Source organism: Nannocystis exedens (assembly GCF_002343915.1).
Classification (GTDB): Bacteria; Myxococcota_A; Polyangia; order Nannocystales; family Nannocystaceae; genus Nannocystis; species Nannocystis exedens.
Genome location: NZ_NETK01000001.1, coordinates 4,946,839 through 5,062,181, shown reverse-complemented (window position 1 = coordinate 5,062,181; position 115,343 = coordinate 4,946,839). Strand labels below are relative to the sequence as shown.

Below are 115,343 nucleotides of genomic sequence, written 5' to 3'. Positions count from 1 at the left end.
CCGAGGCGCGCGCGGCCGAGGGTCTGCACGTGGTGTGGGAGCTCGACGGCCTGTGGGAGCCGGCCACCACGCTGGCGCTGGCGCGCAAGTTGTCCATCGACACGCTGGTGCCCGCCTACGAGGGCACCGGCCGGCCGGTCCCGCAGAGCTACGAGCACCGGTGGCTCCGCGTCGACGCCGCGGGCGCGACCGAACGCCTGCGCGGCGCGCTCGCCGAGAGCCTGGTGTTCGCGCTCGCCAACGCCGACGCGCTGGAGGACACGACCATCCTCTTCAGCGGGGCTCGCGCCCACGCAAATCTGCGCGCCTTCGTGCGCGCGCTGGACGCAGCCGAGCTGTAGCGCCCGGCCCTCCGGCGGCCAGCCGCTCCCGGTGCCGCCTCCAGGCATGCGCCCGATGCCCGGCCCTGGCGGCCGGCACGCGCACGGTCACGGCCTCAGTCCCGCCTCGCTCGAGTTTGGGCTCGACGCGGCTGATGTGTAGCGCTTGCAGCGCACGGGCTCTCTTGCGGACCTGCGCAGCCGGGTCGACTCGGAGAGGGCGTGCGCTCTGCGGCTCGCGCACGTTCACGCTCTGCGCGGCGCCTCGCTCGAGCTCGCGCCCACCGGCAAAGCGTGCGCGCATCTCCTGCCCTCACCGCTCGCGCGTGCGCACGCCCGACGACGGCCTCGTAACTCGCGTTGCGCGCCGGGCCTTCGCACCGCCCGCCCCGCGCCTGCCGCGAGAACCTCTGCAGCGCCCACCGAGCGCGGCGACTCCCGAATTGCTCGGCCTGGCCGCTCGCGCCGCGCGCCTGGCTCCCGGGCCACGAGCGGAGCTCGCCGATCGCGCGCTGAACCAATGAAAATCGCCGCGACCTGGGCAGGTTCGCGGCGATTTTCGTGCGAATCGGGGCTCGGTCCGCCCCGAGAGGCAGCTTACGCGGCGGCAGCGCGCTTGCTGGCCTTCTTGCCCGCCTTCTTCGCGGTCTTCTTCGCACCGGCCTTGGCGGCCTTCTTACCGGCCTTCTTGGCGGCCTTCTTCGCACCGGTCTTCTTGGCGGCCTTCTTGCCCGCCTTCTTCGCGCCGGTCTTCTTGGCGGCCTTCTTGCCCGCCTTCTTGCCGGTCTTCTTGGCGGCGCCGGCCTTCGCGGCCTTCTTCGCGCCCGCCTTCTTGGCGGCCTTCTTGCCCGCCTTCTTCTTGGCGGTCTTGCGCTTCGAGGCCTTCTTGCCCTCCTCGGGCGCAGCGTTGGTGTTGGTATCGTCGGTGAGCATCGTGTGGTCCCTCCTTCAGGGGCTACGTGCTCAAAACGCTACATATAAAGAGCATGTAGTGTCAACGCCAATTAACATCTTTTTTACTCAATTATAGGAAGGTGAACGATCTTTGTAACACCTTAGGGGTCCAGGTGTTTGTTTCGCTAGAAATTTTGCGTGCATTCGCGCGTGTGGCGTGGTTTTTGCGACTTACTCCGTGAGTCCCCTCCGTTTCCCCGCCGGCCCCCGATCGGCTTGCGGCGGACGCGGCGGTGGGGGACAACAGCCGACATGCTCAGCATCGAGTGGACTTCTCAAGAGGCGGCAGGCGCGGGCCATCACCTGCTCGCGGTGGCGGTCGCCAGCAGCGACTCGGGCCCGGCGATCGAACGCCGTTTCGGCGCTCCGCTGGCGCGCGCAGCCCAGGCGGCGCGGTTCCGCGGCGAACCGGGGGAGAAGTTCTCGTTTCTGCGCGAGCACCAGGGCGAACCACAGCAGGTGCTGCTGCTCGGGACCGGGGCGAGCGCGCCCTCGGCCGCGGCAGTGCGCGCGCTCGCCTTCGACGCCGTGCGTGCGGGTTCGGCGGCCGGCGTCGCCGAGGTCGTCCTCGATCTGCGCGCCCTCGGCTCGCAGAGCGAGCCGGTCCACTTCGGCGAGCTCGTGGCGCAGGGCCTCCAGCTCGGCACCTATCGCTACGACCGCTACCTCAGCGAGGCCAAGCGCAAGCCCTCGACGGTGCAGCGCGTGCGCGTGCTCGGCGAGGCGGCGTCCGGCGAAGGCACGTCGCGCGGGCAGATCGTCGCGGCCAGCGTGGCGCGGGCGCGTGACCTGGTCAATGGGCCAGCCAACCTCGTGACCCCGAGCTACCTCGCGGACGTGGCGCGAGAGATCGCCGACAACCTCGCCGATCGCGGCGTGCGGCTCACGGTGCTCGAGCGCGAGGACTGCGAGAAGCTCGGCATGGGCTGCTACCTCGCGGTCGCCCGCGGCAGCGCCCAGCGGCCCAAGTTCATCCACCTCCAGTACACGCCCAAGGGCAACAGCAAGGGCCGCGTGTGCCTGGTCGGCAAGGGCGTCACGTTCGACTCGGGCGGCCTGTCGCTCAAGCCGAGCGACGCGATGATGGACATGAAGATGGACATGGGCGGTGCAGCGGCGGTGCTGAGCGCGCTCGAGGCCGCGGCCAAGCTCGGCGTGCCGTGGGAGGTCCACGCGATCGTGCCGGCGACCGAAAACATGATCGGCGGCGACGCCTACCGCCTCGGCGACGTGCTCACCGCCAGCAACGGCAAGACCGTCGAGATCAACAACACCGACGCGGAGGGCCGGCTGACGCTGGCCGACGCGCTGGTCTACGCCGGCAAGCTGCAGCCCACCTACCTGTTCGACTTCGCGACCCTGACCGGCGCCTGCATCGTCGCCCTCGGGCCCCACTGCGCCGGCGTGATGTCCCGCGACGACGAGCTGGCGAACCTCTTCACCGCGGCGAGCCAGCGCGTCGGCGAGGAGATGTGGCGCCTGCCGCTGCCCGAGCCGCTCAAGGAGCAGCTCAAGAGCCCGATCGCCGACATGCGCAACACCGGCGAGCGCTACGGCGGCGCCATCACGGCCGGTTTGTTCCTGTCGGAGTTCACGGCCGGTCAGCGGTGGGTCCACGTCGACATCGCCGGCCCGGCGATGGTCCGCAAGCCGTTCGGCGTGTGCGACGAGGGCGGCTCCGGCTTCCCGGTGGCGACGATCCTCGAGTTCCTCAGCCGCGCCTGATCCACGCTGTCCCTCAGGACAGGCTTTTTGAGCTGGCCGAACCCGCGGCGCGCAAGCTGTCCTGAAGGACGGTTTGCGCGCCGGTCCGCTTTCGAGCAGCGCAGGTCGCCGGCCGCTCGTGATGAACCTGCTCGTCCGGACAGGTCGCTCGCAACGCCGCCGTGTCGTCGATGTCGAGCAGGGCGCCGGTCCGCTTTCGAGCAGCGCAGGTCGCCAGCCGCTCGTGATGGCCTGCTCGTCCGGACAGGTCGCTCGCAACGCCGCCGCCGCGTCGTCGGTGTCGAGCAGCGCTCGGCCGCTCGTTGTTGTCGGGGCTGCGGCTCGCCAGGCTCCGATCACCGCTCGCGACGTCGCGTGACCGACATGCTCTTTCGGGCAGGCCGCCGCGGCCTCGCGCCCGGGCCCGCTCGGCGCCGGCGACCGTCGCTCGGGCCGTCCGCCTGTCCCGGAGAACAGGCTCTTCGAGGCAGCTCGCCCGCGCGCTGCTGTCTCGGGCGACAGGCTCTTCCGGACAGCCGCGGCCGTGCGCCGCTCAGTTGAGGTACTTGACCTCGGTGATGATGCCGTTCTCGACGGCGATCTCGACCTCGCTCGAGGTGCCGTCGCAAGCGAGGTTGCTGGCGACCCAGCGACCGACGCGCGGGCCGCTGGTGCAGCGGATGAAGGTGTGGAAGCGGACGCTGCGCTCGGGCGTCTTGCTCTCCTGCGTGTCGGCCGGGGAGCCCCAGGCCATCAGCGCGGTGAACTCCTTGTAACCGGCCTTGACCTCGCCGCGCTGGGCCGCCTCGCGCTCCTCGGGCGACAGCTCCATCCACTTGGCCCACAGGCCCTTCTGCTCGAGGAACGGCTTGCGCTCGGTCTCCTTGAGCTTGAGGAACTTGGCCTTGTCCTCGGCGGAAGGCAGCGTGTAATAAAATTGGCGGTCGGGCGGGGGCAATCGATCCGGGGTCATCGCGCACGCCAGCGGGCCGAGAAACGCGAGGCCGAGGAGAAGCCGGGCCGCGGCCCGCTGTAAGCGCGGGCGCAGAGAGCGGCGCGAGGAGGTGCGCGGTGACATGGAGCGCATCATAGGAGAGCGGCGTTCGGGTTCAAGAATGCAGCGATCGATGGGACGGAACCTGCGCACCCTGTGGATTTCCTCACGCGTCCAGCGAGGTCATCCTGGCGAAGCGGCCGCGACACGCGTCCTCGGCTTCGTGCGCGACTCAAGGTTGACAAAACTGCGCTTTTTTGCCATCGTTTCGCGGCTTTTGGGCTGGGAAAGGCCGTCTTTGAAGGCGCTCCATGAGCGAGTTCAACATCGGTGACAAGGTCGTCTACCCCGCCCACGGAGTCGCGGAGGTCACTGGCGTCGATCGGCGAGAGATCGCCGGCAGCGTCATGGAATTCTACGTCCTCCGGGTGCTCGAGAACGACATGAAGGTCATGGTCCCGAAGAAGAACGCGGCCTCGGTGGGCCTGCGTCCGATCGTGGACGACGTCCAGGTCCAGGAGGTCTACGAGGTCCTGACCCGCCGCGGCGAGAAGATCTCGACGGCGACCTGGAACCGGCGCTACCGCGAGTACATGGAGAAGATCAAGACCGGGTCGCTCCTCGAGATCGCCAGCGTCCTGCGCGACCTCTGCATCCTCCGCGGCGACAAGGACCTGTCCTTCGGCGAGAAGAAGATGCTCGACACGGCGCGGACGTTGCTCGTGCAAGAGCTCGCGCTCGCCAAGGGCGTCCAGGGCGCCGACGTCGTCCGCGAGCTCGACGAGATGTTCCCCGCCCACGCGTGAGCCCGGAGGGTCTCTCCCGGGCGCGGGGCGCACGAACATCGGCTCGCAGCGCGAGCGAGTCCAGGAGCCGCGCCCAGGCGGGCTCACAGGTCGGCGGTGCGCATGAACATCGGCTGGGCCAGCAGCCACAGGCTGAGCAGGCTCATGAGGATCATGCCGACCATCATGACCAGGTGGACGCGCAGCGCGGCCTTGCGGTCGTCGGCGTAGAGGCGGTTCGACTCGCGCTGGGCGACGTAGATGCCGTAGATGTGGCCGATGACGATCAGCGCGACCTGGACGTACCAGATCGTCTCCGGCGACCACAACGCGGTCAGCGGCGCGCGGGCGGTGCCGAAGAAGTCGTGACCCCAGCCGAGCGGGTCGCTGATCAGGCGCCGGACCTTCGACCACTCCCAGAACACGTGCACGGCGTTGTGGGCCAGGTGATAGAACAGGGCGATCGGCAGGAGCGTGTAGCTGAACTTGATGAACAGCTTGCGCGTGGTGATGTCGCGGCGCCCGCTGGCGAGGCGCATCAGCCAGCACAGCGCGGCATAGATGACGGCGGGGCCGAGGATGCACGCCAGCATCATGACCGTGAACGTCATCGTGCCGCCGTGGCTGCCGCCGAAGCCGAGCAGGTCGGCGCCGAACAGCGCGGTCTGCCCGTCGATGATCGCGGTCCGCAGCGCGTTCTCCCACTCCATCCACAGCGGGATCATGGCCGCGCCGTGGAAGGCGCTGACGATGAAGATCAGCAGCGCCATGTAGGCCTCGTCCGAGCGCGAGCGGTGGGCGTGCAGCACGTCCTCGCCGCTCGGCCGCAGGTTGAGGGCGATGTTGTCGTGCGGGCAGCTCTTCACGCACTCGGTGCAGAGCGTGCAGTACTGGTTCTCGTTCATCGCCCCCATGAACTCGTGGGTGGGGCAGGGGTAGCCGCGCGGGCTGCCGCGGTAGCAGTCCTTGGTGGCGCAGTGGCGGCAGACGTCGTTGTCGCGCCGGCGCAGCTCGACCATCCCCATCATCGCGTACTGACCCGAGACGCGGCCGACGTAGCAGACGTAGCGGCACATCGCCTTGCGCTCGTACACGACCAGCAGCACCCAGCTGAGCAGGATCATGAAGATCCCGAGCACCGACGTCAGCCACGGGCGGTTGGCCGCGTCGAACACGATCTCGAGCCAGGTGATGAAGGCGAACAGCACGATCGCCGGCCACATCCACAGCTTGAAGCGCGGGTACTTCTTCGCCAGCGAGGCGATCGGGCGCACCTTCGTGAAGCTGCGGCGCATGATCCAGTCGGGGATCGCGGTCCACGGGCACATGAAGCACCACAGGTTGCCGAACAGCAGCACCATGAAGATGAGGCCGATCCACCAGATGTTCCAGGTGAGCACCGGCGCGAGGTTGCGACCCGGCTCCTGCGAGCCGATGAGGCCGATGACGATCACGCCGAGGAACGCGATCACCACCGGGATCTGCACGGCCGGCTGAAACCATCGGCTCTTGATCGCCCGCTTCAGCCAGGCGAAGCGGGTGAGCTCGAGGTGCCAGTAGTTGCGCGCCCGCTTGTCACGGCTGCCGTGGCGCTCGAACAGGCTGAACGACAGCAGCAGGATGAGCACGACGCCGGCGAAGAACGCCTCGTTGGGGATCCCCGGCATCAGGTGGACGTAGGCCTTCTTCTTGACGGTCTTGACGTCGTCGAACGCCGTCGGGTCGAAGAACCCGCCGCTGGCGATCTCCTGCCGCTGCTGCGTGGGCAGGCCGACCGACTCGTCCGGCTCGCCCTCCTCGAGCACGAGCGCGCCCGTGCCGGTGCGCTTGCGCCCGAACTCGTCGGTCGACTCGCCGGGCTTGCGCGGCGGCGTGATGTCCTCGATCGGCGGAGGCGGCGGCGCGCGCCCGGGCTTGATGTCCTCCACCGGCGGCTTCGGCGCCGTAATGTCCTCGATCGGCGGCTTCGGCGGCGCCGGCGTGATGTCTTCGATCGGCGGCTGCGGCGGGGCCTGCAGGGCGGTGTGGACGAGGACGACGGCGTGGGCGGTGTCGCGGGCCTCGACGCGGTCGCTGACGATCCAGAACAGCCCGACCACCGCCAGCGACGACGCGAACCAGCGGGCGAAGCGACCGCCGCGGAGCAGCGCGAGCGGATCTTCGTCGCCGCCCTCGGCGCGGGGTTGCAAGATGGGGAGACGCCGACGCGTCATCACGAGCCTCCGAGCTCGGCGATGAGGAGCATGTTCGGCGCGCGCACCCACGTCCGCGGGTCGGTCGCCACGAATGTCCCTTCGGTCAGGTCGACGACCTCGGTGGCCGCGACGGCGCAGCTGTCGAGCTCCGCGAGGTCGAGCGTGGCCCACAGGACCTGCCCGCGGCCCTCGGCGAACGGCGGGTTGCTGACGGGGCCGGCGCCGATCGCCAGGTGCGTGCGCGAGGCGTCGAGCGTGAGCGCGAACGGGGCGTTCTCGGCGCCCTCGATCGCGTCGAGACCGCTGACCTGGCCGCATACCGTGGGCGACGCGCCGCCGCGGACGATCAGCACGCCCGGCACCGGCGTCTCGCTGGCGAGGAGCCACATCGCCGGCTGGCCGCCGCCCGCCGGGCGGAGCAGCGCCGGCTCGCGGACGACCCGGACGCTGTCGAGCTCGGGCGGGAGCTCGTCACCGGGCGCCCCCGCGATGCCGCAATTGCCGTTGATGCTCCACAGCTTGGGCGGCTCGAGGATCTGCGACTGCACGGCGAGCAGGCCGCCGGCGCCGTCGGGCGCGACGAACTGCGTGGTGACGGTGCCGCTCGCCAGCGGCGTGCTGCAGGCGCTCATGCCGGCGGCGGCGTCGGCCGGCGCGAGGTCGGCGAAGCCGCCGGGCAGGCTGACGACGGCGACGGCGTCGTTGCCGTCGCAGGCGAAGGCGACGCGCGAGACGTCGTCGTCGAGGGCGGCGATCTTCCACCCGCCGTTGCACGGGGTGGTGTCGAGGTCGAGGCTGAACGCGCCGATCGCCTCGGGCCGCAGGTCGTCGGGGTCGACGACGAGGAGCTCGCTCGGCTCGGGCCAGCTGGCGGCGCGGAGGTCGTTGGCGAACACGCCGACGAGGATCCGCCCGCTCGGGTGCCGCAGCAGGAAGATGGCCTCCTGGCGACCGAACGGCAGGTCGAGCACGCCGGCCGAGAACTCGCCCGCCGCGAAGTACTTGTCCTCGGCGAACACCTCGCCCTGCGCGACGTCGGCGAAGGCCGCGCGCGGGTAGGCGAGCAGCGACCCGCGGTCGGTGTCGGGGTAGTGACCGATCGCGGCCCAGAGGTGGTCGTCGTCGAGCAGGAGGCCGTAGGGCTCGTCGAGCAGGTTGCCCATGACCTGCTCGCCCGAGGGATCGAACTTGAGGTCGGTGCCGATCCGCCCGCGCAGGTACGGCGCGGCGGTGACGTCGTAGACGTCGATGCGGTCGTCGAGGGTCTGGCTGACGACCAGCACGGTGCAGGGCGGGCTCGCGCAGGCGAGGAGGCCGGCCTCGGCGCCGGCGGTGGTGTCGCCCGTGCCGGCGGTGGGATCGTCGGTCCCCATCGTGTCGGTCGGATCGACGGGGTTTTCCTCGAGGCAGCCGTGCGACAGCACGATGCTCGTCGAGCAGAGCACGAGGCCGAAGCTGCGGACACGGAGCGCGCGGGACGAGGCCATCGCCCGTGACGCTAGCACAGTCGAGCGCAGCGGTTCAGCCGTCGCGGCGACCCAGGGCGACCTTCATGAGGAGCAGCGCCTCACGGGCAGCGTTGCCGACGAGCTGGCTCTCCTCCGGCTCGCCAGCGACGGCGACGAGGCCGCCGACTCCCATCTTGAAGTTGGAGTCGAGCTCGCGGCCGCGGAGCTGGTTGAGGAAGGCGTCCTGAGCGAGGGCGACGTTGCCGCGGTAGTCGTAGACCTTGATGCGGCTGATCTTGCCCTCGGCGTTGACACCGATCCCGACTTCGAGCGTCAAAATGCCGCCGTCGAGGATCTTCGGCTTGGTCCGCGGGTCGATGAAGATGGCGACGCCGAGGAAGTTGCCCTGCGCGTCCGAGGCGATGAAGAACTCGGGCAGCTTGTCCTCGGGGTAGAGCTCGAACCCGAGCTCGGCCTCGAGCAGCTTCACTTCGCTGTCCGAGTACTGGTAGCGCTTGATCCGCCAGCCGTTGGGGTCCGCGTCCGGAAACAACTTCATCAAGTTCCGGTGGGTAATCTCCCAACTTCCCCACTTCGCCAGGTGCGCCTCGGACCGCTGTGGCGCCAGCGCGAGGCAAAAGAGCAGTCCCAAACAAACCTTGGCAGCGAAGCGGGTCAGGCGGGTCATGGGCGTCCTGCGGGCCTTCAGGGTGAAGCATCCCCGCGTGATGGCCGGGACGTCAAGGCACCCGGAAAGCTTCAGCGAGCCGAACCGCTGCGCCACCACCCCTGTGCGCGCTCGCACGGGCGCACGTGGCGCTAGAAGTCGGCCACGGCCTGCAGGCTGAACGCGTCGTTGAACACGCGGTTGCTGCGCCCGCCCTCCTCGCGCACGAACATGTATTCGCCCTTGAGGTTGAAGCGCGGCAGCACCGGGAACCGCAGGCCGACGACGTGCGCCTGCAACGCCTCGTCGTAGAGATAGCGGTCGGCGAAGTCTGACAGCACGTAGCCGTCTTTGGTGCGGCCCGGGACGGCGCGATCGGGGTCGGCGAAGTCGAAGCGGTACTGCACGATGAGGCCGGGAAGCCTCGTCTTCTTGCGCCGCCACAGCGGCTGCGCGATCTGGGCGTAGCCGCCGAGCATGCGGCGATCCGCGAGCGCCTGCTCGCCGAGCATCATCATCGTCTTGCCGACGCTGTCGACGCCGTACACGAACTCGCCGCGCAGGTGCGGCAAGGGGTAGGGGCTGGCGACGACCTCGTCGAGGTTCAAGTCGAAGTGCGCACCGACGCGCCAGGTCGGCGCCTGCACGGTGTCGGGATAGCCCTTGCCCATGTACTGCGGCGACGGGAACTGACTCTGCGGGTGCGTGCCCCAGATGTACGAGCCGCCGAAGTTGAGCGCCGGCACCGGACGGATCTGCAGGCGAGCGAGCAGCGACTTGTTGCCGTTGTTGTCGGGCGTGATGCCGAGGACGAAGCCGTCGCCGCGCGGGACCTCGACGTCGCGGAGCTGCCGTTCGCACGGCGGGACCGCCTGGCCGACCGGTTGATAGCGGTACAGCGCGTCCATCGTGCGGGTCTGCGTGCACGCGTCGCCGTTGACGACGCCGAGGTCGATCTCGAGCGGGCGGATCGGGCGGGCGCCGCCGAAGGTCGGCTTCCACTTGATGGTGACGCCCATGTCGATCCACGAGCCGGGATAGACGCGACCGACGCTCATCGCCAGCGGCCGCGTGACCCACCAACGCACGGGCGCGTCGTGCTCCTCGTCCTCGAGGCCGAACGGGACGATGAAGACGCCGCCCGAAATTTTGAAACCCTCGGCGAACCAGCGCGGGCTCTTCTTGGCCCACGCGAACGGGTTCACCTCGAGCACCGCGGCCTCCATGAGCACGATCGGGGCGTAGTTCGGGGTGACGTCGGGGGCGACGGGGCTGGCGCGAGGGATCGAGATGAACTCGAAGGCGATCCGCGCGTAGACGACGTCGCTGTAGATCGGGGCGCCGACGTAGAGGTTGGCCGCGCCGCCGCCGAAGTACGGCAAGGTCTTGAGCTGCGGGAAGGTGCCGGTCTCGGGGTCGCGGGCGCTGAGGTCGGTGCGCTGCGCGACGGTGAAGTTGAAGCCGAGGTAGCCGCGGACCTGGATGCCGCCGCTGCCGCCCGGGCCGGTGTCGTCGAGCTTGCCGGGATCGAAGAAGCCGACGCCGCCGCCGCTGACCGGCTTGCGATCCTTCGGACCGAACAGGGCCGAAAGACCAGGTTTCTTCGGCGGCGGAGCGGAGCGCGACGGGAGCTCCTCGATCTCCGGCATCGGCGGAGCCTTGCTCGGACCCTCGCCCGCCGGGGCAGGCGCAGCGGTGGTGACGTCGCCGCCGAAGAAGCCGCCGTTGCTCGAGGTCGCGGGCTTGGCGGGCTCGGCGGTCGCGTCGCCCGTGGGGCTCGCGGGCGACTGCTCGGCGGGTGCCGCGATGCCGGCGCCGGACGGTTCGCTGGCGAGCGGGACGTCTTCCGGCAATCGAGCGCTGGAGGCCGTCTCCGGAGGCGCCGGCGCGAGCCAGAGAGCGAGGACGGGCGCGAGCATGAGCCGGCCGGACTCTACCGCAAGGTCCGGGCATGTGGTACGTGGGTAACGTGCCGAGGCGCATCCTGCTCACGTTCATCGCCGCCGTGGCCTGCAGCAGCGAGGCCGGCAAGTCCGCACCGCCGGCGCCGACGTCGATCGTGCAGCCCTACGTGGCGATCCAGGAGACGCTGGCAGCCGACCGCCTCGACAAGCTGTCCGAGCTCTCGGCCCAGGTAGTGGTCGCGGCCGAGCCGCTGCAAAAAGAAGCCGGCATCCCCGAGGTCGTCGCCGGCGCCGGTCGCGTCGCAGCTCAGGACATCGACACGGCCCGCGCCGGCTTCGAGAAGATGAGCATGGGCCTCATCTCGTTCTTGAAGAACCACAGCGACCAGCGCGCCGGCTACGAGGTGGTCTTCTGCCCGATGGCCTTCAATAACAAGGGGGCCTACTGGGTGCAGAAGACGGGCGAGATCATCAACCCGTACCACGGGATGATGATGCTCCACTGCGGCGACAAGGTCGCGTGGGACAAGGCGCCGGGCTGAGTCAGTATGTCTCTCCGGACGTGCTGAGATCGTCGTGAAACGGCGGTCCTGGGCGGCGCCTCGCGAGCGCTCGGTCCGGCCGCAGCGGGTCCTGCGACGGGGACGGGAGGCACGCCTGCAGGCGAGGCCTCGCGGACCACGAGCAGGTGCAGCGGCTGCTCCAATCCAGCGACGTCTCGCTGCGCGCCGGCGCTAGACCTTGCGAATCGACGAGGTGGCCGCGAGCAGGTCGTTGCCGCTACTCGCCGGTCCGCGCGCTCTCCCGGGGAGACGCGAGCGAGACCCCGGAGACGACGGCGTAGCAGCGGTGGCCGGGAGCAGGACACGGCCGCTCGAGCGCGCCGCCGGATGGCAGCCGACAGCGGTACGGCGCCGACCGTCGATCGGCGGCCGGCAGAGACCTCGCGCGAGGCCGGGGCAGCAAATATTGAAGGACATGTCCTTTCGGGCATGTCCTTTAATCACTCCAGAACGAGTACATGTCCCGAAAGACATGCCCCATTTTACAAGGGGACCTCAGATGTCGAGGTTGCGGGCGTTGAGGGCGTTCTGCGTGATGAACTCGCGACGCGGCTCGACGTTGTCGCCCATGAGCACGGCGAACACGTTGTCGGCCTCGAGGTTGTTGCCGACGCTGACCTTGAGGAGGGCGCGGCGGCTCTTGTCCATCGTGGTCTCCCACAGCTGCTCGGGGTTCATCTCGCCGAGGCCCTTGTAGCGCTGGATCTGCAGGCCGCTGCGGCCGAGCTCGCCGATGTGGTGGACGATGTCGAGCAGGCGCTTGGGGGTGGCCACCACCTCGCCCTTGCGGCGCAGGGCCAGGTCGCCGGTGCCGTAGTCGACCAGCTGGCGGCGAATCTTGAGCAGCTCGGTGAGCTGGTAGCCGCCGAGCAGCTCGACGTTGACGAGCTCGTCGTGGCGCACGCCGTCGACGAAGATCTGCACGCGGAGCTGCTTGCGCGCGGGGTCGGTCGGGTCGGCCTCGACGGAGATGTCGATGGTCGGGTTGTTCTCGATCCGCGGGGTGACCTCCGCCTTGAGCGCGGCGCCCAGCGCCGTCACGGCGGCCTCGTCGGTGAAGCTGGCGGCCAGGTTAACGTCAGCCTCGAGCTTCTCGACCAGGAACTCGACGACCTGCGACCGGTGCTCGCGCGCGAGCGACTCGACCAGCTGCTTGTACCGCGCGCCCTGGCGGGCGATCGCGGCGAACACCTCGCCCGAGACGACGTGGTTGCCGATGGCGAGCTCGAGGTCGCCGACGGCGTTGTTGATGATGAACTCGTCGAGCGCGGCCTCGTTCTTCAGGTAGGTCTCGACCTTGCCGGCCTTGACCTTGTAGAGCGGCGGCTGGGCGATGTAGAGGTGCTCGCGCTCGATGATCTCGGGGAAGTGGCGGTAGAAGAACGTCAGCAGCAGCGTGCGGATGTGCGAGCCGTCGACGTCGGCGTCCGTCATGATGACGATGGTGTGGTACCGCAGCTTGTTGATGTCGTAGCTGTCGGGGCCGATGCCGGTGCCGAGCGCGGTGATGAGGGTGATGATCTCCTGGCTGGAGAGCATCTTGTCGACGCGCGCCTTCTCGACGTTGAGGATCTTGCCACGCAGCGGGAGGATCGCCTGCGTCCGGCGATCGCGGCCCTGCTTGGCCGAGCCGCCGGCGCTGTCACCCTCGACGATGAAGATTTCGGCGTGCTCCGGGGCCTTCTCCTGGCAATCGGCGAGCTTGCCGGGCAGCGACAGGCCGTCGAGGATGCCCTTGCGGGTGATGGTCTCGCGGGCCTTGCGGGCGGCCGCGCGGGCGCGGGCGGCGAGGATCGCCCGCTCGACCACGAGCTTGGCCGAGCGCGGGTTCTCCTCGAGGTACTTGCCGAGCTCCTCGGTGACGACGGTGGACACCAGGCTGGTGACCTCGCCGGAGACCAGCTTGTCCTTGATCTGCGAGCTGAACTTCGGGTCAGGGTGGCGGATCGAGACGATGGCGACCAGGCCCTCGCGCACCTCCTCGCCGGCGAGGTTGGTCTTGTGGGCCTTGAGCTGGCCGCTGCTGTCGGCGTAGGCGTTGACGACCTTCGTCAGCGCGGTGCGGAAGCCGGTGAGGTGGGTGCCGCCGTCGCGGTTGGCGATGTTGTTGGTGAAGCAGAGGATCGTCTCCTGATAGGCGTCGGTCCACTGCATGGCGATCTGGACGCCGAGCGTCTTCTGCTCGCCCTCGTACTCGAACTCGATGTCGCGGTTGAAGGCGATGAGGTCGCCGACGGCCTCCTTGTGCTGCGCGAGCAGCTTGACGAAGCTCGGGATCCCGCCCTCGCCGTCGAACACCTTCTCGCGGCCGCTCCGGAGGTCGCGCAGGTGCAGCCGCACGCCCTGGTTGAGGAAGCTGAGCTCGCGGAAGCGGTTGGCCAGGACCTCGTAGTCGATCTCGGTGGTGCTGAAGATCAGCGGGTCGGGGTGGAAGTGGACCCGCGTGCCCCGTCGCTCGGTGCGGCCCGCGACCTCGACGCCCGTGACCGCGTCGCCGCGCTCGAAGCGGACGTTGTGGACCTTGCTGTCGCGCCAGATCTCGAGCTTCAGCCAGTCGGACAGGGCGTTGACGACCGAGACGCCGACGCCGTGCAGACCGCCGGAGACCTTGTAGTTGTTGTTGTTGAACTTGCCGCCGGCGTGCAGGACCGTGAGGATGACGATCGCGGCGTCCATCACCTTGCCGCCGACCTCCATCGGTCCGACCGGGATCCCGCGCCCGTCGTCGTCGACGGAGACGGAGTTGTCGGGGTGGATGGTGACCTCGATGTTCTTGCACCACCCGGCGAGGGCCTCGTCGATCGAATTGTCGACGACCTCGAAGACCATCTTGTGGAGGCCGGAGCCGTCGCTGGTGTCGCCGATGTACATGCCGGGCCGCTTGCGGACGGCCTCCAGACCCTCGAGCACGGAGATCGAGTCGGCGTTGTAATCGTCGGCGGGAGCTTGCGTCTTGTCGACTTCTGACATGGGAATTCCCAGGGCGCGGGCGACGGCCCTGCGGCTGAAAACAGCGTCCGGATCCTACCACCCGAAGGTCGCGCGTGCCACGCCCAAACAGGCGTTTTTCCCGGTTTTAGGCCGGTTACGGGCCGCTGTCGCCGCCGAGTTTGATGTGACCCTTGTCGACTTCGATGTAACGGCAATCGCCGCCCGCCGGCAGGCCGATGAAGTGCGGGGCGGTGGTCGTGAGGACACACTGGCCGGCCTCGCGCAAAAGGGCCTCGAACAGCTGCGCAGAACGCTGTGGGTCGAGTTCGCTCGAGACGTCGTCGAGCAGCAGCACCGGGGCCTCACCGGCTCGCGCGCGGGCGTCCTGCAGCTCGGCGATCTTGAAGGCGAGGATGAGCGCGCGCGCTTGCCCCTGGGAGGCGAAGGCTCCCGCGTCCTGGCCGTCGAGCCGCACGTCGAAGTCGTCGCGGTGCGGGCCGACGGTGGTGGTACCGCGCATGAGGTCGTGCCGCCGCGCGCCGCGCAGAGCCTCGGCGAGGCGCGTCTGCGGGTCGGCCGACTCGGCCCCGGGCTCGCCCGCGAGCCTCGTGACGTACTCGAGGGTGACGCCGAGGTGCCGGCCGTGGATCTGCGCGAAAGCCTCGGCGAAGGCGCCGCGCAGGTCGGCGAGGAGTCGCTCCCGGCGGACCCATATGCGGGCCCCGGCGGCCGCCAGACCGGCGTCGTAGGCGTCGAGGAGGGTGTCCTGCTGACCGCGCGCGATGCCGGCGTCCTCGCCGCGCAGGACGCGGTTCCGCGAGCGCAAGAGCTTGTCGTAGTCGGCGATGTCGGCGATGTGCGCGCGATCGCGCGCGAACAGCGCTCGGTCGAGAAACTGGCGCCGGCCGGTCGGAGAACCGCGCAAAACGCCGAGGTCCTCGGGGGTGAAGAGGATGGCGCGCAGGCGACCGTAGAAGTCGGGGCCCGAGCGCACGGTCTTGCCGTCGGCGACCGCCAGGCGCCGGGTCTGGCGCGCGGTGCGGGTGAGGTGGACGGCGAGCCTGGTGCCGAGGCCGAGCTGACGGTCGTGCCCGCTGACCTCGACCCGCGCCTCGGCGGCGCCGTGCCGCACCAGCGGCCCGAGGTCGGCCGAACGGAACGACCTCAAGGTGGCGACGAGGTAGAGCGCCTCGAGGATGTTGGTCTTGCCGACCCCGTTGGGGCCGTGCAAGACGGTGAAGCGGGCGCCGAAGTCGAGGTCGCCGGCGGCGAAGTTGCGGAACTCGCGGAGACTGAGGTGTTGCAGCAGCACGCGCGGGCACCGAGAGGCGAGACCTGTCCCGAAGGTCAGATCCGCATGGGCATGACGACGCCGAGGAGGTCGACGCCGTCGACCGGACGGACGACGCAGGGGTCGAGCTCGCCCTGGAAGTCGAGGTGGACCTGCTTGGCGTCGATGGCCTCGAGGACCTCGATCAGGTAGCGGGCGTTGAAGCCGGCGACCAGCGGCTCGCCCTCGAAGTCGATCTCGAGCTCCTGGTGGGCGACGCCGAGGTCGGGGTTGTCCGCCGTGAGGTGCAGGGTGCCCTTGTCGAGCTGGACGCGCACGGTGGCGGTCTTCTCCGGGGCCATGACCTCGGCGCGCTTGAGGGCGTCGACGAGCTCGTCGCGGAGCGCCGTGACGCGCCGCTTGTGCTCGCCCGGGATGACCTTCTCGTAGGGCGGGAAGACGACGTTGTTGAGCTTGACCGAGAGGGTGAGGTCGGCGGCCTGGACGAAGATGTGCTGGCCGTCGACGGCGAGGCCGACTTCACCCTGGACGCGGTCGAGCACGCGCTTGATCTCCAGCATGCCCTTGCGCGGGATGATGATGCCGCGGTCGAGCTTGGGGCCGGCGAGCGGGAGGCTGTACTTGGTGAGCCGGTGGCCGTCGGTCGAGACCATGGTGCCGGTGGCACCGTCGCACTCGAACAGGACGCCGTTGAGGTTGACCCGCGCCTCGTCGGTCGACACGCTGAACTGGGTCCGCTGGATCAGGTCGGTGAAGGCGTGGCCAGGGATGGTGATGAACTTCTGGCCCTTGGGGTCGGGCAGCTCCGGGAAGTCGGTGTGGACCTGCCCCATGAGCTTGAAGGAGCTGCGCGCGACCGATAGCTCGGCCCAGTGGTTCTCGGCCGACTTCACCCGGATCGGCTTGTTCGGCAGGGTGCGCACGACGTTGTGGAGCGAGCGGACGCCGAGGGTGAGCGCTCCCGGGGTCTTCACCTCGACGGGGATGCTCTCGGTGATCGAGATCATCATGTCGGTCGCGCTGCACACGAGGCGGTTGTCCTTGGTGGTGCGCAAGAGGACGTTCGCCAAGATCGGCATGTTGTTGCTGCGCTTGTCGGCGACGGTCTGCGCGAGCGCGAGAGCGGAGAGGAACCTGGCTTGATCGATCTCGAATTCCATCGAGGCCTCGGGAGGATGTGGGCGGGAGATTTATTAAGGGTTTAAGGGAAATTTTTAAAGCTCGTCCTCGTGATCGTCGCTGTGAGTCGGGGGGAGAGGCGGCGATCGGTCCGAGATGATTGGTGGATCCGGGAATCGGCGGGGGGTGAAAGAGCGGTGAGCGAAGCCAGAGTTACCCCCGACGCAGGGGCGAGGCAAGGGTCCCCAGGTTGTTCGCAGGCTGTTCCACAGATCGTTGTGGAAAGCGTGCCCGCGGCCGAGAAAGCACAAAAAGCCGGGCCGCTCGGGGCGGCTCGGCTGATGGCGAGACAAAAGGTGGCGGGGCTGGCGGCCGCGTGCGGCGTCGTATCCCCGCGGCGGCGAGACAGAGACAGCCGCGGAGCTGGAATTGCTTGCTGGACTCGAGGTCGGCGAAGTGCGCGCTGGGACGGCGGGGCGGCGAGGCGCGCCGGGCGAGGCGAGCCGCTCAGGAGGCCGTGGCGAACGTGACGATCGAGACGGCCAGGGCAGCCGATCAGGAGGGCAGCTGGGCCGCGTGGGCGGGCTCGTGGGCGAGGAGCTGGCGCAGCGCGGCGACGGTCTCGCGGAGCTCGCTGTCCTCGCTCTGGATGCTCTCGATGCGCTTGCAGGCGTTGATGACGGTCGAATGGTCCTTGCCGCCGAAGCGCAGGCCGATTTCGGGGAAGCTGGCGCCGGTGAGCTGACGGCTGAGGTACATGGCGATCATCCGCGGGCGGGAGATGCCCTGGTGGCGCCGCGGGCCCTTAAGGTCGGCGATCCGGACGGAAAAGTGGCTGGCGACGACCTTTTGGACGCTCTCGATGCTGATGGGCGCCGGCTGCGCGGGGGCGGCCGAGACGCCGAGCGCCTCGCTGACGAACTCGCGGCTCAGGGGTCGGTTCTTGAGCGCGGCGAAGGTGGAGACGCGGACGAGCGAGCCCTCGAGCTCACGCACGTTGCTGCGGACGTGCGTGGCGAGGTGGAGCGCGACGTCGTCGGGGAGGTCGATGCGATCGACGTCGGCCTTCTGCTTGAGGATGGCGACGCGGGTCTCGAGGTCGGGGGCCTTGATGTCGGCGACGAGGCCCCAGTTGAGGCGGGAGATCAGGCGGTCTTCCATGCCCTGCATGTCGCCGGGCATGCGGTCGGCGGTGACGACGATCTGCTTCTCGGCCTCGTAGAGGGCGTTGAAGACGTGGAAGAACTCGTCCATCGTGCGGTCGCGGCCGGCGATGAATTGGATGTCGTCGATGAGCAGGACGTCGCACTGCTCGCGGTAGCGGGCCCGGAACTGGTCGAACTGGTTGAAGCGGACGGCCGAGATGAACTCGTTCATGAACCGCTCGGCGCTCTGGTAGACGATGCGCAGGTGCGGCCGGTGGACGTGGATGTGGTGGCCGATCGCGTGCAGCAGGTGGGTCTTGCCGAGGCCGACTCCTCCGTAGATGAAGAAGGGGTTGAAGCGGGCACCCGGGTCCTGCGCGACCGACCAGGCGGCGGAGGCGGCGAGCTCGTTGGAGCTGCCCTTGATGAAGTTGGAGAAGCGGTAGCGGCTCGACAGCCCGATCGGCGGCAGCGCGGGTAAGGGCGGCAGCGGGGGCGGGGGCGGTTCGGGCTCGGCCCGGGGCTCGGCGGCGGTAGCGCTCGGAGAGGCTTCGGCAGCGGCGGAGATGTCGATCTCGATGTGGTAATCCTGCGCCGTGCGCGCGCGGAGCTCGTCGAGGACCACGTCACGGTAGTGGTTCTCGAACCACTCCTTCATGAACCGGTTGGGAGCCGTGAGAAGAAGGCGCTGGCCCTGAACCTGGCGCAATTCGAGCGGCCGGATCCAGAGGTCGTAGGTCTGTGCGCCGAGCCTCGGCTGCAGTCCTTGAATCGCCTCGCTCCAGATATTGGTCATGAAGCCTCCGTCCACAGGTTCCGAAGCCCTGTGGATTGCGTGAATTGCCCAATAGTCTCGGATAGATCGCCGAATCGGCTCGGCGTCTCTCCACATCTGTGAATTTCAGGACCGGCGCGGGCCGGGAAGAAATTGCAGGGCCCGGGGCAAAATTCGGCCTGCCGGGCCGGAGACAACTAGGGCTAACTGTCCGGTCTGGGGGGTGACCGTGGAGCAACTGTCCGGTCTTTGCTGTCCGGTCGCTCCGGTCGCTGAGGTTCCAGTCGCGCCGCGCCCGGGGGGCGGCGACGCGGGAGGGCTCTTTTACTCGGGCGGTGGGAGGGGGGGCAAGGGAGGAAGGGCCGGAAAGTGCAAGTGCTGGAAATTGTTAGGGAAGGTGGGCGCTTGCCGCGCGGGATCTGCGCGGTATCGATCTGCCGCGGGAGCCAGGTCGACCCTGGCACCGACCCTGGGCCGAGCGTAATCCCGTGCTGTGGGGGAGGGTGGTAAAGCGCCTCTCCAGGCAAGCGACTTTGCGTGGGTCGGGGCGCGGAAGTTGGCTTGTGGAGCCGACGAGAGGGGCGCACTGAAAGTCGCGTCTCGCCGTCGGACCGGTCGCGGAGCCGGCGCGGCTTTTTCGTGGGGACTGAACAAATGAGGCGGGGGCCGCTGTTCTGAGCCACTTTGGTAATGTGAACTACTGTGGAGGCGGAGCGTCGCGAGCGATTCGAGCGTCGCTGGTGACATGAGGTGGTGACATGAGAGGGATCGCAGGGCTGCGGACGGGCCGCCGCGCGGGCAGGCGTTTGACAGGAGGGAGGTCCGCTGGTATCGATCCGGCCCCTTGTTCACAGGCGCTCGTCCGGGGCAATTCCCGCTTCCGCGACGACGCAGCCGCCGAGTCACCCAGGGAACGTCCCGATGAAGCGCACCTACCAGCCCCACAACGTCAGCCGCGCCCGTACGCACGGCTTCCGCGCCCGCATGTCCACCCGCGGCGGTCGCCAGGTCATCGCGGCCCGTCGCCGCCGCGGCCGCAAGCGCCTCGCGGTCCAGCTCAGCGGCAAGTGAGCCGCGCTGGTTCTGGACTGTCGGGATGAAGCCAGAAGGGTTCCCTGCGATCTTCCGGTTGCGGAAGCGCAGGGACTTCTTGCGGGTCCAGAACGGCGGACAGAAACACCACACGCGACACTTCCTCGTGTTCGTGGCGCCGGCCGGTCAGACGCCGGCGGGCGACCAGCAGAATAGAGTCGAAGAGCCCGCTGCGATGGTTCGCCTCGGCATCACGGTGACGCGAAAGGTCGGCCCGGCCGTCGTGCGAAATCGCATAAAGCGCCTCGTACGCGAGGCTTTCCGGCGTAAACGCAGCCAGTTCGCGTCACCGTGCGATATGGTCTGGGTCGCCAAACAGAGCGCGTCGACCGTGCGCTATGCTGAAGTCGTGGCGGCGATGGACGCCATGTCTCGACGAATCTCTCCGCGGCCCGCCGGGCCGGGAACACCTCCACGGCCCACCGGGCCTGGACCTCTGCCAGGGTCGTCTGCGTGCTAGGGCGCATCATCATCGCGTTGATTCGCGGCTACCAGGTGGCGATCTCGCCGCTGCTCGGGCCGTGCTGTCGATTCACGCCGAGCTGTTCGCGCTACGCTTGCGCGTGCATCGCCGACCACGGAGTGCTACGCGGCGGTTGGTTGACCGCGCGGCGGCTGCTCCGCTGTCACCCGTGGCACCCCGGGGGCGTCGACTTGCCGCCGCCGGCTTTACCACCCGAAAGCTGCTGAGCCGTGGATTTACAGCGTCGTACCCTGTTGGCGATCGTCTCGTGCGTCCTGATCTGGCTGGTCTACGAGCGCTTCTTCGCGCCGCCGCTGCCCGAACCCCAGCCGCAGCCGGCGGCCAGCGCCAAGAAGGAAGAAGCCGACGCCAAGGCCGCGGAAGAGCGGGCTGAGGAGCGCAAGGCGGCCGCGGCGCCCAAAGTTCCCGTCGCCGACCACCGCCTCAAGACCGAGCTGCTGGCGCTCGACGTCACCAACCACCGCGGCCTCGTCCGCGGCACGGAACTGCTCAGCAAGCACTTCATCAACCCCGACGGCAAGGGCGAAGACTTTCTGAAGCTCGACGGGAACCGCAGCCTCGTCATCGGCTTCGACGGCTCGGAGACCGACTTCAAGTTCCCGCGCGACCCGGCGTGGGAGCCGACCGGCAAGAGCGACACGCAGTGGGCCGTCGCCTTCAAGAACGGCGACGTCGAGGTCAAGGGCACGCTCGACCTGACGAGCGGCTACGAGGGCACGCTGACGGTCGACGTCGCCAACCGCTCGGCCGAGACGCAGCAGCACCGCCTGACGCTGCTCAGCGCCTTCGGCATCGGCGCCGAGAACAGCTACGACGTCCATCGTGGCGTGTGCGCCACGGCCGACGACTGGGAGGCCTACACCCCCAGCGACGTGAAGGACAGCTCGGGCGAGGTCCGCGGCCGGATCCGCTGGGCCGCCCTCGACAGCAAGTACTTCGCGTCCGCCGTGGTGCCGACCCCCGAGGTCGCGGTCCAGTCGTGCCGCGTCGGCCAGACGACCGACGGCAAGGCGCTGACGACGACGCTGGCGGTCGAGCCGGTGACGCTCGCGGCCGGCGAGTCGCATCAGTACGTGTTCGGCGTCTACTTCGGCACGAAGGAGCTCGAGCGCCTGGAGAAGTACCAGGCCGTCCCGGGCGTCCACCTCGAGGACATGATCGACTGGGGCTGGTTCGGCGGCCTCAATCGCCTCCTCGGCGAGTGGATGATCTGGCTGCTGCGCGCCTTCTACAACCTCACCGGCGTGTGGGGCGTGGCGATCATCCTGCTGACGATCGTGGTCAAGGTGCTGACCTTGCCGCTGACGTTCAAGCAGATGCGCTCGATGAAGAAGATGCGCGAGATCCAGCCGGAGCTGGAGGAGATCAAGAAGAAGTACGGCGAGGACCGCGTCCGCCAGGCGCAGGAGATGCAGGCGTTGTTCCAGCGCGCCGGCGTCAACCCGCTGGCCGGCTGCCTGCCGATGCTCATCCAGCTGCCGATCTGGATCGCGCTCTACGCGACCCTCAACACGGCCGTCGAGCTGTACCGCGTTCCGTTCCTGTGGCTGCCCGACCTGACCCAGCAGGACCCGTACTACATCCTGCCGCTGGCGATGGGCGCCCTGATGTACATCCAGATGAAGGCTACCCCGTCGGGCGTGGACAACGAGCAGGCGCGGATGATGGCGTGGATGATGCCCGTCATCTTCACCGTCATGATGCTCTTCCTCCCGTCCGGCCTCGGGGTTTATATCTTCGCCAACGTGTTGCTGTCGCTCATCCAGACCCTCATCCAGGTCCGACCGACGCAGACCGCGGCCGTGAAGAAGTCCTAGGAGGCGATCCCCAGCATGCCCGAAGCCAACGTTAACGACGCGCAGCTCAGCGCCGACGAACGCTACGCCAAAGCCGTCCCCGTCGTCCGCTCCTTCCTCGAGTCGGTGCTCGGCCTCCTCGGGGTCGAAGTCGAGGTCGACATCGATGTCGAAGAAGACGGCCTCCACTGCGACCTCAACACGTCGGAAGAGGACGGGGGCCTGCTCATCGGCCGTCACGGCGCCACCCTCGACGCGCTGCAGTACCTGACGCTCCGCGTCCTCCAAGCCGAAGGCTTCGAGCGCATGCGGATCACCCTCGACGTCGGCGGGTACCGCATGCGCCGCGAGAAGAGCCTCCGCGAGCTCGCTCAAGGCATCGGCCAGAAGGTGCTCAGCACCGGCAAGCCGTACCACTTCGACCCGATGAGCGCGATGGAACGCCGCGTCGTCCACCTCGCCCTCGTCGACGTCAACGGCCTCCGCACCGAGTCCGAAGGCGAGGGCCGCTTCCGCCACGTGGTCGTGTTCCCCGCCCGCGACGGCGACCCGCCGCGCCGCGGCGGCAACGGCTTCGACGACGCCCGCGCTTGACCCGGCCGCGCGCCTCGCAGAGCCCCGATTCGACGATCGTCGGCGTCGCCACCGGAACCCCCGACGGCGGCGTGGCGATCGTCCGTGTCAGCGGACCCGAGGCGCGCTCGATCGTCGAACCAATCGTCGAGACGCTCCCGCCGCCTCGCACCCTCGCCCGTCGCCGCCTGCGCGACAGCGAGGGCGCGGCCGAGGACGCGCTCGTGGTCTGGATGCCCGGACCGAAGTCGTTCACCGGCGAGGACGTGATCGAGTTGCACGTCCACGCCGGCGCGCGCAACGTCGGCCGGATCGTCGCGGCGCTGCGAGAGCGGGGCGCCCGGGCCGCGGGGCCCGGCGAGTTCACGCGACGAGCCTTCGAGCACGGGCGACTGAGCCTTGAGCAGGCGGAGGGGATCGCGGCGCTGATCGCCGCGCGCACGTCGGCGGCGATCGACCAGGCACGTCGACTGGTCGCCGGCGAGCTCGGTCGCGAGGTCGAAGCGCTGCGCAGGGCGGTGGGAGATCTCCGGGCGGAGATCGAAGCGAACCTCGACTTCCCCGACGACGTCGCCGACGGCGACGTGAGTCGCTGGCGCGAGGAGTTGATGCAGCACGAGGCGACGGCGCGAGCGTGGTTACGGAGTTTCGCCGCCGGACAGCGAGCGCGTGAGCGTGCGCGGGTGGTGATCGCGGGGCCGCCCAACGCCGGCAAGAGCGCGCTGTTCAACGCGCTGCTCGGCCGATCGCGCGCGATCGTCTCGCCGACGCCGGGGACGACCCGCGACTACGTCGAGGCGGAGCTGCTGATCGACGGGCTCGAGGTGGTGGTAGTCGACACCGCCGGCCTGCGCAGCGCGACGGACGACTCGATCGAACACGAGGGGATCGGCCGCAGCCGCGAGCAGATCGCCGGCGCCGAGCTGGTGCTCTGGCTCGAGCCGGCCGAGGCGGCGCCGACCGAGGCGGCGGTGCCGGAGGGGCTGCACGTGGAGAGCAAGCGAGACCTCGGCGCGCGCCGCCCCGACTGGCTCGGGGTGAGCGCGCAGACCGGCGAGGGGCTGGAAGAGTTGCGCGCGCAGATCGCCACGCGGGTGCGGGGCGACGAGACGGCCCCGTGGATCGGGCTGGCACGTCACCGCGACCGGGCGTTTGATGCGGCGGCGGCGATGGCCTCCGCGCAAGGGTTGCTCGAGCGCGCAGCGCCGCTCGAGCTGGTGGCGTTCGAGCTCGGCGTCGCGGAGCGCCAGCTGGCGGAGATCACGGGTCGCGACGCGCTCGGGCCGGTCGGTGAAGATGTGCTCGGGCGGATCTTCAGCCAGTTCTGCATCGGCAAGTGAGGCGCGCGGGGCCTGGTCGAAGCGTGGGGTTCGCCGGCTCGAATTTGTGGCGAGTCCGGTGAGGAACAGGGCTCGAGCACACAGACCCCGGCGCACCCCCCCTCTCAGGAGGGAGGCGTCAACCGCGGGAGCAGGGGCGGCTCGAGCGGAACCCAAGGTGCAGGTTGTCGCGACGGGCGCGCGACGGGTCCCCTGACTGGCTCGGCGGAAACTGGCCCAAGAGACAAGCTGTTGCGACGGCCGCCGAGGGCGGTGACTTAACTCAAGGGTTTGGTTGAGGCCGGGGGTATGGGCAGGGGTCGCTGTGCTGGCTTGGCGGAAACTGGCCCAAGAGACAGGGTGAGGCGACGGCCACGTAGGTGGCCACACGACCCAAGGGATCGGTCGAGCCAGGGGCCTGTGCCGGGGGGCGCTGTTTTGGCGAAGCGGAGGCTGGCTCGAGAGGCAGGCTGATGCGAGGGCTGCGTAGGCCGGCGTGATTCGAAGGACAGGTCGATGCCAGGTCGAGACGTGCTGGGGCCGCTGTTCTGGCTGCACGAGAGCTGGCCCGAGAGACAGGCTGGCCCGAGAGACATGCTGTCGAGATGGCCAGGTGAGGAAGCCGCCTGGCTCAAGGGACAGATCGACGATCTCGATCAGCGAGGCTCGGCCGGCGGCCGGGTATCGGCGAGGGAGAGGCCGAAATGCTGCAAGAGCGTGCGGAGATCGGCCACGAGGGCGTGGATCTGCGCCTCCTCGTGCGCGGCAGTGATCGTGATCCGCAGCCGGGCGGAGCCCGCGGGGACGGTGGGCGGGCGGATCGCCTGGACGTGCCAGCCGCGTTCGAGCAGGGCGCGGCTGACGGTCACGGCGAGCTGGTTGGCGCCGATCACCACCGGGAAGATCGGGGAGGTGGGTGGCGGTCGCTCGAGCGCGTCGGCCAGGAGGCGGGCGTTGGCCCACATCCGGGCGCGGCGCTCGTCGCCCTCCGGCCCGGCCAGCATCTCCGCGGCGATTCGCGCCTGTTCGGCGAGGACGGGCGCGTTGCCGGTGCTGAACACGAAGCTGCGCGCGCGAGTGCGGATCCACGTGCAGACCTCGTGGCTGCCGGCCGCGAAGGCGCCGGCCAGGCCGAACGCCTTGCCGAGGCCGCCCATGAGCACGGCCGGACGGATCGCGTGGTGGCGAGCGAAGCCGGCCCCCTTGGGGAAGAGGCCGAGGCTGTGGGCCTCGTCGAGGTACAGCATGCCGCCCCGCTCGCTGAAGTCTCGCAGGAGGGCGGGTTCGGCGGTGTCGCCGTCCATCGAGAAGATCGACTCGGTCACCCACCAGCTCGGGCCGTCGCTCGCGCCGGGGGCGCTGCGGTGCGGGAGAATCGTCGGGCGCGAGCGAGCCAGGCGGAGGCCGTCGATGAGGCTGGCGTGGTTGAGGGCGTCGCTGAAGACGAGGTCGTCCGGCTCGATCAGCGCCGGCAGGACGCCGACGTTGAGCTGGAAGCCGCTGGGAAACAGCACGGCGTCGGCCGAACCGACCAGGGCGGCGAGCGCTCGCTCCGCGGCCCGGTGAGCCGGAAGATCGCCGGCGACGAGACGCGATGCAGTCGAGCCGGCCGCGTCGGCGGCTTCGAGAGAGACGAAGCTCGCAGGGCGAAGGCGCGGGTGGTTGGCGAAGCCGAGATAGTCGTTGCTGCAGAAGCCGGTGACCCAATGGCCGTCGAGCTCGTAGCGCACGCCGTCGCGCCGACCGATCCGCGGCCGCTCGCGGGCGAGACCCTCGTCCTGCAGGGCGGCCAGGCGGCGACGAAGTCGCTGGTTCAACAGTTCGGACATGCTTGACAGGAGCGAGGGCTCTTCTTACTCCGCGAGCGTGCAGAGGAGCAACGTCGATGTTGGCCACCACCTCACCGCGGCGGCGACGCGCTTCGGGTTCGAGCTCGAGGCCCCCGCGGTCGATCGGCTGCGGCTGTTGCTGGGGCTGTGGCAGCGCTTCGGTCGCGCCTTCAACCTGAGCGGGGCGTCCGATGAGGCAGGTCTGTTGGGACATGTTCTCGAGGGCTTGCAGGTGGTCGGCCTGGCCCACAAGGTCGGCTACCAGTCGGCGCAGCGCTGGCTCGACGTCGGATCGGGCGCAGGCTTCCCCGGGCTCGTGATCGCGGCCTGTCTCGAAGTGCAGGTGACCCTGGTGGAGCCGCGTGAGCGTCGGGCTTCCTTCCTCGATCTGGCGGTCAACCAAATCGGGCGGCGAGATTGTCGCGTACTCCGTGGACACATCGAAGGAGCGAGCTGGCGCCCGATCACCGCCGGGGAGACGGTGGTGGCGGGGAGCTTCGATTGGGCGAGCGCGCGGGCCGTGTTCGCCCCGGAGGTCTGGGTCGAGCTGGGCAAGCGATGGGTCAAGCCTGGTGGGGTGGTGGTCGCCCATGTGAAGGCAGAGACCGGCGCTTTTCATGGCGAGGTGGGACGAGTCGATGATGAGCGCTGGTCGATCCGCGGGGTGCGGGGCGGGTGAGTGTTCCACGTGGAACGGGGGCGCTTGGTGGTGAGGCTGGGCGGGCGCAGGGTTGATGGGCTGGTGCTGTTGACTTGGGCACGGCGGCTGACCGGGTAGGTCGAAGGTCACTGCGCCCGGCCATGGCGAGGGCTGGCGTGGGAGTGCAAGGCACACCCAGCGCCGCTACGAGCTTCACATCGGCTATAGCGATGAAGCCGTGCGCCCGCGCTGGCCCGACTGCGAGTACCGAGCTTTCCTGGCTGAAGACTGCCTGCGCTGACGGGTGCGGCGAGCTTCTGCAACGACTGCGATTCGCTCTGCGCTTCGGGCGGGGGTCGGCCTCTCTCAGATTCGGCGAAGGCGCGCTCGGCAGCGCCCAAGGGAGAATCGCCGAGCCCAGGGCGAGGCGGTGGAGGCGACTGGCATTCCTGGTGGCGTTGTTCGGACGGAAGGAGGGCCGTCCTTGGAGCCGTGCAGGGTGGCCGGCTTGGGAAGTGGCTCGGCGGGGCCGCGCGGCCCCGCTGGTCTGACAGGCTGGGCAGACATTCTTGGCGGGCGAGCGCCGACTCCCTCGTGGTCGAGGAGCTCGTCGTAGGGCCCACATGGAGCGACTGGGACTGATTGGAACGTTTCACGTGGAACACGAGCCGATCGATGGCCGTGGGGGCGTTTATCGTGTGCGGCCGCTCCGCGCCCAGATCGTTTAAAGTGCTCGCTTGAGAGACGACCTCGCATCGCGGGCGCATGGAAACTTGAGCCAGGGAGGCGCAGTTGGGGGCTACGTGTGCTGACTCGAGTGCTGGGAGTGGGTGGTGAAACCGGTCCGACTTCAGCGGGCGGCTCGCGCCTCAGGGGTAGGGCGATTCGCCGTGAGCTACCAACCGCGAGCCTTCCGGTGGCCGCGTTGGGCGCGCGGATAGGCGTGGCTCGGGTGCTGTGGGCGGAGCGGCAGGTCCCCAGCCATCAAGGCGCAGGTTCTCGATGTGTTTCACGTGGAACGCTTGAGAGCGGGCCGGCTCCATCCTACATCGTGCGAAGCGCTCGCGCTGGCGAGTGCTCGAGTCTCTTGCTCGTGCTTGCCCGCGCATTCTCGGGCCTCACCGGCAAGCTGTCTGCTGCGGTGCACGCCCCGTGCGCCTCAGTCCTGGGCGAAGGCGGACCGGGCCGCCTGCGGACTTCGCGGCGCCTCCGCAAGGAGGATGCGGTCCCGGATGCTTGCAGGTGCACCGCCAGGGGCAGTTGCAACAGCACGATCACCGCTGAATTCTAGGGTAGGACTGGCGGGCTCCGACCTGAAGCTGAATACGACGCCGAGCATTTTTAGGCGTCTGGCTGGGACCTGGACTTCTGGACGCTCTGGAGCGTGGCGCGCGAAGGCCACTGGCGGGAGCTCCGCGAAGGCACCGTAGGTCTTTCCGCGGTGCTGCCGCGGTTCGATCGGCCCGCTGCGAGCGCGCCGAGGAGCCATCGCGGGGCGGCACCGCTCGGTCACCCCGATTGTTTCACGTGGAACACTGGGTCGATGTTGACCGTCGTCCTGTTGGACAGAGGGCTCGTGCGGGCACCGACCTAGCTGGCTTGGCGATGTTGACGCCGGACTCTAGCGTCAGCACTGAAGCCGGCTGCGCCGCGCTAGTTCAAGGCGGCGCCATTGTTGAAGGGCGCCTGCTGATAACGGTGGGCACGCGTGCGGGGGACCGTTTGGGAACCCAAAAGTGTTTCACGTGGAACACCCACGGTTGAGTGGCGGCTCCTGATTGCGGCCCCCCAGGGCGTCGTTCCGCGATGGACCGGCATCCGTCGTCGCTCAGCACCTGAGGTGTCTGTCGTGGCCAGGGAGCGGCTTCGCAGAGCAGCGGCTGCATCGATGCTTCGCCGCCTCGCTCGCCGACACCCGAGCCCGGCCGACCGCCGGCGACCCCGGCGAGGTCGCCCGCCTGGCTGCCAAGGCCGCGCCCATTTCGCCCCCGTCGAATGCCCTGGTGGCATTCGGCCTGGCGCGCCAGCTCGGCATCCCTCCCAGCAGAGCCGGCTGCGATATCAAGATCTGCTTCGAGACGGTCCTCGCAGCCGGTCGCTCGTCCCGGAGCGGTGCAGCGGTACTAGCGAAGCGGGTTTGCTTCCCAAGAGAGGACGGACTGGGGGACAGTTGACGGCGCTCGCAGGCCAGAGGAGGAGCGAGCCGCGGCCGCTGCCGATGCGCGGCCGCGGTTGCACGACGCCGCGTCAAACGCTCAGGGTGTTTCACGTGGAACACTCGCGGCCGAGGGGCAGCCGGCGAGGTGCTCGTCCAGTTCGGGGAAGCGCTCGCTGGCAAGCCAGGCTGCGGCGTGCAGGACTCGGGTGCCCGCGTCGGCGTGGCCCTGGCGGCACCAGATCCACCCGAGCGTGTCGAGGTAGCTGGCGTTGAGGGGGTCGGGCTTCAGAGCGGCGAGGGAGAGGGACTCGGCGCGATCGAGCTCGACGCCGTCGAGGGCGAGCTGGTAGGCGACGGCGTTGCGGAAGTTCGCGTTCTCGGGGTCGCGCTCGAGTCCCCTATTAAAGAGGATGAGGGCTTCGGCGGGACGGTCGTCGGCGAGCAGGCGGAAGCCGAGGATCGCGTAGTAGTTGGTGCGGTGGGTCGGGTGCGCGCCGAGCCACGCGAGCCCGCCGAGCAGAAGCGCCAGCTCGAGCGAGAGAGCGGCCCTCAGCCAGCGCGCGCGGGCGACCCAGGCGCCTCCGAGCAGGAGGCCGGCCGCCAGGCCGCCGAGGTGTCCGGCCTGGGCGATCCCAGGGACCGCGAGGCCGAGGCCGAGGCAGATCAGGATCAAGATCGCCAGGCTGGTCGCGGAGATCGGCGCGAGCTCCTCTTGAAGCTCGGCGGAGCCCCAGCGACGCGCGAGCCAGAGCGCGCCGGCCTGACCGAGGATCCCCGCCGACGCGCCGAGGACGATCGGCGACTCGCACCAGGCCAGGGAAGCGAGAGCGCCGCCGATGCTCGCTAGCGTGAATAGCGCGAGTGTGCGAAAATGGCCCCAGGCCTGCTCGACCCACTCGCCGACCGAGAGCAGGGCGATGCTGTTGAGCACCAGATGGAGCAGGCTGCCGTGCAAGAGGCCGGTGGTCGCCACGCGCCACCACTCGCCGTCGAGCCACACGCGCGAGAGCTCGAGGGCGCCGAGCTGGCGGAAGATCTCGGTGCTGTCCGTGAGACTCAGGCTCCAGAGGCTGCGCAGCGCGGTGTCCAGCGGGTCGGCGGCCTGAGCGAGCGTGGCGGCGAAGGTGATCGCGTAGAGAACGATGCACACCCCCAGCAATCCGGCCGTGACGGGCGCACGGCGGAGGCGGACGCTCAGCGGCTCGGGTGGGAGCGGGAGGGCAGCGGGCGGGGGCTTCGCACGCGCCTGGCGGGGGTCTCGCGGCGACGTGTCCCTCGCGACATGTGACGACGCCCCGGCCACGGCGACAAAGCTAGCAGAGAAACCCTGCGCACGGAAAACACGCGAGGCGCACTAACGTCCATGGCCTTTGGGACATATTGCCCGTCAGCGCGCGGCGCGGCCGCTTGCCGCCCGGTTCGCGGGGTTGCTATCGTTTTCGGAGCCGTGGGGAAGTCGGGGGGAGCAGGCGCGTCGTGGACCCGGGGAGCCGGGGGCTCCCGCGCAGGTGAAGGCACATGGCCCGGCAGAACCTGCTGATCGTCGACGCCGACGCGCGGACGAGGAGGGTGCTCGAGGTCAGCCTCCGCAAGGCGGGTTACAGCATCACCGCCGCCGAGAACATGCAGCAGGCGCTGCAATTCCTCGATCTGACCGACCCTGAGCTGATCGTGTCGGATACGCGGCTACCCGACGGCAGCGGCTTCGAGTTCTGCCGGATCGTCAAGAGTCACGCGAAGTGGGGCCAGATCCCCTTCATCTTCCTGACCAGCGCCACCGAGCTGGAAGACAAGGTCCACGGGCTCGAGCTCGGCGTCGACGACTACCTGACCCGGCCGATCTACGTCAAAGAGATCATGGTCCGCGTGAAGATGCTGCTGCAACGGAAGCAGCAGGAGCGGATCGGCAAGAAGGACGCGCGCACCAAGTTCAGCGGGCAGCTCGCCGACATGGCGATCGTCGACCTGATGCAGACGATCGAGATCTCCCGCAAGAGCGGGACGATCGAGTTCGAGACGGACCTCGGCCCGGCGACGGTGTGGTTCCGCGACGGGCGCCTGATCGACGCGCAGATGGGGCGCTTGCAGGCCGACGCGGCGGTGTTCCGCCTGCTCGGGCTCAGCGACGGCCGCTTCGAGGTCGAGTTCAAGTCGATCAGCCGGGTGCCGACGATCGAGGAGTCGACGCAGAGCCTGTTGATGGAGGGGATGCGCCGGGTCGACGAGTGGGGCCGCCTGCTCGAGGGCCTGCCGCCGCTCGACCACGTGCTGATCGTCGACACCGACCTGGTGAGCAAGTCGGACCCCGAGCTGACGCCGAAGCAGCAGACGATCCTCCGCCGCTTCAACGCCAAGCGCACGATCATCCAGGCGATCGACGACTCGGGGCTCGACGACCTCGAGGCGCTCGAGTACGTCAGCGAGCTCTACTTCAAGGGGCTGCTGCTCGAGCCGCACGAGTCGTCGCTCGAAGAGCGATCGCAGGAGACGCCCGTCGAGGGGAATCTGGAGCTGTGGGATCTACACAAGGCGACGTCGATGGCGATCCAGATCCCGCCGTCGCTGGCGCCGCCTCCGGAGCCGGCCGCCGATCTGCCGCCGCTGCCGAACTACCCCCAGCCGTTCCCGGGGGCCAGCGGGGCGGAGCACGACGACGTGCTGGTCGGCGGAATTCCTGACGAGTCTCACGGGCCAGGTGACTCGCCAGACGAGGGTCCAGTGGGCCATCCTGACCGCGTGACCGATCGCCTGGGCCCGTTCACGATCGCGTCGCCGATGGGAGCGCCGAGCGCGGAGGCCGTCGGCGAACTGGTGATTCCGCACGACGTGCCGGCGCCGCGGGCTCGCCCGTCGTCGTCGGTGATCGTGCGCCGGCGCGAACATAGCGGGGCGATCCCGACGATGAGCCCACTCGAGCCGTCGCACAGCGGGAATCAGCCGCTGCTCTCGGACAGCGCCGCGGACCTGGGTCGCCTCAACGATTTGGTGGCGCAGACGCTGGCGATGAACTCGGGGGTGAACCCGGCGCCGGCGCCTTCGCAGCTGTCGGCGGCGAACTTCGCGGTGGCGGCGGAAGAAGTGCCGCGTCGGCGCCCGCTGTGGCCGTGGGGCCTGATGGCGGTCGGGACGGCGGCGGCGATGGCGGCGCTGCTGTGGCGGCCGACAGCGGCGGATGTCCCAAGGGACAGGTCGCCCGCGCCGGTGGCGAGCAAGCAGGCGCCGGAGCCGGTGGCGGCGATCGAGGCGCCGCCCACGAAGGCGGCGCCGGCGAAGGCAGAGGCGCCTCCGCAAGCGGAGCCGCAGCCGGCGCTCGAGCCGCCGAAGGCGGAGCCGACGAACGCGGCGCCACCGCCGGAGACGCCGACGTCGGCGATCACGCCGGAGCAGCAGGCGAAGCTCGAGCTGGCGCAGAAGCAGTACAAGAACGGCAAGGCGAAGGACGCCGAGGCGACGCTGGTGGAGCTGGTGACGGAGGCGCCGCGCTACGCGGAGGCGCAGACGCTGCTGGCCAACGCGCGGCTCGATCAGGGCAAGTTCGCGGAGGCCCTGCCGGCGGCCAAGGCCGCGGTCGAGGCCGATGCCGGCCTGGCCGACGCGCAGCTGGCCCTCGGGGTGATCGCAGAGGAGCTCGGCGAGGTCGCAACCGCGGTCCACGCATACGAGCGCTACCTTGAACTGGACCCGAAGGCGCGCTACGCCACCACGGTCCGCGCGCAGTTGCGCTCTCTCCAGCGCAAGCTCCCTGCGCCGTGACCGATCCGGTCGATGGCCGCCCCTCGCATCCTCGCGCTCGAATCGTCGTGTGACGAGACGGCCTGCGCCGTGGTCGAGGGGCTGTTCGTGCGCGCGAGCGTGGTCGCCTCGCAGGTCGAGCTGCACGCGCAGTTCGGCGGGGTGGTACCGGAGCTGGCGAGTCGACATCACCTGACGGCGGCGGTGCCGGTGGTCCGCGAGGCGCTGGCACGCGCGGGGGTGGGTTTCGAGTGGTTCGACGCGATCGGGGTGACCGAGGGCCCGGGTTTGGTAGGGGCGCTGTTGGTCGCGGTGCAACTGGCGCGCGGCCTGTCCCTTGCGACAGGTCTGCCGCTGGTCGGTGTGCATCACATGGAAGGTCACCTGGTGTCGCCGTTCCTCGGCGACGCCGATGCGCCCCCCGCCGAGTTCGCGCCGCACCTGGCGCTGTCGGTGTCGGGCGGGCACAGCGAGCTCGTGCACGTGCAGGGGCTCGGCCGCTACGAGGTGCTCGGCAGCACCCGCGACGACGCGGCCGGCGAGGCTTTCGACAAGGCGGCGAAGCTGCTCGGGCTCGGCTACCCGGGCGGGCCGGTGATCGATCGCCTGGCGGCCGACGGCGATCCGAACGCGGTGCCGTTCCCGCGGGCGATGCTCGGGTCGCGCGACAACCTCGAGTTCTCGTTCTCGGGGCTGAAGACGGCGGTGGCGGTGTACATCGATCAGCACGGGCAGCCGTCGTCGCGGCAGGCGCTCGCCGACGTGTGCGCGTCGTTCCAGGCGGCCGTGGTGTCGGTGCTGGTGGCAAAGCTCCGCGCGGCGCGTCGGCGCGTCGGGACGTCGCTGGTGACGATCGTCGGCGGGGTGTCGGCGAACCGCGGGCTGCGAGCGGCGCTGGCGGAGGCGGCGACGCGCGACGGATTCACGCTGCGCGTCCCACCGCTGCGCTACTGCGGCGACAACGCGGCGATGATCGGCGGGGCGGCGGCGCTGCGCTGGGCGGCGGGGATCCGCCGCGAACCTCCAGTGGAGGTTTACGCGAGCCTGGCGCTCGACGAGGGGAGGGCGCGCGATGGCTGAGCCAGCCCTGAAGTTTTCTTTTGAAAGAGAGATGCCCGCGAGGACGGTCGGGGCGCGCGCCGTGGCGACGGAGCGGGCCCGAGGGGCAGTTTGCAGGATCTGTCCACAGGGGCAGGTTGAGGCGCGAGGCGTGACGGCCGAGCTGGTTTTGAGGACAGCTTTCGGAATATGTCCACCCGGACAGGTCGGGGCGCGCGGCGCTGCGACGGTGCGGGCCCGGAGGACAATTCACAAGACGTGTCTCCAGGGACAGGTCGAGGCGCGAGACGCGATGATTGATCTGATCCTCAGGACAGATTCGACGGAATGTCTGGAGGGACAGGTCGAAGCGCGACTCGCGATGTCCGGGCGGATCGCGGAGGGCTGCGCTGGAGAAGGCCCGCATGAACACGCCACAGCGCGCCGCCGAATGTCCGAGCGGACTGCGAAGTGCCTTTTCGAAAATTGTTCGCGGGGACAGGTCGGGGGGCGGGCATGACGATCGATTCGCCAGGGGCGCTGCTTCGCCGCTACGGCCTGCATGCGCGCCATAGCTGGGGGCAGAATTTCCTCATCGCGCCGGAGGTCCACGCGGCGATCGCGGCGGCGAGCGGGGCGCGACCGGGGCGGCGAGTCATCGAGATCGGCGCAGGCCTGGGCACGCTGACGGACCGGTTGCTGGCGACGGGCGCGGAGGTGTGGGCGATCGAGCGCGACCGCGATCTGTGCGCGGTGCTGCGGGCGGAGCTCGGCGACCGGCCGAACTTCGTGCTGCACGAGGCCGACGCGGTACGCTTCGACTATGCGGCGGCGATCTCCGGGCAGACCGAGCCGGTGGCGATCGTCGGCAACCTGCCGTACCAGCTCACCGGTCCGCTGCTGTTCGCGCTGCTCGAGCAGGCGTCGGCGGCGGGGCCGTGGGTGGTGATGGTGCAGAAGGAGGTCGCCGACCGGCTGTGCGCGCGACCCGGCGACGACGACTACGGCGGGGTGACGGCGGTGCTGTCGCGGGTGCGGACGATCGCGCGCGTGCGCAACGTGCCGCGCGGCTGCTTCCTGCCGGCGCCGCGGGTCGACTCGGCGGTGATCCGCCTCGACGCGCGACCGGAGCCGCTCGGGGCGGTGGCCGACGAGGCGGGGCTGCGGCAGCTGGTGCGCGCGGCGTTTCAACAGCGGCGCAAGGTGCTGGTCAACTCGCTGGCGTCGCTCGGCAGCCGCGCAGAGGCGCAGGCGTGGTGCGCGGCGGCGGGGATCGATCCGGGCGTGCGGCCGGAGACGCTGGGGCCGGAACAGTTCGCGGCGCTGCAGCGCGCCAGGGAGGCAGCCGGTGCCGGAGCTGCCTGAGGTCGAGTCGGTCCGCCGCGGGCTGCAGGCGGCCGACCTGCGCGCGCCGGTGATCGAGGTGTGGCGCAGCGCGTACAAGCTGCGGGTCGGCAAGAGCTGGGCGGAGGAGAACCTCGCCTGTCTGAAGGACAATGTCCCGAAGGACATCCGCCGGCGCGGCAAGTACATCGTGTGGGAGTTCGCGGGCCCGGGCGGCGAGACGAACGGGCTGGTGATCCACCTGGGGATGAGCGGGCGCTGCGGGGTGACGACGGCGGCCCAGCCGAAGGTGACGCACACCCACTTCGCGCTGCGCATGGCCGACGAACGAGAGGTGCGGCTGGTCGATCCGCGCCGCTTCGGCGGGCTGCGAGCTGGGCCGCTGCACGAGCTGTTGGCCAGCGAACCACTCGGGACGCTCGGCCCCGAACCACTGGACCGCGGCTTCGGCGGAGCGGTGCTGGCGGAGCGGCTCGGGTCGTCGCGCAGGCCGATCCGCGACGCGCTGCTCGACCAGGAGGCGGTGGCCGGACTCGGCAATATCTATGCGGTCGAGGCGCTGTTCGCGGCGGGGATCTTCCCCATGGTCGAGGCGCAGCGGCTGCACGCGAGCGCGTGGGAGCGACTCGCAGGGACGATCGTGACGGTGTTGCAGCGAGGGATCGACAACGGCGGGACGACGCTCAAGGACTTCCGCAACGTCGAGGGCGAGGTGGGTCGCAACCAGGACGACTTGCGCGTCTACGGGCGGGCCGACGAACCCTGCCCGCGCTGCGGGGCGAAGCTGGTCGGATTCGTGTCCGGCGGGCGCAGCGGGGCGTATTGCCCGCGCTGCCAGCCGCGACCCCGCACCCGCCTGGTCCGCTGAGCTTCGCCTGGCCGTTCTGACCCGAGTCTTGCCAGAGCGCGGGCGGTGGGCGCACACTGAAGGCCGCCGCCATCCGAAGGCATGGACGACCCCCACCGCAACGGCCGCCCGCCCGAGCCGCGCAGCGACGAGGCGCTGATGCTGAGCTTCCGCGACGGCGACGCGCGGGCGTTCGAAGAGCTGGTCGCGCGCCACCGCCGCGGGCTGTTCAACTTCCTGCTGCGTAGCGTGCAGAACCGCAGCCGCGCCGAAGAGCTGCTGCAGGAGGTGTTCCTCCGGGTGGTCCGCTCGAAGGACCGCTACGAGCGCACGGCCAAGCTGACGACCTGGCTGTACACGATCGCCCGCAACCTGTGCGTCGACGAGAGCCGCCGCGCGAAGTTCCGCCGCACGACGTCGCTCGACACGCCGCGCCGCGGGGCCGACGACGAGGGCCCGGCGATGGTCGAGACGGTGGCGGCCGACGATGTGCCCACCGACGAGCGCGCCGCAGCCCCGCAGATCCGCCAGCGGATCGCCCGCGCCATCGACCTGCTGCCCGAAGACCAGCGCGAGGTGTTCCTGATGCGCCAGATCAACGGGCTGTCTTTCAAGGAGATCGGCGACATCGTCGGCGCGCCGGAGAACACGGTCAAGAGCCGCATGCGCTACGCGCTCGAGAAGCTCCGGCAGGACCTGGCCGACTTCAACCTGTGACGATCAGGACTGGCTTTCGGAGCATGTGCTTCGAGCCAGGCTGAAAAGGACATGTCGGTTAAAACATGCCCTTTCTGCTATGTCTCTCCGGACATGGCCCGAGCGACAGGCTATTCGGCCATGAGCGAGAGCTGGTCGCCGGCGCCGACCTTCTCGGCGCCCCAGCTCTTGCGGGCCTCGGGCGGGAGGCGGGCGTGGACCTTGTTGTAGGCGTCGAGGAAGCGGCGGGTGGCCTTGTTGAGGTAGCCGCCGCCGGCGATCGGGCCGAAGTCGGCGGCGTAGCGGGCGGCGATCGCGGCGAAGGCCTCGTCGCGGGCGTGCTTGGCGACGATCGAGGCGGCGGCGACGGCGACGTGGGCCTCCTCGCCCTTGTCCACGGCGCACAGGCGCGGGTAGCTGCGCTGCAAGGGCGTGAAGATCCGGCAGCCGTCGGCGATGATGTGCGCGTCCTCGGGGGCGCCGGCGTCGGCGAGCAGCCTGAGCGCGGTCTGCTGCTCGAGCACGTTGAGCTGGCCGCGGAAGGTGTGCTCGTCGATGACGTCGACGTGGATCTCGACGCAGATGCACACGCGCGCGACCCGGCGGATGTCCACCGCCAGGCTGGCCCGAAGTTCCTGTGCCTTGGGACCTGCTCCGAAGCGCTTGCTGTCCTGCACGCCGAGGCCGCGCAGCTCGGCGGCCGCAGCGGCGTCGAGGGCGACGAGCGCCAGGGTCATGGGGCCGAGGATCGGGCCGCGACCGGCCTCATCGAGGCCCCAGGCGGGCCAGGTGTGTTCAAGGCTCATGCGCGACCTGCTCGGCGCCGGACAATAGCGCATCGCCGCGCGCGTGGAACAGGGCAGACCGGATGGGCCGGGAGGCCGGGGCAGGCGGCAAGAATGTAGACAGACGCGGCTGAACGCGGGCGAAGGCAGGTCGCAGGTGGCGCGCGGGCGCAAACTTCTCCGCCGCGCAATCGGCGGCGGATGCTCGAGGTCCGCGAAGCCGGGTTCGTTGGGGCGCGGGAAGGCCCTCGAGGGGCGAGGGGCGAGGGGCCCGGCTCGAGGTCGCGGAAGTCAGAGGGGACGGCCGCCGGCGAGGGCGACGCGAAGGTTGCGGAGCCGACCAACTCGAGCGACAGGAGCGCGTCGACGCCGGGGAGGCCGAAGGGAGGGCTCGCGAGTCAGAGAGCCGCGCACTCGAGCGACAGGAGCGCGTCGACGCCGGGGAGGCCGAAGGAGGGCTCGCGAGTCAGAGAGCCTCGCGCTCGAGGCCGAGGAGCGTCGGCGCGGCGAGGGTGGCTCGACGGGCGAGAGATACGGGTCAGGGGGCGACCTGCTCGAGGCCCGAGAGCAGCGCGTCGACGCCGGCGAGGGTCGTGGCGCGCAGGCGCAACGCTTCGGCGCTGGGGGCGGAGGCGGTGCGGTGCTGCATCTGGGCGATGCTCTGGCGGATCGCCCGGACCTGGCCGCGGATGAACTTGCGCCAGCTGGCGGCGACCGGGGCGAGGGCGCTGCGGTAGCGCTCGCGCAGGGCCGCCTCGCCCTTGGCGACGCCGTGGCCGTGCTCGTGGATCAGCGAGGCGATGAAGCCCGACGACTCGAGGCTGTCGAGGTAGCCCTGGGCCCACGGGACCAGGCGGGCGGCGAGGATGTCGGAGAAGGCGTCGGAGTCTGGCTCTTGGGACAGCTCGCCGAGGTCGGCCTGGAGGGCGCGCAGGATGCTGTCCCGAAGGACAGCCGTCAGGTAGGTGACGTCCTGCTCGGTGACGAGGATCTTGCCGCCGGCGCCGGCCCGGAGGACGCCGAGGGCGAGGCACTCGCGGGTGAGCAGGTCGTCGAGGGCGAGCAGCTGGCCGTAGACCTTGTCGCCGAGGGCGACGAGGCGGGCCTCGAGGTGAGTGGGGTCGGAGCCGACGGGGCCGGTCTGGCTGGCCTTGGTCTCGAGCTCGGCGATCGCGTGGCGGACGGCGGCGCCGGTGCGGGCGAGAGCGTCGCCGAGGCGTCGCGCCGCGAGGGAGCGCTTGAGCTCGCGGGCATGGGCGAGGAAGTGCTTCTCGAGGGCGTCTTCGACGGCGCGGAACGGGTCGTCGTGGCGCGCCTCGGGGTCGGCCGAGCCGGTGCGCAGCTCGAGCGCCTCGCTCGCGCACACCGGGATGATGTCGAGCAGGACGTCGCCGAACTGCTGCTTGAGGTAGTCGGTGAGCTCGGCGCGCTCCTCGGGGTCGAGGGTGTCGACCTTGTTGAGGACGCCGAGGACCTGGCGACCGTCGGCGCGCATGCTCTTGAGGACACCCGCCTCCGAGGCCGCGCCGCCGCGCGTGGCCGAGAAGATCCAGATGATCGCGTCGGCCTCGTCGACGAACTCGCGGGCGACCCGCTCGTGGAAGCCGTCGAGCGCGTTGAGGCCCGGCGTGTCGACCACCGCCGCCTCGCCCATGCGCGCCGAGGTGCGCTCGATCTCCATGTGCCGCACCCGGCTCGCCGCGACGTCGTCGAGGCCGCGCAGGAAGGTGTGGACCTCGCCGCGCGCGACCGTGCTGATGCTGCCGTCGCGGTAGTGGACGCGCGCGCCGCCGGTCGGGCCGCGGCGGAAAAAGTTGATCGTGGTCGTGGTCGGCAGCACGCCCATCGGCGCGACGACCTCGCCGAGCAGCGCGTTGACGAAGGTGCTCTTGCCCGACGAGAACTCGCCCATGACGGCGATCGTCAGCGGCCGGGCCAGGCGCTCGCGGGCCGCGATCACGCCGCTGAGCGCGTCGGCGACGCCGGAGATCGGGACGCCGAGCACGCGGCTCGGGATCGCGGCGAGCAGGGCGGTCGCGGCGGCGAGCAGGTCTTCGAGGCGGTTGCTCTGCAGCGGTTGCGCGAGCTGGGCGAGCAGGGCCCGGGCTCGCTCGTGCTCGGGCGCCTCGGTGAGGACCTCGACCAGGTACTCCTGCGCGGCCTCGTGGAGGTTGACGAGCTGGCTGTCCCCAGAGACATGGCTCTTGAGGCAGAACTCGGCGGAGGCCAGGGCTCGCTGGCCGCGCAGGACGCCGAGCCGCTGGCTGGCGTCGCGGAGGGGGGAGATCTCGTCGGGACCGAAGGGGCCGCCGAGGTCGGGCTGGCTGCGGAAGCGCGGCGGCGGGCCGGGGAGGAAGTCGTCGCCGGCCCGCTCGTCGTTGTCTTGCAGGCGCCGACGGGCGTTGACGAGCCGCAGCTCCTCGGGGGCGGAGGCCGCCCCGTCCTGCAGACGCCGGCGGATGAGCGCGACTGTCCCATCGGACAGGAGATCGGCGCGCAGGGCGACGTGGGCCAGCTCGTGGAGGTGCCGCTCCTGGCGCTCGCCGGCGGCGGAGGCGGCGGCGTCGACGAGGGCGTCGAGCACCGTCGCGCGGATCGTGGGGCTGGCGTCGCAACCGCCGACCGGCCAGGCCGCGACCTCGCACAGGGCCCACAGCCGCTTGCGCCGCGGGCTCTGCGGGTCTTGCTGGAGATGCCGGAGGGCGAGGGCGCGCGCCTCGGCACCTGTCCCGAGGAGCAGGTGGACGCGGACGAGGTGCTCCTCCCACTCGGGGCGGACGGGGATCTTCGCCCGCACGGCCTCGGCGCCGACGCGATCTCCCTTGGCCGCGAGGGCGACGGCGAGGTAGGCGCGCGCGGCGGCGGTGCCCTGGTCGACCTCGGCGGCGGTGTTGCCGAGGTCGGCCTCGCCGGTGAGCCAGGCGATCGCCTCGTCGAGGTGATCCTCGGCGAGGAGCAGCTGCGCGCCCTCGCGGACCAGGAGCGCGCGCAACGGACCACGTGTCCCTTCGGGCAGGCGCGCGCGGGCCCGCTGGAACTCGAGCAGGCCGCGCTCGAACCGGCCGCGGCGGACTTGCAGGAGGGTGGTGAGGAGGTTGAGGAGGAAGCGGCCATCGTGGAGGGCCGGCTCGGCGGCGTCCTCGACGAGCTTGCGGCCGCGGCGGAGCTGGTCGAGCGCGGGGTCGAACTCGTCGCGCAGGAGCAGACGGGTGGCCTCAGCCAAGGTCTCCGGCAGCGCTCGCTCGCCGCGCTTGTTCTGCGGCTCGGCGAGCTCGAGCAGGACGCTGACGTGGGCGTTGCCGGTGAGGACCTGGGCGACGCGGATGATCGCCAGCGCGAGCTTGAGGTGCGAGTCGCCCGGGCGCTGCGTCAGCGGCTCGCGCAGGCGCGCAGCGGCGCCGGCGTAGTCGCCGGTGAGGCCGAGCGCGCGGGCCTGGGAGATCGCGCGGGCGACTTCCTCCGGCGGGCCTTGCTGGGTGACCTCGCTGAGGATCGTGCCCATGCGCTTGGCCCACCCGCCGAGGGCGGAGCCCATCGAGCGCAGCGGGTTCTTGTCTTCGTCCTTGGGCTTGCGGGTGTCGTCGCTGCTCATCGCGCTTGCTCGGGGGCGATCGGGACCGCGGCGATCTGGGCGCGGAGGTCGGCGAGCCGGGGCTCGAGCGCGCGGAGCTCGGCGGCCGCGGTCTTGCGCGCCTCGCTGACTGAAGAGACAGGTTGCGGGGCGGCCTCGCTCGTGGGCGCGGGCGGCGGATCTGCCGGCGGGAGCGCGGCGCGCTCGTCGAGGTCGATCACGCGCTGCAACAGCGACTGCAGCTGATCGCCGAGCTGACCGTGGGCGAGCACGAGGATCTCCTCGAGCGTGGCGACGTGGTCGTCGACGGCGCGGACCAGCGCCGACTCGAAATCGCCGAAGGCGGTGGCCAGCGCCGAGGGGACGCTGTCGCGCGCGGCCGTGCGGACCTCGCGGACCGAGCGCTCGCGCAGGACCATGGTCGCCAGCGGGGCGGCGACGGTCATCACCAGGCCGGTGACGATGTTGCCGAAGTACATCACCGCGGTGCCGGCGATGCCGACGGCCAGCGTGCCGGCCTCGACGAACACCGAGGGCGGGCGGATGTGGATCACCGGGCCGCGCAGGCCGAGGCTGAGCATGGCGGTGGCGAGGCGCCGCTGCGCCTGCTCGCCGCAGGTCTGCATGACCTCGCGCGTGAGGCCCTCGAGCGCGAGCCGCAGGCGCTCGGCCTCGCTGTAGACGAAGTGCATCAGCGCGTCCTGCGAGGCGCTGGGCAGCAGCTCGGCGGTGACGCGCAGGTCGGGGCGCTCGAGCTGCTTGAGGATCGCGTCCTCGAGCTCGCCGCGGAAGTTGACCAGGTGCTCGCGCGTGCGGGCGACGATCTCGCCGCGGCGGGCGGCGATCGTGGCGCGCTGCTGCTCGACGTCGAGCTGCTGCTCGATGAAGGCCTTGCGCACGGCGGCCAGCTCGTCGCGCACGGCCGCGTGCTCGAGCCGCAACGCGCGGGCCTGCGTGGCCGCGTGGTGGGCGAGGAGGTCGGCGTTGCGCAGCAGGTAGGTGCGGGCGCGCGGCGGCGACAGGTCGCGGGTCTGGCCCGCGAGCTGCTTGAGGCGCTCGCGCAGGCGCAGGACCTCGCGCACCCCGAGCGTGTCCTTGGCCGGGTCTTTGGCGGCCGTGCGCGCGTCGGTCTGGAAGATCTCGAGCGGGCCGGGGATCATGCTCGCGAGCTGGGCCTGGATGTGCGAGAGGACAGCCGGGCGTTCGGCCTCGGGGATCAGGTCGACGCGGTTGAGCGCGAGCAACAAGGTAGCGCCGCTGTCCCCGAGCCCGCCGACGGCGATCAGGGCGTCGCGCAGGAAGGCGAGCTCGGTGCGCTTGAGCACCTGCGTGGCGTCGAGGACGAGCAGCAGCGCGTCGCCGCGGGGCAGCTCGCCGCGGCTGATGAGGGTGCGCAGGCGGAGGATGTCGTTGATGCCGGGGGTGTCGATCAGCTCGAGCTCGGGCGGGAGCTGCTCGCTGGTGGTGGTGACGACCAGCGAACCCTCGACCGGCGACTTGCCGCGCGCGAGCTCGGCGAACCGCTCGGGCGCGAGGACCTCGGCGCCGGCCGGGCCGTGGAGGCGACGCTCGGTGGCGTCGCCGCGGACCAGCTGGACGACCGCGCCGGTGGTCGGCGTGACGCCGGTGGGCAGCAGCGCCTCGCCGAGGAGGGCGTTGATCAGGGTGCTCTTGCCCTGCTTGATCTCCCCGAGCACGAGCACGCGCAGGCGCGATTCGGTGAGCCGGCGGGTGGTCTCCTCGACGACCTGGGCGCCGAGGCGCGGCAGACCGAGTTGGTCGGCGGCCTGGCGCAGGCCGTCGGCGAGGTGGAGGAGGGCGGAGGAAACGGGATCCGAAGGGGAGCTCGTCATCACAGGAGCCTCAGTCGCGTGGTGAGGCGCTGATCACAGCGCGCGAGCGGCCAGGCGTCGGCCGGGACCTCGGCGGCGGGCGCGTCCGCCGGCTGCGCAGCGGCGTCGGTCGACTCGCCGGCTTCGAGCGCCGCGACGATCTCCTCGGGCGAGATTTGCTCGCGGCGGTGGCGTTGCTGCGAGCGAATGCGCGCGACGACGCGGCTGCGCTCGAACTCCCGCAGGGCGCGCTCGCGCTCGGGTCGCGGCGAGAAGCTGGGCAGCCAGTCGGGCTGCGGGCGGCCGCGCGGGTCGAGCGCTTGCAAGGCCGGTTCGAGCGCGCCCGCGGCGAGCAGCCCGGCGCGGTCGGCCGAGAAGACGGCGACCTGACTCCACGAGCGCAGGGCGGCGCGGACGAGGCCGTGCGTGACGCGGTCGCGCGCACTCATGAGGTGTGCCATGAAGAGGCCACCGTGGCCGCACTGCAGGTGAGCGAGGCCTTGTGCGAGGAAGAAGGCGCGGACGGCCGGGGCCTCGGCCTGCAGGCCGTCGTGGTCGAGGACGAGCCACGCGTCGCCGCCGCGAGAGTTGGCGAGCGGCGCCACGAGCGGCCACATGCCCGACGCGCGGCCCTTCGCAGAGACGAAGCGGATGCCGGGTAAGCCGGCGTGCAAGAGCTCGGCGATCTGGATGAGCTCTTGCAGAATCGGGAGACTCTCGGCACCTTCGGGGTACTGTAGGTCCCCCGCGGTCATCAGCTTCGTCGCATGTGTACTCCACCGCAACTCGAGCGCGCGCATGGCGGTTTGGGCCGCCAACGAGTGGCTGAGCCACTGGAAGCGGCGCAGATCGACGCCGTAGGCGTAGGTGGCGCGGGCGAGGTCCTGCTCGTAGCCGCGGAGCTGACGGCGCTGGACGAAGCGGCCGAGGTCGAGTGGGGAGCTCACCGGAGCGATTCTAGCAGGCGTGCCAAGCGATCTGTCGCCGGTCCGGCCGAAAAGCCGGAGAAGGCGCAAACTAGCTTGCAGGGCTGCGCCGATCTAGGTATGCCCGGCTGCGGATAACTCATGGCAGGTCCCAAACACAGCGAGCTCCCGGCCGTCGTGGTCCCGCAGCACCTCTGGCTGCGGAGCGCCCGCCCCGTCCAGGGGAAGGTCGTGCAGTGGGTCGTGCCGGGGGTGCTGATCCTGGTCGGGCTGCTGATGTCGACGACCGCGCTGCGCGTCAGCTTCGTGCTCGCGGGCTTCGGCGTGTTCCTGTTGCTGCCGGGCCTGGTGACCAGCCGGCTCGAGGCGCTCGGCCGCGAGGTCCTGGCCGCCGACCGCTCCCGCGCCAGCGAGCTCGTCACGGAATTGCCCGAGCGGCCGATCGTCCGCCTGTTCGCGCCGGCCGGCTGGCGCTCGCTGCAGCTCGCGCTGCTCAATCTCAAGCTGGGCGACGGTCACGCGGCCGCGGCCGGCTTCGCCGAGACGGCCGAGCTGTGCGGCCAGCCCGAGGCGGTGATGTTGATCAGCGCGCAGGCCCACGCGCACGTGCTCGCCGGCGAGCGCGGCAAGGCCCGCGAGCTGCTGCAGAAGCTGACGCAGGCGGGCCTGCTCGGCCCGCGCGATCAGCTCGACCTCGGCATCGTGCTGCTGATCGAGAGCAAGAAGTTCAAGCAGGCGCTCAGCTACATCGAGGCCGCGCGCAAGACGATCGGCGACCACCCGCGCATCATGGCCGCGCAGGCGCTCGCGCTGCAGAAGCTCGAGCGCATCGACGAGGCGTCGGTGCTGCTCGAGCAGGTGCAGATCGCGATCAAGGACGCGGCGGTCGACTCGGTGACCGACGACCTGATCAAGCGCGCCCGCAAGGGGCTGCAGGACTACCTCGAGGCGCAGCTCCGCCGCGAGCGTCGGGCCCGGTCGCGGCGCACGACGATCGTGGTCTCGAGCGAGGCGGCGGCCAGCGAGATCGTGTCGGGCGAGATCGGCGGCGGCGGCGAGCCGACGTCCAGCGAGACGGGGATGAACAACGAGCCGCGCTCCGAGGCGCCCGAACCGTCGCGGCGGTTCGCGCCGGTCGAGGTCCCGACGCCCGTCGCCGAGCCGGCCAAGCCCGCCGCGCCGATCGAGCGCGACCCCGACGCGCCGCGCCCGGGTCTCGAGATCGATCTGTTCTCGACGCCGCACACGTCGGCGCTGCCGCTGTCGGAGCTGCTCAAGGACAAGAACAGCGAGGATTCGAAGCCTCGCATCGACTCGGTGGCCGCGGCGCTGTCGGCCGAGGTGCCCGCCGGTCCGACGGCTCCGCCGAGCCTCATCGTGCCCGACATCGGCAACACACCGCTGCCGGTCGCGCCGCCCGTCATCGGGGCGCCGCGCGTCGGCGGGACGATGCCGTTCACGCCCGGCACCGCGCCCGAGGTGAAGCCCGCGGCCCCGGCAGCGCCGCCGCCGGCCCCGACCCCGCGGGCGACGTCGCTGTTCATGGCGGGACCGGTGACGCCGCCGACCGCAGCGCCGCCGGCGGCCAAGCCTGACAGCGACGCGCCGACGATGCGCCGGCGGCAGACGCTGCTCGGCGTGCTGCCGACCAACGAGCCGAGCAAGCCGCCGGCTCCCAGCTTGCCGTCGCTCAACAACGTCGCCGCACCGCCCCCGCCCGCAGGTGCTCCGTTCGCGCCGGCGATGCCGCGGTCGGGGCTGCCCACGCGCGGCACGACGCGGCTCGATCTGCCGGCGATCGGTACGCCGCCGCCGAACCCCGCCGGTCCCGCGCCGGTGTTCCGAGCGCCGCCGAAGCCCGGCGCGGCGAAGAGCGACGAGAAGAAGGAGTAGCTCGTCGCTCGCGGCGAGGGCTGCGGCGACTGGTGCGGCTCGCTTCGGCGGACGGGCTTCGCTCGCGGTTTCGACCCGTCGCCGCGACGGGTCGCGTCGCCGGGATCCCGCGGGCGGTCGACGGCGAGGGCGTTGCCCGCAGCCGCGTCGGCTCGTGAAGCCGGGCGCGAGGTCGTCGACCTCGCGCGACGCCGACGAGAACTTCAGCCAGCGAAGCTCGGGGCGTGTCGTCGCTGCGAGAAGCCGAGCGCTCGTCGAGCGTGCGCGAGCGTCACGTGCCGCGATGTGAAAGCTGTCCGCTGAGGTGCGCCGGTGAGCTCTCGCGAGGGGCGCGTGTTGCTGGAACCGGAGCGCGAGCGATCGGGGTGGGACGAGCTGTGGCGTCACTCGTCGAGGTGAGGTCGATCGGAGCGGCAGCCCGCTCGGCTGTCGCGAGCGAGACTTACGCACATCGGTCGCGGCGCGTCCCGGAGTTCGAGTCACCCGCGCGCGGAGTTCAAAGTTCAAGAAGCACGAAGGGCCATGTCGCAAGCGACATGGCCCTTCCGACATGCCCGAAAAGGCAGCTCAGCGAATGCCGGCCAGCGGGTCGTCGGTCGACTCGATCTTGGTGGCCTTGTCTTCCTTCTTCTTCTTCGGCTCCGTGGAAGAGGGCGGGCTGCTGCTGGAGCCGCCGCCGCCGCCACCACCGCCGGTGCGCCGGTCGGTCTCCTTGATCTGGGCGCCGTGGGTCGCGTCGATGTCGCCGCCCTTGGCGGCGCGGGGGCCCTGCGTGTCGGGCGGAACCTCGCCGCTCTTGATCACCTTGACCTCGGTGGGGGCGGCCGGCGGAGGCGCCTCCTCGGCGGGCTTGCGACCGAAGGCGAAGTAGGCACCGGCGCCGCCGAGCACGAGGACGAGGCCAATGATGAGGCCGATCTTGCTGCCCGAGCCGCTGCTCTCGACGTCGTCACCGGCATCGAACGAGGCGGCGGGCGACGAGGCGAACGCCGGGGCGTCGGCGGGCGACGAGGCGAACGGGGCCGAGGCGGGCACGTCGCCGAAGGGCGAGACGGGAGCCGAGCTGAACGGGGCGGCGGCCGGCGGCGAGCTGAACGGGGCGGCCGCGGGCGGAGTGAACGGAGCGGCCGCGGGAGCGGCACGAACGGGCTCGGGCTCGGGGGCCGCGTCGTCGACGTCGTCGGCGTCGGCGTCGTCACCACCGTCCTGAGCGGCGACGGCTTCGAGTTCGGCGTACAGCGCCCGGATCTTCACCTCGAGTCGCTCGACGGCCTGCGTGTGCATGCGGAGCGTGGCGGGATCGCTGGCGGTCTCCAGCGCGTCCTCGTGCTTCTTCCGCTCCTCTTCGAGGCTCTCGAGCCGCGCGAGGGACTCCTGAATCCATTCTTCCGTGGCCATGATTGGGCTTCCGCTTCGGTCAGGCGGCTCGCGCGAGGCTGCGCGACCACACGAGGGGATAATACACAGCGTTAGAGGCGCTCCAACTGATTAATTCAGGCCGCTCGCGGCCGTAAGGCGGAGAACGCGTCGAGCGAGCGGCCGGTGTCTCGCGGTCGGGGGCGTCGTCCCCGGCGGTCGCGGCCCCATGGCTGTGACTTTAATCTCCACGCGGACGCGAGCACGCGACGGGCGCCGGCGAACGCCACGAGGCTGTCGCAAGAGACCTGTCCGATCCAACATGTCCGGACATACAGAACGCGAGCTGCGCTCGCAGGGACCTAGGTGCCCTTGCGCAGCTCGGCGAGGACTTGCTTGGCGAGCGCCTTGAGCGTGTCGAACACGCCCTGGCCGGTCGGCGCGACGGCCTCGAACTCGGGGACCCGGGTCGGGTTGAGCGCGGCGGACAGCTCCTCGATCGACATCGCGTTCGGGAGGTCGCGCTTGTTGTACTGCATCACGTACGGCAGCTTGTCGAGGTCGTAGCCCTGCTCCTGCAGGTTGATGCGCAGGTTCTCGAGGCTCTCGATGTTGGCGTCGTAGCGGGCGTCTTGCGAGTCGGCAACGAAGCACACGCCGTCGACGCCCTTGAGGATCAGCTTGCGGCTCGCGTCGTAGAACACCTGGCCCGGGACGGTGTACAGGTGGAAGCGCGTCTTGAAGCCGCGGATCTCGCCGAGGCTGAGGGGCAGGAAGTCGAAGAACAGGGTCCGCTCGGTCTCGGTGGCGAGCGAGATCATCTTGCCCTTCGCCTCCGGACGCGTCTTGTTGTAGATGTACTGCAGGTTCGTCGTCTTGCCGCAGAGTCCTGGCCCGTAATAGACGAGCTTGCAGTTGATCTCGCGCGAACTGTAGTTGATGAACGACATCGGTTCTCGCTAGTCGTTGAACAGGTTGTCGATGTCCTGGTCGGTGATCTCCGTCCCGAACGGGCTGGACGGCTGCGTCGTCGCCAGCTTCGCCAGCTCCTCGAAGATCGGCACCAGCTCGTCCTGCGCCTTCTTGACGCGGAGGCGCACGAGCCCCTGAGTGGTGTTCTTGTCGAAGAGCACGACCAGGATGATCCGCCGACCCACCAGCGACATGTGGATCGACATGCCCTTGCCCTCGTGGAACTGGGCGGTGAACTCGTCCTCCCGCAGCAGCTGGGCGATGCCGCCGGTCGCCGCGACGTTGCCGGCCACCAGAGAGCTCAACGAGGTCGTATCGAGGGCGGCGCTGTCGCCCGCTGCGGCGACGAGCTGTCCGTTCTTGTCGATGAGGAGAATCGTTCTCGCTCGCGAGTCCTGATGCAGCCGTTCAGCGACCGCTTGGATCTGCTTCTGCTGCACTTCATACATCACGAGCTGGGGATTCAGCGGGTTCAAGGGTGAGACTCCTGAGGCTCGACGTGGGGACCCGGACCTATGTCCATGGGCGCCAAAACCGTAACAAAGTCATCCGGGCAAGTCCATCACGGATGGCAAGCCGCGAGCGATGGCCGCGTAACGCCTCTCCGTGACCATGGCCCGACGTTCAGGGTCGTCGCATGCTCACGCGAGCGCGCGGCGCTCTGTCCGCGTGACGCGGCCATGGCGCGCGTGGGCATCGAGACCCCGACCGACCGCGTCCTCGCGACGAGTCGTTCCGCGCGCCGCCTCGGGCCCTACAGCGCGCGCCGATCCGCGAGCGCCCGATTCAAGGTGTTCATGTCGGCGTACTCGAGCTCTCCGCCGACGGCGACCCCGCTGGCGATCCGCGACACCTGCACCCCCAGCGGGCGCAGCAGCTTCGCCAGATACACCGCGGTGGCGTCGCCCTCGACGTTGGGGCTCGTGGCGACGATGACCTCGCGGACGCTGTCACCCTGCAGCCGCCGCAGCAGCTCCTTGACCCGCAGCTCGTCAGGCCCGACGCCGCCAAGCGGGTCGAGTACCCCGTGCAACACGTGGTAAAGCCCGTGATAGGCGCCCGTCCGCTCGATGGCCATCCGGTCCTGCGGCTGCGCCACGACACAGATGATGCCGTGGTCGCGGCGCCGGTCCCGGCAGCGTTCGCACGTCCCGCCGGTACACAGGTCGAAGCAGACCTCGCACAGCCCGAGCTGACGATGCACCCCGGCGATCGCGTCGGCCAGCGCCGCCACGTAGTCGCCGTCGGCCTTGACCAGCGACAGCGCCAGGCGCATCGCCGTCTTCTCGCCGATCCCCGGCAAGCGGGTCAGCAGCGCCGCCAGGCGCTGCAGGGGGTTCTGCGCGTCGTCGCCGGTCACAGCCCGGGAAAACCGCCAGGTCCCATCAGCCCGGGGGGGATCAGGTTGCCGACCCGTTGCTGCTGCAGCGACTTGGCCTTGTCGAGCGCGTTGTTGACCGCGGCGACGATCAGGTCCTGCACCATCTCCCGGTCCTCGGTCATCGCCGCCGGCGCGAGCTCGATGCTGATGAGCCGCTGGGTCCCCGACGCCTTGGCCTTGACCAGGCCGCTGCCCGCGCTGCCCTCGACCACCTCGTGGTCGAGGTTCTGCTGCATGCTCTCAAGCTGCTGGCGCAAAACCTGCGCCTGCCGCATCATCGCTCCGAGGTCAAACTCGCTCATGATGGGTTCATCCTACTCCGGAAAGCGTCCAGGCACAGGCCCAAAGGCTTGGTGGCCTGGCGTGAGCGCCAATTTTGCGCTCAGCTTGCTCCCTTGGCCTGCGGCGCGACCAGCGGCCGGACTCCTTTGAGCTGGCCCTCGAATTGGGCCAGGAGCGCCTGGATCTGCGGGTGCGTCCGGGCCTCCTGCAGCACCTCGGCCTGCAGCGCCTCCTGCCGCTGGCGCTCGATCTGGCGCAACGAAGGCGTGTCCGGCAGCGCGGGTTCGCCCTCGACCAGCTCGAGCCGGAACGGCATCCCCATGTGCAGATGCAGCGCCTCGTCGATCTGGCCGCGGTGCTTCTGGAGCATTTCGCGGTAATAGTTGCTGCCGACCAGGCGGACGACCCCTTCGCCCACGCCGAGGAGCCCGAATTCGGCCAGCAGGGCGAAGATCGCCATCTCTTCGCGGCGCATCCGGTTCAAAAATTCCTCCCAGGCGGCGAACGGCGGCAGGCTGGCCCAGGGGATCGTGCCGCTGCCGTTGGGCGCACGCGGCGTGCCCGGGCAGACGGCGCAGGCTTCGGCCGGCGCGGCGGATTGCGGCGCAGCGGAAGAGGGTGCGGCCGGGGCCGGCGTGGGGCCGGGCGCGGACGGCGGCGCGGGCGGAGCGAACGCTGCCGGCGGCGGCTCGGGGCGCCGGGGTGGGGCAGGCGAGGCAGCCGAGGCCGGCGGGCGGGCGGCCTCCCGCGGCACGTCGGGCTGGCGCTGCGGAGGGCCTGCCGGTTGCGGCGGAGGACTCGCCGATTGCGGCGGCGGGCTCGCGGCGGCGGAGGGCGGCTTCAGCTGCGCCAGGAACGTGTCGATGTCGGGGGGTGCGCTGGCGCGCTGGGGCGGGCGCGCGGGAAAATCCGGGGTCGAGCGTTGAGGTCGAGACACCTCACCGCCGCCGCGCGGGCCTGCGCCCCCCGGGCTGAATCCGCCGCCACCGCCGGGACCTGGGGCAGAGATCTGCTCCAGGCGATCGATGAGATCGCCGAGCGGCATGAGCGGCTCGGTGTGGACCAGGTCGAGCAGCCCCATCTCGAGCACGAGCCGCGGGACGCGGGTGCGGGGCAGCGCGTCGACGACCCGGGTGAAGCGGTCGAACAGCTGCGACAGGGCGGTGGCGTCGACGCCGGCGGCCTGCCGCGTGAGCTGCTCGAACTCCTGGTCGGAGGCGTCGAGCAGGACGTCCCGACTGCCGGTCAGCTTGACGACCGTGAGGTCACGGAGGTGCTTGAGCAGCTCGAGGGCGAGGGCCAGGAGATCTTGCCCGGAGGTGAAGATCTCGTCGAAGCGCCGCAAGGTCAGGGTGGCGTCGCGGGCCAGCACGGCCTCGACCAGGCCGGCGACCGCGAGCGTGCTCGGGACCCCGAGCACCACCCGCACCTCCTCGGCGCTGATCTTCCCGGTGTCGCTGGCGAAGGCGATGACCTTGTCGAGCAGCGTCAGCGAGTCGCGGACCGAGCCGTCGCCGGCGCGGGCGACGGTGTAGAGGCCGGCCTCCTCGACGCTGACGCCCTCGCGGGCGAGGATCGACTTGAGGTGGCCGACGAGCTGCGCGCTCGACAGCCGGCGGAAGTCGAAGCGCGACACTCGCGAGAGGATCGTCGCCGGCAGCTCGTGGACCTCGGTGGTGGCGAAGATGAAGGTGACGTGCGGCGGCGGCTCCTCGAGCGTCTTCAACAGCGCGTTGAAGGCCGAGCCGGTCAGCATGTGGACCTCGTCGATGATGTAGATCTTCCGCCGGGCGGTCTGCGGCAGGTAGCGGACCTGCTCGCGGATGTTGCGAACATCCTCGACGCGGTTGTTGCTGGCGCCGTCGATCTCGATGACGTCGACCGAGCGGCCCTCGGTGACGGCGACGCACTCGCTGCACTCGTTGCAGGGGTCGATCGTCGGGCCCTTGACGCACACGAGGCACTTGGCCAAGAGCCGCGCGGCGGTGGTCTTGCCGAGGCCGCGCGCGCCGCAGAACAAGTAGGCGTGGTGGACCCGGTCGTGGGCGATCGCGTTCGCCAGCGTGCGCGTCACGTGCTCCTGACCGACGAGGTCGGCGAAGCGCTGCGGGCGGTACTTGCGGGCGAGGACGACGTAGGCCACGGGGGCCTGAACCCTAGCACGCCGGGGGCTCCGGCGGGCTGGCGAGCCTCCGCCGCCCGTGTTAATCAGGAGGGCGTGAACTCGGCGGCCCGCCCGTGCCCGGCCTGCGACGGCCCTCACGCCGACTTCGCGTTCCGCGTCCGCGACTTCGACCACGCCCGCTGCCGCCGCTGCGGCACGGTGTTCGTCACGCCGCTGCCCGACCCGCAGGCGCTCGAGAGCCTCTACCTCGCGCCCGACTACCACGAGAGCGCCGAGGGCCAGGAGCAGCGCATGCGGGCCGAGGGCGACGCGCGCGCGGCGATCCTCCGCCGCTTCGGCGTGCGCTCGGTGCTCGAGGTCGGCTGCGGCCCGGGCCACTTCCTCGACGCCTGCCGCGACCTCGGCATGCAGGTGGAGGGCGTCGACCGCGCCCGCACCGCGGAGGGCCCGCGCCGCCGCGGCCACACCGTCCACGACGTGTGGTTCTCCGACTTCGGTCCGCCGGCGCCGCGCTTCGACGCCGTGGCGATGTGGGAGGTGGTCGAGCACGTACCTGACCCGAAGGACATCTTGCTGCAGGCCCGCAAGTGGCTGCGCCCCGGCGGCTTCCTCGCCCTGTCGACCCCGTCGAGCTCGGGCCTGCCGGCGCGCGCGCTCGGACCCCGCTTTCCGATGGTCATCCCGCCCGACCACCTGTCACTGTTCAGCCGCCGCGGCCTGCAGACCCTGCTCGTCGCCGCCGACTTCGACCCGGTCCGCTGGACCAGCTTCTCCGGCCTCGACCGCGCAGCCCTGCGCCGCGGCCTCCAGCGCTTCGTCCTCGGCAACTCGCTGCCCGCCCGCGCCGTGTCCGCCGGCCTCGCCCTGGCGGCAGAGCCGGTCGCCCGCCTCGTCGACCGCGCCGGCCTCGGCACCGGCTTCGAGGTCTACGCGGTGGCGCGCTAGGGCGGCGCCGCTCGCCGGCGGCGGCTCGTGCAGCACCGCATGCCTCGGTTGATAATCGAGGGCATGCCCTGAGGAGCAGGGTTTCTGGACATGTTTGAATGGGCATGTCTTTGCAGACATCCCTGTCGGCCCGGACGGCCGCGCCGTGCGCTTCAGGGGGCCTTCTCGATGCAGTAGATGCGCAGCTCCTCGGCGCACGAGAGGGTGCACGTCGGCTGCGCCGACCACTCCGGCCCGGTCGCCGTCAGGTCGCCGATCCTGGCCTGAGTCCCGGGCTCCACGGAGTTCCACCCGTCGCAGTCGGGATCGCTGTTGTAGCCGTCGAAGTTCGCGCCGGTCCAGACGTAGGAGGCGGAGCTCATGCACGGCATCGCGTCCGTCCCGGTGACGACGACGAGGCCGTTCTCGTCGACGTCAATCGGGACGTTCAGCTCGCCGTCGAGCAGGTCCTGGGCGCTCGTGGCGATCACCCGGCCATCGGTGCGGACATACGGGAGATCGACCCCCGGGCGCCGACGATCGGGTCGCGCGGATCGAACTCGGCCGAGCCGATCCAGGCGAAGAACGTGCTCATGGGATAGTGGACGCTGTCGAGCTGCTGACACAGCGCGTCGGCGTCGGTCGGGAACACCTCCGTGGCGCTGTAGGCCTGCGACGACACGGAGACCCGCAAGAATTCGATGTACTGGCACCGGTCGCAGTTGCCGGCGGGGTCCGTGCCCCCGTCGTCGCACTGCTCGCCGCCCTCGGGGCAGACGAAGCCGTCGCCGCAGGCCGCCACCTCCCAGGTGGCGAGGCACGCGTCGTCGTTGTTGCCGTTGCCGTCGTCGCACTGCTCGTCGCCCTCGACCTTCCCGTCACCTCAATCCGCCGAGGAGGACGTCGTGTCCGCGATGGTCGGGCCGCCGGAGGTCGACGCGCCGTCGCCCGTGGTGTCGGGCTGCTGACCGGAGGGGAGATGGCCGGTCGGACTGAAGCAGCCGAAGAAGGGGGCGGCGAGGAGAGCGGCGAGGCCGATGCGTGCTCGCATGAAGCTCATGCTCGTCGAGTGCCCCGCAGCCGTCGATACGGTGAGACGTCGAGCGGCGACGCGTCGGCCGCGAGAACGCCCGCATCCGCGCAGTGGCGACCGGAGAGGCCCGCGAGCGAGTATGCGCCATGCGCTCGGTTCGAGCGACTGCAGGCATCGTGCCCTGAGCGGCCGAGCCGCCGCCTGGTACGCGGACGAGAAGTCACTCGCCCTTGCGCCGCGGCCCACGCCACCACGCGCCGAGCTGCACCACCTCGGCGAAGGCCAGCCCGATCGGCGACGCGATCAGGCCGACGAGGCCCGCGCCGAACCCGAGGATCAGCGCGCGCCCGGCGATCCCGCCGAGATCCCAAGCCAGCAGCCCGCGCGGGTCGGCGGCGACCTGCGACTGCCGACCGATCGTGTTGGCCAGGCGCAGCCCGGCGAACGGCGCGCTCCAGAGGATCAGCACGCCGGTCTGTTCGGACACGTCCCAGCCGATCGCCCGGTCGACGATCGCCGCGGCCGGTGCCCACGCGAACAGCAGCCCGACCGCCGCCACCGCGCCCGCGCCGGCGACCCCGCCGAGCACCGCCCAGCGCCGCAGCGCCGCGTGGGCCCGGGCCGGATCGCCGGCCGAGGCTCGCAGCGCCACCACCGTCGCCGCGGCCGAGGGCACCATGATCGCGGCATTGACGAACAGGTAGGCGTAGTTCAGCCGCGCGAACCCGCCGACGGCGAACAGGTGCGACAGCGCCGCGTCGAGCAGCCCGAGGTTGGCGTACACCAGCGCGTCGACCAGCAGCGCCGACGTCCGACCGGGTGTCTCCTGGGGCATGTCCTTGGTTTCATGTCCTCCGGAACAGCGAGCGATCGGCCACACCCCGGCTACCCCGACCGCCAGCCCGGCCACCAGGCCGAGCGCCGGCCCGAGCGCGCCGCCCGGCAGCAGCGTGGCCCCGGCGATCGTCCCGAGCGGGATGCCCCACTCGAGCGCGAACCCGCGGCGCTCCCGCCCGGCCCGCTCGGCCAGGGCGCGCAGCGCCGAGCCGTGGACCGCGAGGCCGACCCCGAGCGCGAACACCCAAACAGTAGGGTCGGCCCACGCGCCGGGCCCGACGATCGCCAGCAGCGCGGCCACGCCGACCGCGGCCATCGCCAGGCTGACCCATCGTTCCTGTCGTAAGAGCACTGTCCCGAGGAGCTCGCGCGGCGCGGGGATCCACCGCGATCGGTAGAGCGACAGGCCGACCATGCGCGCCGCAGAGACGGCCACCAGCCCGCGGAAGAACAGGTCCGCCGCGCCGCTGGCCCGCAGCTCGCGGGCGATCAGGAACTCGCGCGTGGCGCCGAGCAGCAGCGTCACGACCGACAGCCCGGCCATCCACGCGAACGCCGACGCGTGCCCGCGCGGGCCCTGCTGTCGACCGTCACTCACCGCGCGTCACTCGCCTCGCCGCCCACTACCGCACCCTCTCGAAGGCCACGCGCGCGAGGATCCGGTCGCAGCCGGCCAGGCGGAAGCCCCACTCGGGGTGGGCCGCCCAGAACTCCTCGAAGGCCCGCAGCTCGTGGTTGCGGTCGGCGAACTCGTCGAACAGCAGATATGTCCCGACGGACATGTGCGGCTCGAGCGCCCGCAGGGCCGTGCGCGTCGAGCTGTAGAGGTCGGCGTCGAAGTGCAGCACCAGCCGCTCGTGCGGCGGCACCACGAACGCCGGCAGCGTCGCGTCGAACCAGCCCTTGACGAACGCCACCCGCGGGTCGCTCAGCGCGGGCGCGGCCCCGCCGGTCGAGAACGTGCCCTTGCGGTCGATCGTCGTCCAGTCCTCGGGCAGGCCCTCGAAGCTGTCGAAGCCGACGAAGCGGCAACCTGGCCCCGGGAGCAGCTCGGCCCAGCGGGCGATCGACTCGCCGCGGTGGACGCCGAACTCGAGGTACAGCACCTGCGCCGCGCCGAGCTCGCGGGCGATTTTTTCATAAATCTCGAACCGGTGGCCCGCGCGGTTCGACGTCTCGAAGCCGCGGGCCGCCATCCACCGCCCGACCTCGACGTAATTGATCGTCGCGTTGAGGTTGTGGACGGTCCGCGAGGACAGGCGCGCGCCGACCCGCGTCAGCAGTTCTTTGAAGAAGCGCGCCGCCACTACGCGTCCTCCCCGCCCCAGCGCGGCGCGAACTCCTCGTCGAGCTTGCCGGCCCGGCGCAGCAGCTCCTCGTGGATCAGCAGGTCGATCAGCATCGGGTACCACAGCGCGTGCATGCCGGCGTGGAGGACCCCGGGGATCCCGTCGCGCCAGGCGCCGAGGCCCATCGCCCGCCCGAAGTTGATGAACGGCCGCACGAACAGCGGCAGCTTGTTGTAGATCCGCCGCAGCACCGCCACGCGCCCGGCCTTGGTGCGCAGGTGCAGCTCGGCGAGCCGCTGCTGCTGGCTCAGGCCGTCGACGTAGACCCTGGCCTCGCGCGCCGCGTAACCGACGTGCTTGCGGAACAGCTCGGACATCGGCTTGGCGTCGCGGTGGATCATGCGCGCCTTGAGCACGGTGACCCGCAGGTCCTTGTCGTCGACGCGCTCGTTGATCCCGCGGCTGAAGCGGGCCACCCTGGGCCGCATCAGCCGCAGCATCATCGCGTGGGTGAACTCGCCGTGCTTGAGCTTGCGGCCGAGGATGCGCACGTCCCAGCGGACGTAGGCGCCGTCGAGGTCGTCGCGCCGGATCGTCGCCTGCACCTCGTCCCACAGCGCCGGCGTGAACTCCTCGTCGGCGTCGAGGAAGTAGATCCACTCGAACCGGTCCTGGACCTGCTCGAGCGCCCAGTTGCGCTGCTTCGAGTAGTCCTCGAACTTGTGGACCACGAACTCGGCCCCGTACTCGCGCGCGACCGCCTCGGTGCGGTCGACCGAGTGCGAGTCGACGATCAGCACCGGGCAGCGGCCCGCGATCGACGCCAGCGCCTTCGGCAGGTTGAGCTCCTCGTCACGCGTGAGGATGACGACGGCGAACGGTGTCATGGGCGGACCCTCGAGACATGTTGTTGCAGCGCCGGCGAGCCGCCCGCACGGGCCCGCGCCGGCAGCGAGACCTGCAGCGCCGCGCCGACCACGAGGCCGACCATCGGCACCAGGATGTAGCTCTTGTACGACGCGGCCGTGACCACGTACAGCAGCACCGCCACCGCCCCCGAGAAGATCGTCGCGCGCAGGTGCAGCGGCGTCCGCATCGCCTGCCGCGCCAGCGAGAACACCGGCAGGGCGAACAGCGCCGAGCCGAACAGTCCGAACTTCCACAGGTGGTACGCGACCATGTTGTGCACGTAACTGGCATGATGGCCGTCGACCTCGAGTTCCGCGCCCAGACCGGCGCCGAAGATCGGGTTTTCGGCGAAGATGTGCAGGCACTCCTCGATCTCGCGCACCCGCGCGTCCACCGTGCCCTGCTGTCCGAGGCGCAGGTACGTCACCGCGAAGTCCGACAGCACCGTGGCGAACACCACCGCCGCCAGCACCCCGAGCCCGACCACCAGCGCGCCCTTCCGCGGCGAGCGGATCGACAGGCTCGTCAGCCAGCCGAGCGCCATGCCCAGCACCATGCCGCGGCTCACGGTGGCGATCACCACGACCACCAGCAGCGCGCGCGAGAGCGAGCAGACCCGCCGCAGCGACCGGTTGTGCACGAAGTGCAGCAGGAACGTGGCGCAGAACAGGCCGACCAGCGGGTGGCCGATCGCCATCTTAAAGTAGTTGTAGACCGACCGGTAACGGCTGAGGTCCCACGTCGGCATCAGGTACAGCGAGGCCAGGCCGTCGACCACCGCCACCAGCAGGACCGCCGCGAACAGCCACTGCGGGCGGCTCGCGGCCCGCCCGGCGCACAGCCCGAGGGCGAACAGCAAGTAGGAGAGGGCGTCCTCCAGCGACTGCCCGATCGAGTTGCCGCCGATCGTGCCGACGGCGAGGCCGACGATCAGCGCCAGCACCCACGGCAGCAGCAGGGTGACCTGCGCTCGGGCCGCGGACGAGCGCAGGAAGCCGCCGAAGCCCGCCAGGACCACCAGCAGCAGGTACATCGTGATCGGGATCGTCAGGCCCTGCGGGAAGGGCGGCAGGGCCAGGGTCAGGACCATGGCGGCCGCGGCGAAGACCGTCGTGAACACCCGGTCCTCACGCTACCACGCCGACGCCGCCGGACGCCGACCCCTGCGGCGCGTGAGAGGCCGGCTACGGCGCCGGGGCCGGGCCTGTCAAATTTCCGACAAATCCGGCGAGGCCGCGAGGAGCCGCGAATCTCCGGCGATCGGCCGAGGTTCCGGGCGGCGGTCCCCCGGCCGACCTGGCCGATGGATCTAGCAACCCCCGCGGCCGCTCGAGCGATCTCCGGCGCTCCGCGGGCCTTGCGTGGCCCCTTTTCGTTTCGTAGGTTGCCTGTCCGGCAAGGGGCCCATGCAGCGTCAATGGTTGGACTGGCAAGGGCCGCTGCTCCCCGCGGCCGCCGCCTGGCTCATCGAGCGCCACGCCGAAGGTCGTCGCTGCGACCTTCGGGCGGTCCGCTGCGTGCTGCCGGGCGCCCGCGCCGGCCGCGTCCTGCTGCACCTGCTGCTCCGGCAATGCGCCGAGCGCGGCCTCCGCTTGGTCCCGCCGCAGGTCTTGACCCCTGGGGCGCTCGCCGAGCTGCTCGTCCCCGGCGACTCCCGCACCGCCTCGACCCTCGAGTGCACCCTCGCGTGGATGCACGTCCTGCGTGAGGCCCGCCCCGAGCACATCGCCCCGCTGCTGCCGAGCCGCCCTGACTTCTACGACTGGCCGGCCTGGCACGAGCTCGCGGGCACCGTCGCCGGCGTCGTCGACGAGCTGTCGGCCGAGCTGCTCTCGCTCCGCGACGTCGCCCGGGTGGCCGCGCGCATGAACATGGACCGCGAGGCCGAGCGCTGGGCCGTGCTCGAGCGCCTCGAGGCCCGCTACCGCGAGCGCCTCGCCCGCGAGGACCGGGTCTGCCCGCACGAGCGCCGCCGCGAGGTCATCGCGGCCCTCGTCGACGGCGCCACGCCGGTCGACCCCGATCACCAGCTCGTGCTCGTCGGCGTCGTCGACCTCGCCCGCGTCCACCGGGCCATCGTCCGCGCCTACGGCGACCGGGCCACCGCCTTGATCCACGCGCCCGAGAACCTCCACGCCGGCTTCGACGCCGACGGCTGCGTCGAGCGCACCTTCTGGTCCGGCCGCCCGATCGAGATCCCCGACGAGCAGCTCATCATCGCCGACCGCCCGGCCGACCAGGCCCAGGCCGTCATCCGCTGCCTCGCCGACCTCGGCGGCGCCTACCGCCCCGAAGAGGTCACGATCGGCCTCGGCGACGAGAAGCTCGCCCCGACCATGACCCAGGCCGGGCAGTGGGCCGACATCGCCGTCCACGACCCGCGCGGCCTCCTCGCCCTCCACGGCCGCCCGTTCCGCCTGCTGCAGGCCGGCCTCGAGTGGGTCCGCGACCCGCGGTTCTTCGCCTTCGCCGCGCTGGTCCGCCACCCCGACGTCGAGGGCTTCGTCCGCCGCCTGCTCGGCAAGGCCAAGCAGCCGGCCGGCCCCGCGCCCGAGTGGGCCGAGGGCAAGCCCGTCGAACATGTCCCCGAGGACGTGCCCTTCAGCGCGGGTCTCGAAGGACAGGCCCCGAAGGACAGCAAGGACGACGTCGCCGCCGACGACCACACGATCGTCGAGTGGCTGACGGTGCTCGACCGCTATCACACCGAGCACCTGCAGGACAACCTCGGCGCCGCCTGGCTCGGCGACGAGAAGGTCGCGCGGCGGATGCAGATCCTCCACGACATCGTCGCCAAGTTGTACTCGCCGCTGACCGGCGACCGCCGGCCGCTGACGCAGTGGTTCGAGCCGATCCTCGAGGTCCTGCGCAACGCCTACGGCCACCTCGACGTCCACGCCAAGGCGCTCAGCGACCAGCGCGTCGCCAACACCTGCATCGAGATCGCCAAGAACCTCGGCGGCCTCACCGGCGCCGCCCCCGGTCTCCAGCCCGACGTCGACGGCCCGACCGCGCTGCGCCTCGTGCTCGCCCAGCTCGCCGGCTTGCGCGTGCCCGAAGACCCGCGCTCCGGCCAGATCGAGATGCTCGGCTGGCTCGAGCTGCACCACGACCCGGCGCCGGTGCTCGTGCTCGCGGGTTGCAACGACGGCGCCGTGCCGCAGGCCGTCAGCGCCGACGCGTTCCTGCCCGACGGCCTGCGCGAGCACCTCGGCGTGCTCAGCAACGGCCGCCGCTACGCCCGCGACGCCTACCTGATCGAGGCGATCCGCCGCAGCCGCGTCAAGTGCACCTTCATCGCCGGGCGCCAGGCCGCCGACGGCGAGCCGCTCACGCCCTCGCGCCTGCTCCTCGCCGGCGACCTCGAGCGGCTGCCCGCGCGGATCCTCCGCCTGTGCGACCCGAACCACGCGCGCCGTTGGGCCCTGCCGTACGGCGCCCCGCCCTCGGGCGCGACCTCGGGCTTCCGGATCCCCGAGCCCGGCCCCGCGGTCGAGCCCGCGGCGATGACGGTCACCGAGTTCGGCTGGTACCTGCGCTGCCCGTTCCGCTACTACCTCAAGTACGTCCGTCGCCTGCGCCTCGTCGACGACAGCGCCGTCGAGCTCGACGCGCTGCAGTTCGGCAACCTGACCCACGAGGTCCTGCAGCGCTTCGGCGAGGATCCGGCGATCGCCGACAGCGTCGACCCGGAGGCGATCGCCCGCTACCTCGGCGAGGTGCTCGACGACCGCGCGCGGGCCACCTTCGGCGCGCGCCCGCTGCCGGCGATCCGGATCCAGATCTCCCGCCTGCGCCAGCGGCTGTTCGCGTTCGCGCCGCACCAGGCCCGCCGCCGCGCCGAGGGGTGGAAGATCCGCCGCTGCGAGTTCGAGCTGCCCGAAGAGACATTTTTGCAGATCCCCGATCAGGCGCCGATGCGGATCAAGGGGAAGATCGATCGCATCGATCAGAACCTCCGCGACGGCTCGTGGATGATCATCGACTACAAGACCAGCGAGTCGGGTCACAGCCCCGACAAGACGCACCGGGCCGCGCGCGGCTCGGCGAGCCAGTGGAGCGACCTGCAGCTGCCGCTCTACCACCACCTCGCGGCCCAGCACGGCTACACCGGGCCGGTGCAGCTCGCCTACATGAACCTGCCGAAGAAGGCGGAGCAGGAGGCGCTGCACGTCGCGCGCTGGACCCCGGCCGACCTCGATGACGCCGTCGGCACCGCCCGCGACATCGTCCGCAGCATCCGCGCCGGCCGCTTCGACATCATGGGCGACTTCGCCGCCCGCTACCAGGACGACTTCGCCAACATCTGCCAGACCCGCGTGTTCGGCGGCGCCGACGACCTGGAGGCCGAGGCGTGAGCGACCCCGAGAAGCCGCCGCGCCCCGAGTCGCTGTGGCTGTTCGGCGAGCCCGAGGCGGCCGCGGCCCCGCCCCCTCCTGTCCGCAAGGCCAGGCGCAACCGCCCCGCCCCGCGCCAGGTCGCCCGCCCCGCGCGCGACCTCTTCAACGCCGTCGCCGGCGCCTTCGCTCGCAGCGCCGAGGCCGCCGCCCGCCCGGCGCCGCAACCACCGGAGCCCGCCCCCGAGCCGCGCAAGCGCGGCCGCAAGGGCGACGGCGAGCGACCTGTCCCCGCGGACAGGCAAGCGCGGGCGACGGACACGCAAAGCGGCGAGCGACCTGTCCCTTTGGACAGGCAAGCACGCGCAGCGGACCCGCAAGGCGGCGAGCGACATGTCCCCAAGGACAGGCAGGCGCGGGCGACGGACACGCAAGCCGGCGGCGAGCGACCTGTCCCCGCGGACAGGAAGCCGCCGGCGGCCCGGCGCTCGCGCGGCGCGAAGGCCGAGCAGCCCGCCGGCGTCGGCGCGCGCGAGGCGCCGGACGATCGCCGCGCCCCTGAGGGCACCGCCGCGCACGAGCCGGCGGCACCTGTCCCGGAAGACATCCCGCCGGCGGACCTCGAGTGGTCGCGCCTCGCCCCCACGGACCCCGAGCCCGGCGAGCCGGAGCGAGCGGTCGCCCTCGAGGACATGCGCGCCGGCCTGGGCGAGCTCGACGCCCTCGACCGCCACCGGGAGGCCTCGCACCACCCTGGCCCTGCGGACAGCCTCGCCGACGCGATCGCGCTGGCCGAGGCCGTCGTGCTCGAGCCGACGCATGCGCGCAAGCGACACGCCCCGAAGGACAGGTCGCACGTCCTGGAGGACATCCCGCCGGCGCCGCGGCAGGACGTCCTCGCCGTGATCGCCGAGGCCGAGCGGGTCGCCGAGGCCGCGCTCGACCTGCCGCCGGACCCGCGGCTCGCGGGCGGGCACCGGCTCGAGCACATGCGGATCTTGGCCTCGGCCGGCTCGGGCAAGACCTACCAGCTGACCAACCGCTACTTGCAGATCCTGAGCCGGGGCGCCTTCCCGTACTCGATCCTGGCCAGCACCTTCACCCGCGCCGCGGCCGGCGAGATCCGCGACCGAATCCTGCGCACCCTCGCCGAGGCCGCCGACGACGACGCCAAGCGCGAGGAGCTCGGCCATCGCCTGCACCGCGAGCTCGCGCGCACCCGCGTGCTCGACCTGCTCGCCAGCCTGGCCAACAACCTCCACCGCCTGCAGATCCGCACGCTCGACAGCTTCTTCGGCACGATCGTGCGCTGCTTCTCGCTCGAGCTCGGGCTGCCGATCGACGCGCGGATCGTCGACGAGGACGAGGCGTTCCGCCTGCGCCGCGAGGCGATCGGGCTCATGCTCGAGGAGGGCGACACCGAGGCGATCATCGAGCTGCTCGCCTCGTTGACCGAGGGCAGCTCGGAGCGGGCCGTCACCGACACGATCGACAACACCGTCAGCTCGCTCTACGACCTCTACCGCGAGGCCCGGGACACCTCGGCCTGGGAGGCGATCGCGCCCGAGCCGACGCTGAACGAGCAGGAGCTCGACGACGCGATCGCGGCGCTGCGCTTCGCCGTGCCGACCGACCTCGGCAAGCGCGGCATCGAGGCCCACGCCAAGGACTGCCAGCGCGCCGAGCAGTGCCGCAAGGGCAGCTCCGACGACTGGATGGAGTTCTTCACCACCGGCCTGGCCAAGAAGGTCGCGGAGAACGACCTCGTCTACTACAATAAGCCGATCGCCCCCGGGACGGTGTTCGCCTACCGGCGCCTCTTGGGCCACGCGCGCGGGGTGTTCCGCCGCCGCGTCATCGAGCAGACGCGGGCCACCTGCACCTTGCTGCAGCTGTTCGACAGCTGCTATCGCCGCGTCAAGCGCGAGCACAAGGTCCTCACCTTCGCCGACCTCACCGTCGCGCTGGCGCAGGCCGACCTCGCCGGCCACCTCGACGAGATCTGCTTCCGCATCGACGCCCGCCTGCGCCACGTCCTGCTCGACGAGATGCAGGACACCAGCATCCAGCAGTGGAACGCGCTGCGGCCGATCGTCGACGAGACCGTCTCGTACTCGACCGACGAGCGCAGCTTCTTCTGCGTCGGCGACGTCAAGCAGTCGATCTACGGCTGGCGCAACGCCTGCCCGGAGATCCTCTCGCGCCTCGACGACCTGCTCCACCGACCAGGTGGCCAGGTCCTCGCCAAGGAGACCCTGGCGACCAGCTTCCGCTCGTCGCCGGCGGTCATCGAGGTCGTCAACAAGATCTTCACCAACCTCAAGGACAACCCGTCGCTGCTGCGCTACCCGTACGCGGCCAAGCGCTGGGACTCCGAGTTCGAGCAGCACACCACCACCCGCAAGATCCCCGGCTACGTGCAGCTGCGCGCGGTCGGCCGCTGCGAAGACCAGGGCAAGCGGCAGGCGCTGCGCCTGCAGGAGGCCGCGGCGCTGGTCGCCGAGCTGTACCACCGCCACCCGGGCAAGACGATCGGCGTGCTCTTGCGCACCAACGGCGCCGTCGGCCGCGTCCTCTACGAGCTCGGGCCCACGCGCCTCAAGATCCCCGCGACCGGCCGCGGGGGCGGCCCGCTGACCGACGCCCCGGCGGTCAACGCGATCCTCGACCTCCTCCGCCTCGCCGACCACCCCGACCACTCGATCGCCGGCTTCAACGTGTTCGCCAGTCCTTTAGGACAGGTGGTCGGCTTCGACAAGGACGACCGCAGCCTGCAGCGCCGCGTGGCCGCGCGGGTGCGCCGGCAGATCGCCAGCGACGGCCTCGCCCCCACCCTGCAGCAGTGGGTGCGGGCGATCGCCCCGCAGGTCGACGAGCGGCAGTACCGCCGCTGCATGCAGCTCATCCAGCTCGCGCAGGTGTGGGACGAGCGGCGGACCCTCCGCTGCGACCAGTTCGTCGCCATGGTCGAGACCCGCCCGGTCGCCGACCCGGCCGCCTCCGCGGTCCAGGTGATGACCGTCCACCAGTCGAAGGGCCTCGAGTTCGACATCGTCATCCTGCCCGAGCTCGAGACCGAGCTGGCCTCGACGCGCACGCTCAAGGTCGTCTACGAGCGCGACGGCGACGCCGGCCCGGTCGTGCGGATCGCCCGGCATGTCTCGAAGGACATGTGGCAGCAGTTCGACGACCTGCGCCCGATCTTCGAGCAACACATCGACCGCCTGGCCCACGAGAGCCTGTGCCTCCTCTACGTCGCGGTCACGCGCGCCCGCGAGGGCCTGTTCATGCTCGTCGACCCGCCGACCGAGGGCAGCCGCGGCGCGCCGGCGAAGGCCTCGGCGCTGCTGATCCACGCGCTCCACGAGGGCCCGGTCGAGCCCGACAGCGTGCTGTTCGAGCACGGCGACCGCAGCTGGCTGGCGCCGCACGCCTACGTCGCGCCCGACGTGTTCGACCCCTCGGACCCGCACCTCGAGTCGTCGCGCCCGGCGGCGAGCGAGCGCCCGGCCCGCGAGGCGCCCGAGGCCGAGCCGACGAGCCTCAGCTTCTTGCCCTCGCAGGGCCCGCTGGTCCGCGCCGCCGTGCTGGCGCAGGACCCGGGCCGCACGGTCGCCGACCACATGCACCTGGCCGACACGCCGCTGTCGCAGTGGGGCGCCGCCATGCGGGCGCTGTTCGGTGAGATCGCCTGGTTCGAGGAATTCAACCCGAGCACCCCGCAGCTCGAGGCGATCGTCCGCGCCGCCGCGCCCGCCCGCGACGAGACGTGGGTGCGCGCGCGGGTGCAGGAGTTCCTGCGCGTGCTCGAGGGCCCCAACCTGCGCGCCGCGCTGAGCCGCGGCGACCGCGACCCGGCCGCCTCGCGCGTCGAGCGGCAGGTCCCGTTCGCCCGCCTCGACGGCGGCGGCGCCCTCCAGACCGGCGAGATCGCCCGCCTCGTGCTCGAGCAGGGCCCCAACCTCGGCCTCGACCTCGGCGAGGTCGACGCCGTCGGTCTCGAAGGACATGTCCAAAAGGCCACCGTCTACGGCCTCTGCCTCGACAACATCGAGAAGCAGTCCGAGGCCGAAGAGCGGGCCCGCGCCTACCGCGACGCCGTGTCCGCCTGGCGCGCCGCCGCGGCCGAACAGGCCGGCCTCGACCGCAAGCAGGTCGAGGTCGTGCTGCTGTTCCCCGCCGCCGACGTCGTGCTCCCGGTCTGACCCGCTCAGGGGTCCTGTCCCCGGGAACATGTCGCCGAGACAATGCGCCAATGAACATGTCTTGAGGGACATGCCTTGAAAGACGCTCGAAGGTCCGCAGGATCTAGCAGCCTGTGTCCCCGGCTGGGCCATCATGTTCGACATGTCCGAAGGGACCTGCGCTCGACGAAGATGCCCGGGCGTCAGTCTCGCCGCGAGTCGTCGGCATCGCCGGCGCGGGCCACGAGGAGATCTCCGCCGCCGGACCGTTCGGGGGGGTTCAGGGCGATCGTGCTCACCCCGCGAGCCCTGCGCTCGACCACTCCGGCGGCGAGGGCTGCGGTCAGCATCGACGTGCGGTCCTGATTGCGACCATGGGAGCGGTCCCCGAGTCGGCGCTGGAAGTCAGGGAGCGCCTGGACCTGGTAGTTCCAGCGCGCGTCGCCCTCGCCGGCGCTCTCCCATCCCGGGAAGCGGTCGTGGATCGTCCGCAGCAGCACGCTGCGTCCGGAGCTCGGCAGCGCCGCGACGTTGGCGGCGAAGCGGTCGGTGTAGAACAGATAGTCCTCTGCGTTGCTGAGGTAGAGGACGGTCACCGGCAGCGCGAGGGCGCGGGCGGCCGCGGCGATGTCGGCCATCGTCGTCCGGCCGGTGAGGTTGCCCTGGAGCACGCGGATCCGTCCGGCCGCGAACATGCTGCGGACATAGGTGTACGCCTCGGGGTCGGCCAGCCACGAGCCCGGCTGATCCTCGCGCACCCGTTGCAGGTACACCGCCAGCGTCTCGCGCTGGGCCTCGAACAGCGCCGGCGCGCGGCTCCGCAGGTCGCGGCCGTCGTTCGCCAGCCCGGCCGCGATCGCCTCGTGCGCCGCCTTTCGGCCCCGCGGCTCGAACAGCCCCAGGAACGCCGCGGGGTCGGGCGCCGCGGCGATGAGGGCCGCGTAGATCCGGTGCAGGTCGACGACCTGGCGGTCGATGTCGACGAGGAACGCGAGCTCGCTGCGGGCCGCCGCCAGCAGCGTGTAGTTCTGATCGGAGGCGACGCCGACGTAGACCCCGCCGAGCTCGCGCACGAACGGGAACCACAGCTCGTGGCGGTATTCGTTGCTGACGGTGAAGTGCTCGAGCGGGGTGACGAAGATCCGCTCGGGCCGCACCCGCTCCAGCGCCGCGACCTGCGACGGCGACAGCGGCGCGGGCCCGCCTGTGGCCGCCGGCGGTGGGCCCCGATCGCTGTCTGCGGACGCTGCGCCGTCCGATGTAGCTGCAACCGGCAGCGGGGGCGCCGGGGCCTCAGCCGACGCGCCCGTGGTCGGCCGCTCGGCAGCGCGCGCCGGAGAGCCCGCAGAAGCGCCGCAGGCGGCGTGTACGAGCCATCCGCCCGCGACCAGGGTCAGCAGAGTCCGCACCGACAAGCGGCCCAGGATAACCCGGCCCGGACCGCCCGGCGCCGCGCTTTCCCGCTCCTCGCGGCGGCGGTAGCATTGCGCGACCGTTATGAACCGCAAGCTCTTGCGCGGCGAGCACCTGATCACCACCTGGCGGGACGTCACGCTGACCTCCCACCGGATCTGGCAGATCGCGCGCGAGGGCTCGTCGGCGGCGCTGACGTCGATCCCGGTCGACGCGGTGCAATATGTCCGGTTGGGACGTCATCATCTGCCGTGGCTGCTGTGGCTCGCGGCCGTGACCGCGGTGCTCGGGATCGCCGCCCTCGAGTACGACCGCACGATCACCTACGGCCTGTTCGGTGTGGCGCTGCTGCTCATGCTGCTGTACGGCACCTCGCGCCGGCTCGTGCTCGAGATCGGCGCCGGGGCTGGCACGATCGTGGTGCAGGTCGTCGGCGAGGGCGGCAGCTTCGACGGAGCGCTCGAGTTCCTGTACCAGGTCGAGGACCGTCGACTCGCACACGTGTCCGGTGCCGACGCCCGCAGCGGCGGCTCCGCGAGCGGCGCATAACCAGGGGCCGGCGGAGCGACGGGTTTGTGGCGCCCCGGAGCGCAGCCTCCGCCGTATATACTTGCCGCCATCCAGGAAACGATGAAAGGAGGGGTCGACGCGCAATCGATGTCGGCCGGCGGCGAATGGACCCTTCCGCAACAGTTCGATGAGTACCGCCTCGTCCGCGTGCTCGGCAGCGGGAGCATGGGGGTCGTGTTCCTCGGCCACGACACGATCCTCGACCGGCCGGTAGCGATCAAGTTCATCAACGCTCGCGAGGCGAACCCGCGCACGCGTGAGCGGTTCGTCACCGAGGCGCGCGCGGCGGCCCGGATCGCCCACCCCAACGTGATGTCGATCCACCGGATCGGCGAGCTCGAGGGTCGGCTCTACATCATCTCCGAGTACGTCCGCGGCCAGCCGCTGTCGGAGATCAAGGGGGCTCTGCCGTGGCAGGAGGCGCTGACGATCGCCGTCGGCCTCGCCCGCGGCCTCGCCGCCGCGCACCGCCAGGGCGTGCTGCACCGCGACATCAAGCTCGCCAACGTCATCCGCAACGAGTTCGGCGAGATCAAGCTGCTCGACTTCGGCCTCGCCAAGCTGGTCCCCCAGGGCGGCCCGCGCCTGCCCGACATCAAGACGCCGCCGCCCGTCGTCATCGACGCCGACAGCCACATCGGCGACACCGCCGAGTTCGGGCTGCCGCGCGGCGACGTCGTCACTTCGCTCGACGGCACCCTGTCCGACCGCCTGGCGGGCCCCGCCTGCGAAGACGACAGCTCCGAGGTCCTGGTCGGCACCCCGTACTACATGGCCCCCGAGCTGTGGCGCGCCGAACCAGCGAGCCGCAGCTCCGACATCTACGCCCTCGGCGCGTTGCTGTACATCCTCTGCGCCGGCCACCCGCCGCTCGAGGCCAGCAGCACGCTCGAGCTCGCTCGCCTGTCCCAAGAGACAGTGCCGCGCCCGCTGCAGGAGGTCGCGCCCGGCGTCGACGCTCGCTTCGCGGCGCTGATCGACCGCTGCCTGCAGCGCGACCCGGCGGCCCGCTTCGCCTCGGCCGACGAGCTGTGCACCGCGCTCGAGCTGCTGCTCACCACCGGGCCGATCGCCGAGGTCATCCACGGCAACCCGTACCGCGGCCTGCAGGCGTTCGAGGCCCGCCACCGCGCCGTCTTCTTCGGTCGGGTCCAGGAGATCCGCGCCGTCGTCGATCGCCTGCGCGTGCAGTCGTTCGTGCTCGTGGCCGGCGACTCGGGCGTCGGCAAGTCGTCGCTGTGCCGCGCCGGCGTGCTGCCGCAGGCGAGCGAGCCGCCGGGGGTCGGCGGCCGCACGTGGAGCAGCCTGGCGATGATCCCCGGCCGGCGCCCGCTGCAGACGCTGGTGTCCGCGCTCGCGTCCCACTTCACGCTCAAGGAGGAGGCCCTGCGCACGCTGCTGACCGGCGAGCCCGAGGGCCTGGTGCGCCTGCTGGCCCGCCGCCAGGGCAAGGACCGCGGCTTCATCCTCTTCATCGACCAGCTCGAGGAGCTCGTCACCCTCAGCGAGGCGCCGCAGGTCGAGCCGTTCGGCCGCTTCCTCACCGCCTTCGCCGCCGGCGTGCCGAGCCTGCGCCTGCTCGCCAGCGTGCGCGGCGACTTCCTCACCCGCGCGGCCGCGCTGCCGCAGCTCGGCCCGTTCATCAACCCCGCGGTCTACCTGCTCACGCCGCTCACGCGCGAGGGCATGCGCGAGGCGATCGTCGGCCCGGTCGCGCTGCAGGGCGTCCACTTCGAGTCGGAGGGCCTCGTCGAGGAGCTGATCCAGGCCGGCGTCGAGGGCAGCCTGCCGCTGCTGCAGTTCGCCCTGGCCGAGCTGTGGGAGGCCCGCGAGGCCGGCAGCAAGATCATCACCGCCGCCGACCTCGAGCGGATCGGCCGCGTCACCGGAGCCCTCGCCCGCCACGCCGACAACGTCGTCGCCGGCCTGCCGCCGTCGCAGCGGATCGCCGTGCGCCGCCTGTTGATGCGCCTCGTCACCATCGAGGACACGCGCGCCAGCCTGCCCGTCGAAGATCTCGTCAGCGCCGACCCGGCCAGCGAGGCCGCGCTCGAGGCCCTGGTGCGCGGCCGCCTCGTGGTCGCCCGCGAGGCCCAGGACGGCACGGTCCACGAGATCGCCCACGAGGCGCTGATCCGCAACTGGAGCACCCTGCAGCGCTGGATCAACGAGGAGCGCGAGTCGCGGGAGATCCGTCATCGCCTCGAGCAGGCGGCGGTGGAGTGGCAGCGCCTCGGCCAGGGTCGCGTCGGCCTGTGGACCGGCGAGCAGCTCGCCGAGGCCGACAAGCTCGAGGCCGCGAGCCTGCGGGCGCGCGAGCGCGAGTTCATCGCCGCCAGCGCGGCCGAGCTGCGCCGCCGTCGCTGGCTGCGGCGCGCCGCGGTCGCGACCCTGCCGCTCGTCGCCGGGCTCGCGTTCGCGGGCGTGAAGATCCAGGAGGCGCGGGCGCTGGCCGGCAGGGTCGACGACCAGCTCGCGCGCGCCCGCAAGGCGTTCGCCGCCGCCCACGCGCACGACCAGGCCGCGGAGACCAGCCGCGTCGAGGCGCTGCGCAAGTTCGACGCGCGCGACGTCCCCGGCGGCGAGGAGGGGTGGGCGCGCACGCTGCAGGGCTTCGACGAGGCCGACCGCAAGTACAAGGAGACGATCTCGGCCTCCGAGGTGGCCCTCGGCTTCGACCCCGCGCACGCGGAGGCGAAGCAGCTGATCGCCGACGCGCTGTACGAGCGGGCGGTGCTGGCCGAGGAGCGCTACAAGCCCGAGCTGGCCGAGGAGCTGATCGCCCGCGTCAAGCTCTACGACGACGGCACGCGGCAGGCCCGCTGGACCGCCCCCGCCGCGCTCTCGGTCGCGGTCGCGCCCGACGCTGCCAGCGTGAAGCTGGCCCGCTACGAGCGCGACGACGCCCACCGCTACGTGTTGGTCGAGCCGCGCGAGCTGGGCCCGGCCCCGGTGGCGCCGCTCGAGCTGGCGCCGGGCTCGTACTTGCTCGAGATCACCATCGACGGGCGCGAGCCGATCTTCTACCCCGTGCTGTTGAAGCGCGGCGAGCAGCGCAAGCTCGCCCTCGAGGTCCCGCCGGCCGCGGCGATCCCGGTCGGCTTCGCGTTCGTGGCCGCCGGCTCGGCGCTGTTCGGCAGCGCCGACGAGGACACGATCCGCCGCAAATTCTTCTTCGCCGCGCCGCAGCACGAGGTCGTCACCGGCAGCTACGTGATCGCCCGGCGCGAGACCACCTATCGCGAGTGGATCGCGTTCCTCGACGATTTGCCCGCGACCGAGCGGGCGCTGCGGACCCCCGGCGTCGAGGCCGACAAGTTCCACGCCGGCGTGCGGCTCGAGCCGCACGAAGGAGGATGGCGGCTGGTGATGAAGGCCGGCGAGGCCACCTACAGCGCCCGCGCGGGCGAGCCCCTCAAGTACGTCGGGCGCGAGGTGCTGGCCGAACAGGACTGGCTCGACATGCCGGTCTCGGCGATCTCGTGGGACGACGCGAATGCCTACCTCGCCTGGCTCGATCGCACCGGGCGGGTGCCGGGCGCCCGGCTTTGCTCCGAGTGGGAGTGGGAGCGCGCGGCCCGGGGCGCCGATGCTCGCAACTTCCCCCACGCCGACACGATCACGCGCACCGACGCCAACTACGACGAGACCTACGCCCGCGTCGCGGAGCACGGCGGGCCCGACGTCGGGGGCGCCCATCCCGCGTCGCGCAGCCCGTTCGGCGTCGACGATCTGGTCGGCAACGTCTGGGAGTGGACCACTTCGTCCCTGGCCGCGAACGAGGGCATCATCCGCGGCGGCGCTTATTATTACGACGAGGTGACTTGTCGCTCCGTCAACCGCTATCCATGGTCGCCGGACACCCGCGATTCGACGCTGGGGTTGCGTGTTTGCGCCTCGGTCGCGACGTCACGGCCGACCGGCGGATCGTGAAGAGGTCATCCGGCCAGCGCGATGATTCGCGGGCGCAAAGGCGACAGTCGACGATCGTCGCGGATGCCGCGGGGCGGGCGCCCGCTCGCGCTGCGAAGATTTCGCAGCGGCGCGTCGCTCGTCAAATCGGGCCACCCGCGTTATGAAGGGAAGGTGCCGCCGGCATGACGGGCGGCTTGGGAGGGGACGACATGTTTTCCGTTGATAAGGGCGTTTTTGTAGTCGCTGCGCTGTCCATCGGCCTGGTCGGATGCGACGAGCAGGTCGAGCGGGCCCACGCCGGCACGCCGATCGACGGCGAGGTCACGTTTCGCAACCTGGCCGACAACGGCGTCGAGCTGAACGGCCCGCTGATGAACGGCATGCGGATGAACGGCATGCGGATGAACGGCATGCGGATGAACGGCATGCGGATGAACGGCATGCGGATGAACACATCGCAGCTCAACAACTTCGCCATCACCTCGGGCAGCCTCATCAGCGCGCTGCTCGACTCGATCCAGCGCTCGGGCGCCGACCTCGTCGACGCCGAGTACGACTTCGACTACGAGATCACGCCCGGCAACTACGCGCACAAGAAGCTCCGGATCGCCGGCGTCGTGCAGAGCAGCACCGATTCCGACATCTACTTCAACGACGTGCGCTACCAGGTCGACGCCGCCACCTGGGATTATCTGTGCCGCGACGGCGCCAGCAACCCGACCGAGGCGATCGCCCTCAATTTCGCGTGGGACGAGACCACCGGCAGCCGGCTCGAATACCCGGACGCGTTCACCTGGGCCTGCCGCGGCGCCGCCCTGGCCAAGGCGGTCGAGTGGGGCTACGCGCCGTGGCGGACCGCCGGCGCGACCTCGCTGAAGGACGCCCACCAGGCCGCGGTGCGGATGATCCGGGCCGACTACTGCGGCACCGGCGTGACCCACACCGTCAACGGCAACCCGATCGACGTCAGCGACAAGTGGGGCCTCCAGGAGCCGGGCACCGCCTGGCCGGTCGAGGCCAAGTGGGGCCCCGACGGCGCGGTCTGCCTCAACACGCCGCGTCGGCAGGCGTGGAGCCGCGCGACGGTGGTCGACGAGTGCGTGGCCGCCGGCAGGGGCGTGCTGCCGTACTGCACCAACAACGACCCGAGCGAGTTCGGCGGCCTGCTGATGACCCAGGCCAACGCGCTCTGACCCGCGCCGCCCCCCCTTGCCCTGGGCGCCAGCGGGCTGCTAGCAGGGTAGGGCCATGCGGAGCCCCCTCGTCGCGTCGCTCACCCTGCTCGCCGCCTGCGCCCCCCCGAAGGCGGCGAAGCCCTATCCGACCGCCGAGCCGCCCGCGGGCGAGGCGAAGGCCGAGGCCGAGGCCGGCGTGGTCCGCTATTTCGACCGCGCCGTCGACCTTGCCCCGTTCCTCACCGGCTTCCCGTATGTGCAATGGATGCCGAGCCTGCGCACCGACAAGCTGTTCGTGCTGAAGACCGGCGAGCGCTACGAGCTGCAGATGCTCGACCTCGCCGGCGAGCAGGCGAAGAGCCTGGCGGGGGCCGTCACCGTGTCGGACGTCGACTGGTCGCAGCGCAGCCTGTGGCGCCTGCACCACCACGCCGGCACCGACACGCTATGGCTGCACGCCGATGCTCGCAACGACGAGCACATGAATCTGTGGACCCTGAATCTGAAGACAGGCGCTTTGGAGCAGGTCACCGACCACGATTACGTCTACGGATTCGGCCTCGACGACGCCGAATCGCAGATCGCCTACCTCCCGCGCGCCGGTGCGGCGCCGCCGTACCGCACCTGCCTGCGTGTCCTGGACGTCGCCAGCAGGGCCGCGCGTGAGGTCGTCTGCGATACGCCTGCACTGTCGTTCACATGGTCGGTGCCGCGGTTCTCGCCCGACGGCCGCGAGGTGTTCTTCGCCGCCCAGGTCGACGGCGACCGCAACCGGACCCAGCTCGTCGCGGTCGACTTGACCGCCGCGCGCCCGGCGGTCCGCGTCGTCACCGACCCCAAGGTCACGCGCACCGACGCCGAGCTGCTCGAGGGCTGGCTCGACGCCGACAGCGCGCTCTTCATCGCCAACGACGACGGCTACCGCAACCTCTTCAGCATGTCCCGAAAGACAGGCGCGGTGAAGCAGCTGACGCGCTTCACCGAGGACCTGACCTCGGCGTCGATCACCGACATCGGCGTGGTCGGCGTGCATCGCAGCCCGCTCGGCTCGTCGCTGGCGGTGATCGACCCGCGCGGCGGCAAGGTCCTGGCCGCGCGCGAGCTGCCCGGCGCGGCCGACGTGCTCGAGGGTCGCGGCGGGCGGGTGATCTGGACCCACGAGGCGCCCGACCAGCACTTCGAGCTCAACGTCCAGGGCGTCCTCGCCGACGCCCAGGGCCCGGCGTTCGGCCGCGGCTGGAGCGTCGGCCTCAGCGAGGCGGTGCGCGCCGCCGTCGTCCAGTGCAAGGCCGAGCGGGTCAAGATCCCCACCTTCGACCGCGACAAGGCCACCGGCAAGCCGCGCGAGCTGCACGCCTTCGTGCTCACCCCGCTGCAGCCGCACGCCGACCCGTCGCGCCGGCTCGCCCTCGTCGAGGCGTTCTACGGCGGCGAGAACCGCTACAGCACCTTCGCCCACGTCATGTGCGCGGCCGGCCTCACCGTCGTGTCGCCGACGGTGCGCGGCGGCGACGGCTTCGGCAAGGCGTTCGCCGCGCTCAACGACCGCGACCTCGGCGGCGACGAGATCGTCGACCTGTTCCACGTCGCCCGCTGGGCCGAGCGCACCCTCGGCCTGAAGCCCGCGCAGATCGGGGTGTTCGGCGGCAGCCACGGCGGCTACGCGACCATGCGGGCCCTGACCTTTCCGCCAGGTACCAAGGGACATCACGACCGCTACGAGTTCGGCTTCGGCCTGGCGCACGCCGGCTTCTCCGACATCAAGAGCTTCCACGACCAGTGCAACATCCCCGACTGGGTGGTGCTCGAGAGCGGCGACCCGAACCGCCCCGAGGACCTGGCGCGCATGAAGGATCGCAGCCCGCTGTCGCACGTCGACCTGCTGGCGGCGCCGCTGCTGCTCACCCACGGCAGCAACGACTGGCGCGTGCCGGTCGGCGAGTCGCGGGCCTTCTACGAGAAGGCCCGCGCGCTCGGCAAGCCGGTGACGCTGGTCGAATTCCCCGGCCAGGGCCACCACATCGAGGGGCTCGGGCGGATCGCCGAGCTGTATCAGGCCCGCTTCGACCTGCTGCAGAAGGTGGCCGCAGGGCCGGCCACGACCGCGTCCGCGAGCGCGTCCGCGAGCGCAGGAGGCGGTTAGTGCACGAGGCTGCTACGTCGTTGTGGAGCGCGTCACACGACGCGTGTGCACGAGCTTTTTCGCTCCTTTCTGGCTCACCTGCACAGGGGGCGTGTTAGGGTGCGGCGGAAAGGGCGCGGGGCGCCCCATCAGGAGGCACTGACCTAATGATTCGCAACTTCTTCTTCAGCTCGATGACGGCGTTCGGCCTGCTCGCTCTCGGCGCCTGCGGCGACGACGGCAAGACCAGCGACACCAACGTCCAGGAGACCCAGGGCACCACGGACACGACGAACGGCACGACCGACCCGGGCACCACCGACACGCCCGGCACCGAAGGCACCGGCACCTCGATCACCAGCGACGACCCGACGACGACCACTGGCCCGCTGACCTCGACGTCCGGCCCGGTCGAGACGACGACGACCGAGCCCGGCACGACGACGACCGAGCCCGGCACGACGACGACGACGACGACGACCGACCCCGGCACGACCACCGAGGACACCACCACCACGACGACCGAGGGCAACACCACGGACGACGAGCTGATGCAGTGCCTCGACAACGTGAACCCGGGCGACCCGTGTGGCGAGTGCGCCTGCACCGAGTGCCTCGAGGAGCTGCAGACCTGCGCGGAGGACCCCGGCTGCCAGGCGATCCGCGACTGCGCCCAGGAGGCCGGCTGCGGCGGCATCGACTGCCTCGGGCCGTGCGGCGACGTCATCCAGATGAACGGCGGCCCGTTCGGCCCGTCCGGCATGAAGGCCCAGGCGATCGGCACCTGCGTCGACCAGCAGTGCCAGGGCCAGTGCTGAGCCCCGGCTCGCACGCCTCACACCGGGCCTGAACCCTCCCGGTGCTCCACGCCGGCGCAGCCTCTGCGCCGGCGTTTTCGCGCCCCCACGCGAGGTCACTTTCGCGCCTATTGCGCGATTTTGACCGGCGCGCAAGCGAGCGGGTATCGTCGGGCCGCATGGACCGGCTCCCCCCCGCCGCCCTGATCTTCCCCCTGATTTTGGCCCTGGTGCTCGCTCTGGCGGGCTGCCGCGAGGGCGGCGACGGCCCGACGACGACCGTCACCGGCGTCACCACCCACGTCACCAGCCTCTCGCCCGACACCACGGACGGCTCGACTTCGAGCAGCGCGAGCGGCGGCAGCGACGCCGGCAGCGGCAGCACGAGCACGAGCACGAGCACGAGCACGAGCACGTCCACCGGCGACGGCGCGAGCAGCACGAGCACGAGCACGAGCACGACGACCACCACCGGCGTCGCGACCACCACCGGCGACCCGAGCAGCACGACGATGCCCGACCCGGTCGAGGCCTGCCTCGCCGAGGTCGACCCCGGCGACGAGTGCAACGCGTGCATCTGCACCGACTGCCTGATGCAGTGGGACGCCTGCCACGCCGACGCGGGCTGCACGGCGATCCAGCAGTGCGCCGAGACCAACGGCTGCTATGGCCAGGAATGCGACGGGCCGTGCGCGGTCACCATGAACTTGTACGGCCCCCCCGACGGCCCGTCGATGACCCTGTGGAAGCCGCTGACCGCCTGCCTCGACGATGCCTGCCGCCGGCTTTGCCCCTGGTGAGCGAGCCTGTCTCTGTCCTTCGGGCCAGGAAGGCCTCGTCGCGCTCACGGATCGTACGCGCAGCGGAAGCCGAGGTCCGGACGCCTGTCCTTCAGGTCACGCAGGCGGCGGGCCGTGGTGCGCACGTCGGCGTCGTCGGTCGACAGGAAGCCGCCGCCGCGGGTGGCGCGGCGGCCGGTGTCGGGCCCGCCGTAGCCGATCTGCTGCTCCTCGCCGGTCTGATAGGAGACCTCCGCGCTCGCGGTCCACTCCCACACGTTGCCGGCCAGGTCGGCCACCTGCCCCCGGCCGCGCCCGGCCGCATAGCTGCCGACCCGCGCCGTGCCGACCTCGCCGTCGCTCTTGCTGTGTAACTTGAGCCATGTCTCGGGGGGCATGTCCTTCAGGCCATGCTTGAGCTCGGGCTGCAGCCGCGCGCGCGCGCGCGCGCACTCCTCCCCGCAGGCGTTGACCAGCCGCGGCCCCGGCTCCTGCTCGCCCCAGGCGTAGGTGCGTTCCTGGTCGCCGCCGCGGGCGGCCCACTCCCACTCGACCTCGGTCGGCAGGCGGCCCCCGACCCACTGGCAGTAGGCGGCGGCCTGGTTCCAGCTGATGCAGTTGACGGGGTGGCGGCGCTTGCTGCGGCGGGCGCCGTTGCATTGCCCGCTGGCCCACGCGAGCTCCTCGGGCGAGCTCTTGTAGCGGGCGCTGGTGGCGGCCTCGGAGCAGGGGCCCTTGGCGGCGCAGGCGGCGTAGTCGGCGACCCGCACCTCCTCGCGGTCGAGGCAGAAGTCGGCCACCTCGACCTGGCCGCCGACGCTGGCGCGGAAGCGGCCGCCCTCGACCAGCGCCGCGTCGCGCGGGCACACCTGCCGGGCCCGCGCCGCCGCGACCTCCGCCGGCTCGCGGATCGCCTCGACCTCGACCCGCAAGAGCGCGTGGCAGCGGTCGGGCGGGCCGTCGTCGCGGGCGTCGCCGCAGGCCTCGAGGTCGCCGTCGCTGCGCACCAGCCCGCGCGCCGCCGACGAGCCGGCTCCGCCGCCCGCGTTCATCCACCCGGCCTCGCCGCGGATCTCCGCACCTGCCTCGGAGGACAGGCGAAACGCCCCGACCGACAGCCCCGAGATCACGTGCGTCGCCCGCTCGCAATCGCCGCGCAGGTCGATCCGCGCCGGCCGCCCGTGGCCGCCCTGCCAGCGACCGACCACCGTCATGCCGAGCGTCAGCGCGCCGTGGCGCTCGAGCTCCGCCTCGAGGTTGGCCGCGCCGAGCGGGATCTTGGCGTACAGGTCGTCGGCCCGCTTGAACACGTAGTCCTCGCGCTTCGGCTGCACGCCCTGGTAGCGGTAGCTGCCGGGGGCCGTGCAGCCGCGCAGCAGCTCCATCTCGCAGCCCTCGTAGCGGACCGCGACCCTCCGCTCGCCCTCGGCCACCAGCGTCTCGAGCTCGCTGCGGTCGTGCGCCGGCCACTCGATGATCAGCGGCCGCGCGTGGCTGCGCGCGACGCCGCAGCGGGTCTGGCCCTCCGGCTCGTAGCTCGGCGTCTGGGCCATGGTGCTGGCGAGGTTGGCGTTGCGGCAACCTGTCCCGGAGGACAGGACCACGGCGAACCCGAACGCGAGCGCGGCCGGACGGGGGGCGGACACGCGACCAGCGTACCTCAATCGGGCGCGCGGCGGACCGCCGCGACGGCGCGGTCCATCGCCCCGACGCCGTCGCCGGGGAACGAGCGCCAGCGGACCCGCCCGCCGCGGTCGAGGACGAGGGTGGAGGGGATCTTGTCGACCCGAAACCGGGCGGTGAGCACGAGGCCGCTGTCGTGGACGACCGGGAACGCGACCCCGAGCGCGCGCACCATCGCCTGGGTGTCGCCCGCGAACTCGTCGGCGCCGATGCCGATCACCGCGACGTCGCGCTGGCGCGCGGCCCAGCGCTGGACCTTCGGCAGGTGCCGCCAGCACGGCTCGCAGTAGCGGGCGAAGAACTCGACCACGACCACCCGGTCGCGCAGCGCCGCGAGGTCGACCACCCGCCCGTCGAGCCCCCGCCGCGAGAACTGCGGCGCCGCCTCGCCGAGCAGGCTGCTCGGCGCCGACGGCGGCATCTCCGGCGGGCGACACCCGGCCGCGACCGCCACGAGCCCCAGCACCCGCCGCCTGCTCCAAGGCACGGCTCTCCTGTACCGCGAACCCGCCCGCCCGCGAAAGCCTCGGCGCCGCAGATCCGCCCGACCGGATGTCTCTCGGGACAGCTCACGACGCGCGCGCCCGACCTCGACCCTCCGGCAGATTCGCCGGCCCAGGCGGCGCCAGCCGCCTCTATGTCGACCATCGCGCAAATTTTGCGCGCGCCTGACGGGCGCTGAGGAGGGTCCTCCACGTGCTAGTGTCGGCGGCCTCACCCGATGTTGGCACCCGAGGCGCTCGACTTCAGCCGCGTCCCCCCCGAGCTCGGCAGCCACGTCGGCTGGCTGTGTCTGGCGGTGGTGGTGGCGACGCTGGCGTGGGCGGCGACGCGGATGGAGTCGGTGCGGCGCAGCCTGCTCGCGCTCGAGGACCCGCGCATGTTCGCGACCTTGCGGATCGGCACCGCGCTGATGACGATCCAGTGCTTCTGGAACCTGAAGCCGTACTGGCGCATGTTGTGGAGCGACGAGGGCCTCTACGACCTCGACGAGGCGCGCTCGCGGTTCGGCAGCTCGGCGCTGATGGGCTGGACCCCGGAGGACGGCTTCCTCGACAGCTGGGCTGTCCTCAAGTACCTGTGGGGCAAGCACTCGCTGTTCTACTTCTGGTCGTCGCCCGACGGCGTCGAGTGGGTGATGTACGCGACCTTCGGCGTGCTGCTGCTGTACGCCTTCGGGGTGCTCTCGCGGCTCACCGGCGTGCTGTCCTGGCTGCTGGTGTGCAGCATCTACAACCATAACGGGCTCTACCTCGAGGGCACCGACACGGTGTACCGCACGCTGTGGTGGGTGCTGATCTTCGCCCGCACCGGCGACGCGTGGAGCGTCGACAACTGGGTCCGCTGCAAGCTGCTGCGCCGGGCCGGCAAGCTGCAGGAGGTCGGCGAGCCGGCGCAGCCGGGCAAGCAGCCGGTCTATCGCCTGGTCCCGAGCTGGCCGCGCTACCTCATCATGGCCCAGCTGGTGGCGATCTACACCGCCACCGGCATCGTCAAGACCGGCAACGTGTGGGTCCAGGGCGACGCGCTCTACTACGCGCTCAACATGGACCACTTCTACCGCTTCGAGGAGTGGACGCAGCAGGTCTCGGCGATCTTCGGCACCAACCTGTTCCGGCTGATGACGTGGGTGACGCGCTGGTGGGAGGAGCACTTCGCGATCGCCATGCTCGGCGCGATCCTCGGGTTCCAGCTGCGCCACCGCGACCAGCCGTGGTTTGTCGCCCACGACCGGCCGTGGCGCCGCTGGCTCGGCCGCGTGGCGCTGCTCCTCGGCTATTTCGCGCTCTACCGCATCAGCGTGCTCGCCTACCCGTACGTGGGCGAGCTGCCGAAGAACCAGCCCGAGCAGGCCGCCGCGATCGTCAGCGCCGGCATCCTGCGCGTGCACATCGCCATGGGCGTGGTGGTGCCGCTGCTCGTCGCCGGGTGGTTCTTGCTCGGGCGCTGGCCGCTGCGCGTGCGCGGGTGGACGATCGATCAGGCGTTCGTGCAGCGGTGGCTGCTCGGGCGCCGGCTGTGGCTCGGCCTCGGCGTCGTCTTCCACGGGTTTCTGATCCTGTTCATGAACATCGGCATGTTCCCGTTCATCATGCTGATGGTCTACGTCGCGTGGCTGCGCGGCGAGGAGATCGCCGCGGCGCTGCACTGGCTGTGGCGGCAGGCCCGGCGCACCGGGCTGCGGCGGATCTTGCCTGCCGGCAGCGAGCGATGGTTCGGCCCGGCCCAGCGGCCCGAGGACCTGCCCGCGCGCGGCGCGAAGATCCCAGACGCCATCGTCGTCGTCCTCGGCCTGCTCTTGCTGGCGATCGTCTACAAGCGGATCGGCGGCGACCGCGAGGTCGGGTACCTCGTCTATGGCTGGCTCGGCCTGGTCGCCGCCGTCGCCCTGGTGTTCCGCCTGTTCGGCCGGCGCCTGCGGCATGTCTTCAAGGGCATGTCCGAAGGGCCACACAGCGCCGCGCCCGGGGGCGCGCCGGGGCTGGCCGGCGGGGCGCTGTACCGGGCGATCGCGCTCGGCTTCATGACCTGGCACTTCTGCGCCGTCGGGCTGAGCCTGTTCCCCGGCAGCAACATCTTCAGCCAGTGGCGGTCGGCGGCCCGCGGCGTGTTCGGCAGCTACCTCAGCGTCACCGGCACCTCGCAGAGCTGGAACATGTTCGCGCCCAACCCGCCGCGGGCCAACACCTTCATGAAGACGGTGGTGGTGCTGCCGGACGGGACGCGCTGGGACATCGGCTACAACAGCTACAGCTACCGGCCGTTCCCGTGGATCTGGAACGACCGCATGCGCAAGATGCATCGGCGCATGATCGGCAAGGGCAAGTCGTACCTGCGGCCGTGGTCGTTCTTCGTCTGCCGCAACTGGTTCATCGAGTACGGCACCCCCGCGGCCAAGGTCGAGACCTGGCGGATCACCACGCGGATCCCCACCCCCGAGCAGGTCGCCACCAAGGGCTGGTACCGGCCCAAGGACCTCAAGCCCACCTTCGAGCTGCTCGAGACCCACAGCTGCCTCAAGAACGGCCAGCTGCCTGCGTTCATGAAGCAGCGCTACGGCGTCGAGCTCGACGCGGCCGACCTGCGCGAGCTCGAGGCCGCCCGGGAGAAGCAGGCCCGCCAGGCCGAGCAGCGCCGGCGCAGCTGGGCCTCGCGCCGCGACTGGGGCGGGAGCCCGCAGCCCCGCGCCGCCAGCGTCAACGCGCCCGGCACCAGCCCGCCCGCGGCGAGCGAACCGCCGCCCGAGCCGGCCCGCGGCGCCGAGGACGAGGGAGGCGGCGATGGCGAGTAGAATCTTCTTCAACGCGGACCGCCCCGCTGCGCGCGGCGTCGGGCCGCCAGTCGTGGGTCGTCGAGAACGTCTGGCTTATCGGTATACTATGATGGCGCTTGGGACATGTCGTAAAGGCCATGGGTTCGAGGGCGCGCCGCCCTCGGGACGCGAGGCAGGGGCGGGCCGCGTCGGGCGTGCGAGGCCGGCGAGCAGGGAGGCGCGCACGGTCGGGGCGTGGATGCGTCTGTCCCATCGAGCAGGTCGGATGGAGCATGTGCCATGAGTCAGGCAGCGGAGCAGCCGTCGTCGCGGCTGGCCGACGCGCTGCTGCGCGCGCCCGCGGCCGAGGACCCGTCCGACCAGCCGTGGGCCTACCGCGGGTGGGCGGCGCTGCTGGTCAGCCTGTTCATCGCCTATCACACGGTCGCGCTGCTGCAGCACACGACGCCTGCGGCCGGGCTGGCGGAGCGGTTCAACCGCAAGCTGGCGGGCATCCTGCGCTCGGGGGCGTACATGCGGGCCACCTCGAGCGTGCAGAGCTGGGCGATGTTCGCCCCCAACCCGCACCGGACCAACCAGTTCTTGCAGGTGCGGGTGGTGACGCAGGCCGGCGAGGAGCTCGACCTGCTGCACGACATCTACGGCCGGCGCGACTACCCGTACTTCTTCTACGACCGCATGGGCAAGATCAACCGGCGGCTCATCGAGCAGGAGCGCTACCAGTCGCCGTACGCGGCGTGGGTCTGCCGCGAGTGGGCGCGCACCCACGGCGGCGAGGCGCCGGTGCGGGTCAACTTCACCAAGATGTGGACGAAGGTGCCGCCGCCGGCGAAGGCGATCGCCACGATGGGCTTCGACCCGTTCGAGCTCAAGCTGCACAAGGAGGACCTCAAGGGCTTCGACTGCGCCACCACCCCGCACGCGCAGCTGCCGAACGACATCCGCGCGCGCTACGGCTTCGCGCCGCTGCCGGAGGGCGCGTTCGTCGACATCGAGCAGAACACCTGGCACGACCGGGCCGAGGCGAAGGCGCGGATCCTCCAGCGCCGGCGCGCCGTCGACACCACGCGTGGCGGGGCCGAGGGCAAGGGCAAGGCGCCCGAGGGCGCGCAGAGCGACGAGCCGCCGGCCCCCGAGGGCGACGCGGACGAGCCGGCGCTGCCGGCCGAGGGCGGCGGCAACGAGGGCGGCAACGAGGGCGGCGGGGCCGACGGAGGGGGTGACTGATGCTGGCCGCGCTGCTCGCCCCGGCCAAGGCGCCCGCGGTCGACCTGTCGGCGCACATGTCCCTTGCGACAGGTGCGCTGTGGCTCGGCCTCGGCTGCGCGCTGGCGTTCTTCCTGATCCGCCCCGAGCTGTGGCGGCGGCTGTGGCTCGAGCGGGTCGACCCGCGGCCGGCCGGGCTGTTCCGGATCGTCTTCGGCGTCGTCGTGCTGTGGACGCTGCTCGACCTGATCCCGCTGCTGCGCTTTTTGTTCACCGACGAGGGCTTGTGGCTGCCGGCGATGGCGCGCAAGAACTACGGCGGCGAGCTGCGGCGGCTGTGGGACCCCGAGCACGGCTTCGAGCACTGGTGGAGCCTCATCCCGGCGCTGTGGGCCAAGTTCTCGCTGTTCCACCTGCGCGCCGACCCGGCCTTCGTGTGGGCCGTGTTCGCGCTGACCTGCGCCAGCGTCACGGCGATGATCCTCGGCGTCAAGACGCGCCTCAGCACGCTGCTGAGCTGGTTCCTCGTCAACACCTTCTACAGCTACAGCCCGATCTTCTACAGCGGCGGCGACACGGTCCTGCGGGTGTTCCTGTTCCTCGGCCTGCTCACCCGCTGGGGCGAGGCCTACTCGCTCGACGCCTGGTGGCGACGCAAGCGCGAGCTCTTGGCCGGCAGCGTCGTCGTCCCCGCGCTGCGGAAGATCCCCGCGTGGCCGCTGCGGCTGATGATGCTGCAGCTCGCCATCATCTACTGCGCCACCGGCTCGCTCAAGAGCGGCCTCACCTGGTTCGACGGCACTGCGCTTTATTACGCGCTCAGCCTCGACCACTTCTACCGCCACCCGGTGCAGATCCAGGTCGCCACCTTCCTGCACATGATCGGCTTTTTGCCGCTCTCGACCTGGGTCACCAAGGCGTGGGAGACCCTGTTCCCGCTGGCGTTGGTCGGCCTGGCGCTGCGACGGTTCGAGCGCGAGGCGTCCGCGGGGACATGGCCCAAGGTGCAGGCGTGGCGGCGCGCGCTGTCGTACGCGCTGGTCGCCGCGGTCATCGGCGCGCTCGCGTACGTCGGCGGGCTGACGGCCTGGTACTACTACAGCCCGGGCGAGGGCCCGGTGCCGCTCACGCGCGAGCAGGCGCAGGCGCTCGTGGCCGCCGGGGTGCTCGCGTTCCCGGCGCTGCTGGTCGGCAGCTACCTGTGGCTGCGCGCCCGCCGGCCGCGCCAGCACGCGTGGGTGCTGCGGTGGCTGTGCGGCAAGCGGCTGTGGCTGGGCGTCGGGGTGATCATGCACCTGGTGATCGACGTGGCGATGAACGTCGGGACCTTCGTGCAGGTGATGCTGGCGGTCTACATCCCCTGGCTGTCGGGGGCCGAGGTCGACGCGGCGTGGCGGACGCTGATGTCGCGGCCGCTGGCCGAGGGCGAGGGCGCCCGGCCGAAGCACAAGCCGGGCTGGAAGGCCTCGCTGCTGCGCCCGCTCGACCGCCTGCGCCACCGCGGGCCCCGCGAGCCGTACGTCGTCCACCACGCGGCCGACGAGGCGTCGATCCGCCGCGTCGCGCTGCTGCGCATGTGGGACCTCGGCGCGCGCCTGCACTTCGAGACGGACTCGTCGGTACCCGCCGGGGCGCTGGTGGTCACCGCCCCGGGCGAGAAGACGCGCCAGGTCGGGGCCGAGGCCGGGCGCGCGCTGCTGCCGATCCTCCCCGGCTTCTGGTGGCTGTACCCGTGGTGCCTCGCGCCCGGGCTGCGAGCGCTCGCCGGGCGGGCGGTGCTGCGGACCTTCGACCTGCGCTGAGCGGCGCGAAGGGACATGTCACAAGAGACAGGGTCGATCGCGCGCGGCGCGCGTCGAGCGGCGCGAAGAGGCATGCGTCGTGAAACGGGTAATTGACGCGGGGTAAAAACTGGAACGACGTATTCGCCACGCTCGCGTGACGCCGAGCGGCGCGAAGAGACATGGCACAAGAGACAGGTCGTCCGTGCGAGCAGCGGCGGTCCTGGCGTCTCGGGCTTGCCACGCCCGCGAGTGACGGGCGTCGGGCGGGCGCGAGGACAGGCCGTCACGATCGGGCCGCCGGCCAGGGCGGGAGCGGCTCGGCCGGGCTCGCCGGTGACGAGCTCACCCGTCCGCTCACTGCGGGATCGTGCAGAAATTCTGCGGCGACAGCCACGCGAGGATGTTGACCCAGAACTGCTTGATCTGCGGGATCTGCTGCCACTCCGAGTCGAACTCGATCCACTCGTCGCCGAAGATGAACAGCTTGCCGTCGTTGCGGACCTGCGCCACCGCGACGGGACCCTGCGGCAGGGTGCCGATGACCTCATTGGTGGCGACGCCGTCGTCGGTGATGTCGATGTAGAGGCCGCCGTAGAACGACACCGAGGTGATGCCCTGGGTGATCGGGTGCTGCGCCCATTGCGTCACCGGGCCGCTGAAGAAGCCCTGGCTCGCGTTGTAGGCCAGGCCCATCGGAGCGATGATCGAGTTCGGGCGCTCGACCACGGTCTGGTTGTTGGTGTGACCGGTCATCGACATCAGCCCGCCGCCGCCGTCGACCCAGGTCTTGATGAGGGCGGCCTCGTCGGCGCTGTAGGTGCGGACCAGCCAGTCGAGGATGACGATGTCGTACTTGTCGAGGGTGACCGCATCGATCGGGGTGATGTCGAGGGAGATCCGGTCGACCTGGGTGCCCTGGGCTTCGAGCCAGGCCTGGAACTCGGCGGAGGGGTTGGCGCCCTCGTTGCCGAAGATGGCGATGTTGAGGCAGTCGCAGATGCCGTCGCCGCCGACGTCGACGTCGTCGACGATGCCGTTGCAGTCGTCGTCGAGGTCGTTGCACACCTCGTCGCCCGCGGGGACACAGTCGGGCTCGGTCGTGCCGCTGTCCGTCGTGCTCGAGGTGCCCGGATCGGTGGCGGTGTCGGGGCCGGTGGTGCTGACGGGGCTCGTGGTCGAGGTCGTGTCGGGGTCGGTGGTCGACGTCGTCTGCGAGGTGTCGGTGCCCGCGGTCGGGTCGCCGGTGGTCGGCAGCGAGGTCATGCTGGCCGAGCCGGTGCCCTCGGTCTCGCCGCTGTCGCTGTCGCTGCCGCTCGCGGTGACCGTGCCGTCGGTGGCGGTGGAGGTCGGGCCGGCGGTGGCGTCGGAGTCGGAGCCGCTCTCGGAGGCGGTGACGTTATTGTTGGTGTTGCCGCAGCCCGGGGCGGCGAGGACGATCGCGGCGCCGAGCAGCGCAGAGAGAGGACCTAACCAGGTTTTCATGCCGGTCGATGGTAGCGAGTGCGCCGCCGCGTGGCGACGCACTCGCTCGCGCGTCGGCGCGCGCACAGCCTCACGCGGTCATCACCGGGGCGCTCTCAGGGCGAAGCGTGCAGATGTGTTCGGGTGACGCGGCGAGGCGGCTTTTATCCGGGGTTGCTGGAGCTGCGACGGCGATCGACGCGTCGCCGAGCACGAATGTCTCGCACGACGTGACCTGCGCGCCGTCGAGCGGACGAGGTCGCAAGAGCAGCGCGTACGCCGACGGCAATCCGTCACGCACGATCGCAGCGCCGGCGAAGGCCCCGGTCGCAAAGGGGATCGAGTTCGCGCGAGGACGCCGGTGACGTGGTGCGATCCGTCGTGTCCATCAGGCCGCCGCCGGCATCGAACCCGGCCCTGCTCGCGGACCACGGTCGAGGACGGCGAGGTCTTCCGCATCGAGCCTCGCCGCGAGCGTCGGCGTCGCGATCGAGGCCGATGAAGGCGGAGCTCAGCCGAGGTCGCGCAGCGCGATGTGGGCCGCGTTGTAGCCGCACATGCCGTGCACACCTGCGCCCGGATGGGCGTAGCTCGAGCACAGGTAGAGACCCTCGACGGGCATGCGGTGGCGGAAGTACGGGAAGATCGGCCGGAAGATGAGCTGGCGGTGCCAGGCGTTCGAGCCGCCGCCGAGGTCGCCGCTGACGAGGTTGGCGTCCATGGCCTCGAGGTCAGGTGGCGCGACGATCCGGCGCGCGAGCACGGTGCTGCGGAAGCCGGGCGCGAGACCCTCGATGCGGGCGTCGACGCGGTCGGCGAAGGCCTCGGCGTGGGCCTGCCAGCCGCCGGCGGGCCGGCTCGGCACGCGCGAGTATGCCCACAGCGTGTGCTTGCCGGCCGGGGCGCGCGTCGGGTCGGCGAGGCTCTGCTGACCGACGACCAGGTAGGGGTTGTCGGGGAGTTCTCCGCGACGGACCTGGGCGGTGAACCGCTCGAGGTCGGCGAGGCTGTCACCGGCGTGGACGACCGCGGCGCGCCTGGCCTCGGGGACAGCCCACGGCACCGGCGACGACAGCGCCCAATCGACCTTGAAGGTGCCCCAGCCCTGCGGGAACTTCTCCATGAAGCGGACCACGCGCCTGGGGACGAGGTCGCGCTCGACGAGGTCGAGCAGGAGTGACGCGGCTGCGGTGTCGGCGAGCACGGCGCGACGGGCCGCGCGCAGCTCGGTGCCGTCGGCGAGGCGGACGCCGACAGCCCGGCGACCCTCCGTGAGGACCCGGTCGACGCGGCTGGCGAGGCGGATCTCGCCGCCGTGGCGCCGCAGGTCGGCGACCATCGCGTCGGCCAGCACCTGCGCCCCGCCGCGCGGGCTCGAGTAGCCGCCGGTGGTCGCGGTCATGCCGAGCATGAAGCCGAGCGCGGCGCCGAGCGGGTCGCGCGGGCCGACGTCGACATGCAGCGCGAGGCCCGGCATGACGCGCCGGGCCGCCTCGCCGCGGAACAGCCGCCGCGCCAGACCTGCCCCCGAGGACAGCAAGATCCGCGCGAGCTTGAAGATCCCGAACGGCAGTAACTTCAGGACAGGTGAGATCGTCGGCAGCGTGTTGAGCAAGATGCCCAGCACCGCCGGCTCGACCCCGCGGTACCAGCGAGCCAGCGCGGCGAAGGTCTCGCCGTCGCGCGGGTCGCCGAAGTGACGGGCGCAGAGGTCGAGGTCGCGGCTGATGCACGCGACCGAGCCGTCGGGCGCGGGGTGACAGCTGTCGAACTCGGCGAAGCACAGCTCGACGCCCTGCTTCTCGAGCTCGAGGGCGCGGAAGGCCGGGCTGATGCGCGGGAACGGGAAGAACGCGGCGCCGACGTCGTGGACGAAGCCGGGCAGCGTCGCCTCCTCGGAGCCGAGCGCGCCGCCCCAGCGCCGCGGGTGGGCCTCGCACACGAGCACGCGCAGGCCGGCGCGCGCGAGCATGCAGGCGGCGACCAGGCCGTTGGGGCCGGAGCCGATGACGATCGCGTCGGGGTCGCCGGTCATGGTGTCCTCACTGGTCCCAGGTCGCCGCGGCGCTCGGGCTCTCGAGCAGCGCCTCGACGTCTTCCATCGTGAGCTTCTTGCCGGCCGACACGTCGCGGCCGAGCGCGCTCTCGGCGACCTCGCGCTTGCGGGCGCCGAGCTCGACCATCTTCTGCTCGACGGTGTCCTCGCACACCAGGCGGTAGACCATGACGGGCTTGTCCTGGCCGATGCGGTGGGCGCGGTCGGTGGCCTGGTCCTCGACGGCCGGGTTCCACCACGGGTCGAAGTGGACGACGGTGTCCGCTTCGGTCAGCGTGAGGCCGGAGCCGCCGGCCTTGAGCGAGATGAGGAACACCGGCGGGCCGGCCTTGCTCTGGAACTGCTGGACCAGCTCCTCGCGGTTCTTGGTGCCGCCGTGCAGCCAGAGGTAGGGGATCTTCAGCTCGGTGAGGGCGTCGCCGAGCAGCTTCTGCATCTCGACGAACTGCGAGAACACCAAAACCTTGCGCCCGGAGCCGACGCAGTCGGCCATGAGCTCCTTGAACGCCTCGAGCTTGGCCGACGGCGGCAAGGTCGACGCGTCGGGCAGGCCGAGCAGGCGCGGGTCGCAGCAGACCTGGCGCAGGCGCGTGAGCGCGGCGAGGATCGTCATCTGCGACTTCTCGAGGCCGACCTCCTCGATGCGGCCCTTGATCTCGTCCTTCGCGGTCTTGAGGATCCGGTTGTAGAGGCCGAGCTGGCTGCGGCCGAACTGCACGAACAGCGTCTGCTCGGTCTTCGGCGGCAGCTCCTGGGCGACGTCCTCCTTCTTGCGGCGCATGACGAACGGCCGGATGCGCGCGCGCAGGGCCTCGAGCGTCTTGGTGTCGCCGTCCTCGATCGGGCGCACGTAGTTCTTCTGGAAGTCGGACAGCTTGCCGAGGAAGTTGGGCGCGAGGAAGTCGAAGATCGCCCAGAGGTCGGCGAGGTGGTTCTCGACCGGGGTGCCGGTGAGCGCGAGGCGGTGGTCGGCGGTCAGCTGCTTGGCGCTCTTGGCGGTGGTGGTGGCCCAGTTCTTGATGTACTGCGCCTCGTCGAGCAGGGCGTAGCGCCAGCGGATCTTGCTCAGCTCGTCGATGTCGCGGCGCAAGATCGCGTAGGTCGTGACGACGACGTCCGCCTTCTTGAGCATGCGCCGGTTCTCGGCCCGGTCGGCGCCGTGCCAGGTGGTCAGCACGAGGCTCGGGGCCCACTTCTTGACCTCCTGCTTCCACACGCTCAGCACCGAGGTCGGGCAGACGATCAGCGTCGGCTGGTCGCCCTCCTCCTCCTTGGCCTTCGTCAGCAGCGCGAGCGCCTGGACCGTCTTGCCGAGGCCCATGTCGTCGGCCAGGATGCCGGTCATCTGGTTCTCGTGGAGCTGCCACAGCCACGCGAAGCCGGAGCGCTGGTACTCGCGCAGCTTGGCGTTGAGCGTCTTGGCCCGCTTGGGCGCCTTGGCCGAGCGCTCGCCGGTCATGTTCTCCATCAGCCGCTTGACCTCCTTGGCGACGTCGGCCGAGGGCACGGCGCCGAGCAGGCGGGTCAAGGTGCCGAGCTCGAGCGTGCTGATCTCGGCGTGGCCCTTCTTGTCGAACTCGATCGCGCCGGCGGCCTCGGCCACGGGCTGGAGGATCTGCGGGTCGAGCTTGGCGACCGAGCCGTCGGCGAGGGTGATCCACCGCCGGCCCTCGTGCAGCCAGCGCAGGAGGTCGCGGAAGGAGATCAGGTCCTCCTCGCCCTCGACGTCGACGATGGCGTCGAGGTCGAGCACGCTGCCCTCCTTGCTGCGCACCGACAGCCGCGGGGTCGGCGACTTGCTGCGCACGCGCGGCAGCTGCGGGACCCGCTTCTCCCACGTCTCGGGCAGGAGCGGGATGCCCACGATCGTAAACTCGACGGCGGCGTCGCCGGTGGCGACGAAGCCGTCGGCGTCGGGGTTGTACTTGAGGTTGAGGTCGGTCAGCGCCTTGCGGGCCACGGCCTCGCCCTCGAGGTCGCGGTAGAAGCTGAGCGGCTGGTCGCCGAGGTTGATGGTGTAGCGCGCCGACTCGGGCTCGCTGCCGGTGATGCCGATGGTGACGTTGCCGTAGCGGGCCGCCAGCGCGACCTTGATCTGCGAGGCGTCGCCCTCGACGGTGGCGATGATGGCGTCGATCTTGCGCGAGTCGGAGGCGAGCGCGAACAGGTCTTGATGCGGGACGCCGACGGTCTTGAGCGACTCGCTGAGGGCGTCCATCGCCTGGGCGCTGACGCGGGCGTCCATGACGATCCGCGGCTGCTTGGCGACGGCCTCGAGCACCCACGGCGGGGTGTCGGGGACGAGGAAGACCTCGGCGGTCTCGGGCAAGAGGAACCAGGTCGGCGCGCCGCCGATGATGCGACCCGCCGGCACCTCGAGGTCGCGGCCGGTGCTGCGCTGCTCGAGGAAGGCGTGCAAGACGACGCTGTTGTCGCCCGGGCGCGGCTCGGCGCGCACGCGCAGGGTCAGCGGCTCGCCGGCGAACTGCAGCTTGCCGACGCCCTTGAGGCTGACGGTGCTGCCGACGCGGGCGAAGTAGAGGAGGCCCGAGAGCGCCATGTCGTCGATGACGTGGCCGCCGTCGTCGGCGTCGTCGACCTCCTGCGAGAGGTAGTGATGGATGACGCGGTCGGCCGGGCTCATGCCCTCGTAGCGCCGCCGGCTGACCACCGGCGTGCCGCCGCCGCGGAAGACCATGACGTGCCAGTTGCCGCGCCGCGCCTCGATCGTGTAGCGCTGGGCGTTGGCGCCGGTGCCCGTGACCTCGGCGGTCCACGGGTTCTGCGTCATCGTGATCTCGCCGCCGGCCTGGTACTGCTTGCGCAGCGCGAGCGCCAGCGCGACGGCGTGGTGGCAGAACTTCTCCCAGCCGTCGGTGAAGGTCGGGCAGTCGCACATCGCCTCGACGGCGCCCGACTCGAGCAGCTTGATGGTCGTCGCGTGCGGCTGCGGATGCGACCCCTTGACCTTGCCTTTGAGACAGTTACCGGCGAAGACGATGTCGCTGACGGCCTTGGCCTCGAACAGCTCGACGCCGGCGGCGTACGCCTTCTTGCTGGCGATCTTCGCCAGCGACTCCGGCTCGAACAGGGGGAGGAACGCTTCGAGTGTGGACACGCAGATCCTGGGACGATGACGGGCCAGACACGGGCGGCCACGCCTCGGTAGCCGGACCCGCGCGGCGACCCGCGGAGGAGTCGCCGAGAGCTCCAACAAGCACATGGGCCCGACGGCGACCGCGGCGAATACACGCCAGGTCGGCGGAGGGTCCGCAGGTGCTTTAACACGGGCCGTATCGCGGGTCCACCCCCAATCTTGCATCGGGGCGCATTTGCCTGGCAGCCCGCGCCCGATCACGGGTGAAGGCGGTGTCGGGTGCGCATGCAGGGGCCGCTCCGGGGGCGTTCGCCCGGGTCGCTCCCGTGCGTGCGCTGACGCGGGCGAAGGCGATGACGACCGCGATCACACGAGCTGAATTGCGCGCCAGGCGCCCCGCTGTTATCCCTCCGCGCCGTGCAGGGCGAGAACCTCTTTAATCCCTCGGACCCGGGCGTGCGCCTGCTCGCCCAGGCGGTTCAGGAGCTGCCGCCGCAAGCGCTGGCGCTGGTGTACGGCGGACCGCTGCCCGGTCTGCGCCCGGGGGCCACGCGCTGGGCCGTCGACGTCCGCGAGCAGTCTGCCGAGGCACCGGCGGCGCTCGTCGCTCCGTGGGCAGTCGACACCACCCCGCGCTTCCGTGCCGCCGCGGTGTGGCCGCGCGCGCACCTCGGCAAGGATTTCTCCGAGGCCTGCCTGGCCCTCGCAGCCGCGGTCCTGCTGCCCGGCGGACGCCTCCTGTGCGCCGTCCGCAAAGACAAGGGCGCGGCGTCGCTGGCCCGCACGATCGAGGCGCTGCTCGGCTCGTGCGAGACGGTGGCGCGCGACCGCGGCTACCACCTGCTGAGCGCGGAGAAGTCCGACCGCTTCAACCCACAGGCGACCGCCGAGCTGCTCGCGGTGCGCTACGAAATCGCCGAACCACTGCTCGGCGAGGTGCCGCTGCTGTCCGCGCCCGGGGTGTTCTGCCGCAAACACCTCGACGACGGGACCCGCGCGCTGCTGACGGCGCTGGCCGCGGCCGAGCTGCCGACGCCGCGCCGCGTGATCGACCTCGGGGCGGGGATCGGGCCGCTGGCGCTGTGGGCCGCCAAGAGATGGCCGAAAGGACATGTCCTGGCGGTCGAGAGCAACGTGATCGCCGCCGGCCTGGTGCGCGAGAACGCGGCCCGCCTCGGCTGCGAGCGCGTCGAGGCGCTGCTGTCCGACGGGCTGCCCGCGGCCCACCCGTGGCGCGGGACGGTCGAGCTGGCGCTGGTCAACCCGCCGACCCACGCGCCCCCGGAGGCGTTCGCAGCGCTGGTCAAACCGCTGCCCCACTGGCTGCGCGAGGGCGGCGAGGCATGGTTCGTGGTCAATCGCTCGGGCCGCCTGGTCCAGGTGCTGAAGGACACGCGAGCGCAGATCGAGGTTCAGGAGGCCCCCGGGTTCTGGATCGTGCGGGCGCGCTGGAGCTGAGAACGCGGGGGCTGAACTTCGGGGCAGGTGTGGGAGCGCCGGCGCGGCGGCTGGGCTCAGGGCAGCGCGAAACAGAGGCGGCTGGTCTTCGGAGCAGGTGGATGCGGAGGCGGCGGCTGGCCTTCGGGGCAGGCGCGGAGGGGCAGAGGAGGCGGCTGTCCCTTCGGTCAGGACCCGGGGACGATCGCACGGTTTCGGGGGAGTGCTCTGGCCCCGGGGGGCAGGTGGGAGGAGGTCAGTCGTCGCCGAACAGCGAGCGCTGCCGGGGCCTGGTCTTCGGGGCAGGTTCGACGCGCATGGTCGCCTGGGCGGGCAGCCGCGGCGGGTCGGTGTTGAAGCCGAGGCGGCGCGCGTGCAGCTCGAACAGCTGCTCGATGGCCTGCCAGCGCGGACCCTCGCCCTCCATGCGCCGGCCGAACTCGGCGTTGTTGAGGGCGCCGCGGCGGACGTCGCGGATGGCCGAGAGGACATGCGCGTGCCGCAGCGGCTCGGCCTCCTTGAGGCGGCCCTCGAACACCGGCAAGACCTCGGCCGGGAGGCGCAGGAGGGTGAGGAAGGCGTTCTGGGCGCCGCACTCGCGGGCGCGCGCGAGGATCTGGGGGATCTGGCTGTCGTTGAGGCCGGGGATCACGGGGGCGACGGCGACGCCGGTGCGGACGCCGGCGGCGCTCAACCTGGCGAGCGCGTCGAACCGCTTCGACGGCCGCGCGACCGAGGGCTCGATCCGCCGGGCCATGGCGTCGTCGATGAAGGGGATGCTGATCGTCACCGAGGCCCAGGCGCGGCGGTTCAGCTCGGCCAGGAGGTCGACGTCACGGGCGACCAGCGGACCCTTGGTGATGACGCCGACCGGGTTGGCGAACTCGAGGCAAGCCTCGAGGCAGCCGCGCGTGAGCCCGTAGTGGGCCTCCAGCGGCTGGTAGCAATCGGTGACGCCGCTGAAGGCGAGCAGCTCGCGGGTCCACTTGGGGCGGGCGAGGAACTGCCGCAGCAGGGCCGGCGCGTTGACCTTGGCGACGATCTTGCGCTCGAAGTCGGTGCCTGCGCCCCAGCCGAGGTACTGGTGAGTCGGCCGGGCGTAACAATAGGCGCAGCCGTGATAGCAGCCGCGGTACGGGTTGACGCTGTAGCGGAACGGGATGTCGGGGCTGTCGTTGGTGCTGACGACGCTGCGCGCGTCCTCCTCGAACACCTCGAGGCCGGCCGGCGGCGGCTCGCCGAAGTACTCGACGTGGGTCGACAGCCACGGGTTCGGCGGGTTGTCGATGGGACGCGGCATACGCGGCGAGCCTAGCAGGCGAGGGACGAGGCGGAAGCGGCGCGCGCAGGACGGGGGTTGCAGGAGTGATCGGAAGGCGGCGGCAAAGCCGCCGGGTCGACGGCAGGAGCTTGCGAGGTTCACCGAAATGCACCGCCGAGGTGCCGCGCAGCGCTCGGGTGGTGCGTGGTCTCGGGCGGGTGCGAGCGGCGGGAGGTGCTTCGCTTGGGCCACGTTGCAGTCGCGTCGAGAGCCGCGGGTCGAGTCGCTCGGGCGGGGGCGACGCTCGGACGCTCATAGCAAGCCCCGCGGCGCCGGTTTCGTTGCTCGTCGGTCTCGCATGGGTCGAGATGCTTCCCTCCGCACACTTTCTCCGCAGCTCGCAGCGCGGCGTGAGGACCGCGCGAAACTCCGGCCGCGGAGCTGGTGGCGCGGCTCGGTGATCTCGCATCGAGCTCTCGGGGGTATAGCCTCGCGCGAGCTGAGGATGCGCGAGGGAGGCATCGCTGCGGACAGTCGCGACGGCGGGTGAGCTGTGCATCGGGACATGACCCGAAAGTGTCGAATCGATGGGACATGTTTTATAAAACATGTCCTGAGAGATGGTTCGAGGCTCAGGTGCCGGCGAGGACCAACCGCGCCAGCTCTCTCGGCAGGTGCGAGAGGTCGAGGTCGCCGAGCACGCTGAGCTTGCCCTGGTGGTGCCAGTAGAGCAGCGGCGAGACCGGGCCGGGGAGGGTGCGATAGGCGTCGCGCGCCCAGCCGGCCATGAAGCGGAGGGTGTCGCCCAGGTCGAGCGGGGCCGCTTCGGGCTCGGCGCACCAGAACTGCCGCAGGCCCCAGGCGACCAGCGAACGCCGCAGTCGACGCGCGCCCGGGGCGATGAACAGAGCGGTGCCGCGAGCCGGGAAGGCGACGACGGTGCCCACCGGACCAGGGGGCTGGCCGAGCAGCGCCTCGAGCTCGAGCACGGCGGCGGTCGTATCGATCCGGCCTGGCCCTCCGAGCATGTACGCATGGACACCCGGGGACGGGGCGGCGAGCGCGAACTCGAGGCGCTCGCTGCAGGTGCCGAGCCGCGCGCGATGGAACAGCCCGGCAGGGCCGAGCCCGGTGGCCGCGAGTTCGCGGCGGTCGGGGATCTCCATCCGGCCCCCCGCCACGGCGCAGGCGACGAGCTCGCACAGGCCCGGGGCGAGCTCGCGGGCGAGCGCCCCGGGATGACGGGCACACTCGCCGGGCTCGACCAACAAGGCCCGAAGCGCGGGCAAGGCACAGTCGCGCGTGACCGATCGACGCGAGACCGAGACGAGCGCTGCGGCTGTGCTCGAGCGATTCGCCGCGGTCGGCGAGGGCGGCCGCAGCTCGGCCACGGGCGCAGAGGACCGCTTCGGAGGGCGCGAGTTCACCGCGGGCGCGGGCTCCGGACGGCGCTCGGAGGCGGGCTCGAGTGCGAGGGGGGACCCCGAAGGTCGTGCTTTCGCGGGCGAAGGCTTGGCGCTCGCAGCCGGAGATCGCGCGGCGCTCTCGGCCCGTGCGGCCGATGCCCGTGGGTTCGCGCGGCTCGTGCGAGCCGGCGCCGGGGTGGGCGCCGGAGCGCTCGCGGTGGAAGCTTGCGAGGTCGGCACGCACCGCCTGGCGAGGGCAGGGGCGAAGGTGGCGGAGGCACGGGACGAAGCACTGGCGGGCCGGCGGAGGCGCACGGACGCATCGGCGGTGAACCGTCGCGCGAGGAGGGAGACGGGGGTGGACGAGGCGGCGGTGCGCCGTCGCGTGAGGAGGGAGGATGAACACGCGGCGGGCCGGCGGGGAGGCGCGGACGAGTCGGCGGTGAGCCGTCGCGCGAGGAGGGCAGGCGCGGACGCATCCGAGGTGAGCCGCCGCGCGGGGGAGGAGGGCGCGGCGGGCCGGCGGAGGGACGAGTCGACCGCGGCGTGTCGGGCGAAGGCGTCGGCGAGCTTTCGGGGCGGCGCCGCGACCGGGACGTCCGCGGCGGGCGCGAGGGAGGAGCGCGCCGCGAGCCGTGGCGCGAGGGAGGAGCGCGCCGCGAGCCGTGGCGCGAGGCCGGGCGGGCGGGCGCGTGCGGACGATCTCCGGGAGTGGGCGGTCGGGGCTCGCGCATTCACCGAAGCGGACGGAGGGACGACTGCGAGCAAGGAGGGGCCGGCGGCGGGTGCGGGGGCGCGAGCCGAGAGCCGCGCGCGCCGGCGAGGTCGTGAGGCAAATTCAGGCGGGACGTGCGACATGGTCCCCCTGAGGTCGCTGCGAGCCGGGCTTCTTTTGCACGGCGAGCAAAAAAATTCGCACGCTCACGCCAGGCGGTCGCGTCGCGCTATGGTGAAGAGGTGCGCGACGCGTGGACCCTCCTGCCGACCCTCGTGCTGCTCCCCGGCTGCTCCGGCGAGGTCACGGCGCTGGCGGCCCTCGTGTTCAGCATGTCGTTCGGCGCCTGGCTGGTCGGGCGCGACCGGCGACGGCGGGCGATGCTCGAGGCGGAGGTGCTGCGGCGCGCGATCGCGACCGGACGGCACCGAGAGATCGAGCAACACCTGCGGCGCGAGCTCGCGCTGGCCGCCGCGGGCGAGGCGGTGAGCGTCGAGCGCCAGTGGCTGGCGCGCGCGCAGCTCGGCGGGCTGCTGGTGGCCGAGTGGCGGCTCGAGGAGGCCAGCGCGCTCTACGACGAGCAGTCGACCAAGCTGTCGCCGCACCTGCACGCGCTCGCGGCCTTCGGTCGGCATGAGATCGCTTGCCTCGCCGAGCCGGCCTCGGCCGAACGACTGGCGAAGATCCGCGGCGACCGCGACGCCTGCCTCCGCTTCGTCCCGCCGGCCTACCAGCCGACCGTGGCCCAGGCCTGGAACGCGCTCGAGGGCCTGTGCCTCGCCCGCATGGGTCGCGCACGCGAGGCGGCCGCGCTGCTCGAGCACGGGCTCGAGTCGCTCGGCTACAACCCGGCGCGCGTGGTCTACCTGTTCCACCTCGGCCAGGCGTACGAGCAGATCGGCGAGCGTCGCCACGCTGTCGCGCGCTACGAGCAGGCGATGCAGTCGTTCCCCGGCACGCGCCTGGCCAGCGAGGCACGCGCCCGCTGCCTCGCGCTCGGCACCGGCGGTCGCGACGAGCTGTTCCGCGGCATGCTGCCCGAATCGCCGACGCCCGCGCTGGCTCTGTCGCGCTCCGAACGATCGCGCTGACCCCGGGGAACTCCGGACACGTGTACGACCCTCCGCGTGCGGCGCCGAGTCTTGCGACCCGGCCCCCTCGTGCTGCTAAGGTAGGAAGCAGTGGCGAAGCGACAGCGAGGGATGATCCAGCACGCGACGGAGACGATCAGCCACGGCTTCGGCTACGCGCGCCACCTCCTGCGCGGCAATCGTGTCGCCGGAGACATGTCCTGGGTCGAACCCGGCAGCCGGCCGGTGGTGCTGGTCCACGGCTTCCTCGGCACGCGCGGGACGATGTTGCCGCTGACCCGGCGGCTGCAGTCGGACGGCAAGGTGGTGTTCAGCTACCACCACGGCATGCTCCAGCTCGGCTCGCTGAGCCGCTCGGCCGAGGAGCTGGCGGTCAAGCTGCGCGGGCTGACCGAGAGCCTCGAGATCGATCGCGTCGACGTCGTCGGCTTCAGCATGGGCGGGCTCGTGGCGCTGCACGCGGTGAAGTTCCTGCAGGCGCACCGGCACGTCAGGCGGCTGGCGCTGATGGGCACGCCGCTCGGCGGGACGTGGATGTCGCTCGCGGGCATGGCGACGGTCGGGCTCGTCAGCGCGTCGGTGTGGCAGGTCCGCCCCGGCAGCCGGTTCATCAAGGAGCTACGGGCGGCCCCGCTGCCCGCCGGCGTGCGGCTGCGGCAGATCCACGCCGACGCCGACGCGCTGTGCCCCGACCCCGGCCCGATCGAGGGCGTCGACCGCGAGCACGACTACGTCGTTTTACCGGGCGGTCATTCTTCGCTGGTCATCGCGCAGCCGTTCTATGCCGCGGTCCGCGAATTCCTCGACGAACCGGACGAGCCGGCGCGCGCGGTCCTGTCGCGCTGACGCGTCGCTGGCCGGCGAGCCGCCGGGCGCAAAGACCATGTCGCCGGGGTCAGGCGAGTGGGTGACCTGCGATTTGCCGGTTTGCCGACGAGCGTGAAGCGCGCGTACCAGGCTGTGCGAAATCGCGCTTAAGCTGGGGCCTGAAGGCGTCAGCAGTTTTGCCGCGCGCGACGCGATCTGCGTATAGTAGAGGGTATGCGTCGCTCTGCTCTTGCTGTCGCTTGTGTGTTCGTGTTGGCGCCCCAGCTCGCGCTCGCAAACCCGTACGCGCGCGCGAGCTCGTTGTGGGCGCAAGCGGCGGCGACGCAGACGACCACGACCACGACCACCACGACGACGACGCAGGAGACGACGACGACGCAGCCTGCGGGTGACCAGTGGAAGCCGACCAGCTCGAAGGCGCCGAAGAGCAACGAGCTCGAGGAGACGCCGCAGCCGGAGCCGGCGCCCGAGGTGAAGCCGGAGCCGACGCCCGAGCCGGCCGCGCCGCCGCCCGAGCCGGAGAAGCCGAAGTGGACGCGGCACGGCTTCGGTATCCGCGGCGGCATCTCGATCATCCCGACCTGGGCGGTCCGCGGCTACGTGCAGAGCATGACGAACGCGCTGTGCCGCGGTGACTCGATCCCCGGCGGCAAGTTCGGCGCCGGGCTGACCCGCGTCGAGGGCTGCAACTTCTACATCGGCGGCGAGTACATCTACCGCTTCTCCAAGAACTTCGACATCGTCCCGGCCGTCGCCTACCACCGCCTCAAGGCGCCCGACGGCCTGTGGCTCGACGACAGCGAGCGGGACGCGAACGGCAACCCGAACCTCGGCGCCGCCGACTACACGCAGGTCAACTTCAGCTTCGTCGCCCTGCAGGTCGACTTCATCGGCCGCGGGACGATCGTCGAGACGCCCGACTTCGCGTTCCAGCTCGGCGGCGGCGGCGGCCTCGGCCTCGGCATCATCACCGGCAAGGGCCTGTGGCAGACGCCGCTCGGCAGCCCGGCCGTAGGCTCGACCGACGGCAATCCGCAGGCGACCTGCAACTCGATCGCCGACTACTCCGACTTCACCAAGTGCACGCCGCACTGGTCGCCCGACCCGGACAACCCGGGCGCCCCGCCCCCGGCCCAGGGCAGCCTCGCGCTCGACCAGACCGGCATGAACCCCGGCCGCTTCGCCAAGTGCACCAAGGACGGCTGCAACGAGGCCGACCTCAACGTGCTCGGCCGCGAGAAGGGCATCAACCTGCCGGTCATCCCGATCGTCAACCTGCTGCTCACCGCTCGCTTCCTCATCAAGGACACGTTCGGCATCAACCTCACCGGCGGCTGGAACACCGGCTTCTACTTCGGCGGCAGCCTGCAGTACTTCTTCGGCTCGCGGTGAGGGCCTGGCCTGAAAGGCCTGTTTTGAAGGTCATGTCACCGAGGACATGAGTAAGGGGCGTGCCCTGCGGGACATGTTCCTTTCGGTGCTCGTCGCGTCGGCGGAGCGCCGAGTGGGCCGACTGCTTCGAGGGACGGCCACGCGGGCGGGCTCCGCTGAACCTCAGCGAGCGGTATCGACAGTCTCAGCCGCAGCCAGGCGGCGCAGCCTCAGCGGCAGAGCTCGCCGCGCGGGGCGAGGCCGGCGCCGTCGAGCGTGAACTGCGGGGGGATGGCCGTCTCGGCGGGCGCGGGCGGAGGCGCAGCGGACGTGTCCCCGGGGACAGGTTGCGGGCTCGCGTCGCCGTCGCCGCCGTCACCCTCGCCGGCCGAGGGCGGGCTCGCCGTGTCCTCGTCCTCCCAGCCGGCGTCGTCGTCGCCGGCCGCGGCCGAGCTGCCTCCGAGGTCGGGATCGACGGTCTGGGCGCCGTAGGTGATGATGACGAGGTCCTGCCGGCGGGTGCTGGGACCGGCGAGGCGAGTGCGGCGCGGCAACACGGTGCCGTCGACCGGGTGCAGCTCTTCGTGCAGGAGCGACCACAGGCGCGCGAGCTCGCCGTCGGCCCGGCGCTGCCACAGCGTGCCGCCCGCGGGCCACCACGTGCCGTCGACGAAGGCGAAGCGCAGCTCCTGTTCATAGCCGGGGGCGCGCAGGCGCAGGACCTCGTGGCCGTGGCGTGGATCCCAGGACTGCGCGACGACCTCGTACGGCGGAGCGAGCACCGGCGCTCCGCCGAGCACCAGCGACACCAGCTCGCGCGCCGCGAACGGCACCCCGAGCAGCCGCTGGATCGCGCAATCGGCCGGCGGCCCGGCGAAGAAGCCGGCGGGCAGGTTGTCGGCGGCGACGTTGCGCAGGGTGTAGCCGCGCTCGTTGAAGGCGAGCGACACGAACTCGTGGCCGGCGATCTGGATCTGCCCGGAGAAGCGACCTGGCTTTTGGGCCAGGAACATGAGGTTCCCGCTCGGCGCCCGCCCGAGCCGGATCTTGGCGACCGGGACCTGAAGGGCGGAGACCTTCGGCGCCGCCGCGCCCAGCAACACGTCGGGCTTGGGCGCCTCACCGGTCGCATACGGCGGGAGGACCTCGGGCGGACGGCACCCCGCCGCGGCAGCGGCGAGGAGCGCGGCGAAGACGGGAGCGAGGAGACGCGAACGCACGCCCCGGAACCTTAACCCGTCCCGCCGCGACATGCACGCGAGGCGCGGAGGTCGGCGCGCCCCGGCCGAGGGGCGGAGCATGCAGGCACGGTCTCGTATCGCGCAGCGATCGGGGCTGCGTGTCCCGTGCGATGCGGGGGAGGAGTGATGCATGGAAGTACCGCGTCTCACTGAACTCGCCGTCCGTGGCCCATACGGGCCGCGACGCGCTGAATCAACTTGCCATTCGGAGGGAGATGCGCCGCAAGGCGCGCTGTCCGTGAGCCGGTTGCCCGGGCAGACGAAGAGCTCGGAGGACCGCGAGTCGGCGCATTCGTGTCGCCGGTGCGAGGTGAAGGAGGGACACTCGCCGAGCGCTGCGCGCCGGTCGCGGTTCTCCGAGGCGAGAGGGATCGAAGGTCCGCCGAGGCGAACCGGGAGAACGATGCTGTCTTTCAGGACATGTCTAGAAGTGGAAAAACGCGGACCAGTCGGAGCACGGGCACGGGCGCGACGAGCGTCATCGCCATGGAGGAGTGCAGACCGTCGCGATGAGCGGGGCCACGGAGTATCCCTCGCCCGTCGCGCCCGTGCCCGTGCCCCGGCTGGCCGGGGGCGTGGGCTCAGGGCTTGGTCGCCAGCTCGTCCTTCGGGACCTCGCGCAGGGTGGTTTCACCCTTGAGCACGAGGTACTGCTTGAGCTTGGCGTAGGTCTTGAGTCCGATGCCCTTGATCCGGACGAGGTGGTTGGTCTCCTGGAACGGCTTGCTGGCGCGGTAGTCGACGATCTTCTTGGCCATCGCCGGGCCGATGCCCGGGAGCAGCTCGAGCTGCTCGGCCGTGGCGGTGTTGAGGTTGACCTGACCCTCGAGCGTGGGCGCCGCGAAGGCCGGCGTGGCGGCCAGCAGCGCGGCCGTGAGGGCGGACAGGGACAGGAGGTTGCGGATCTGCTTGAACATGGGTGTCTCCGTTTCGGCGTTGCGCCGACGCCGGTCCTTGAGCAAGCCGGGCGCCGCGACGGAGATCGAAGGATTTCGAGTGCTTATGAACATGACCCGGGGGCCAGGTGGCCGACCGGCGGGACGCCCGGCCAGCCCGCTGGACGGAGCCGGTGCAGAGCGGCCGATGATGCGCGCGGCTCACGGCAATCGCCTGTCCCGAGAGACAGAGGCTCGACCACGCGCGGACATCCTCTCGACTGTCCGCGCCGCTCGGCCGGGCATCCCGGCTCGCTCGCTTCCTGAGCGCGCGCTCGCGGGCGAGCGCCTACTCGCCGGCCTTGGGCTCGATGGGCATGCAGATCGACTCGATCGGCAGCGACTCGGGATTGGTCGGCGAGAACGCGACGTAGACGCCGTTGCTGCCGGTCTGGCGGCACTCGTAGCCGTCGCGGCAGCCGCGGTCGCTGTTGCACTCCTTGCGGCAGGAGATCCGCGCGCTCAGGAGGTCGGCGCACAGACCTTCGGGCAGGCACAGCTCCTGATCCGTGCAGCGGTTGTAGATCGTCGGGTCGCCGAGCTCGCGGCACTTGTACTGCGGGTCGTCGGGCGAGAGCTTGTCCTCGGGATCGACGGGGCGGCGATCTTCACAGTCGGGATCGCACGCCACGCTCAGGAACTCGGTGTTGAAGACCTGAATGCAGGCGCCCTCTTTTGGGCACGAGCCGGGTGTGCAGCCCTCGATCGTGCACTCGCCCTTGCCGTCAGAGTCGAGGTACGAGAGGTCGCAGATTCGCTCGCCACGAAAGCTGCAGTCGGTGCTCACCCGGCACGCGCTGCCGATCTTTCGCTGACAGGCGCCGAGCGCGACGGCTTGCGCGAGCAGCGCAACGACGATCAGGAGGCGGCGGGAGGCCATGGGCGCGCGCGGAGCATACACGGCCCTCTACTTTGGGTCACGCCGCGATCCGTGGCACCCTCGTAGGCCGTGCATCCGACCCTCGACGAGCTGCTGGTCCAGTTCCGCGGGCTCCTCGACGCCCACCGCGCCGGGATGGCACCGATCCGCGCCGGCGAAGGCAACCTCCGTTGCGACGGCTGCCTCGATTGCAACCGCTGCCGCTTCTGCGTCCAGTGCGTCCGCTGCAACGACTGCAGCAACTGCGAGCTGTGCCACGACTGCCGCGCCTGCACCCGCTCGCGCATGAGCCGCTCGTGCGTCCGCTCGGGCCACCTCGAATTCTGTGAAGGTTGTGAGGATTCGCAGTACCTCGTGCTCTGCGTCGACTGCACCGGCTGCACGCAGTGCTTCGCCTGCGTCGGCCTGAAGAACGAAGAATTTTGCGTGCTCAACCAGCGCTATTCGCGCAAGGACTACTTCCCGGCCGTGCAGGCGCTCAAGAGGCGACTCGAGGAGGCGATCGCCGGCGGCAGCCTGCTGACGGAGATCGCCGCGATCGGGCGCGGGGTCTGGCCGCCGCGCGGCTTCGATGTCCCGAAGGAGATGCCCTTCGGAGCGGCGATCTCCGCGCCCATGGAGGCCGCGCTCCCGCTCGAGCCGGCCGTGGTCGCGGTCGACGACGAGGTCGACCCCTGGGCCGACGAGGTCGCGCCGAGCCGCGAGCCGGGCGAGGCCGTCGAACGCGAGCCCGTCGCCGTGTCGTGGGTGTACCAGCCCGCACGCCCGGTTTGAGGCGCGAGCCCCCGGCCTGTGGTAAGCGCCCGCCCATGCTGCTGGCAGGGCGCACTCTGGCGATCATCGGTTGCGGGACCATGGGCGAGGCGATCGTCGCCGGCCTCCTACGCGCAGGGCTGCTGGCGCCGACCCAGATCGTGGCGACCACGCGCCGGCACGAGGCCGCCGAGGCCGTCCGCCAGCGCCATGGCGTCCGGATCACCACCGACAACCTCCAGGCCATCGGCGAGGCCGACGCCGTGCTGATCGCGGTCAAGCCCCAGCGCGTCAGCAAGGTGCTCCACGAGGACGGTGTCCGCGCCGCGCTGACCGACAAGCCGGTCATCAGCATCGCCGCCGGCGTGACGCTCGCCCAGCTCCAGGCCTGGTTGCCCGAGAGCCCTGTCATTCGGGCCATGCCCAACACGCCATGTCTCATCGGACAGGGCATGACGGTGCTCGCGCGCGGCCAGCGAGTCGGCGACGCCGAGGTCGCGCTGGCGAAGAAGTTGTTCGACACGGTGGGCCTGTGCCTCGAGGTCGAGGACAAGCTGATGGACGCGGTGACGAGCCTCGGCGCCAGCGGCCCGGCGTTCGTCTACGTGATGATCGAGGCGATGGCCGACGGCGGGGTGATGATGGGCCTGCCGCGCCAGGTGGCGCTGCAGATGGCCGCGCAGGTGTTCCAGGGCGCAGCGCGCATGGTGCTGTCGACCGGCTTCCACCCGGCCGCTCTCAAGGACCAGGTCACCACCCCCGCCGGCTGCACGATCGCCGGCATCTTGACCATGGAGGACGGCCGGATCCGCTCCGTCCTGGCGCGCACGATCCAGGAGGCCGCCAAGGTCGCCGGCGAGCTCGGCCGCGACAGCTCGGCCGAGAAGTGACGCCGCGACCGGCCGCGCGGCTCCCGGCCGCGGGGCGTCGCCGGTCGAAAATTTGCCTCGCGCCCGCGCGGGCTCGAAGATCGCGCGCGCGCGCCTCGGGCACGCCGCGCGCCCGGCCTCATGCGCACCCTGCTCAGCCTCGTGTTCCTGGTGGCGATCCTGTGGGCGAGCTGCACCGTGAAGCTCGGCGCCTACACGCTCTCGGAGCACGTCGACCGGATCGGCGAGACCCCGCAGGCCAAGGAGCTGCTCGACGGAACGCGCGGGCGGATCTCGCCGATGCTCGAGGACATGAAGCAGCGGATCTTCGGCGAGTACGTCGAGGCGCCCACGCGCGCGACGAGCACGAAGGAGCCGCCGGGCGAGCGCCGTCGATCGCCGCCGCGCCCGGCGCAGGCGGCCGTGCGCTCCGCGTCGCCCCCGAGCCGCCGGTCGCGCGGGAGCGGGCTGCGTCGCCGAGCCGCGGGCCGTCGAGCGCGGAGGATGCTCGCCTGCCCGGGGCTCGCCGGGCGGCTCTCCGGCGCGATGGGGCTTGAGCTGCGGGGGTGCTCGAGCTGTACTTCGGGGCATGTTTGATAGAACATGTCGAAGCGCTGGGCGATGGACCGGCGCCCAGCACCGGCTCGCATGAGTGACCGGCCCGTCCTTGCAGCGAGCTGCGGTCGGGATCAGCGGGACACGCAAGAAAAAATGGCTGCGCGCAGGCCGTCCTGGCTGGATCGGGACGGCGGGCCTCTGGCTTGCCCTGGGCAGCGGGAAGGTCGTCGGTCGCCCGCAGTGCGCACGGCCGCAACCCGTGTCGAGCTCGGGAGAAGGACGTATCGGGCGCACGCAGGTGGCCGCTGCCCGCGGCGCGAGAAGATGAGGCAGCGGCCGCCGCAGGCCGGCTCGCTGCCTGCCTCGCCCGCGCCGGGCGCGTCTGGCGGACCCTGAGCGCGAGCCGCCCGGGGCGACGACACCGGCCCTCGCGCGCATTCGCGACCTCGGCGCGGCGGACCTTCGATATCCTGGTCGCGTGGTGCTCGCCCTCCTCCTCGCGCTCGCGTCGGCGTCGGCGCCGACGAGCGCGTCGAGCACGACACCCGAGGCGACGAATCCGGCTGCGACGTCTCCTCCCACGAGTCCGCCCGGGCGAGCGCGGCTGCGCGGGCGTGTGATGGTCTACGGCAGCCGCGATCCGGTGGCGGGCGCGCGTCTGCTCGGCGACGAGAATTCGGCCGAGACCGACAAGACCGGTCACTTCGAGCTGTGGCTGCCGCCCGGGGAGCACAAGCTGCTGATCCGCGCGGCTGGCTTTCAGGACCTGTCCGTAAGTATTAAATTGGAGGACCGCCAGGACCTCGTCTACGAGTACCGCCTCGCGCCCGACGTCGCCGGCAACAAGTTCCGCACCGTGGTCCGGCAGCAGCGCGAGGTCGCGGTGTCGAGCACGACGCTGCGCGACGAGGAGCTCCGCGCGGTGCCGGGGACCTTCGGCGACCCGTTCCGGGTGGTCGGCAGCCTGCCCGGCGTGTCGCAGCTGGCGGGGTTTCTGCCGTACGTGGTCGTCCGCGGCGCGGCGCCCGGCAACACCGGCTACTACCTCGACGGCGTGCGCGTGCCGATCCTGTTCCACGTCGCGCTCGGGCCGTCGGTCATCCACCCTTACTTCATCGACCAGGTCGACTTCTACGCCAGCGGCGCCCCGGTGCGGCTCGGTCGCTACGCCAGCGGCATCATCGAGGGTCGCACGCGCGCGGCCCGACGCGACCGCGCCTACGGCGAGTTCGACGTCCGCCTCACCGACGCCGGCGGCCTGGTCGAGATCCCGCTCAACTACAAGTACGATCGGGCATGTCTCGCAGAACAGCGAAAAAAGGCCAGGTCTAAAAAGACAGGCCGTGTCAAGCGCGAGGAGTGCCGGCGCGGACCGGCTCGCGGCTCGCTGACGCTGGCGGGCCGCTACAGCTACACCGCGGGGGTGCTGACGCTGGTCCAGGCCAACCTCAAGCTGCGCTTCTGGGACTACCAGGCCCGCTTCGACCACGCGCTCGGCAAGCGTGCGACCTACACCGCGTTCGCGCTCGGCAGCTTCGACGAGCTCGGCGAGAAGTCGAACCCGACCCCGTTCGTGCGCTTCGAGTTCTACCGGCTGGTGCAGAAGATCCGCCACGAGCTGCCGCGCGGCGGCGTCGCCACCTACAGCCTCGGCCTCGGCCTCGACCGCACCGGCCTGTCGCGCACCCGCAGCAACGAGTGGCTGATCGCGCCGCGCGTCGACGTGCGCGTGCCGGTGGGCGAGAGCGGCAACGCGGAGTTCGGGGCGGGCATCGATCAGGAGGTCCAGATCTTCCGCGGCGCGACGGCGGCGACGGCGAGCGAGGGGTGGAAGCTCGAGAGCCTGACGCAGCTGTTCAGCGATCGCGTGGTCTCGGCCACCGGCGTGTACGCCGAACTGCTGTGGCGCAAGGGCCGGTTCGACATCCGCCCCGGCGTGCGCGGCGACCTCTACGCGCAGGTCGGTCACTCGCCGGTGCTGCCGCAGGCGCGCACGGTGACGCACGCGTTCGGCATCGACCCGCGGATCCTCGTGCGCGAGAAGGTCGGCGAGCGCTGGACGCTGCGGCAGAACGTCGGCGTGTACCACCAGCCGCCGAGCTTCCCGGTCCCGCTGCCGGGGCTCGAGAGCTTCGGCTTCGAGCGCGGGCTGCAGCGCAACATCCAGGGCAGCGTCGGCTACGAGCTGGTGCTCGGCAACAAGCTGGCGATCACGCAGGACGTGTACCTCGGGCGGCTGTCGAACCTGCAGGACTACGACCTCGCGTCGCTGTCGTCGGGCAAGCTGCAGGAGATCGACGACCTCGTGATCTCGGCCAAGGGTTGGTCGTACGGGCTCGAGACGATGGCGCGCCTGCTGCCCGGTCAGCGCGCCTACGGGTGGGCCGCGTACACGCTGTCGCGCTCGACCCGCGAGTACGAGTACGGCGGGCGCGCCCCCTCGAACTGGGATCAGCGTCACATCGTCAACGTCGTGCTCGGCTATCGCATCAGCGATCGCTGGAGCTTCGGCGGTCGCCTGCACTTTCATTCAGGTCGCCCGTACACCGTCCAGATCGGCGATCAGACGGCTTCCGAGGCGCTCCTCTACAACCGCAACAACCGTCGCTTGCCCGCTTACTTCCAGCTCGACCTGCGCGCCGAACGAACCTGGCGCTTCCGCGCGTGGAGCCTGCACTTCGTCGCAGACGTGCTCAACTCGACGTATTCGAGCGAAGTGATCGCGTGCGTGCTGCAAGGAAGTTCGGACGCAGCATCGTCGGGAGCAGGTGCGATCGTCAGCGACGCGTCTTGCGGCTCGCGTGGCTTAAGATACATTTTGCCCTCCCTGGGCCTTCGTGGCGTGTTTTGAACGGGGCCAACTAGCCCCGAAGGACAAGTCCTATGAGACATGCCCGTGTGAGCATCCGCAACGGCGGACTGTTCGAAGCGCCAGGTAAGTTGTGTCATGATGGGGCCCGGGACATCCGACCGAGGAGCTCAAGATGAACGAAGTTGCACAGGAAATCGGACGACGGATCAGGCTGTGGCGCACCGCGACTCCGCCGCCCAAGACCCGCCGCAAGCGTGAGGGCGAGACCGGCTGGCGGCCGCACCTGACGATCGAAGAGCTGGCCAAACAGACAGGTCTGACGGTCACCACGGTCAACAAGCTCGAGCTCGGCTACAAGGCTCCGCGGATCGAGTCGCTCCTCCTCCTCGCCCAGGCGTTCGGCTGCGAGCCGACCGACCTGCTGCCGAAGACCAAGGCGAAGAGCGGTCCCAAGGGCGAGCTGCTCGACGAGCTCCACGCGGTCGCCGCCCAGTTGTCGCCGAAGCAGATCCGCGACCTCGTCAAGGTCGCTCGCACGCTCGAAGGCGGTTGAGTCCCACAAGGCCCGATCGGCCGGTCGGTCCAGGCCGCGGGCCGAGTCGCAAGTTGGCAACGGTCGCCAAGCGCCGTTGCCATTTTTTCTTGGGTCCCCTCCTCCCCGGCCCCCTCGCGTCCCCGTAGCTCCTCGACATCGCGCTGGCCCGCGACGTGCAAGACGTTCGGGACCATGCGGCTCCGCTCCCGCCCAGCCCTCTTTTGTCGCGTATTCGTCGATGCCGCCACCACCCGCCCGTTGCTCCGCGAGTTGCTGGAGCAGCGCCGCGCGGCGGAGCCTCTGACGCGCGAGCCGCCCGCGCCCGTCCCCTCTCCGGCGGTCCTGCCGCACGCCGCATGACAGGTGCAGCCGCGCGCGAGGCCGGGGCGCGCGGGCCCGGGAACCAACCTGGACCCTCGCGCGTCTTTCCGCCACGATGAACCCCGTGTCTCGCTGGCGCTCGCTCCTGGCCTTCTCGCTCGGCGCTGCGGCGATGTGGTGCGTGCAGTCGGGGCTCCCCGACGCGCAGGCCGGCAACAACAACCTCGGCACCGACGCCTACGGCAAGGCGCTCCGCACCGTGCTCGACCGCTATGTCGATCCCGTCGAGCCCAGCCGTGTACTGGCAGAGTCGCTGAAGCGAATCGTCAGCGGCCTCGATCGTCACAGTCACTATCTCACCGCCGACGAGCGGGCGTTGCTCAAGCAGCGCAGCCGCGGCGGCACGACCGGGATGATCGTCGAGTTCCAGCGCGCCGAGCCGGGCTCGCGCAAACCCTCTCGACTCGAGGTGGCGGCCGTGTTGCCCGGCTCGCCGGCCGAGAAGATCGGTCTCCAGCCCGGCGACTCCATTTTGAAGATTCGCGATCAGGACGTCGCCTTCATGCTGTCGCGTGCCGAGGTCGATGTCCTGCTGCTCGGCGGCGACGGTGAGGCGATCGACCTCGTCGTGCAGCGACGCAACGACGCGGGCCCCACGGCGCAGCGCCTCGTGCTCTCGGGGCAGTCGCTCCCGGTCGTCACGGGGGCGCTCGTCGAGCACGGCGGCCGCAAGTTCGCCCACCTCCGGATCCGCGCCTTCCGCTCCGGCGTCGCCGACAGCGTGCGCAACACCCTGAAGGAGCTGCGGCGCTCGGCCGGCGCCGCGGGCATCGCCGGCGTGGTGCTCGACGTGCGCGGCAACCCGGGCGGCGACGTCGGCGAGGCGGTGCTGATCGCCGACACGTTCGTCGGCGAGGGCGTGCTCGTGCGGACGCGCGGGCGCGGCGGGCAGATCCTCCGCGAGGAGCGAGCGACGCAGGCGGCCACCGACGACGCGACGAAGGTCGTGGTGCTGCAAGATCACCGCTCCGCCTCGGCGTCGGAGCTGCTGGCGATCGCGCTGCAGGATCACGGGCGCGCGAAGGTGGTCGGCGAGCGCAGCTACGGCAAGGGCACGGTGCAGGACGTCATCGGCCTCGATGACGGTTCGGTGCTGACGCTGACGATCGCGCGCTACTTCTCGCCGAAGGATCGCCTGATCGACGGGATCGGCGTCGAGCCGGACGTCGCGGTCGCCGACATGGCGACGCAACCGGAGGCCGCGCTGCGCGCGGCGCTCGCGGCCATGTAAGTGCAAGCAAAAGGGACTAGCCAGGAGGACAGGTCTTAAGGCCCTGTCGTAAGAAACATGTGCTAAGGGGAAGTCGTTCCGCGATTCACCCCTCGCGCCGGCCGCCGATCCGCGGGGCGCGAGCTGCGGGCGCGAGCGAGGGGTGGAGGCCACCCGGCCGTCGCGCTAGCTGAGGAGGATCCGCTTGGCGGCGCTGGCGCTGGTGGCCAGCTCGCGCTCGCGCGAGCCGAACTTGCCGCCGAGGCAGGCGACGTAGAGGGTCTCGCCAAGGACCTCGATCGCCTTGACGCTGAGGCCGCGCTCCTGGCCGTCGCGCTTGACGGTGGCGCGCGCGCGACCGCGACCGACCAGCGGGGTGACGGCGGCGAGCATGGTCAGGTCGAGATCGGTCGTGCTCTGGGAGACGACGAAGCCGCTCTCGTCGGCGACGACCACGAGGTCGAGCTCACCGCGGCTGACCGCGCCGTCGAACGCCGCGATCAGCGCGGACTTGGTGTCCTGGAAGCGGTTGCGGCGCCGCTCGTAGAGAGGCTTGCCGGGCCGCGGGAGGGGGGGCAGGCGCAGGGGGCGCTTCTCGATCTGCTGGGTTTCCATGGGTGGGCTCCTTCTCTGGCGCGGGGTGGTAAGTTGGCGCGAGTGTATGTCCTACATGTGGGCCCTCCAAAAGATCGGCGAAACCGGGTCCTGCGCCGAATCGCGGCAACCGCGCAAAACCGCTGACGGCCCCGGATGAACTCACTTCGGACCAAATGAGAGACTCATCATGAGCGCAAAACGGCTACACTTGCGCCATGCCGATCGAGGGCGCGGAAGTCGAACAAGTCCGCCAGGCGCTGCTGCGCTACGCCGGTTGGGACCAGGTGCCAGAAGAGACCATGACCGAGCTATGTCTCGGCGCGAATCTCGTCGAGGTGAAGCGCAAACGCTCAGTCTTCCGCCGTGGTGAGCCAGGTCCCGGACTGTTCGTGGTGAAGTCGGGCGAATTCAAGCTGAGCCTCATCTCCTCCGAAGGCCGCGAGCAGATCCTGTACCTCGCGGAGCCCGGAAAGCTGATCGGTGAGGGCTTCTTGCCGCGCGACGTCCAGTGCGCAGCCTCGGCCTTCGCCATGCTCGACTCGGAGGCGTGGCAGTTCGAGACGGACCCGGTGATCAACCTTATAGGGCGTTCGCAGCCGCTGGCGTTCGCGCTGATGCGGCACATGGCGTTCCGCGCCAACCGCCTGATCGACCTCGTGCTCGACCTGTCCCTTCGGTCAGTCGAGCGCCGACTGGCGTCGTTCCTGCTGTCGCTGGCGATGCGCGCCGGCGCCGAGCCCGGCAAGCCGTGCGTCATCCCGCGGCAGCTCGACATGAACACTGTTGCTGCCCGCCTGGGCACCGTTCGAGAGGAGATCTCGCGGGCCCTCAATCGCATGCAGCGCGAGGGGATCCTGAGCCTCAGCCGCCAGGAGATCGTGGTCCTCGATCTCAACGCCCTCGAGCGCGTGACCTACGAGTGAGCCGATGCGCTTCCCCAGGTTGGTGAGCGCCGCCGCGGTGGCGCTCGTCTGCGCGTGCGGCGAGCCGGCGACGGAGGCGGCCGCGCCGGCCGAGAAGGCGGCCGCGCCGGTCGTCGCGTCCGCGGACGCGAAGGCGAGCGATGCGCCGGGGGCTGCTGCGAGGCCGGCTGGCGACACCTGCCGCAGCTGGGCCGAACTCGACCCGGCGACGCTGCCGCCGCTGCCGGAGACGCCGTACACGGCGACCTTCGACCGCGTTTGGCGGACGGTGCTCGAGAAGCACTTTGACCCGACGCTGGCCTGCAAGGACTGGCCGTCGCTGCGCGCCGAGTACGGCGCCAAGCTCACGACGGTGGCCGACGCGCCGGCGGCCTACAAGGTGATGAACGACCTGCTCGAGACGCTCGGGCAGAGCCACTTCAAGGTCGTGCCGCCGCTCGGCGGCGCCGAACCCGACGACACGAGCGGCGGCCCGGCGCGCGTGCCGATCCACGTGCGCATGATCGGCGAACAACTCGTGGTCGTCGACCCAAAGGTCGGCGGCGTCGCCAGCGGCGTGCCCGCCGGCGCGGTGCTGGTGAAGATCGGCGACAAGACCGCCGAGGCCTTGATCGCCCGCGCCCGCAGCGAGGCGATGCGCCCAGGCGAGGTGGCCTACCACGCCGCCTTCGAGGCGGGGCGGGCGCTGTGGTGCCAACCTGGCCAAAAGCGCAGGTTGACGTATCTCGACCCGGGCGCCAAGGACGCCGAGGTGACGAAGGAGGTCGCCTGCGTCACGCCGCCCGGCGAGCGGGTGTCGCTCGGCAACCTCCGCGACCTGCCGACGACGGTCGAGCACCGCATGCTGACGAGCGAGGCCGGCGGGAAGAAGATCGGCTACATCGCGTTCAACTACTGGATGCTGCCGATGGTCGAGCGCGTGAAGGCGGCGATGACCGACCTGCGCGGGCAGGGTATGGAGGCGCTGGTTCTCGACCTGCGCGGCAACCCCGGCGGCGTCGGGGCGATGTCGATCCCGGTCGCGCGCCTCCTGCTCCAAGAGTCAGGTAGCCTCGGCAAGCTGCAGTTCCGCGAGTTCACCCAGGAGTTCAACGTGGCCGGCGATCCGCAAGCGTTCGCGGGGCCGGTGATCGTGCTGGTCGACGAGGGCACGGCGAGCACGTCGGAGATCTTCGCCGCCGGGCTGCGCGACCTCGGGCGCGTGCGCGTCGCGGGGGCGCGCGCATCGGCCGGCGCGGCGCTGCCGTCGCTGCTCGAGCGGCTCGAGAACGGCGCGCTGCTCCAATACGTCGTCGGCGACTACCACTCGGCCAAGGGCACGGTCGCCGAGGGCGACGGCGTGCATCCCGACATCACCGCGGTCGAGACCCGCGCGGACTTCGTCGCCGGCCGCGACCCGGTGCTGGCCGCGGCGGTGGCGGCGTTCGACAGCAAGAGTCCCTGAGAACATGTCCCAAGGAGCTACCCGCATGCGACGGCTACAAGTCCTGTGTCTGACCGCCCTGATGGCTCTCGGCGGGTGCGACGGCGGCGAGGCGAAGAAGGCCGAGGCGACCAAGGCGACGCCGGCGACCGAGGCCAAGCCGGCCGAGGCGGCGAACGCCTTGCCGGACGCGGCGGAGCTGCTGGCGAAGGTGGTCGAGGCGAGCGGCGGCGCGGCCAAGCTCGACGCGATCAAGAGTTTCTATCAGGAGATGCAGGTCGAGATCCTCGGCGCGGGGATCTCCGGCGCCGGCAAGACCTGGTCGAAGGGCGACGATTTTTATCTCGAGATCACGCTGCCGGGCGTGGGCGTGAGCACCGGCGGCGGCAAGGCCGGCAAGCTGTGGACGCTCGACCCGATCCAGGGGCTGCGGGAGCTGTCCGGCAAGGAAGCGGCGATGGCCGAGATGGGCACGTCGCTGAACATCGCCCACGACTGGAAGCGCTTCTTCGACAAGGCCGAGACGACCAAGGTCGAGGAGGTCGGCGGCAAGAAGTTCGCCGAGGTCACGCTCACCGCCAGCAAGTCAGGCAACTCGGTGACGCTGCGCATCGACCTCGGCGACCACCGGGTCGTGTCGCAGCGGCTCAAGCAGTTCAGCTCGATGGGCGAGATCCCCGTCGAGGTCACGCTGTCGGACTACCGCCAGCAAGACGGGGTGTGGTTCGCGTTCGAACAGGTCGCCGACATGAAGCTGCAGAAGCTCAAGACGACGACGACCAAGCTCGAGCTCAACGTGCCGGTCGACGAGACGAAGTTCGCCATCCCGGGCTCCGAGCCGCCGGGGGACGCGAAGGCGCCGGGGGACGCGAAGGCGCCGGGGGACGCGCAGGCGCCGGGGGACGCGAAGGCCGACGCGAAAGCGGAGGCGAAGGCGCCCGACGCGAAGAAGTGAGGGCTGTCCGCGGGGACAGATCTGCCGCCCGGGTGACGTGAAGTGCCCGGCACGAAGACGTGAGGGCTGGCCGCGAAGACAGGTGTGCGGCGGCGCGCTGCGCGAGAGGGGCCGTCCGAGCGGACGGGTCTGCTGCGGAGGCTCGAGGCGCCCGGCACGAAGAAGTGAGGGCCTCCGAGGCAGCGGCGCTCGCTTCCACTCGTCGTTCCTATTTGCCTGTCCTCAAGGACAGCTGCGGTGCATTGTGACGAGGTCGCCCACGGAGGGCTCTGGAGCGGCGACGGCTCCGCGTCGAGCACCTCGGGCGGCTGTCCTTGAAGACAGCCGCCCGGATGCTGCGAACGCGCCCGGCGGTCACAGCTGCTGCGCGCAGTACATCGGCTCGCCGAGCGCCTGGATGAGGCCGAGCTGGGTCTCGAGCCAGTCGACGTGCTCTTCCTCGGAGACGAGCATGCGCTCGAGCATCTCACGGGTGGCGTTGTCGCCGAGGTCGCGGCACAGGGCGATGCAGGTGTTGAAGCGCTGGACGGCGTCGTACTCGAGCTTGAGGTCGAGCTCGAACTGCTCCTTCACCGACTCGCCGACGTTGACCTTGTTGTAGCGCTGAACGTTGGGGATCCCCTCGAGGAACAGGATCCGCTCGATGAGGTCGTCGGCGTGCTTCATCTCGTCGATCGACTCGGCGCGAACCTTGTGGGCGATCTTGTTGTAGCCCCAGTTCTTACACATCTTGGCGTGGATGAAGTACTGGTTGATCGCCGTCAGCTCGGCGGTCAGCACCTCGTTGAGCGCGTTGAGGATCTTGTCGTTGCCCTTCATCGTGGGCGCACGCTAGCACGGCCCCACGCGAGCCGCCGACCGCAGCGCCGCGGTGAAAAAGACCTTCAACTTCGGCGCGGCGCCTCAGGTCGCTTCGCCACCGCCGACGCTGCCGCTGTGATGCTCGTGCCGCGCCGGCGCGGCGCTCTCGAGGAGCTGCCGGATCTGCTGGACGCACGCGCCGCAGCCCGTGCCCGCCTGACAGGTCTGCCGGATCTGCTTCAGCGTGCAGGCCCCTCGGCGAGCCTCCGCGAGGATCGTGCGACACGAAACACCTTTGCACAGACAGACGATCATGATGGCGTACGCGTCCTGGTCCTGACGATGTCGTTGAAATTCATTGTCAGAACGACACCCTCAAAATGCCCACCTCGCCGCCGGATCGCAAGGAGTTTGAAAGTGATTTTCAGGATTGATTCCGCTCGCGCGGCTGGCGCGCCTGCCGGACGCGGAGTGCGGGGGGCGCGCTCCGGTGAATTGAAGCCCGCGGCGGGTCCCTGGACGGGCGGACGAGTCCGCCCGCGAGGCCGCGATCCTGGCTCACGCCAGGGGCGGGGCGGGAGATCGAGGAGCGGGGAGCGGGCGGCCGTGAGCCTGCGCGGGGACGTGCTCGCGCGACGAGGGGAGCGTCATGTGCAGCACGGAGTGGTGCGGCTCGTGACGCGTGCACTGCTGCGGGGAGCGCCCTGCGCAGCACGAAGCGGTGCGGCTCGTGCGGGTCGAGTGACGGCGAGCATCATGAGCATCACGCAGCGCGCGTGAGGGCGAGTGATGCGGGGAGCGTCATCTTCAGCGCGAAGCGCTGACGTCGCCTCGAGTGATGCGGGGAGCGGCATGTGCATCACAAAGCGGTGCTCGTCACGAGATGCGTGGGGCGGATCGACGCGGTGACGATGGGATGGGCTGGCGACGCCGGCGCGTGCGCGAAGGCGGGCGCGGTGGTCGGCACGAGATGCGCGGGGCGCATGGACTCGGTGACGATGCGGTGCGCGTCACACAAGACAGGTGACGCGCAACGACCTCGGGGATGGTGCGATCGCCATGCAGCGCTCGACACGAGGGGGTGCGTGACACGATGTGGCGCTCGTCTCGCGCATCGGCTCGGTGACGATGCAAACGGCGAAGCCCGCGCCCGGCGCGAGGGCGGGCGCGGGCTTCGAGGGACGCGCTGCGGCTCACATCCGCGAGACGCGGCGGGCGAGGGCGAGGGCCACGAGGGCGTGCGCGGCGAGCCACAGGCGGTCGATGGTCGGGCCGCCGGGGAGGCCGTTGAGCAGCGTCGGCAGGACGATCGCGCCGTGGAGGAGCAGCGCGGCGTAGCCGAGGTTGAGGCCGACGAGGACGCCGCGGAGCGGGCGGAAGCCGACGAGCAGCAGGGTGGCGAGCAAGGGCAGCAGCGCCGACAGGAAGAGCGGCGAGCCGATGGCGGTGGCGCCCGCGAGGTCGGCCGCGGCGTAGGCGATCGGCGCCAGGCCGAACGCGCCAGCGGCGAGACCTGCCCCGAGGAACATGCTCGCAAAGGCAGCCACGCGGGCGCGCCGACTCGCCAGGCCGGCGACCCCGAGGCCGGCGAGGCCGCCGAGCCCGAGCAGGCCGAGCAGGCCGCCGCGCTCGACCTGGTAGCTCTCGATCGCGGCGTCGACGGCGGCCACGGCGTCGATGATGCCGGCGCCGTACTCTTTGTCCCACTCGATGTTGTTGGGGTGCTTCGCGGTCTTCTTCAAGATCCGCTCGACCTCGGGCGGGTTGTTGACGCCGCGCGACACGACCAGCGCGGCGACGCCGGCGGCGTGCGGCGAGGCCATCGAGGTGCCCTGCAGCCACATGTAGTCGTTCTTCAGCGGGTCCTGCAGGAGGATCGTGTTCTGAAGGACGCCGTCGGGGTAGCCGTCGCCGTTCTTGTCGACGCGGGTATCGCCGCCGGGCGCCGAGACGTCGAGGTCCTTGCCCCAATTCGAGTACCAGGTGCGCACGCCCATCGCGTCGACGGCCGCGACCGCGACCGAGCCGTTGTTGGAGGCCGGCCAGCCGA

The 115,343-nt window shown here is 71.1% G+C and carries 87 protein-coding genes and 1 pseudogene (2 of these 88 only partly in view); 43 read left to right on the top strand and 45 right to left on the bottom strand.

What is annotated here, in order from left to right:
• A protein-coding gene (locus NAEX_RS19875) for a hypothetical protein (RefSeq protein ID WP_096329064.1) crosses the window boundary here: on the top strand, positions 1 to 341 show its 3' end. It extends 451 nt beyond the left edge of the window; 341 of the gene's 792 nt are visible here — the last part of the coding sequence; its start codon lies off the left edge, out of view; its stop codon occupies positions 339 to 341.
• A gap of 576 nt (positions 342 to 917) precedes the next feature.
• On the opposite strand, the gene NAEX_RS19870 is transcribed toward NAEX_RS19875, so the two are convergent.
• Positions 918 to 1,253, bottom strand: a complete 336-nt coding sequence (locus NAEX_RS19870; RefSeq protein WP_096329063.1) for a hypothetical protein — start codon at positions 1,251 to 1,253, stop codon at positions 918 to 920.
• Positions 1,254 to 1,526: 273 nt separating this feature from the next.
• On the opposite strand from NAEX_RS19870, the gene NAEX_RS19865 reads away from it, so the two are divergent.
• The gene (locus tag NAEX_RS19865; protein WP_096329062.1) at positions 1,527 to 2,999 is read left to right on the top strand and encodes a leucyl aminopeptidase; all 1,473 of its coding nucleotides are present in this window, start codon (positions 1,527 to 1,529) and stop codon (positions 2,997 to 2,999) included.
• 121 nt (positions 3,000 to 3,120) lie between these two features.
• Positions 3,121 to 3,357: a hypothetical protein gene (locus tag NAEX_RS48050; RefSeq protein ID WP_143140457.1), complete on the top strand. Its 237-nt coding sequence runs from the start codon at positions 3,121 to 3,123 to the stop codon at positions 3,355 to 3,357.
• Between the two features lie 174 nt (positions 3,358 to 3,531).
• Here the strand turns inward: NAEX_RS48050 and NAEX_RS19860 are convergent, their stop codons facing one another.
• Complete coding sequence (locus tag NAEX_RS19860; protein WP_143825595.1) at positions 3,532 to 3,951, bottom strand: hypothetical protein; 420 nt, start codon at positions 3,949 to 3,951, stop codon at positions 3,532 to 3,534.
• A gap of 332 nt (positions 3,952 to 4,283) precedes the next feature.
• Here NAEX_RS19860 and NAEX_RS19855 point away from each other — a divergent pair, with 332 nt between their 5' ends.
• On the top strand, positions 4,284 to 4,778 hold the full coding sequence (locus NAEX_RS19855) for a CarD family transcriptional regulator (protein ID WP_096329060.1): 495 nt from the start codon (positions 4,284 to 4,286) through the stop codon (positions 4,776 to 4,778).
• 83 nt (positions 4,779 to 4,861) lie between these two features.
• Here the strand turns inward: NAEX_RS19855 and NAEX_RS19850 are convergent, their stop codons facing one another.
• From NAEX_RS19850 to NAEX_RS19840, 4 genes are all read right to left on the bottom strand, one after another.
• Positions 4,862 to 6,970 carry a 4Fe-4S binding protein gene (locus tag NAEX_RS19850; RefSeq protein ID WP_100792900.1) on the bottom strand — a complete coding sequence of 703 codons (2,109 nt, stop codon included), beginning with the start codon at positions 6,968 to 6,970 and terminating at the stop codon, positions 4,862 to 4,864.
• A complete protein-coding gene (locus NAEX_RS48045) occupies positions 6,970 to 8,439 on the bottom strand; it encodes a hypothetical protein (RefSeq protein ID WP_100792901.1) in 1,470 nt (489 codons plus the stop codon). Before NAEX_RS48045 ends, NAEX_RS19850 begins: the two co-directional genes overlap by 1 nt.
• Positions 8,440 to 8,473: 34 nt before the next feature.
• Positions 8,474 to 8,959, bottom strand: a complete 486-nt coding sequence (locus NAEX_RS19845) for a hypothetical protein (RefSeq protein ID WP_096329058.1) — start codon at positions 8,957 to 8,959, stop codon at positions 8,474 to 8,476.
• Positions 8,960 to 9,219: 260 nt separating this feature from the next.
• Entirely contained in the window at positions 9,220 to 10,986 is a 1,767-nt protein-coding gene (locus NAEX_RS19840) for a hypothetical protein (RefSeq protein WP_143140459.1), read from the bottom strand.
• Between the two features lie 50 nt (positions 10,987 to 11,036).
• Between NAEX_RS19840 and NAEX_RS19835 the strand changes: the two genes are divergently transcribed.
• A complete protein-coding gene (locus tag NAEX_RS19835) occupies positions 11,037 to 11,513 on the top strand; it encodes a DUF3347 domain-containing protein (RefSeq protein WP_170135854.1) in 477 nt (158 codons plus the stop codon).
• A gap of 516 nt (positions 11,514 to 12,029) precedes the next feature.
• Here the strand turns inward: NAEX_RS19835 and gyrB are convergent.
• The 4 genes from gyrB to dnaA form a co-directional block, all read right to left on the bottom strand.
• The gene (gyrB, locus tag NAEX_RS19830; RefSeq protein WP_096329055.1) at positions 12,030 to 14,504 is read right to left on the bottom strand and encodes a DNA topoisomerase (ATP-hydrolyzing) subunit B; all 2,475 of its coding nucleotides are present in this window, start codon (positions 14,502 to 14,504) and stop codon (positions 12,030 to 12,032) included.
• 115 nt (positions 14,505 to 14,619) lie between these two features.
• On the bottom strand, positions 14,620 to 15,777 hold the full coding sequence (recF, locus tag NAEX_RS19825) for a DNA replication/repair protein RecF (protein WP_170135853.1): 1,158 nt from the start codon (positions 15,775 to 15,777) through the stop codon (positions 14,620 to 14,622).
• Positions 15,778 to 15,812: 35 nt separating this feature from the next.
• The gene (dnaN, locus tag NAEX_RS19820) at positions 15,813 to 16,916 is read right to left on the bottom strand and encodes a DNA polymerase III subunit beta (RefSeq protein ID WP_096329053.1); all 1,104 of its coding nucleotides are present in this window, start codon (positions 16,914 to 16,916) and stop codon (positions 15,813 to 15,815) included.
• A 514-nt stretch (positions 16,917 to 17,430) separates the two neighbouring features.
• A complete protein-coding gene (dnaA, locus tag NAEX_RS19815) occupies positions 17,431 to 18,816 on the bottom strand; it encodes a chromosomal replication initiator protein DnaA (RefSeq protein ID WP_170135852.1) in 1,386 nt (461 codons plus the stop codon).
• A 900-nt stretch (positions 18,817 to 19,716) separates the two neighbouring features.
• Between dnaA and rpmH the strand changes: the two genes are divergently transcribed.
• From rpmH to NAEX_RS19785, 6 genes are read left to right on the top strand one after another with little or no spacing between them, the layout of a single operon-like run.
• Complete coding sequence (rpmH, locus tag NAEX_RS19810; protein ID WP_096329051.1) at positions 19,717 to 19,866, top strand: 50S ribosomal protein L34; 150 nt, start codon at positions 19,717 to 19,719, stop codon at positions 19,864 to 19,866.
• Between the two features lie 25 nt (positions 19,867 to 19,891).
• Positions 19,892 to 20,347 (top strand): ribonuclease P protein component, encoded by a 456-nt coding sequence (rnpA, locus tag NAEX_RS54575; protein ID WP_096329050.1) that lies wholly within the window; start codon positions 19,892 to 19,894, stop codon positions 20,345 to 20,347.
• A complete protein-coding gene (yidD, locus tag NAEX_RS19800; RefSeq protein WP_096329049.1) occupies positions 20,341 to 20,577 on the top strand; it encodes a membrane protein insertion efficiency factor YidD in 237 nt (78 codons plus the stop codon). The genes rnpA and yidD overlap by 7 nt, the downstream gene beginning before the upstream one ends.
• A gap of 3 nt (positions 20,578 to 20,580) precedes the next feature.
• The gene (gene yidC / locus NAEX_RS19795; RefSeq protein WP_096329048.1) at positions 20,581 to 22,188 is read left to right on the top strand and encodes a membrane protein insertase YidC; all 1,608 of its coding nucleotides are present in this window, start codon (positions 20,581 to 20,583) and stop codon (positions 22,186 to 22,188) included.
• Between the two features lie 15 nt (positions 22,189 to 22,203).
• Entirely contained in the window at positions 22,204 to 22,761 is a 558-nt protein-coding gene (locus NAEX_RS19790) for a Jag family protein (RefSeq protein WP_096329047.1), read from the top strand.
• Positions 22,758 to 24,080 carry a tRNA modification GTPase gene (locus NAEX_RS19785; protein ID WP_211302435.1) on the top strand — a complete coding sequence of 441 codons (1,323 nt, stop codon included), beginning with the start codon at positions 22,758 to 22,760 and terminating at the stop codon, positions 24,078 to 24,080. The genes NAEX_RS19790 and NAEX_RS19785 overlap by 4 nt, the downstream gene beginning before the upstream one ends.
• 635 nt (positions 24,081 to 24,715) lie before the next feature.
• Here NAEX_RS19785 and NAEX_RS19780 read toward each other — a convergent pair.
• Positions 24,716 to 25,888 (bottom strand): aminotransferase class I/II-fold pyridoxal phosphate-dependent enzyme, encoded by a 1,173-nt coding sequence (locus NAEX_RS19780; protein ID WP_096329046.1) that lies wholly within the window; start codon positions 25,886 to 25,888, stop codon positions 24,716 to 24,718.
• 37 nt (positions 25,889 to 25,925) lie between these two features.
• Between NAEX_RS19780 and NAEX_RS19775 the strand changes: the two genes are divergently transcribed.
• Positions 25,926 to 26,567 (top strand): 16S rRNA (guanine(527)-N(7))-methyltransferase RsmG, encoded by a 642-nt coding sequence (locus tag NAEX_RS19775; RefSeq protein ID WP_177325904.1) that lies wholly within the window; start codon positions 25,926 to 25,928, stop codon positions 26,565 to 26,567.
• A gap of 2,216 nt (positions 26,568 to 28,783) precedes the next feature.
• Here NAEX_RS19775 and NAEX_RS19770 read toward each other — a convergent pair.
• Entirely contained in the window at positions 28,784 to 29,836 is a 1,053-nt protein-coding gene (locus tag NAEX_RS19770; protein WP_170135851.1) for a rhomboid family intramembrane serine protease, read from the bottom strand.
• A 368-nt stretch (positions 29,837 to 30,204) separates the two neighbouring features.
• On the opposite strand from NAEX_RS19770, the gene NAEX_RS19765 reads away from it, so the two are divergent.
• The 5 genes from NAEX_RS19765 (at position 30,205) to NAEX_RS19745 (ending at position 36,364) form a co-directional block, all read left to right on the top strand.
• A complete protein-coding gene (locus NAEX_RS19765; RefSeq protein WP_096329043.1) occupies positions 30,205 to 32,439 on the top strand; it encodes a DUF4388 domain-containing protein in 2,235 nt (744 codons plus the stop codon).
• A gap of 12 nt (positions 32,440 to 32,451) precedes the next feature.
• Entirely contained in the window at positions 32,452 to 33,498 is a 1,047-nt protein-coding gene (tsaD, locus tag NAEX_RS19760; RefSeq protein WP_096329042.1) for a tRNA (adenosine(37)-N6)-threonylcarbamoyltransferase complex transferase subunit TsaD, read from the top strand.
• 474 nt (positions 33,499 to 33,972) lie between these two features.
• A complete protein-coding gene (gene rsmA, locus NAEX_RS19755; protein WP_096329041.1) occupies positions 33,973 to 34,821 on the top strand; it encodes a 16S rRNA (adenine(1518)-N(6)/adenine(1519)-N(6))-dimethyltransferase RsmA in 849 nt (282 codons plus the stop codon).
• A complete protein-coding gene (mutM, locus tag NAEX_RS19750) occupies positions 34,805 to 35,668 on the top strand; it encodes a bifunctional DNA-formamidopyrimidine glycosylase/DNA-(apurinic or apyrimidinic site) lyase (protein WP_170135850.1) in 864 nt (287 codons plus the stop codon). Before rsmA ends, mutM begins: the two co-directional genes overlap by 17 nt.
• Positions 35,669 to 35,749: 81 nt before the next feature.
• On the top strand, positions 35,750 to 36,364 hold the full coding sequence (locus NAEX_RS19745) for an RNA polymerase sigma factor (RefSeq protein ID WP_096329039.1): 615 nt from the start codon (positions 35,750 to 35,752) through the stop codon (positions 36,362 to 36,364).
• Between the two features lie 110 nt (positions 36,365 to 36,474).
• On the opposite strand, the gene NAEX_RS19740 is transcribed toward NAEX_RS19745, so the two are convergent.
• The 4 genes from NAEX_RS19740 to NAEX_RS19725 form a co-directional block, all read right to left on the bottom strand.
• A complete protein-coding gene (locus tag NAEX_RS19740; protein ID WP_170135849.1) occupies positions 36,475 to 37,149 on the bottom strand; it encodes a ribonuclease H family protein in 675 nt (224 codons plus the stop codon).
• Positions 37,150 to 37,666: 517 nt separating this feature from the next.
• Positions 37,667 to 40,720, bottom strand: coding sequence for a dynamin family protein (locus NAEX_RS19735; RefSeq protein WP_096329037.1), 3,054 nt, complete (start codon positions 40,718 to 40,720; stop codon positions 37,667 to 37,669).
• The gene (locus NAEX_RS19730; RefSeq protein ID WP_096329036.1) at positions 40,717 to 42,552 is read right to left on the bottom strand and encodes a dynamin family protein; all 1,836 of its coding nucleotides are present in this window, start codon (positions 42,550 to 42,552) and stop codon (positions 40,717 to 40,719) included. The genes NAEX_RS19735 and NAEX_RS19730 overlap by 4 nt, the downstream gene beginning before the upstream one ends.
• Positions 42,552 to 43,478: a M48 family metalloprotease gene (locus NAEX_RS19725; protein WP_096329035.1), complete on the bottom strand. Its 927-nt coding sequence runs from the start codon at positions 43,476 to 43,478 to the stop codon at positions 42,552 to 42,554. Before NAEX_RS19725 ends, NAEX_RS19730 begins: the two co-directional genes overlap by 1 nt.
• 120 nt (positions 43,479 to 43,598) lie before the next feature.
• Between NAEX_RS19725 and NAEX_RS19720 the strand changes: the two genes are divergently transcribed.
• Positions 43,599 to 45,350: a tetratricopeptide repeat protein gene (locus tag NAEX_RS19720; RefSeq protein WP_096329034.1), complete on the top strand. Its 1,752-nt coding sequence runs from the start codon at positions 43,599 to 43,601 to the stop codon at positions 45,348 to 45,350.
• Between the two features lie 567 nt (positions 45,351 to 45,917).
• Here NAEX_RS19720 and NAEX_RS19715 read toward each other — a convergent pair.
• From NAEX_RS19715 to dnaX, 6 genes are all read right to left on the bottom strand, one after another.
• On the bottom strand, positions 45,918 to 46,748 hold the full coding sequence (locus tag NAEX_RS19715) for a hypothetical protein (RefSeq protein WP_096329033.1): 831 nt from the start codon (positions 46,746 to 46,748) through the stop codon (positions 45,918 to 45,920).
• A gap of 320 nt (positions 46,749 to 47,068) precedes the next feature.
• Positions 47,069 to 47,656, bottom strand: coding sequence for a GTP-binding protein (locus NAEX_RS19710; RefSeq protein ID WP_096329032.1), 588 nt, complete (start codon positions 47,654 to 47,656; stop codon positions 47,069 to 47,071).
• 9 nt (positions 47,657 to 47,665) lie between these two features.
• Positions 47,666 to 48,145 (bottom strand): roadblock/LC7 domain-containing protein, encoded by a 480-nt coding sequence (locus tag NAEX_RS19705; RefSeq protein WP_170136529.1) that lies wholly within the window; start codon positions 48,143 to 48,145, stop codon positions 47,666 to 47,668.
• 287 nt (positions 48,146 to 48,432) lie between these two features.
• Entirely contained in the window at positions 48,433 to 49,038 is a 606-nt protein-coding gene (gene recR / locus NAEX_RS19700) for a recombination mediator RecR (protein ID WP_096329031.1), read from the bottom strand.
• Positions 49,035 to 49,361, bottom strand: coding sequence for a YbaB/EbfC family nucleoid-associated protein (locus NAEX_RS19695; protein ID WP_096329030.1), 327 nt, complete (start codon positions 49,359 to 49,361; stop codon positions 49,035 to 49,037). The genes recR and NAEX_RS19695 overlap by 4 nt, the downstream gene beginning before the upstream one ends.
• Positions 49,362 to 49,441: 80 nt before the next feature.
• Positions 49,442 to 51,484: a DNA polymerase III subunit gamma/tau gene (gene dnaX, locus NAEX_RS19690; protein ID WP_170135848.1), complete on the bottom strand. Its 2,043-nt coding sequence runs from the start codon at positions 51,482 to 51,484 to the stop codon at positions 49,442 to 49,444.
• A gap of 75 nt (positions 51,485 to 51,559) precedes the next feature.
• On the opposite strand from dnaX, the gene NAEX_RS19685 reads away from it, so the two are divergent.
• A complete protein-coding gene (locus NAEX_RS19685) occupies positions 51,560 to 52,411 on the top strand; it encodes a class I SAM-dependent methyltransferase (RefSeq protein ID WP_100792903.1) in 852 nt (283 codons plus the stop codon).
• 152 nt (positions 52,412 to 52,563) lie between these two features.
• On the opposite strand, the gene NAEX_RS19680 is transcribed toward NAEX_RS19685, so the two are convergent.
• The 8 genes and pseudogenes from NAEX_RS19680 to NAEX_RS19655 all read right to left on the bottom strand — a co-directional run bounded on the left by NAEX_RS19680 (position 52,564) and on the right by NAEX_RS19655 (position 57,578).
• Positions 52,564 to 52,881 (bottom strand): hypothetical protein, encoded by a 318-nt coding sequence (locus NAEX_RS19680; protein WP_096329027.1) that lies wholly within the window; start codon positions 52,879 to 52,881, stop codon positions 52,564 to 52,566.
• Positions 52,878 to 53,192 carry a hypothetical protein gene (locus NAEX_RS19675; RefSeq protein ID WP_096329026.1) on the bottom strand — a complete coding sequence of 105 codons (315 nt, stop codon included), beginning with the start codon at positions 53,190 to 53,192 and terminating at the stop codon, positions 52,878 to 52,880. The genes NAEX_RS19680 and NAEX_RS19675 overlap by 4 nt, the downstream gene beginning before the upstream one ends.
• An 18-nt stretch (positions 53,193 to 53,210) precedes the next feature.
• Positions 53,211 to 53,267: pseudogene (locus tag NAEX_RS54570) on the bottom strand (hypothetical protein); the annotation flags it as partial.
• A gap of 6 nt (positions 53,268 to 53,273) precedes the next feature.
• Positions 53,274 to 53,441: a hypothetical protein gene (locus NAEX_RS50445; RefSeq protein WP_170135847.1), complete on the bottom strand. Its 168-nt coding sequence runs from the start codon at positions 53,439 to 53,441 to the stop codon at positions 53,274 to 53,276.
• Between the two features lie 202 nt (positions 53,442 to 53,643).
• Complete coding sequence (locus tag NAEX_RS19670; protein WP_143140460.1) at positions 53,644 to 54,858, bottom strand: hypothetical protein; 1,215 nt, start codon at positions 54,856 to 54,858, stop codon at positions 53,644 to 53,646.
• 25 nt (positions 54,859 to 54,883) lie between these two features.
• A complete protein-coding gene (locus NAEX_RS19665; RefSeq protein WP_096329024.1) occupies positions 54,884 to 55,567 on the bottom strand; it encodes a TylF/MycF/NovP-related O-methyltransferase in 684 nt (227 codons plus the stop codon).
• On the bottom strand, positions 55,567 to 56,436 hold the full coding sequence (locus tag NAEX_RS19660; RefSeq protein WP_096329023.1) for a glycosyltransferase family 2 protein: 870 nt from the start codon (positions 56,434 to 56,436) through the stop codon (positions 55,567 to 55,569). The genes NAEX_RS19665 and NAEX_RS19660 overlap by 1 nt, the downstream gene beginning before the upstream one ends.
• Complete coding sequence (locus NAEX_RS19655; protein WP_096329022.1) at positions 56,433 to 57,578, bottom strand: O-antigen ligase family protein; 1,146 nt, start codon at positions 57,576 to 57,578, stop codon at positions 56,433 to 56,435. Before NAEX_RS19655 ends, NAEX_RS19660 begins: the two co-directional genes overlap by 4 nt.
• Positions 57,579 to 57,879: 301 nt before the next feature.
• On the opposite strand from NAEX_RS19655, the gene NAEX_RS19650 reads away from it, so the two are divergent.
• Both NAEX_RS19650 and NAEX_RS19645 read left to right on the top strand, forming a co-directional pair.
• Positions 57,880 to 60,816, top strand: a complete 2,937-nt coding sequence (locus tag NAEX_RS19650; RefSeq protein ID WP_143825594.1) for a PD-(D/E)XK nuclease family protein — start codon at positions 57,880 to 57,882, stop codon at positions 60,814 to 60,816.
• Positions 60,813 to 65,000, top strand: coding sequence for a UvrD-helicase domain-containing protein (locus NAEX_RS19645; protein ID WP_100792904.1), 4,188 nt, complete (start codon positions 60,813 to 60,815; stop codon positions 64,998 to 65,000). The genes NAEX_RS19650 and NAEX_RS19645 overlap by 4 nt, the downstream gene beginning before the upstream one ends.
• A gap of 182 nt (positions 65,001 to 65,182) precedes the next feature.
• Here the strand turns inward: NAEX_RS19645 and NAEX_RS19640 are convergent, their stop codons facing one another.
• Positions 65,183 to 66,136 carry an LIC_10091 family protein gene (locus tag NAEX_RS19640; RefSeq protein ID WP_096329019.1) on the bottom strand — a complete coding sequence of 318 codons (954 nt, stop codon included), beginning with the start codon at positions 66,134 to 66,136 and terminating at the stop codon, positions 65,183 to 65,185.
• A gap of 340 nt (positions 66,137 to 66,476) precedes the next feature.
• On the opposite strand from NAEX_RS19640, the gene NAEX_RS19635 reads away from it, so the two are divergent.
• From NAEX_RS19635 to NAEX_RS50440, 6 genes are all read left to right on the top strand, one after another.
• Positions 66,477 to 66,941, top strand: a complete 465-nt coding sequence (locus NAEX_RS19635) for a hypothetical protein (RefSeq protein WP_096329018.1) — start codon at positions 66,477 to 66,479, stop codon at positions 66,939 to 66,941.
• Positions 66,942 to 67,022: 81 nt separating this feature from the next.
• Complete coding sequence (locus NAEX_RS19630; RefSeq protein ID WP_096329017.1) at positions 67,023 to 70,895, top strand: nSTAND1 domain-containing NTPase; 3,873 nt, start codon at positions 67,023 to 67,025, stop codon at positions 70,893 to 70,895.
• A gap of 191 nt (positions 70,896 to 71,086) precedes the next feature.
• Positions 71,087 to 72,070, top strand: a complete 984-nt coding sequence (locus tag NAEX_RS19625) for an ADYC domain-containing protein (protein WP_096329016.1) — start codon at positions 71,087 to 71,089, stop codon at positions 72,068 to 72,070.
• Between the two features lie 55 nt (positions 72,071 to 72,125).
• Positions 72,126 to 74,195, top strand: a complete 2,070-nt coding sequence (locus NAEX_RS19620; RefSeq protein ID WP_096329015.1) for a S9 family peptidase — start codon at positions 72,126 to 72,128, stop codon at positions 74,193 to 74,195.
• Between the two features lie 146 nt (positions 74,196 to 74,341).
• Entirely contained in the window at positions 74,342 to 74,992 is a 651-nt protein-coding gene (locus NAEX_RS19615) for a hypothetical protein (RefSeq protein ID WP_096329014.1), read from the top strand.
• A 158-nt stretch (positions 74,993 to 75,150) separates the two neighbouring features.
• A complete protein-coding gene (locus NAEX_RS50440; protein ID WP_170135846.1) occupies positions 75,151 to 75,771 on the top strand; it encodes a hypothetical protein in 621 nt (206 codons plus the stop codon).
• Positions 75,772 to 75,815: 44 nt separating this feature from the next.
• Here the strand turns inward: NAEX_RS50440 and NAEX_RS19605 are convergent, their stop codons facing one another.
• Together NAEX_RS19605 and NAEX_RS50435 are read right to left on the bottom strand one after the other, a co-directional pair.
• Positions 75,816 to 77,396, bottom strand: coding sequence for a formylglycine-generating enzyme family protein (locus NAEX_RS19605; protein WP_143140461.1), 1,581 nt, complete (start codon positions 77,394 to 77,396; stop codon positions 75,816 to 75,818).
• 14 nt (positions 77,397 to 77,410) lie between these two features.
• Positions 77,411 to 77,920: a TlpA family protein disulfide reductase gene (locus NAEX_RS50435; protein ID WP_170135845.1), complete on the bottom strand. Its 510-nt coding sequence runs from the start codon at positions 77,918 to 77,920 to the stop codon at positions 77,411 to 77,413.
• 234 nt (positions 77,921 to 78,154) lie between these two features.
• Between NAEX_RS50435 and NAEX_RS50430 the strand changes: the two genes are divergently transcribed.
• The 3 genes from NAEX_RS50430 to NAEX_RS19590 all read left to right on the top strand — a co-directional run bounded on the left by NAEX_RS50430 (position 78,155) and on the right by NAEX_RS19590 (position 83,715).
• Positions 78,155 to 80,725 carry a hypothetical protein gene (locus NAEX_RS50430; RefSeq protein WP_170135844.1) on the top strand — a complete coding sequence of 857 codons (2,571 nt, stop codon included), beginning with the start codon at positions 78,155 to 78,157 and terminating at the stop codon, positions 80,723 to 80,725.
• A gap of 261 nt (positions 80,726 to 80,986) precedes the next feature.
• Entirely contained in the window at positions 80,987 to 81,934 is a 948-nt protein-coding gene (locus tag NAEX_RS19595) for a hypothetical protein (RefSeq protein ID WP_096329013.1), read from the top strand.
• Positions 81,934 to 83,715, top strand: coding sequence for a hypothetical protein (locus tag NAEX_RS19590; RefSeq protein ID WP_096329012.1), 1,782 nt, complete (start codon positions 81,934 to 81,936; stop codon positions 83,713 to 83,715). The genes NAEX_RS19595 and NAEX_RS19590 overlap by 1 nt, the downstream gene beginning before the upstream one ends.
• Positions 83,716 to 84,051: 336 nt before the next feature.
• On the opposite strand, the gene NAEX_RS19585 is transcribed toward NAEX_RS19590, so the two are convergent.
• The 3 genes from NAEX_RS19585 to NAEX_RS19575 form a co-directional block, all read right to left on the bottom strand.
• Positions 84,052 to 85,179, bottom strand: a complete 1,128-nt coding sequence (locus NAEX_RS19585) for a DUF4350 domain-containing protein (RefSeq protein ID WP_096329011.1) — start codon at positions 85,177 to 85,179, stop codon at positions 84,052 to 84,054.
• A gap of 490 nt (positions 85,180 to 85,669) precedes the next feature.
• Positions 85,670 to 87,193, bottom strand: a complete 1,524-nt coding sequence (locus NAEX_RS19580) for a phytoene desaturase family protein (RefSeq protein ID WP_096329010.1) — start codon at positions 87,191 to 87,193, stop codon at positions 85,670 to 85,672.
• Positions 87,194 to 87,200: 7 nt separating this feature from the next.
• A complete protein-coding gene (locus NAEX_RS19575) occupies positions 87,201 to 90,332 on the bottom strand; it encodes a DEAD/DEAH box helicase (protein WP_100792907.1) in 3,132 nt (1,043 codons plus the stop codon).
• A gap of 396 nt (positions 90,333 to 90,728) precedes the next feature.
• Between NAEX_RS19575 and NAEX_RS19570 the strand changes: the two genes are divergently transcribed.
• The gene (locus tag NAEX_RS19570) at positions 90,729 to 91,769 is read left to right on the top strand and encodes a class I SAM-dependent methyltransferase (protein ID WP_170135843.1); all 1,041 of its coding nucleotides are present in this window, start codon (positions 90,729 to 90,731) and stop codon (positions 91,767 to 91,769) included.
• 235 nt (positions 91,770 to 92,004) lie between these two features.
• On the opposite strand, the gene NAEX_RS19565 is transcribed toward NAEX_RS19570, so the two are convergent.
• Together NAEX_RS19565 and NAEX_RS19560 are read right to left on the bottom strand one after the other, a co-directional pair.
• Positions 92,005 to 93,048, bottom strand: coding sequence for a PA0069 family radical SAM protein (locus NAEX_RS19565; RefSeq protein WP_096329007.1), 1,044 nt, complete (start codon positions 93,046 to 93,048; stop codon positions 92,005 to 92,007).
• Positions 93,049 to 93,641: 593 nt separating this feature from the next.
• Positions 93,642 to 94,280 (bottom strand): hypothetical protein, encoded by a 639-nt coding sequence (locus NAEX_RS19560; protein WP_143140463.1) that lies wholly within the window; start codon positions 94,278 to 94,280, stop codon positions 93,642 to 93,644.
• Positions 94,281 to 95,372: 1,092 nt separating this feature from the next.
• Between NAEX_RS19560 and NAEX_RS19555 the strand changes: the two genes are divergently transcribed.
• From NAEX_RS19555 to NAEX_RS50425, 3 genes are all read left to right on the top strand, one after another.
• Complete coding sequence (locus tag NAEX_RS19555; protein WP_096329005.1) at positions 95,373 to 96,221, top strand: tetratricopeptide repeat protein; 849 nt, start codon at positions 95,373 to 95,375, stop codon at positions 96,219 to 96,221.
• 90 nt (positions 96,222 to 96,311) lie between these two features.
• Positions 96,312 to 97,067: an alpha/beta fold hydrolase gene (locus NAEX_RS19550; RefSeq protein WP_143140464.1), complete on the top strand. Its 756-nt coding sequence runs from the start codon at positions 96,312 to 96,314 to the stop codon at positions 97,065 to 97,067.
• Positions 97,068 to 97,262: 195 nt separating this feature from the next.
• Positions 97,263 to 98,441, top strand: coding sequence for a hypothetical protein (locus NAEX_RS50425; protein WP_170135842.1), 1,179 nt, complete (start codon positions 97,263 to 97,265; stop codon positions 98,439 to 98,441).
• 209 nt (positions 98,442 to 98,650) lie between these two features.
• Here NAEX_RS50425 and NAEX_RS19540 read toward each other — a convergent pair whose 3' ends face one another.
• The 3 genes from NAEX_RS19540 to NAEX_RS19530 all read right to left on the bottom strand — a co-directional run bounded on the left by NAEX_RS19540 (position 98,651) and on the right by NAEX_RS19530 (position 101,476).
• Positions 98,651 to 99,640, bottom strand: a complete 990-nt coding sequence (locus NAEX_RS19540; RefSeq protein WP_096329002.1) for a hypothetical protein — start codon at positions 99,638 to 99,640, stop codon at positions 98,651 to 98,653.
• Positions 99,641 to 100,242: 602 nt separating this feature from the next.
• Complete coding sequence (locus NAEX_RS19535) at positions 100,243 to 100,578, bottom strand: ComEA family DNA-binding protein (protein WP_096329001.1); 336 nt, start codon at positions 100,576 to 100,578, stop codon at positions 100,243 to 100,245.
• A gap of 307 nt (positions 100,579 to 100,885) precedes the next feature.
• A complete protein-coding gene (locus tag NAEX_RS19530; RefSeq protein ID WP_096329000.1) occupies positions 100,886 to 101,476 on the bottom strand; it encodes a hypothetical protein in 591 nt (196 codons plus the stop codon).
• 69 nt (positions 101,477 to 101,545) lie between these two features.
• On the opposite strand from NAEX_RS19530, the gene NAEX_RS19525 reads away from it, so the two are divergent.
• The 6 genes from NAEX_RS19525 (at position 101,546) to NAEX_RS19500 (ending at position 108,615) form a co-directional block, all read left to right on the top strand.
• The gene (locus tag NAEX_RS19525; RefSeq protein WP_096328999.1) at positions 101,546 to 102,250 is read left to right on the top strand and encodes a hypothetical protein; all 705 of its coding nucleotides are present in this window, start codon (positions 101,546 to 101,548) and stop codon (positions 102,248 to 102,250) included.
• 35 nt (positions 102,251 to 102,285) lie between these two features.
• Positions 102,286 to 103,119 carry a pyrroline-5-carboxylate reductase gene (gene proC / locus NAEX_RS19520; RefSeq protein WP_096328998.1) on the top strand — a complete coding sequence of 278 codons (834 nt, stop codon included), beginning with the start codon at positions 102,286 to 102,288 and terminating at the stop codon, positions 103,117 to 103,119.
• A 120-nt stretch (positions 103,120 to 103,239) separates the two neighbouring features.
• Positions 103,240 to 103,695 carry a hypothetical protein gene (locus tag NAEX_RS19515; RefSeq protein WP_096328997.1) on the top strand — a complete coding sequence of 152 codons (456 nt, stop codon included), beginning with the start codon at positions 103,240 to 103,242 and terminating at the stop codon, positions 103,693 to 103,695.
• 439 nt (positions 103,696 to 104,134) lie between these two features.
• Positions 104,135 to 106,507 carry a TonB-dependent receptor gene (locus NAEX_RS19510; protein ID WP_143140465.1) on the top strand — a complete coding sequence of 791 codons (2,373 nt, stop codon included), beginning with the start codon at positions 104,135 to 104,137 and terminating at the stop codon, positions 106,505 to 106,507.
• A gap of 133 nt (positions 106,508 to 106,640) precedes the next feature.
• Positions 106,641 to 107,021 carry a helix-turn-helix domain-containing protein gene (locus NAEX_RS19505; RefSeq protein WP_096328995.1) on the top strand — a complete coding sequence of 127 codons (381 nt, stop codon included), beginning with the start codon at positions 106,641 to 106,643 and terminating at the stop codon, positions 107,019 to 107,021.
• A 418-nt stretch (positions 107,022 to 107,439) separates the two neighbouring features.
• Entirely contained in the window at positions 107,440 to 108,615 is a 1,176-nt protein-coding gene (locus tag NAEX_RS19500; RefSeq protein ID WP_096328994.1) for a S41 family peptidase, read from the top strand.
• A gap of 165 nt (positions 108,616 to 108,780) precedes the next feature.
• Here NAEX_RS19500 and NAEX_RS19495 read toward each other — a convergent pair whose 3' ends face one another.
• Positions 108,781 to 109,209 carry a hypothetical protein gene (locus tag NAEX_RS19495; RefSeq protein WP_096328993.1) on the bottom strand — a complete coding sequence of 143 codons (429 nt, stop codon included), beginning with the start codon at positions 109,207 to 109,209 and terminating at the stop codon, positions 108,781 to 108,783.
• 197 nt (positions 109,210 to 109,406) lie between these two features.
• Between NAEX_RS19495 and NAEX_RS19490 the strand changes: the two genes are divergently transcribed.
• Genes NAEX_RS19490 through NAEX_RS19480 form a run of 3 tightly spaced genes read left to right on the top strand, consistent with a single transcriptional unit; the run spans position 109,407 to position 112,492 of the window.
• A complete protein-coding gene (locus NAEX_RS19490; RefSeq protein WP_096328992.1) occupies positions 109,407 to 110,114 on the top strand; it encodes a Crp/Fnr family transcriptional regulator in 708 nt (235 codons plus the stop codon).
• Positions 110,115 to 110,118: 4 nt separating this feature from the next.
• Positions 110,119 to 111,558: a S41 family peptidase gene (locus tag NAEX_RS19485; protein WP_096328991.1), complete on the top strand. Its 1,440-nt coding sequence runs from the start codon at positions 110,119 to 110,121 to the stop codon at positions 111,556 to 111,558.
• Between the two features lie 4 nt (positions 111,559 to 111,562).
• Entirely contained in the window at positions 111,563 to 112,492 is a 930-nt protein-coding gene (locus NAEX_RS19480) for a hypothetical protein (RefSeq protein ID WP_211302434.1), read from the top strand.
• A 354-nt stretch (positions 112,493 to 112,846) separates the two neighbouring features.
• Here NAEX_RS19480 and bfr read toward each other — a convergent pair whose 3' ends face one another.
• The 3 genes from bfr to NAEX_RS19465 form a co-directional block, all read right to left on the bottom strand.
• Positions 112,847 to 113,311, bottom strand: coding sequence for a bacterioferritin (bfr, locus tag NAEX_RS19475; protein WP_096328989.1), 465 nt, complete (start codon positions 113,309 to 113,311; stop codon positions 112,847 to 112,849).
• Positions 113,312 to 113,395: 84 nt separating this feature from the next.
• Complete coding sequence (locus NAEX_RS54565) at positions 113,396 to 113,608, bottom strand: (2Fe-2S)-binding protein (protein ID WP_096328988.1); 213 nt, start codon at positions 113,606 to 113,608, stop codon at positions 113,396 to 113,398.
• Positions 113,609 to 114,486: 878 nt separating this feature from the next.
• Positions 114,487 to 115,343, bottom strand: partial view of a peptidase S8 gene (locus NAEX_RS19465; protein ID WP_100792910.1) — the end only. The gene runs 997 nt beyond the window's last position; only the last 857 of its 1,854 coding nucleotides appear in the window; the start codon falls outside the window, past its right edge — the gene reads right to left on this strand; the stop codon is at positions 114,487 to 114,489.

What these genes read in the sequence shown, in the direction of transcription:
- NAEX_RS19870 (WP_096329063.1), bottom strand. Translation starts at nt 1,253, where the DNA reads ATGCTCACCGACGATACCAACACCAACGCTGCGCCCGAGGAGGGCAAG.
- NAEX_RS19865 (WP_096329062.1), top strand. Translation starts at nt 1,527, where the DNA reads ATGCTCAGCATCGAGTGGACTTCTCAAGAGGCGGCAGGCGCGGGCCAT.
- NAEX_RS48050 (WP_143140457.1), top strand. Translation starts at nt 3,121, where the DNA reads ATGAACCTGCTCGTCCGGACAGGTCGCTCGCAACGCCGCCGTGTCGTC.
- NAEX_RS19860 (WP_143825595.1), bottom strand. Translation starts at nt 3,951, where the DNA reads ATGACCCCGGATCGATTGCCCCCGCCCGACCGCCAATTTTATTACACG.
- NAEX_RS19855 (WP_096329060.1), top strand. Translation starts at nt 4,284, where the DNA reads ATGAGCGAGTTCAACATCGGTGACAAGGTCGTCTACCCCGCCCACGGA.
- NAEX_RS19850 (WP_100792900.1), bottom strand. Translation starts at nt 6,970, where the DNA reads ATGACGCGTCGGCGTCTCCCCATCTTGCAACCCCGCGCCGAGGGCGGC.
- NAEX_RS48045 (WP_100792901.1), bottom strand. Translation starts at nt 8,439, where the DNA reads ATGGCCTCGTCCCGCGCGCTCCGTGTCCGCAGCTTCGGCCTCGTGCTC.
- NAEX_RS19845 (WP_096329058.1), bottom strand. Translation starts at nt 8,959, where the DNA reads ATGAAGTTGTTTCCGGACGCGGACCCCAACGGCTGGCGGATCAAGCGC.
- NAEX_RS19840 (WP_143140459.1), bottom strand. Translation starts at nt 10,986, where the DNA reads ATGCTCGCGCCCGTCCTCGCTCTCTGGCTCGCGCCGGCGCCTCCGGAG.
- gyrB (WP_096329055.1), bottom strand. Translation starts at nt 14,504, where the DNA reads ATGTCAGAAGTCGACAAGACGCAAGCTCCCGCCGACGATTACAACGCC.
- dnaN (WP_096329053.1), bottom strand. Translation starts at nt 16,916, where the DNA reads ATGGAATTCGAGATCGATCAAGCCAGGTTCCTCTCCGCTCTCGCGCTC.
- dnaA (WP_170135852.1), bottom strand. Translation starts at nt 18,816, where the DNA reads ATGACCAATATCTGGAGCGAGGCGATTCAAGGACTGCAGCCGAGGCTC.
- rpmH (WP_096329051.1), top strand. Translation starts at nt 19,717, where the DNA reads ATGAAGCGCACCTACCAGCCCCACAACGTCAGCCGCGCCCGTACGCAC.
- rnpA (WP_096329050.1), top strand. Translation starts at nt 19,892, where the DNA reads ATGAAGCCAGAAGGGTTCCCTGCGATCTTCCGGTTGCGGAAGCGCAGG.
- NAEX_RS19790 (WP_096329047.1), top strand. Translation starts at nt 22,204, where the DNA reads ATGCCCGAAGCCAACGTTAACGACGCGCAGCTCAGCGCCGACGAACGC.
- NAEX_RS19780 (WP_096329046.1), bottom strand. Translation starts at nt 25,888, where the DNA reads ATGTCCGAACTGTTGAACCAGCGACTTCGTCGCCGCCTGGCCGCCCTG.
- NAEX_RS19765 (WP_096329043.1), top strand. Translation starts at nt 30,205, where the DNA reads ATGGCCCGGCAGAACCTGCTGATCGTCGACGCCGACGCGCGGACGAGG.
- tsaD (WP_096329042.1), top strand. Translation starts at nt 32,452, where the DNA reads ATGGCCGCCCCTCGCATCCTCGCGCTCGAATCGTCGTGTGACGAGACG.
- rsmA (WP_096329041.1), top strand. Translation starts at nt 33,973, where the DNA reads ATGACGATCGATTCGCCAGGGGCGCTGCTTCGCCGCTACGGCCTGCAT.
- NAEX_RS19745 (WP_096329039.1), top strand. Translation starts at nt 35,750, where the DNA reads ATGGACGACCCCCACCGCAACGGCCGCCCGCCCGAGCCGCGCAGCGAC.
- NAEX_RS19740 (WP_170135849.1), bottom strand. Translation starts at nt 37,149, where the DNA reads ATGAGCCTTGAACACACCTGGCCCGCCTGGGGCCTCGATGAGGCCGGT.
- NAEX_RS19735 (WP_096329037.1), bottom strand. Translation starts at nt 40,720, where the DNA reads ATGAGCAGCGACGACACCCGCAAGCCCAAGGACGAAGACAAGAACCCG.
- NAEX_RS19730 (WP_096329036.1), bottom strand. Translation starts at nt 42,552, where the DNA reads ATGACGAGCTCCCCTTCGGATCCCGTTTCCTCCGCCCTCCTCCACCTC.
- NAEX_RS19720 (WP_096329034.1), top strand. Translation starts at nt 43,599, where the DNA reads ATGGCAGGTCCCAAACACAGCGAGCTCCCGGCCGTCGTGGTCCCGCAG.
- NAEX_RS19715 (WP_096329033.1), bottom strand. Translation starts at nt 46,748, where the DNA reads ATGGCCACGGAAGAATGGATTCAGGAGTCCCTCGCGCGGCTCGAGAGC.
- NAEX_RS19710 (WP_096329032.1), bottom strand. Translation starts at nt 47,656, where the DNA reads ATGTCGTTCATCAACTACAGTTCGCGCGAGATCAACTGCAAGCTCGTC.
- NAEX_RS19695 (WP_096329030.1), bottom strand. Translation starts at nt 49,361, where the DNA reads ATGAGCGAGTTTGACCTCGGAGCGATGATGCGGCAGGCGCAGGTTTTG.
- NAEX_RS50445 (WP_170135847.1), bottom strand. Translation starts at nt 53,441, where the DNA reads ATGCGAGCACGCATCGGCCTCGCCGCTCTCCTCGCCGCCCCCTTCTTC.
- NAEX_RS19660 (WP_096329023.1), bottom strand. Translation starts at nt 56,436, where the DNA reads ATGACACCGTTCGCCGTCGTCATCCTCACGCGTGACGAGGAGCTCAAC.
- NAEX_RS19635 (WP_096329018.1), top strand. Translation starts at nt 66,477, where the DNA reads ATGAACCGCAAGCTCTTGCGCGGCGAGCACCTGATCACCACCTGGCGG.
- NAEX_RS19630 (WP_096329017.1), top strand. Translation starts at nt 67,023, where the DNA reads ATGAAAGGAGGGGTCGACGCGCAATCGATGTCGGCCGGCGGCGAATGG.
- NAEX_RS19625 (WP_096329016.1), top strand. Translation starts at nt 71,087, where the DNA reads ATGTTTTCCGTTGATAAGGGCGTTTTTGTAGTCGCTGCGCTGTCCATC.
- NAEX_RS19620 (WP_096329015.1), top strand. Translation starts at nt 72,126, where the DNA reads ATGCGGAGCCCCCTCGTCGCGTCGCTCACCCTGCTCGCCGCCTGCGCC.
- NAEX_RS19615 (WP_096329014.1), top strand. Translation starts at nt 74,342, where the DNA reads ATGATTCGCAACTTCTTCTTCAGCTCGATGACGGCGTTCGGCCTGCTC.
- NAEX_RS50440 (WP_170135846.1), top strand. Translation starts at nt 75,151, where the DNA reads ATGGACCGGCTCCCCCCCGCCGCCCTGATCTTCCCCCTGATTTTGGCC.
- NAEX_RS50430 (WP_170135844.1), top strand. Translation starts at nt 78,155, where the DNA reads ATGTTGGCACCCGAGGCGCTCGACTTCAGCCGCGTCCCCCCCGAGCTC.
- NAEX_RS19595 (WP_096329013.1), top strand. Translation starts at nt 80,987, where the DNA reads ATGAGTCAGGCAGCGGAGCAGCCGTCGTCGCGGCTGGCCGACGCGCTG.
- NAEX_RS19590 (WP_096329012.1), top strand. Translation starts at nt 81,934, where the DNA reads ATGCTGGCCGCGCTGCTCGCCCCGGCCAAGGCGCCCGCGGTCGACCTG.
- NAEX_RS19585 (WP_096329011.1), bottom strand. Translation starts at nt 85,179, where the DNA reads ATGAAAACCTGGTTAGGTCCTCTCTCTGCGCTGCTCGGCGCCGCGATC.
- NAEX_RS19580 (WP_096329010.1), bottom strand. Translation starts at nt 87,193, where the DNA reads ATGACCGGCGACCCCGACGCGATCGTCATCGGCTCCGGCCCCAACGGC.
- NAEX_RS19565 (WP_096329007.1), bottom strand. Translation starts at nt 93,048, where the DNA reads ATGCCGCGTCCCATCGACAACCCGCCGAACCCGTGGCTGTCGACCCAC.
- NAEX_RS50425 (WP_170135842.1), top strand. Translation starts at nt 97,263, where the DNA reads ATGCGTCGCTCTGCTCTTGCTGTCGCTTGTGTGTTCGTGTTGGCGCCC.
- NAEX_RS19535 (WP_096329001.1), bottom strand. Translation starts at nt 100,578, where the DNA reads ATGTTCAAGCAGATCCGCAACCTCCTGTCCCTGTCCGCCCTCACGGCC.
- NAEX_RS19530 (WP_096329000.1), bottom strand. Translation starts at nt 101,476, where the DNA reads ATGGCCTCCCGCCGCCTCCTGATCGTCGTTGCGCTGCTCGCGCAAGCC.
- proC (WP_096328998.1), top strand. Translation starts at nt 102,286, where the DNA reads ATGCTGCTGGCAGGGCGCACTCTGGCGATCATCGGTTGCGGGACCATG.
- NAEX_RS19515 (WP_096328997.1), top strand. Translation starts at nt 103,240, where the DNA reads ATGCGCACCCTGCTCAGCCTCGTGTTCCTGGTGGCGATCCTGTGGGCG.
- NAEX_RS19505 (WP_096328995.1), top strand. Translation starts at nt 106,641, where the DNA reads ATGAACGAAGTTGCACAGGAAATCGGACGACGGATCAGGCTGTGGCGC.
- NAEX_RS19500 (WP_096328994.1), top strand. Translation starts at nt 107,440, where the DNA reads ATGAACCCCGTGTCTCGCTGGCGCTCGCTCCTGGCCTTCTCGCTCGGC.
- NAEX_RS19495 (WP_096328993.1), bottom strand. Translation starts at nt 109,209, where the DNA reads ATGGAAACCCAGCAGATCGAGAAGCGCCCCCTGCGCCTGCCCCCCCTC.
- NAEX_RS19490 (WP_096328992.1), top strand. Translation starts at nt 109,407, where the DNA reads ATGCCGATCGAGGGCGCGGAAGTCGAACAAGTCCGCCAGGCGCTGCTG.
- NAEX_RS19485 (WP_096328991.1), top strand. Translation starts at nt 110,119, where the DNA reads ATGCGCTTCCCCAGGTTGGTGAGCGCCGCCGCGGTGGCGCTCGTCTGC.
- NAEX_RS19480 (WP_211302434.1), top strand. Translation starts at nt 111,563, where the DNA reads ATGTCCCAAGGAGCTACCCGCATGCGACGGCTACAAGTCCTGTGTCTG.
- bfr (WP_096328989.1), bottom strand. Translation starts at nt 113,311, where the DNA reads ATGAAGGGCAACGACAAGATCCTCAACGCGCTCAACGAGGTGCTGACC.
- NAEX_RS54565 (WP_096328988.1), bottom strand. Translation starts at nt 113,608, where the DNA reads ATGATCGTCTGTCTGTGCAAAGGTGTTTCGTGTCGCACGATCCTCGCG.